Source organism: Streptomyces sp. 3MP-14 (genome assembly GCF_006334905.2).
In the GTDB taxonomy this organism is placed as follows: Bacteria; Actinomycetota; Actinomycetes; order Streptomycetales; family Streptomycetaceae; genus Streptomyces; species Streptomyces triticirhizae.
This window is the reverse complement of sequence record NZ_VDLZ02000007.1, coordinates 168293-282327: the sequence shown is the minus strand read 5'-3', so window position 1 is coordinate 282327 and position 114035 is coordinate 168293. Positions and strand designations below refer to the sequence as shown.

At 73.4% G+C, this 114035-nt stretch carries 101 protein-coding genes, 1 tRNA gene and 1 pseudogene (2 of these 103 running past the window's edge); 49 read left to right on the top strand and 54 right to left on the bottom strand.

What is annotated here, in order from left to right; all coding sequences use genetic code 11:
- Positions 1-511 carry the 5' portion of an alpha/beta fold hydrolase gene (locus tag FH609_RS14260; protein WP_139674439.1) on the bottom strand. Its footprint begins 245 nt before the window's first position, so only the first 511 of its 756 coding nucleotides appear in the window; it begins with the start codon at positions 509-511; the stop codon falls past the left edge of the window.
- A 131-nt stretch (positions 512-642) separates the two neighbouring features.
- Here FH609_RS14260 and FH609_RS14255 point away from each other — a divergent pair, with 131 nt between their 5' ends.
- Positions 643-1068 (top strand): winged helix-turn-helix transcriptional regulator, encoded by a 426-nt coding sequence (locus FH609_RS14255; RefSeq protein ID WP_139674442.1) that lies wholly within the window; start codon positions 643-645, stop codon positions 1066-1068.
- Positions 1069-1098: 30 nt separating this feature from the next.
- Here the strand turns inward: FH609_RS14255 and FH609_RS14250 are convergent, their stop codons facing one another.
- Positions 1099-1635: a hypothetical protein gene (locus tag FH609_RS14250; protein WP_139674445.1), complete on the bottom strand. Its 537-nt coding sequence runs from the start codon at positions 1633-1635 to the stop codon at positions 1099-1101.
- An 81-nt stretch (positions 1636-1716) separates the two neighbouring features.
- On the opposite strand from FH609_RS14250, the gene FH609_RS14245 reads away from it, so the two are divergent.
- Both FH609_RS14245 and FH609_RS14240 read left to right on the top strand, forming a co-directional pair.
- Positions 1717-2070, top strand: coding sequence for a PadR family transcriptional regulator (locus FH609_RS14245; protein WP_139674448.1), 354 nt, complete (start codon positions 1717-1719; stop codon positions 2068-2070).
- The gene (locus tag FH609_RS14240) at positions 2067-2798 is read left to right on the top strand and encodes a permease prefix domain 1-containing protein (RefSeq protein ID WP_226961649.1); all 732 of its coding nucleotides are present in this window, start codon (positions 2067-2069) and stop codon (positions 2796-2798) included. The genes FH609_RS14245 and FH609_RS14240 overlap by 4 nt, the downstream gene beginning before the upstream one ends.
- Positions 2799-3021: 223 nt before the next feature.
- Here FH609_RS14240 and FH609_RS14235 read toward each other — a convergent pair whose 3' ends face one another.
- Positions 3022-5610: an ABC transporter permease gene (locus FH609_RS14235; RefSeq protein ID WP_139674451.1), complete on the bottom strand. Its 2589-nt coding sequence runs from the start codon at positions 5608-5610 to the stop codon at positions 3022-3024.
- On the bottom strand, positions 5607-6407 hold the full coding sequence (locus tag FH609_RS14230; RefSeq protein ID WP_139707877.1) for an ABC transporter ATP-binding protein: 801 nt from the start codon (positions 6405-6407) through the stop codon (positions 5607-5609). The genes FH609_RS14235 and FH609_RS14230 overlap by 4 nt, the downstream gene beginning before the upstream one ends.
- 397 nt (positions 6408-6804) lie before the next feature.
- Between FH609_RS14230 and FH609_RS14225 the strand changes: the two genes are divergently transcribed.
- Positions 6805-7476 carry a SurA N-terminal domain-containing protein gene (locus FH609_RS14225; protein ID WP_139669442.1) on the top strand — a complete coding sequence of 224 codons (672 nt, stop codon included), beginning with the start codon at positions 6805-6807 and terminating at the stop codon, positions 7474-7476.
- A 126-nt stretch (positions 7477-7602) separates the two neighbouring features.
- A complete protein-coding gene (locus tag FH609_RS14220; protein ID WP_139669440.1) occupies positions 7603-8583 on the top strand; it encodes a nucleoside triphosphate pyrophosphohydrolase in 981 nt (326 codons plus the stop codon).
- A 425-nt stretch (positions 8584-9008) separates the two neighbouring features.
- Here FH609_RS14220 and FH609_RS14215 read toward each other — a convergent pair whose 3' ends face one another.
- On the bottom strand, positions 9009-9995 hold the full coding sequence (locus FH609_RS14215) for an SUKH-3 domain-containing protein (protein ID WP_193317958.1): 987 nt from the start codon (positions 9993-9995) through the stop codon (positions 9009-9011).
- 81 nt (positions 9996-10076) lie between these two features.
- On the opposite strand from FH609_RS14215, the gene FH609_RS14210 reads away from it, so the two are divergent.
- The 8 genes from FH609_RS14210 to FH609_RS14175 all read left to right on the top strand — a co-directional run bounded on the left by FH609_RS14210 (position 10077) and on the right by FH609_RS14175 (position 19393).
- On the top strand, positions 10077-11051 hold the full coding sequence (locus FH609_RS14210; protein ID WP_139669436.1) for an SMI1/KNR4 family protein: 975 nt from the start codon (positions 10077-10079) through the stop codon (positions 11049-11051).
- Complete coding sequence (locus tag FH609_RS14205) at positions 11048-13561, top strand: SUKH-4 family immunity protein (protein ID WP_139669434.1); 2514 nt, start codon at positions 11048-11050, stop codon at positions 13559-13561. Before FH609_RS14210 ends, FH609_RS14205 begins: the two co-directional genes overlap by 4 nt.
- Before the next feature lie 193 nt (positions 13562-13754).
- On the top strand, positions 13755-14735 hold the full coding sequence (locus FH609_RS14200; protein ID WP_139669432.1) for a cellulose-binding protein: 981 nt from the start codon (positions 13755-13757) through the stop codon (positions 14733-14735).
- A gap of 74 nt (positions 14736-14809) precedes the next feature.
- Positions 14810-16276 carry a bifunctional UDP-N-acetylglucosamine diphosphorylase/glucosamine-1-phosphate N-acetyltransferase GlmU gene (gene glmU / locus FH609_RS14195; protein WP_139669430.1) on the top strand — a complete coding sequence of 489 codons (1467 nt, stop codon included), beginning with the start codon at positions 14810-14812 and terminating at the stop codon, positions 16274-16276.
- A 101-nt stretch (positions 16277-16377) separates the two neighbouring features.
- Positions 16378-17355 (top strand): ribose-phosphate diphosphokinase, encoded by a 978-nt coding sequence (locus FH609_RS14190; RefSeq protein ID WP_139669428.1) that lies wholly within the window; start codon positions 16378-16380, stop codon positions 17353-17355.
- 210 nt (positions 17356-17565) lie between these two features.
- Positions 17566-18156 carry a 50S ribosomal protein L25/general stress protein Ctc gene (locus tag FH609_RS14185; protein WP_139669426.1) on the top strand — a complete coding sequence of 197 codons (591 nt, stop codon included), beginning with the start codon at positions 17566-17568 and terminating at the stop codon, positions 18154-18156.
- A gap of 64 nt (positions 18157-18220) precedes the next feature.
- The gene (gene pth / locus FH609_RS14180) at positions 18221-18829 is read left to right on the top strand and encodes an aminoacyl-tRNA hydrolase (RefSeq protein WP_139669424.1); all 609 of its coding nucleotides are present in this window, start codon (positions 18221-18223) and stop codon (positions 18827-18829) included.
- A 66-nt stretch (positions 18830-18895) separates the two neighbouring features.
- Positions 18896-19393: a hypothetical protein gene (locus tag FH609_RS14175; RefSeq protein ID WP_139669422.1), complete on the top strand. Its 498-nt coding sequence runs from the start codon at positions 18896-18898 to the stop codon at positions 19391-19393.
- Positions 19394-19568: 175 nt separating this feature from the next.
- On the opposite strand, the gene ppc is transcribed toward FH609_RS14175, so the two are convergent.
- Positions 19569-22364 carry a phosphoenolpyruvate carboxylase gene (gene ppc / locus FH609_RS14170; protein WP_226961648.1) on the bottom strand — a complete coding sequence of 932 codons (2796 nt, stop codon included), beginning with the start codon at positions 22362-22364 and terminating at the stop codon, positions 19569-19571.
- A 276-nt stretch (positions 22365-22640) separates the two neighbouring features.
- Here ppc and FH609_RS14165 point away from each other — a divergent pair, with 276 nt between their 5' ends.
- Positions 22641-23714 carry an acyl-CoA desaturase gene (locus tag FH609_RS14165; RefSeq protein WP_139669418.1) on the top strand — a complete coding sequence of 358 codons (1074 nt, stop codon included), beginning with the start codon at positions 22641-22643 and terminating at the stop codon, positions 23712-23714.
- A 7-nt stretch (positions 23715-23721) separates the two neighbouring features.
- Complete coding sequence (locus FH609_RS14160) at positions 23722-24405, top strand: TetR/AcrR family transcriptional regulator (RefSeq protein ID WP_139669415.1); 684 nt, start codon at positions 23722-23724, stop codon at positions 24403-24405.
- A 138-nt stretch (positions 24406-24543) separates the two neighbouring features.
- On the opposite strand, the gene FH609_RS14155 is transcribed toward FH609_RS14160, so the two are convergent.
- The 3 genes from FH609_RS14155 to FH609_RS14145 form a co-directional block, all read right to left on the bottom strand.
- On the bottom strand, positions 24544-24948 hold the full coding sequence (locus tag FH609_RS14155) for a rodlin (RefSeq protein ID WP_139669413.1): 405 nt from the start codon (positions 24946-24948) through the stop codon (positions 24544-24546).
- A 178-nt stretch (positions 24949-25126) separates the two neighbouring features.
- Entirely contained in the window at positions 25127-25489 is a 363-nt protein-coding gene (locus tag FH609_RS14150) for a VOC family protein (protein ID WP_139669411.1), read from the bottom strand.
- Complete coding sequence (locus tag FH609_RS14145) at positions 25486-26295, bottom strand: trans-aconitate 2-methyltransferase (RefSeq protein WP_139669409.1); 810 nt, start codon at positions 26293-26295, stop codon at positions 25486-25488. The genes FH609_RS14150 and FH609_RS14145 overlap by 4 nt, the downstream gene beginning before the upstream one ends.
- A gap of 104 nt (positions 26296-26399) precedes the next feature.
- Between FH609_RS14145 and FH609_RS14140 the strand changes: the two genes are divergently transcribed.
- Complete coding sequence (locus FH609_RS14140; protein WP_139669407.1) at positions 26400-26891, top strand: MarR family winged helix-turn-helix transcriptional regulator; 492 nt, start codon at positions 26400-26402, stop codon at positions 26889-26891.
- A gap of 347 nt (positions 26892-27238) precedes the next feature.
- Here FH609_RS14140 and FH609_RS14135 read toward each other — a convergent pair whose 3' ends face one another.
- The 12 genes from FH609_RS14135 to rsmI form a co-directional block, all read right to left on the bottom strand.
- Positions 27239-27928, bottom strand: a complete 690-nt coding sequence (locus FH609_RS14135) for a helix-turn-helix transcriptional regulator (RefSeq protein WP_139669405.1) — start codon at positions 27926-27928, stop codon at positions 27239-27241.
- Positions 27929-28155: 227 nt separating this feature from the next.
- Positions 28156-29292, bottom strand: a complete 1137-nt coding sequence (gene galK / locus FH609_RS14130; RefSeq protein WP_139669403.1) for a galactokinase — start codon at positions 29290-29292, stop codon at positions 28156-28158.
- On the bottom strand, positions 29289-30251 hold the full coding sequence (gene galE, locus FH609_RS14125; RefSeq protein ID WP_139669401.1) for a UDP-glucose 4-epimerase GalE: 963 nt from the start codon (positions 30249-30251) through the stop codon (positions 29289-29291). Before galE ends, galK begins: the two co-directional genes overlap by 4 nt.
- Positions 30248-31288: a galactose-1-phosphate uridylyltransferase gene (gene galT / locus FH609_RS14120; RefSeq protein ID WP_139669490.1), complete on the bottom strand. Its 1041-nt coding sequence runs from the start codon at positions 31286-31288 to the stop codon at positions 30248-30250. The genes galE and galT overlap by 4 nt, the downstream gene beginning before the upstream one ends.
- Positions 31289-31467: 179 nt before the next feature.
- Positions 31468-32142, bottom strand: coding sequence for a helix-turn-helix transcriptional regulator (locus FH609_RS14115; RefSeq protein WP_139669399.1), 675 nt, complete (start codon positions 32140-32142; stop codon positions 31468-31470).
- 101 nt (positions 32143-32243) lie between these two features.
- Entirely contained in the window at positions 32244-34148 is a 1905-nt protein-coding gene (locus tag FH609_RS14110) for a PQQ-binding-like beta-propeller repeat protein (protein ID WP_139669397.1), read from the bottom strand.
- Between the two features lie 277 nt (positions 34149-34425).
- Positions 34426-36312, bottom strand: a complete 1887-nt coding sequence (locus FH609_RS14105) for an ABC-F family ATP-binding cassette domain-containing protein (protein ID WP_139669395.1) — start codon at positions 36310-36312, stop codon at positions 34426-34428.
- Positions 36305-37222 carry a 4-(cytidine 5'-diphospho)-2-C-methyl-D-erythritol kinase gene (locus FH609_RS14100; RefSeq protein WP_139669393.1) on the bottom strand — a complete coding sequence of 306 codons (918 nt, stop codon included), beginning with the start codon at positions 37220-37222 and terminating at the stop codon, positions 36305-36307. Before FH609_RS14100 ends, FH609_RS14105 begins: the two co-directional genes overlap by 8 nt.
- Positions 37223-37321: 99 nt before the next feature.
- The gene (rsmA, locus tag FH609_RS14095) at positions 37322-38218 is read right to left on the bottom strand and encodes a 16S rRNA (adenine(1518)-N(6)/adenine(1519)-N(6))-dimethyltransferase RsmA (protein ID WP_139669391.1); all 897 of its coding nucleotides are present in this window, start codon (positions 38216-38218) and stop codon (positions 37322-37324) included.
- Complete coding sequence (locus FH609_RS14090) at positions 38215-39066, bottom strand: TatD family hydrolase (RefSeq protein ID WP_139669389.1); 852 nt, start codon at positions 39064-39066, stop codon at positions 38215-38217. Before FH609_RS14090 ends, rsmA begins: the two co-directional genes overlap by 4 nt.
- Before the next feature lie 39 nt (positions 39067-39105).
- Entirely contained in the window at positions 39106-39384 is a 279-nt protein-coding gene (locus FH609_RS14085; protein ID WP_139669387.1) for a hypothetical protein, read from the bottom strand.
- A 95-nt stretch (positions 39385-39479) separates the two neighbouring features.
- On the bottom strand, positions 39480-40352 hold the full coding sequence (rsmI, locus tag FH609_RS14080; RefSeq protein ID WP_405379019.1) for a 16S rRNA (cytidine(1402)-2'-O)-methyltransferase: 873 nt from the start codon (positions 40350-40352) through the stop codon (positions 39480-39482).
- 42 nt (positions 40353-40394) lie between these two features.
- Here rsmI and FH609_RS14075 point away from each other — a divergent pair, with 42 nt between their 5' ends.
- From FH609_RS14075 to FH609_RS14060, 4 genes are all read left to right on the top strand, one after another.
- The gene (locus tag FH609_RS14075) at positions 40395-42128 is read left to right on the top strand and encodes a dolichyl-phosphate-mannose--protein mannosyltransferase (protein WP_226961647.1); all 1734 of its coding nucleotides are present in this window, start codon (positions 40395-40397) and stop codon (positions 42126-42128) included.
- A 108-nt stretch (positions 42129-42236) separates the two neighbouring features.
- A complete protein-coding gene (locus FH609_RS14070; RefSeq protein ID WP_139669381.1) occupies positions 42237-42977 on the top strand; it encodes a calcium-binding protein in 741 nt (246 codons plus the stop codon).
- Between the two features lie 249 nt (positions 42978-43226).
- Positions 43227-44864: a penicillin-binding transpeptidase domain-containing protein gene (locus tag FH609_RS14065; RefSeq protein ID WP_139669379.1), complete on the top strand. Its 1638-nt coding sequence runs from the start codon at positions 43227-43229 to the stop codon at positions 44862-44864.
- 112 nt (positions 44865-44976) lie between these two features.
- A complete protein-coding gene (locus FH609_RS14060; protein WP_139669377.1) occupies positions 44977-45918 on the top strand; it encodes a ribose-phosphate diphosphokinase in 942 nt (313 codons plus the stop codon).
- A gap of 48 nt (positions 45919-45966) precedes the next feature.
- Here FH609_RS14060 and FH609_RS14055 read toward each other — a convergent pair whose 3' ends face one another.
- Together FH609_RS14055 and FH609_RS14050 are read right to left on the bottom strand one after the other, a co-directional pair.
- Positions 45967-46719 carry a hypothetical protein gene (locus FH609_RS14055; protein ID WP_139669375.1) on the bottom strand — a complete coding sequence of 251 codons (753 nt, stop codon included), beginning with the start codon at positions 46717-46719 and terminating at the stop codon, positions 45967-45969.
- A gap of 298 nt (positions 46720-47017) precedes the next feature.
- Positions 47018-49264, bottom strand: a complete 2247-nt coding sequence (locus FH609_RS14050) for an MMPL family transporter (RefSeq protein ID WP_139669373.1) — start codon at positions 49262-49264, stop codon at positions 47018-47020.
- A 251-nt stretch (positions 49265-49515) separates the two neighbouring features.
- Between FH609_RS14050 and FH609_RS14045 the strand changes: the two genes are divergently transcribed.
- Positions 49516-53556, top strand: coding sequence for a S41 family peptidase (locus tag FH609_RS14045; RefSeq protein ID WP_405379028.1), 4041 nt, complete (start codon positions 49516-49518; stop codon positions 53554-53556).
- 78 nt (positions 53557-53634) lie between these two features.
- On the top strand, positions 53635-53826 hold the full coding sequence (locus FH609_RS14040) for a hypothetical protein (protein WP_139669369.1): 192 nt from the start codon (positions 53635-53637) through the stop codon (positions 53824-53826).
- Positions 53827-53930: 104 nt separating this feature from the next.
- Here the strand turns inward: FH609_RS14040 and FH609_RS14035 are convergent, their stop codons facing one another.
- Genes FH609_RS14035 through FH609_RS14025 form a run of 3 tightly spaced genes read right to left on the bottom strand, consistent with a single transcriptional unit; the run spans position 53931 to position 57158 of the window.
- Positions 53931-54800, bottom strand: a complete 870-nt coding sequence (locus FH609_RS14035) for an SDR family oxidoreductase (protein WP_139669488.1) — start codon at positions 54798-54800, stop codon at positions 53931-53933.
- Between the two features lie 23 nt (positions 54801-54823).
- Positions 54824-55690 carry an alpha/beta fold hydrolase gene (locus FH609_RS14030; protein WP_139669367.1) on the bottom strand — a complete coding sequence of 289 codons (867 nt, stop codon included), beginning with the start codon at positions 55688-55690 and terminating at the stop codon, positions 54824-54826.
- Positions 55683-57158, bottom strand: coding sequence for a flavin-containing monooxygenase (locus FH609_RS14025; RefSeq protein WP_139669364.1), 1476 nt, complete (start codon positions 57156-57158; stop codon positions 55683-55685). The genes FH609_RS14030 and FH609_RS14025 overlap by 8 nt, the downstream gene beginning before the upstream one ends.
- 116 nt (positions 57159-57274) lie before the next feature.
- Between FH609_RS14025 and FH609_RS14020 the strand changes: the two genes are divergently transcribed.
- The gene (locus FH609_RS14020; RefSeq protein WP_139669362.1) at positions 57275-58078 is read left to right on the top strand and encodes a MerR family transcriptional regulator; all 804 of its coding nucleotides are present in this window, start codon (positions 57275-57277) and stop codon (positions 58076-58078) included.
- Between the two features lie 37 nt (positions 58079-58115).
- Here FH609_RS14020 and FH609_RS14015 read toward each other — a convergent pair whose 3' ends face one another.
- Together FH609_RS14015 and FH609_RS14010 are read right to left on the bottom strand one after the other, a co-directional pair.
- Positions 58116-58601 carry a hypothetical protein gene (locus FH609_RS14015; protein WP_139669360.1) on the bottom strand — a complete coding sequence of 162 codons (486 nt, stop codon included), beginning with the start codon at positions 58599-58601 and terminating at the stop codon, positions 58116-58118.
- A gap of 422 nt (positions 58602-59023) precedes the next feature.
- Positions 59024-59608, bottom strand: a pseudogene (locus tag FH609_RS14010) (TetR/AcrR family transcriptional regulator); the annotation flags it as partial.
- 158 nt (positions 59609-59766) lie between these two features.
- Here FH609_RS14010 and FH609_RS14005 point away from each other — a divergent pair.
- Positions 59767-60804 carry an ABC transporter permease gene (locus FH609_RS14005; RefSeq protein ID WP_226961646.1) on the top strand — a complete coding sequence of 346 codons (1038 nt, stop codon included), beginning with the start codon at positions 59767-59769 and terminating at the stop codon, positions 60802-60804.
- Here FH609_RS14005 and FH609_RS14000 read toward each other — a convergent pair.
- Together FH609_RS14000 and FH609_RS13995 are read right to left on the bottom strand one after the other, a co-directional pair.
- Positions 60795-61301, bottom strand: a complete 507-nt coding sequence (locus tag FH609_RS14000) for a GNAT family N-acetyltransferase (protein WP_139669356.1) — start codon at positions 61299-61301, stop codon at positions 60795-60797. The genes FH609_RS14005 and FH609_RS14000 overlap by 10 nt on opposite strands.
- 105 nt (positions 61302-61406) lie before the next feature.
- On the bottom strand, positions 61407-62099 hold the full coding sequence (locus FH609_RS13995) for an IMP cyclohydrolase (protein ID WP_226961645.1): 693 nt from the start codon (positions 62097-62099) through the stop codon (positions 61407-61409).
- A gap of 281 nt (positions 62100-62380) precedes the next feature.
- Between FH609_RS13995 and FH609_RS13990 the strand changes: the two genes are divergently transcribed.
- From FH609_RS13990 to FH609_RS13980, 3 genes are all read left to right on the top strand, one after another.
- Positions 62381-63061: an SDR family NAD(P)-dependent oxidoreductase gene (locus tag FH609_RS13990; RefSeq protein WP_139669352.1), complete on the top strand. Its 681-nt coding sequence runs from the start codon at positions 62381-62383 to the stop codon at positions 63059-63061.
- 63 nt (positions 63062-63124) lie between these two features.
- Positions 63125-63607 (top strand): 2,4'-dihydroxyacetophenone dioxygenase family protein, encoded by a 483-nt coding sequence (locus FH609_RS13985; RefSeq protein ID WP_139669350.1) that lies wholly within the window; start codon positions 63125-63127, stop codon positions 63605-63607.
- Positions 63608-63681: 74 nt separating this feature from the next.
- Positions 63682-64641 (top strand): LysR family transcriptional regulator, encoded by a 960-nt coding sequence (locus FH609_RS13980; protein WP_193317957.1) that lies wholly within the window; start codon positions 63682-63684, stop codon positions 64639-64641.
- Positions 64642-64672: 31 nt separating this feature from the next.
- Here the strand turns inward: FH609_RS13980 and FH609_RS13975 are convergent, their stop codons facing one another.
- The 6 genes from FH609_RS13975 to FH609_RS13950 all read right to left on the bottom strand — a co-directional run bounded on the left by FH609_RS13975 (position 64673) and on the right by FH609_RS13950 (position 71194).
- On the bottom strand, positions 64673-66082 hold the full coding sequence (locus FH609_RS13975; protein ID WP_139669346.1) for a GH1 family beta-glucosidase: 1410 nt from the start codon (positions 66080-66082) through the stop codon (positions 64673-64675).
- 133 nt (positions 66083-66215) lie between these two features.
- Entirely contained in the window at positions 66216-67175 is a 960-nt protein-coding gene (locus FH609_RS13970; RefSeq protein ID WP_139669344.1) for an aldo/keto reductase, read from the bottom strand.
- Complete coding sequence (locus tag FH609_RS13965; protein WP_139669341.1) at positions 67172-68035, bottom strand: VOC family protein; 864 nt, start codon at positions 68033-68035, stop codon at positions 67172-67174. The genes FH609_RS13970 and FH609_RS13965 overlap by 4 nt, the downstream gene beginning before the upstream one ends.
- A 39-nt stretch (positions 68036-68074) precedes the next feature.
- Positions 68075-68932 (bottom strand): carbohydrate ABC transporter permease, encoded by an 858-nt coding sequence (locus FH609_RS13960; protein WP_139669339.1) that lies wholly within the window; start codon positions 68930-68932, stop codon positions 68075-68077.
- The gene (locus tag FH609_RS13955) at positions 68922-69764 is read right to left on the bottom strand and encodes a carbohydrate ABC transporter permease (protein ID WP_193317956.1); all 843 of its coding nucleotides are present in this window, start codon (positions 69762-69764) and stop codon (positions 68922-68924) included. Before FH609_RS13955 ends, FH609_RS13960 begins: the two co-directional genes overlap by 11 nt.
- A gap of 122 nt (positions 69765-69886) precedes the next feature.
- Positions 69887-71194 (bottom strand): ABC transporter substrate-binding protein, encoded by a 1308-nt coding sequence (locus tag FH609_RS13950; RefSeq protein ID WP_139669335.1) that lies wholly within the window; start codon positions 71192-71194, stop codon positions 69887-69889.
- A 405-nt stretch (positions 71195-71599) separates the two neighbouring features.
- Between FH609_RS13950 and FH609_RS13945 the strand changes: the two genes are divergently transcribed.
- Together FH609_RS13945 and FH609_RS13940 are read left to right on the top strand one after the other, a co-directional pair.
- Entirely contained in the window at positions 71600-72715 is a 1116-nt protein-coding gene (locus FH609_RS13945; RefSeq protein ID WP_139669333.1) for an alcohol dehydrogenase catalytic domain-containing protein, read from the top strand.
- Between the two features lie 3 nt (positions 72716-72718).
- On the top strand, positions 72719-74461 hold the full coding sequence (locus FH609_RS13940) for an IlvD/Edd family dehydratase (RefSeq protein WP_139669331.1): 1743 nt from the start codon (positions 72719-72721) through the stop codon (positions 74459-74461).
- 151 nt (positions 74462-74612) lie between these two features.
- Here the strand turns inward: FH609_RS13940 and FH609_RS13935 are convergent, their stop codons facing one another.
- Positions 74613-74792 (bottom strand): hypothetical protein, encoded by a 180-nt coding sequence (locus FH609_RS13935; RefSeq protein ID WP_122182466.1) that lies wholly within the window; start codon positions 74790-74792, stop codon positions 74613-74615.
- A 309-nt stretch (positions 74793-75101) separates the two neighbouring features.
- Positions 75102-77480 (bottom strand): serine hydrolase, encoded by a 2379-nt coding sequence (locus FH609_RS13930; RefSeq protein WP_139669329.1) that lies wholly within the window; start codon positions 77478-77480, stop codon positions 75102-75104.
- Positions 77481-78114: 634 nt separating this feature from the next.
- Here FH609_RS13930 and FH609_RS13925 point away from each other — a divergent pair.
- The 5 genes from FH609_RS13925 to FH609_RS13905 all read left to right on the top strand — a co-directional run bounded on the left by FH609_RS13925 (position 78115) and on the right by FH609_RS13905 (position 82156).
- Positions 78115-78912 (top strand): GOLPH3/VPS74 family protein, encoded by a 798-nt coding sequence (locus FH609_RS13925; protein WP_122182468.1) that lies wholly within the window; start codon positions 78115-78117, stop codon positions 78910-78912.
- Positions 78913-79112: 200 nt separating this feature from the next.
- On the top strand, positions 79113-79985 hold the full coding sequence (locus FH609_RS13920) for a helix-turn-helix domain-containing protein (protein ID WP_139669327.1): 873 nt from the start codon (positions 79113-79115) through the stop codon (positions 79983-79985).
- Positions 79986-80162: 177 nt separating this feature from the next.
- Entirely contained in the window at positions 80163-80363 is a 201-nt protein-coding gene (locus tag FH609_RS13915; RefSeq protein ID WP_139669325.1) for a DUF397 domain-containing protein, read from the top strand.
- A 306-nt stretch (positions 80364-80669) separates the two neighbouring features.
- Positions 80670-80894 (top strand): hypothetical protein, encoded by a 225-nt coding sequence (locus tag FH609_RS13910; protein ID WP_139669323.1) that lies wholly within the window; start codon positions 80670-80672, stop codon positions 80892-80894.
- 161 nt (positions 80895-81055) lie between these two features.
- A complete protein-coding gene (locus FH609_RS13905; RefSeq protein WP_139669321.1) occupies positions 81056-82156 on the top strand; it encodes an LLM class flavin-dependent oxidoreductase in 1101 nt (366 codons plus the stop codon).
- Positions 82157-82183: 27 nt separating this feature from the next.
- Here the strand turns inward: FH609_RS13905 and FH609_RS13900 are convergent, their stop codons facing one another.
- Complete coding sequence (locus FH609_RS13900) at positions 82184-82699, bottom strand: PH domain-containing protein (protein WP_139669319.1); 516 nt, start codon at positions 82697-82699, stop codon at positions 82184-82186.
- Positions 82700-82953: 254 nt separating this feature from the next.
- Here FH609_RS13900 and FH609_RS31085 point away from each other — a divergent pair, with 254 nt between their 5' ends.
- Complete coding sequence (locus tag FH609_RS31085) at positions 82954-83112, top strand: hypothetical protein (protein ID WP_193317955.1); 159 nt, start codon at positions 82954-82956, stop codon at positions 83110-83112.
- A 199-nt stretch (positions 83113-83311) separates the two neighbouring features.
- On the opposite strand, the gene FH609_RS13895 is transcribed toward FH609_RS31085, so the two are convergent.
- The 3 genes from FH609_RS13895 to FH609_RS13885 form a co-directional block, all read right to left on the bottom strand.
- Entirely contained in the window at positions 83312-84109 is a 798-nt protein-coding gene (locus tag FH609_RS13895) for an exodeoxyribonuclease III (protein WP_139669317.1), read from the bottom strand.
- Between the two features lie 172 nt (positions 84110-84281).
- Entirely contained in the window at positions 84282-84965 is a 684-nt protein-coding gene (locus FH609_RS13890; protein WP_139669316.1) for an HNH endonuclease family protein, read from the bottom strand.
- A gap of 93 nt (positions 84966-85058) precedes the next feature.
- Positions 85059-86414 carry an APC family permease gene (locus FH609_RS13885; RefSeq protein ID WP_139669314.1) on the bottom strand — a complete coding sequence of 452 codons (1356 nt, stop codon included), beginning with the start codon at positions 86412-86414 and terminating at the stop codon, positions 85059-85061.
- A gap of 70 nt (positions 86415-86484) precedes the next feature.
- On the opposite strand from FH609_RS13885, the gene FH609_RS13880 reads away from it, so the two are divergent.
- The 4 genes from FH609_RS13880 (at position 86485) to FH609_RS13865 (ending at position 91888) form a co-directional block, all read left to right on the top strand.
- On the top strand, positions 86485-87735 hold the full coding sequence (locus FH609_RS13880) for a GlxA family transcriptional regulator (protein ID WP_139669312.1): 1251 nt from the start codon (positions 86485-86487) through the stop codon (positions 87733-87735).
- 121 nt (positions 87736-87856) lie between these two features.
- Positions 87857-89905: a PEP/pyruvate-binding domain-containing protein gene (locus FH609_RS13875; protein WP_226961644.1), complete on the top strand. Its 2049-nt coding sequence runs from the start codon at positions 87857-87859 to the stop codon at positions 89903-89905.
- Positions 89902-90822, top strand: coding sequence for a hypothetical protein (locus FH609_RS13870; protein WP_319789593.1), 921 nt, complete (start codon positions 89902-89904; stop codon positions 90820-90822). Before FH609_RS13875 ends, FH609_RS13870 begins: the two co-directional genes overlap by 4 nt.
- A 295-nt stretch (positions 90823-91117) precedes the next feature.
- A complete protein-coding gene (locus FH609_RS13865) occupies positions 91118-91888 on the top strand; it encodes a fused DSP-PTPase phosphatase/NAD kinase-like protein (RefSeq protein ID WP_139669308.1) in 771 nt (256 codons plus the stop codon).
- 164 nt (positions 91889-92052) lie between these two features.
- Here the strand turns inward: FH609_RS13865 and FH609_RS13860 are convergent, their stop codons facing one another.
- Positions 92053-92751 (bottom strand): CatB-related O-acetyltransferase, encoded by a 699-nt coding sequence (locus FH609_RS13860; protein ID WP_139669306.1) that lies wholly within the window; start codon positions 92749-92751, stop codon positions 92053-92055.
- A 214-nt stretch (positions 92752-92965) separates the two neighbouring features.
- Here FH609_RS13860 and FH609_RS13855 point away from each other — a divergent pair, with 214 nt between their 5' ends.
- Together FH609_RS13855 and FH609_RS13850 are read left to right on the top strand one after the other, a co-directional pair.
- A complete protein-coding gene (locus FH609_RS13855; RefSeq protein ID WP_226961661.1) occupies positions 92966-93409 on the top strand; it encodes a pyridoxamine 5'-phosphate oxidase family protein in 444 nt (147 codons plus the stop codon).
- Positions 93410-93531: 122 nt separating this feature from the next.
- Complete coding sequence (locus FH609_RS13850) at positions 93532-94122, top strand: bifunctional 4-hydroxy-2-oxoglutarate aldolase/2-dehydro-3-deoxy-phosphogluconate aldolase (protein WP_226961643.1); 591 nt, start codon at positions 93532-93534, stop codon at positions 94120-94122.
- Positions 94123-94199: 77 nt separating this feature from the next.
- Here the strand turns inward: FH609_RS13850 and FH609_RS13845 are convergent, their stop codons facing one another.
- The 3 genes from FH609_RS13845 to FH609_RS13835 all read right to left on the bottom strand — a co-directional run bounded on the left by FH609_RS13845 (position 94200) and on the right by FH609_RS13835 (position 98402).
- Complete coding sequence (locus FH609_RS13845) at positions 94200-95468, bottom strand: MFS transporter (RefSeq protein ID WP_226961642.1); 1269 nt, start codon at positions 95466-95468, stop codon at positions 94200-94202.
- Between the two features lie 289 nt (positions 95469-95757).
- The gene (locus FH609_RS13840) at positions 95758-97299 is read right to left on the bottom strand and encodes an MFS transporter (protein WP_139669300.1); all 1542 of its coding nucleotides are present in this window, start codon (positions 97297-97299) and stop codon (positions 95758-95760) included.
- Positions 97300-97433: 134 nt separating this feature from the next.
- Positions 97434-98402, bottom strand: a complete 969-nt coding sequence (locus FH609_RS13835; RefSeq protein WP_139669298.1) for a UTP--glucose-1-phosphate uridylyltransferase — start codon at positions 98400-98402, stop codon at positions 97434-97436.
- Here FH609_RS13835 and FH609_RS13830 point away from each other — a divergent pair.
- Entirely contained in the window at positions 98377-99303 is a 927-nt protein-coding gene (locus tag FH609_RS13830) for a DNA polymerase ligase N-terminal domain-containing protein (RefSeq protein ID WP_405379015.1), read from the top strand. The genes FH609_RS13835 and FH609_RS13830 overlap by 26 nt on opposite strands.
- 43 nt (positions 99304-99346) lie before the next feature.
- Here the strand turns inward: FH609_RS13830 and FH609_RS13825 are convergent, their stop codons facing one another.
- Positions 99347-100255, bottom strand: a complete 909-nt coding sequence (locus tag FH609_RS13825) for an SDR family NAD(P)-dependent oxidoreductase (protein WP_139669294.1) — start codon at positions 100253-100255, stop codon at positions 99347-99349.
- Between the two features lie 153 nt (positions 100256-100408).
- Between FH609_RS13825 and FH609_RS13820 the strand changes: the two genes are divergently transcribed.
- From FH609_RS13820 to FH609_RS13810, 3 genes are all read left to right on the top strand, one after another.
- Positions 100409-101245: a helix-turn-helix transcriptional regulator gene (locus tag FH609_RS13820; RefSeq protein ID WP_139669292.1), complete on the top strand. Its 837-nt coding sequence runs from the start codon at positions 100409-100411 to the stop codon at positions 101243-101245.
- Between the two features lie 98 nt (positions 101246-101343).
- Positions 101344-102339 carry an aldo/keto reductase gene (locus tag FH609_RS13815; protein ID WP_139669290.1) on the top strand — a complete coding sequence of 332 codons (996 nt, stop codon included), beginning with the start codon at positions 101344-101346 and terminating at the stop codon, positions 102337-102339.
- A gap of 68 nt (positions 102340-102407) precedes the next feature.
- Positions 102408-103301, top strand: coding sequence for an SAM-dependent methyltransferase (locus FH609_RS13810; protein ID WP_139669287.1), 894 nt, complete (start codon positions 102408-102410; stop codon positions 103299-103301).
- Between the two features lie 125 nt (positions 103302-103426).
- On the opposite strand, the gene FH609_RS13805 is transcribed toward FH609_RS13810, so the two are convergent.
- Together FH609_RS13805 and FH609_RS13800 are read right to left on the bottom strand one after the other, a co-directional pair.
- Entirely contained in the window at positions 103427-104848 is a 1422-nt protein-coding gene (locus FH609_RS13805; protein ID WP_226961641.1) for an alpha-amylase, read from the bottom strand.
- Positions 104849-105252: 404 nt separating this feature from the next.
- Positions 105253-106290: a hypothetical protein gene (locus tag FH609_RS13800; RefSeq protein ID WP_139669283.1), complete on the bottom strand. Its 1038-nt coding sequence runs from the start codon at positions 106288-106290 to the stop codon at positions 105253-105255.
- A gap of 227 nt (positions 106291-106517) precedes the next feature.
- On the opposite strand from FH609_RS13800, the gene FH609_RS13795 reads away from it, so the two are divergent.
- The 4 genes from FH609_RS13795 to FH609_RS13780 are packed head-to-tail and all read left to right on the top strand — an operon-like array spanning position 106518 to position 110928.
- Positions 106518-107570, top strand: a complete 1053-nt coding sequence (locus FH609_RS13795) for an ABC transporter substrate-binding protein (RefSeq protein WP_226961640.1) — start codon at positions 106518-106520, stop codon at positions 107568-107570.
- Positions 107567-108832 (top strand): FecCD family ABC transporter permease, encoded by a 1266-nt coding sequence (locus FH609_RS13790; protein ID WP_226961639.1) that lies wholly within the window; start codon positions 107567-107569, stop codon positions 108830-108832. Before FH609_RS13795 ends, FH609_RS13790 begins: the two co-directional genes overlap by 4 nt.
- Positions 108829-109674, top strand: coding sequence for a heme ABC transporter ATP-binding protein (locus tag FH609_RS13785; RefSeq protein WP_139669281.1), 846 nt, complete (start codon positions 108829-108831; stop codon positions 109672-109674). The genes FH609_RS13790 and FH609_RS13785 overlap by 4 nt, the downstream gene beginning before the upstream one ends.
- 39 nt (positions 109675-109713) lie before the next feature.
- Positions 109714-110928, top strand: coding sequence for an alpha/beta hydrolase-fold protein (locus FH609_RS13780; RefSeq protein ID WP_139669279.1), 1215 nt, complete (start codon positions 109714-109716; stop codon positions 110926-110928).
- Positions 110929-110966: 38 nt separating this feature from the next.
- Here the strand turns inward: FH609_RS13780 and FH609_RS13775 are convergent, their stop codons facing one another.
- From FH609_RS13775 to egtB, 5 genes are all read right to left on the bottom strand, one after another.
- A complete protein-coding gene (locus tag FH609_RS13775) occupies positions 110967-111692 on the bottom strand; it encodes a restriction endonuclease (RefSeq protein ID WP_226961638.1) in 726 nt (241 codons plus the stop codon).
- A gap of 176 nt (positions 111693-111868) precedes the next feature.
- Positions 111869-111941: transfer RNA gene (locus FH609_RS13770), tRNA-Arg, on the bottom strand.
- 47 nt (positions 111942-111988) lie between these two features.
- Positions 111989-112975, bottom strand: a complete 987-nt coding sequence (gene egtD, locus FH609_RS13765; protein ID WP_139669277.1) for an L-histidine N(alpha)-methyltransferase — start codon at positions 112973-112975, stop codon at positions 111989-111991.
- Positions 112976-112988: 13 nt separating this feature from the next.
- Positions 112989-113846 (bottom strand): ergothioneine biosynthesis protein EgtC, encoded by an 858-nt coding sequence (gene egtC, locus FH609_RS13760; protein ID WP_139669276.1) that lies wholly within the window; start codon positions 113844-113846, stop codon positions 112989-112991.
- On the bottom strand, positions 113846-114035 hold the 3' end of the coding sequence (gene egtB, locus FH609_RS13755; protein ID WP_139669274.1) for an ergothioneine biosynthesis protein EgtB. The gene runs 1235 nt beyond the window's last position; the window shows 190 of its 1425 coding nt (coding positions 1236-1425); its start codon lies off the right edge, out of view — the gene reads right to left on this strand; the stop codon is at positions 113846-113848. Before egtB ends, egtC begins: the two co-directional genes overlap by 1 nt.

Sequence of the window (114035 nt, the reverse complement as noted above, 5' to 3'; positions counted from 1 at the left end):
CGCCGTCCGCCGCGTCGATGACGGCCGCCTGGGCCGGGTCCGCCGCCGCGCCCTGGCGCAGCAGGTCGAACGCGTCGGTGTCGGCGGGCAGTTCGAGTTGCCGCAGGGCGTGTTCCAGCCCGGAGGCGAAGCCGTTCACCGGGTCCCAGGAGCCCGCGACGATCCGGTCGCACCGCTCCGGCGCGTGGCGGGCCATGCCCAGGGCGGTCAGCGCGCCCATCGAGTAGCCCCAGACGGTGGCGCGGTCGGCGCCGAGGTCGTCGAGGACGGCCGTGACGGCGTCGACGCGGCGTTCCAGCGCGTAGGCGGCGGTGGCGTGCGGCGCGTCGCTGGCGCCCAGGCCGAGCGGGTCGAGGGCCACCACCGTGTGGTCGGCGGCCAGGGCCGCCGTGTACCCGGCGTCGCCCCAACTCGCGCCGGTCTGGAACATGCCCGGGTGGAGGACCAGCAGCGGCCCCTCCCCGGACACCTCGTAGTGGACCCCGAACCCGTCGCTGCGTGCTGTCGGCACCCGTCACTCCCGCTGTGTGGCTCGCCTCGGACTTCCCGGAACGCGCCGGCACGGCCGTCGCCAGGAACGTTACGACTTGTAACGGGCATCATGGTGCGGCAGGTTCGCACCCTGCGGAAGGAGGCACTTTTATGTCCCAACGGAACACCGGGATAACGGAGCAGGTCACGCCGCCGCCCTCGGCGCGGGCCGCGCGAATCGCGGCGGATGCCGTGGAGATCCCGGACTGTCCGCTGCGGGAGGTGCTCGCCCTGATCGGCGACAAGTGGAGCGCCCAGGTGCTGGTCGTGCTCGGCGAAGGACCGCGCAGGTTCACGGAGTTGGAGCGGGCCATCGAGGGCGTCAGCCGCCGGATGCTGACGCTCAGCCTGCGCAACCTGGAACGGAACGGGCTGGTCACCCGCACCGTTCATCCCGACGCCCCGCCGCGCGTGGAGTACGCCACCACGCCTCTGATCGACGAGATCCGCGAGCCGCTGGAGGCCCTGGCCGCGTGGGCCGACCGGAACCGGCCGGCCATCGCGGCCGCCCGGCACGCCTACGACAGCGGCCGGTGAGGCGACCGCGCGGCGCCGGCCAGGCGCTGGTCAGGCGCTGGTCGTCGAGCCGGGGCGGACGATCATCAGCACGACGACCACCGCCCACAGCACGTTGAACACCCCGGTGGACATGGCCAGTCGCGCCGCCAGCGCCCGCACCTCGCGGCCGGGTCCGGAGGCTCGCCGCTCGGCGGGCGGGTCCTCGGGCAGCAGGTCCTCCTGGCGGGGCAGGATCACCACCACCAGCAGGGCGGCGGCCAGCGCCGTGAGGGCCAGCGAGGCCAGCAGCCAGGCATCGGTGAGGACGCCGAGTTGGGCGCCGGTGGCCAGGCCGAAGACCGGGACCGCGATGCCGACGGCGGCGTAGCCCCGGCAGATCCGATGCAGCGTCGCCGCTATCGCGCCGGACCGCACGGCTTCGGCTCCGGGAACGTGCTCCGGCTCCAGGCCGGGCGGCGCCTCCGTCTCGGCATGGGTCGCGGCGGCCTGGCGCGCGTAGCGGGGGAAGAGCGAGGCGGCGACGGTGATCGGCCCGACCGTGAGGATCGCCGCGAGGACATGCAGGGACAGCAGCAACTTGGCCACGACGGGCTCCCGTTCTCTTGCCAATATATTGCCTGCCAATATGTAGCACGCCAAGTCTCCACTTAGGTAGGCTGCCTACTCATGAAGGCAGACGCGGTACGCGGACATCTCGACGGGCTGCTGCTGGCCGTGCTGGAGCAGGGGCCGCTCCACGGCTACGCGATCATCACCGCCGTGCAGCGGCGCAGCGGAGGGGCGCTCGACCTGCGCACCGGCACCATCTATCCGGCGCTGAACCGGCTGGAGCGCCAGGGCCTGCTCAGCAGCGACTGGGAGTCGATCGGCGAACGACGCCGACGCTGCTATGAGTTGACCGACGCCGGGCGCGCGGCCCTGGCCGGGAAGCGCGCCGACTGGCGCGCGTTCACCTCGGCGATCGGCGCGGTCCTCGACCCGGCGACGCCGGGGAACGTGACGCCGGGGAACGCCATATGAGCGCCCGCGCCCAGCGGGCCGACGGCGCGGAGGCCGGGGGCGGGGGCGCGGCCGGGGCCGGAACGGGCGGCGTCGCCGAGGCGGTGCTCGGCTACCGGGCGCGGCTCGCCGACCTGCTTCAGGGGCCGGCGAGGGCCAGAGCCCGGCTGGTCGAGGAGGTCGGGGACGGGTTCGCCGACACCGTGGCCGCCCTGCGCGACGCGGGCTGGGAGGCGGCGGACGCCGTCCGCCGGGCGGAGCGGGAGTTCGGGACGCCGGAGGAGCTGGCGCCCGGCTGCCAGCGGGAGTTGACCATCGCCCAGGCCCGGCACACCGCCCGGGCGGTGATGCTGACCGCGCCGCTCCTGCTGGCCTGCTGGTATCCGCTGGGGAACGCCGACCCCGCGCGGGACTGGTGGCTGCCGCACCTGGCGCAGCTGCTGGCCCTCGGCCTGGCGGGGGTGGCGGCGGCCGCCGCGCTGGGCGCGGTGTGGGCGTTGGGCAGCACGGGTCGGGTCAGCCGTTGGCTGCCGATGCCGCGTGGACTGCCGGGCGCCGTGGGCTGGTTGGGGACCACGGCGAGCGGCGCGATGGCCGGCTCGGCGCTCGCGCTGACCCTGGCCGCCGCGCTGGCCACCCACTGGCCGCTGGTGGCGCTGACCGGGGTGGCGTCGGCCGCCTGCCACGCCTGGGTGGCATCCTCCGCCCGCGTCTGCCGCCGCTGCGCCCGGCTGCCGGCCCCGGCCTGAGCCGACCGAACGCGCCGTTCGGCGGGGCGGCCACGGCACCAACCGCCCACGGCCCAACGGCCGAACGGTCCAACGGCCCGTGCGAACGACGGTCCATGCGAACGGCGGGCCGTGGGAGACGACGGCGCGGGGCCCCGACCCGGTGGTGCTGGGTCGCGGCCCCGCGCGCGGAGGTCGGGCGACCGACCGGGCCTACCCGGTCCTGCGGCCACCCGTCACCCGGTCACTCGGTGGCAATCGCGTTCAGCACGTTCATCCGGCCGGCCCGGAAGGCGGGCAGCAGCGCGGCGAGCAGGCCGACCACGGCCGAGCCGAGGAAGACCGCGATGATGGTGCCCCACGGGATCTCCAGGACCGGCATCCCCTCCAGGGCGAGCAGCCGCTGGCCGGCCGCGCCCCAGGCCATGCCCAGCCCGAGTCCCAGCAGCGCGCCGAAGAGCGCGATCACCACGGACTCCAGCCGTATCATGCGCCGCAGCTGGAGCCGCGAGAGGCCGATGGCCCGCATCAGGCCGATCTCCCGGGTGCGTTCGACCACGGACAGGGCCAGCGTGTTGACCACGCCGAGGACCGCCACGATGATCGCCAGCGCCAGCAGGCCGTAGACCATGTTGAGCATCTGGCTGACCGAGCCCTCGATCAGCTCCTTGAACTCGGCCTGGTCGCGGACCTCGACCTGCGGGTACGGGGTGACCGCCGCGTCCAACGCCTCGCGGGCCGCCTCCTCCTGGCCGTCCTTCGCCCCGGCGTAGAGGGCGAACGGCAGCGGCGCCTCCGCCGCGTTGTCCAGCATCTCCTGCTGGTTGAACATCCAGGTGCCGGTGAGCACCGCCGCGTCGTCGGAGAGGATCGCCTCCACGGTGAGGGTGGTCTCGCCGCCGCCGTCGAAGGCCACCTGGACCTGGTCGCCGAGCGCGATCCCGTGCTCCTCCGCGTCGCCCTCCCCGACGGAGAGCCCGCCGGGGGCGTAGGCCGCCTCGATGTCACCCTCGACGACGGTGACGTCGATGTCGGCGGAGAAGGTCTCCGGCACCGCGCCGGCCATCACCTCGATCTCCTCGCCGGAGTCCAGCGTGACGTCGACGTCCGCGAGCCGGTACTCGCTGACGTGGTCCAACTCGGGTATCCGCTCGGGGGAGACCGCCCCGGTGATCTCCGGGACGATGCCGCCGGGCGTCTCGGAGACCACCACGTAGTCGGCGCCCAGCGAGGAGTCGATCTGGTCGGTGGCCGAGGCCACCATCGAGGAGCCGACCACCGAGAGGCCGGCCACCAGCGACAGGCCGATCATCAGCGCGGTGGCGGTGGCGCCGGTGCGGCGCGGGTTGCGCAGCGCGTTGCGCTCGGCCAGCCGGCCGACCGGGCCGAAGCCGCGCAGCAGCACCACGCTCAGCCCCCTGACCACCAGGTTCACCAGGGAGGGGCCGACGATGACCAGACCCACCAGGCTCAGCAGCACGCCCAGCGCCAGATAACCGGCGCCCGCTGACGCCTCGTCCACCGAGCCGGTCAGGGCGAGGAAGCCCAGGCCGGCGATGGTCAACACCGCGCCCAGGGTGGCCCGTATCCGGCCGGCGCGCACGTCGCCCGGCATCCCGGCGTCCCGCAGGGCCGCCATCGGGCTGATCCTCCCGGCCCGCCGCGCCGGGACATAGGCCGCGATCAGGGTGACCAGGATGCCCAGGACCACGCCGATGATCGGCACCGAGGGCTCGATCAGCAGGTCGTCCGTGCTGAGCTTCATGCCGAGCGCGCTCATCAGCGCCATCAGCCCGACCGCGAGGCCGATGCCCACACCGAAGCCGATCAGCGACGCGATCACGCCGAGCAGCAGGGCCTCGATCAGCACGGAGCGGTTGACCTGGCGTCGGCTGGAGCCGATGGCGCGCATCAGGCCGATCTCGCGGGTGCGTTGGGCGACCAGCATGGAGAAGGTGTTGACGATCAGGAAGATCCCGACCAGCAGCGCGATGCCGGCGAAGCCGAGCAGCACGTACTCGAAGATCGACAGCGCCTGGCCGACCGCGTCGCTGTTCTCCTCGATGTACTCGTCGGCGGTCTGGAGCTTGTAGGTGTCGGCGCCGACCGTGGCGGCGATGGCGTCCTTCAGCTCGGTGTCGGAGACGCTGCCGTCCGAGTCCACATAAACGTTGGTCAGCTCGGGGGCGCCGTCCAGCAGGTACTCGCGGGCGGACTCGGTGTCCAGATAGATCAGTGCCGCGCCCGGGTTGGTGGTCTCGAACTCCGCTATCCCGCTGACGGTCAGCTCGTAGTCGCCGAAGGCGGTGACCAGCCGCAGCGGGTCGCCCAGCGCCAGGTCGGCGTTCTCGGCGGTGTCGGCGTCGATCATCACCTGCTCGCCGCCCTCCGGCGGCCCGCCCTCGGTGATGGTCATCGAACGCTCGTCGATCGGGGTCCAGTTGGCCGCGATGGTGGGGGCGCCCGAGGTGGGGCTGATGCTCTCGTTGTCCTGGTCGATGGCCATCGCCGAGGTGGAGACGATGGACCCGGTGATCTGGTCGACCCCGGCCACCTCCGCCAGCTCCTGCTCCAGCGTGCCCGGGATGGTGTCCGGCCTGCCCGTCCCGCCTCCGGTGCCGGCGAAGTCGTCCGCGAGGTCGGACTCGGCCGAGCTGATCACCACGTTGGACGCGGAGACGTCGAACAGCTTGCTGAACGTGTTGTTCATGGTGGCCGTGAAGACCAGCGTCCCGCAGACGAACGCCACCGACAGCACGACCGCCATGCCGGACAGCACCATGCGCCACTTGTGGGCGTAGAAGCTGCGCAGCGAAGTCTTGAGGACCGTCATGACGTGCGGCTCCAACCCTGCTGGCCGCTGTCGAAGTTGCGCATCCGGTCGAGGACGCGGTCGGCGGTGGGGTCGCGCATCTCGTCGACGATGCGGCCGTCGGCGAGGAAGACGATGCGGTCGGCGTAGGAGGCGGCGACGGGGTCGTGGGTGACCATGACGATGGTCTGGCCGAGGTCGTCGACGGAGCGGCGTAGGAAGTCGAGGACTTCGGAGCCGGCGCGGGAGTCGAGGTTGCCGGTGGGTTCGTCGCCGAAGATGATCTCGGGTCGGGCGGCCAGGGCGCGGGCGACGGCGACGCGTTGCTGTTGTCCGCCGGAGAGTTGGTTGGGGCGGTGCTTGAGGCGTTCGGCCAGGCCGACGGTGGAGATCACCCGCTCCAGCCAGTCGGCGTCGGGTTTGCGGCCGGCGATGTCCATGGGGAGGGTGATGTTCTCCAGGGCGTTGAGGGTGGGCAGCAGGTTGAACGCCTGGAAGATGAAGCCGATCTTGTCGCGGCGCAGGCGGGTCAGCCGCTTGTCCTTCAGGCCGGTGATCTCGGTCTCCCCGACCCAGATCCGGCCGGAGGTGACGGTGTCCAGACCGGCCAGGCAGTGCATCAGCGTGGACTTCCCCGAGCCCGAGGGGCCCATGATCGCGGTGAACACCCCCCGCTCCACATCCACACTCACCCCGTCCAACGCCGACACCCGCGTCTCGCCCTCGCCATAGGACTTGACGACGTCCACCGCCCGCGCGGCCACGGCCGAGTGCCCTCCGCTGCCCCCGGTCGTCGGATTGACTACAGCCGTTGTCACGTGAATCTCCTTGTGCCGTGCGGTAGGTGGGAAGAATCTGCTCGAGCCAGCGCCTGGAACGCGCGGCGTGGGCCCCACGAGCCGGACGGCTGCGGGACGTTCGGCGAGGCCCTGTGGTGCTCGGCTGAGCCCTCCTCGAAGCCTCACCAAGAGACTAGAGAACCCCTGGCGCGTCCTCGTCACCCGCCGGGATGAGCCTCACATCGGTGAGAAGTAGCAGGGTTCCCCTAAGGGGGCCACACTTCGATGTAGGGGACGGCGTACACCTCGCCCGCCGCCCGACCCGCCCGGGACCGGCGGTGGGAGGACCGCGGCGGTGGTCAGGGTCGGTGCCGCCGCCTAGGATCGGGCCGCGTACCATCGATCACCCCACTGGCTCGTCCTCGGGAGTACCCCAGTGAAGCGCCGCACCTCCACCCTCGCGGTCTCGGCCGCAGCCCTGCTGCTCGCAAGCCCCCTGCTCACCGGCTGCTCCACCGGCGCCCACCCGGGCGCGGCGGCCGTCGTCGGCGACGAGCGCATCACCATCGCCAGTGTGCAGGAACGGGTGGAAACGGTCCGCGAGGCCCAGCGCGAGCTGCCGGAGGGCGACCAACTGCTCGGCGCCACCCCCGCGTTGACCCGCCAGACGGTCGACTTCCTGGTGTACATGGAGGTGCTGGAGGCCGCCGCCGAGGCGCACGGCGTCGAGGTGAGCCGCGCCCAGGTGCAGGAGAGCCGCGCGATCGCCGAGCAGAGCGTGGGCGGCGCCGAGGCGTTGGAGACCAGCGCCCTGACCGCCACCAACGGGCTGCCGTTCGCAGGTGACGAGCAGATCGACCAGGTGCTGCGGAGCCAGCTGCTCACCCAGGGCCTGGCCCAGCGCCTCGGCGCTCCTCCCGGCCCCGAGGGCGACCAGCTGCTTCGGCAGGTGTTCGCGGAGACCGCCGAGGAGATCGGCGTCGAGGTCAACCCGCGCTACGGCGAGTGGGACGCGGAACAGGTGACGCTCGCCGAGTCCGACACCCCGTGGCTGCGTGCGGACGAGCCGACCGAGGAGGAGGCCGGCTTCCCGGCCCCGCCGGCCTGACCGCCCGCCCCGTCCCCGTGACGCCCCGCCCGCCGTCTCCGCCGACCGTTCCGGCCGTCTGACCTCGGGGTCGGCCACCTCGGGGCCGTTGTCCGCGTGCCGGAAGGCGCGGTCTAGTCTCGACGGATGACCGTGCGCGAACTCAACGGTGCCCCCGGCCGGATCGTCCTGTTGACCACCAGCCACCGGGTGGCGCCGGGGCTGCTCTCCTGGCCCGCCTGGCAGGTGCTTCACGAGGCCGACCTGGTCGTGAGTCGGGACGCCGGGCACCCGCACGGGCCCTACCTCCGCGAGGCCGGCGTCGCCGTGCGCCACGGGGTGCCGACGGCGACCGAGTTGCTGAGCGCCTGCGCCGGGGGCCGCACGGTCGTGGTGCTGGCCGGCGCCGAGGGCGAACCCCAACTCACCGACGAACTCGCGCGGATCGCCGGCTCGGGCCGCGCCACCGGCCTGCCCGAGCTGGAACTGCTGCCCGGCTCCTACGACCTGCCCGGCGCGCGGCTGCTGGACCTGGTGCGGGTGATGGACGAGATCAGGGCGACCTGCCCCTGGGCCTCCGTCCAGACCAACGAGGGCCTGGCGCCCTACGGCCTCGAGGAGGTCTTCGAACTGGTCGAGGCGGTGGAGAACGGCGACCGGGCCGAGATCCGCGAGGAGTTGGGCGACGTGCTCCTCCAGGTCGTCTTCCACGCCAGGATCGCCGCCGAGGACGCTGACGAGCCGTTCGACATCGACGACGTTGCCGGGACCATCGTCGCCAAGCTGATCCGCCGTCACCCGCACGTCTTCGGCGACGCGAAGGCGGAGACGCCGGAGGACGTCAAGGCGCTGTGGTTCGCGGCCAAGGCCGAGGAGAAGGCCCGCACCTCGGTCACGGAGGGCGTGCCGCTGGGCCAGCCGGCGTTGGCGCTGGCCGCGAAGCTGTTGGGCCGGGCGCGGACGGCCGGGCTGGCGGTGCCGCTGCCCGAGACCCCGCACGACGCGGGCTTCGGCTACCGGCTGTTGGCCCTGGCGGCGGAGGCCGAGGCGGCCGGCGTCAACCCGGAGACCGCCCTGCGGGCGGCGGCCCGGGCGTATCGCGAAGCGATCATCGCCGCCGGCGGCTGAAGCCGCTGCGCGGCGCTGCCGCGCGGCGGGTCGGCGGGACGCGGCGGGTGGGCGGGAGCGGGCGGCGTTCCCGCCGGGACGGCCCGTCCGGGTACCGCCGGGTCGCCTGGCGGCGGGCCGGTTGGTTCGGCCGTTGGCCGTTGTGTGGCCCGGCCTTCGGCCGGGGCTGCCTGGTCGGCGACGCGCCTGACTCCTGCGGGAGCGTTGCCTGGCCGAACGGCCACCAGCCACCAGCCGCACACCACCCCACGGCCAAGCGACCCCGGCTGAACCGGCCACGGCCAACGGCCCGGCCAGGCCAACCGCCCCGCCGGCCCCCGCCGGCCAGGCGTTCCCGGCCCCGGCCGGCCGCCAGGCGCCCGCCGCCAGGCGGCGCCCCTCGCCGGGGCGCCGGCCGGGCCGGTCGGGAGAGGCCGGGGCAGACGTCACGGTTCGAGCCGGTGTGGCGCCGCGCCGGTCAGGAGGGTGGCGAGGCCGGTGAGGACGTCGTGGCCCAGGAACCAGTCGCCGCTGTGGTCGATCCCGTACAGCCGCGCCTCCTGGTCCACCGCCAGCAGCGCGCCGCTGCCCAACTCCTCGCCCACCGGCGCCAGTCGGGTCCCCAGGGCGTGCCCGAGATCGCTGAGCACCCGCGCCCAGTGCAGCCCGGCCAGCGGGTCGATCACGACGGCGCTCGGCGCGAAGACCTCCCCTGGCCCCGTCGGGTTCAGCGTGATCTCCCCCAGCTCGGCCCAGGTCTCGAACGCGGCGGGGAAGAGTTCGTGCGGATGCCCCTGCGGGGAACGGTGCCCGCTGAGCACGTCGGCCCACTGCTCCGCCTTCGCGGTGTGCACCCGCCCAGGACGCCAACCGGCCGCCGCCAGCGCCTGGTCCACGGTGCCGGCCGACCACGGCGCGCCCCGCGTCGGCCCGCCGAGCGGGTCCCCGACGGGCCGCCCCGCCGCCCCGGCCGGCGCCGGCGTGAGGCTGGTCACGCCGAGCCGCGCCAACAGCACCGCGCAGGAGCGGCAGTGCGCGGCGTGGGCACCGTGCCTCGGGTCGCCGTCCTCGCGGATGTGGCGGCAGGTGATGCCGGCCCCTTCGAGCGCGAGACGGGCCTGGTTGAGATCGGCGGCGCCGGCCTCGTTGAGCCAGCGGGTGAGGAGCGCGGGCTCCGGGCAGCGCCCGACGTGGCGTTCCCGTTGGGCGGTGCCGAGCCCCGCGAGGACCTCGGCGACCACCGGGTGCGGTTCGGGCGGCGGCGTGCTCCGGCTGGCGGTGCCGGTCAGCGGCTGGTCCCGTTCCGGGATGCGGAGCGCGGCGGCGGTGGTCGGCAGGATGCCGTCGCGGCGGCGCAGCAGCGCGGGAGGCACAGGGCGGGCGTCCCCGTGTCGGGGACCGCCCGGCGGCTGGCCGTGGATATCCGATATCACGAGGACGATCGTGCCACCGACTGGCCGACCCCATAGGCTGTGCCGCAACAGCGAGAGGCAACAGCAGGGGGCGTTCACGCCATGACGACAGGTCGGCTCGGCCAGCAGGCCGCGCCACCCAACCGGGCCTATGCCGGTCAGGTGGTGCAGTTCCCCGACCCGGTCCGCGCGGCGCGTTATCCGCACGGTGTCCGGGTGGACGCGGAAGGTTATCCCGACTTCTCGCCCTATGCCAGAGCGGCGGCGGAGATCGCCGAGCCTCCCGACGGGTTCGGCGTGGACGAACTGCGGCTGACCGACTACGTGTCGGCGAACGCCGCGCTGCACGCCTCGGGTCACGAGCTGTGGGCGCGGCTGCCCGCCGTGGCCACCCCGCACGGCTGGACCTGGCACCATGTGGCGCGCTCGCGCCGGCTGGAACTGGTGCCGGTCGAGGTGAAGGCGCTGCTGCGGCACCACGGCGGCCTGGCCACCACGACGGTCGACCAGCACAAGCGCGGCACCCGGCCGCTCGCCGACCCGCGCCCGGCGCACTTCAGGGCGCCGGACTCCGTCGCCGTTCCCGAGGAGCGGCTGCGGGCCGCCGAGGAGAAGCTGGGCTACCGGCTGCCGCCCGCCTACCGAGCGTTCCTGAAGGCGGCCGGCGGCTGCGCCCCGGTCGGGGTCGCGCTGGACGCGGAGTTGGGGCTGCTGGTGGACCAGCCGTTCTTCACGCTCCGCGAGGAGGCCGCCGTCAACGACCTCGTGTACATCAACAAGTGCCTCCGCGACCATCTCACCAAGGACTATCTGGCGGTGGCCTTCGTCCAGGGCGGCATCGTGGCCGTGAAGGTGCGCGGCGAGGGAACGGGCTCGGTCTGGCTGTGCCCGGTGGACGACGCGCGGGACCGGGACGGGCTGACCGTGAGTGAGCGGGTCGACGAGCTGCTGCTGCCCTGCGGGGAGGACTTCGACGCCTTCCTGCTGCGGCTGGCCGGCTCCCCGCCGGAGTTGGAGACGGTGGCGAATCTGATGGTCGACGGCGGGTTCGCGACCGCCGTCGCGGTGGAGGGATGAGTGCCGTGGTGACGTTCGCGCAGGCGCAGGAGCGCGCCGAGCGCTGGGTGAACGGCGCGGGTGGCCACGCCGAGGGGGATCACCCGGCGCACGAGGTGCGGGTGCGGGAGTTCAACCTGGGCTTCGTCGCCTGGGCCGAGGACGCCTCGGGCGGCGAGGTCGGCGGCGGTCGGCTGGTGATCGCCAGGGACAGCGGCGAGACGACGTACTGGCCGAGGCTGCCGGTCAGCGAGGTGATCCGCCGCTTCGAGGAGGAGTACGGCAGGACCTCGGCGTCCGTGCCGGCGCCTGAGCCGCCGAAGTCGGTGGATCTGGAGGCGACTTCCTTCCTGTTGACGCCGCCGCAGTGGCTCCAGGAGGCCGCCGACAAGGCGGGCATCCCGGACAACCGTCCCGGCGCCGGCGCCTCCCCGGCGTCCTCTTCCTCGTCGACACCATCTTCGGCAACGCCCTCGACCGCGCCGTCGCCGCCGGGGCTGCCCGTTCCGCCGAAGGCCGGGTCCGCCCAGGCCGGCTCCGAACGGCCGTCCGCCCCCGACCCGTTCGCCCCGCCGGCGTCCGCGAAGGCGGAGCCGGCGAGGCCCGAGCCCGCCAAGGCGGGGTCGGCGCCGGACCCGTTCGCGCCGCCCAAGCCGCCGGACCCGTTCGCGCCGCCCAAGTCCTCGGGCCCGGCGGCCGACAGCCCCTGGGCCGCCGCCGACGTGACGCCCGGCTCGGGCAACCGGCCGGCCGGCGGCGCCTCGCCCTGGGCCGGCACGGACACCTCGGGCAGCGCCGAGGAGGCCGAGGCCATGGCGCCGCCGGCCACCGTCTTCTCGCCGCCGCTGCTGGAGGACGACGACGACCGGCCCAGCCCCTCGCGGGCGCCGGCCTCCGAGGCCAGGACCACCGTGATGCCGCAGGGCAGCGCGCTGCCGGCGACGGCGGTGCAGCCGCCACTCGACGGCGGCGCCCGCCCGCCCGGCGCGCCCGGCACCCCCCCGCCCCCCGGCGCGCCCGTCGGCCCGCCGCCCGGCGGCCTGCGCGACGCCCCACCGGGGGCGCCCGTCGGCCCGCCGCCCGCGCCCCCGGGCGCCCCCGGCACGCCCCCGCCGCCGGGCGCCGCGAAGATCGCGGCCGAGGACACCCACAAGACGTATGTCGGCGGCCGGTCCGGCTCCCGGCCGGCCGGCCCGCCCGGGATGCCCGTGCCGCCCCCGCCCGCCGCACCCGGCGCGCCCAAGGCGGCCCGGCCCACGGCCGACGAGCCGACCTCCGGCGAGGAGGTCGCCTACGTTCCCACGCAGATGGTCGCCCCGGACGTCGTCGCCTCGCTCCGCGCCCAGGGCGCGGGGACGCCCCCGCCGCCAGGACCCGCGCAGGCCCCGCCGCCCGGCGCCCCCGCCGGCCAGCCAGGACCGCCACCGGGTCCGCAGCCGGGTCCGCAGCCAGGTCCGCAGCCGGGCCCCGCGCAGGGCCACCAGCCGGGACCGCCGCCAGGCCCCCTGCCGGGCCAGGCGCCGCCGCCCGCCTACGGCTACCCGCAGGAGGCCCAACCCGCCGTCGGCTCCGGCTACATGGCGGTGCTGCGCTACCGCGCGCCCGACGGCTCCGAGCAGCAGCTGATCCGCCGCTCCGCGCCCGGGATGCCGCACCCCGAGTGGCAGATCCTGCACGAGCTGATGGCCATGGGCGTGCCCGCGCAGGAGGTCGTCGAGCTGCACACCGAGTTGCAGTCCTGCGAGCTGCCCGGCGGCTACTGCGCCCGGATGATCCGCGAGACCTGGCCCCAGGTGCGGATCACCCACACCGCCGCCTACGGCACGGACTTCGCGTCCCGCCAGGCCGGGGTGCGCCATCTGGTGGAACACCAGGACGAGTTGCAGCAGTTCGCCGACGGCCCGCCGCGTTCCGCGCCGGTGCGCGCGCCGCTGCCGCAGCAGCCGCCGGCGCCGGCCGTCGGACTCGACGTGATCGGCCAGGAGCTGGCCGAGGCGTTCGGTCCGCAGCTGGTCTTCCGCTACGAGCCGCACTTCGCCGCCCGGCAGGGCGTGCCGGAGATCGTGGCCAACACGCTGGCGTGGAGCGGGCTGCCGTTGGAGATCCCGCCGTTCTTCTGGGCCCGCGCCCAGCCGGGGATGCCGATCCCGACGCTGGCCGAGGTCGCGATGGAGCGCGGCGTGCGCCCGGCGCCCGACGCCGGCTCGTATCTGGTGGTGGGCAGCGACTTCGGCAAGCAGCTGTGTGTGCAGTACGGCACGGCGCACATCGTGGCCGTGCCGCTGGAGGCCGGGCCCGGCGGGCAGCCGGTGCCGCCGCAGTTCGTCAACGCCTCGCTGCCGCAGTTCGCGCGCTGCATGGCGCTGTTGGGCCGGATGTGGCGGCTGCGCTACGGGCTGACCTCGGAGCAGGCGGGCCGCTGGACCAAGGACTTCCAGGCCCAGCTGGCCTCGCTCGACCCGATGACGGTGGCTGACCCGGAGAGCTGGTGGTCGGTGCTGCTGGAACAGATGTGGGACGGGCTGCTGTAGCGCGTTCCCCGGGACGGCGTTCCCCGGCGCCACGTTCCCCGACGCCGCGTCGCCCGACGCCACGTTTGCCCGACGCCGCGTCCCTCCCGGCGGCGTGCGCCGGCGCGCGCCGCCCGGGGGCAACGCGCCGCCCGGGTGAGCCCGTTCCCCGGGTTTCGGATGTCCTCGTGATGTTTGGGGGATCATCTTGGCTATGACGGGTTTCCGGACGGTACGCGGGCGGGGGTACTCGCCGGAGCAGGTCGACCGCGTTCTGGCGGAGCTGGGTCGACAGCGGGACCAGGCGTGGCACCGGCTCACCGAGCTGGGCCGGCTCGGTGAGCGGCTCACCGAGCGCGCGGCCCGGCTGCGGGCCGAGGTGGCCGCGCTGCCCCCGACGGACTTCGGCGCGCTGGGCGAGCGCGCCACGGTGCTGCTGGCCGAGGTCGAGGCCGAGGCGGCGGAGATCAGGGAGCTGGCCGAGGCCGAGGCCGACACCCTGCTGAGGGCGGCCGAGGGCGAGGGCCGCGCCTTACGGGAGCAGGCGGCGAAGGAGGCGGCCCACGTCCGGGTGGCCGCCGAGGAGGCGGCCGGCCGCACCCTGGCCGAGTTCACCGAGGCCGCCGAGGCGCTGGTGGAGCAGGAGCGGCAACGGGCCGCGCGGGTGCGGGCCGAGGCGGAGGCCACGCTGGCCGACGTGATCCGGCACGCCGAGGCGCTGGTCACCGAGCAGCGCGCGCGACAGCGGGCCAGCGGCCGGCTCGCCGAGGAGCGGATGGCGGCGCGCCGGGAGGCGGTCGAGGCGCGGGTGGCCGAGCTGACCCAACGGGCCGACGCCGTCTGGGAGCGCGCGCGGCGGCAGTTGGCCGACGCCGAGGCGGCGGCGAGGGCGCGGAACGAGGCGGCGGAGGCCCGGCGGGCCGAGCTGTTGGCCGACGCGGAGACGCGCCGGCGGCGGATCGAGCGGGACGCCGAGCGGCTGGCCCGGCTCCAGGAGGAACGGGCCGAGCAGGTGCGCGCCTACATGTCCCATCTGCGCACCACGCTGGCCACGTTGACCGGCCGCACCCCGCGTGGGCCGCGGGCCGAGGCCGAGGACGAGGCGCCGGCCGGGACGCCAGGGCAGGCGCCGGCCGGGAGGCCAGGGCAGGCGCCGGCCGGGGGCCAGGGGGAGGCGGCGACCGAACGGGGCTGACGCGGCGGGGTGCCGGGGCCGCCTGGGTATTCTGCGGACCATTCCCCGTTTCTCCGACGAAGGACGCGATTTCCGTGAGCCCCAACCGTCCGGCAGCCATCATCGTTCTCGCAGCGGGTGAGGGGACCCGCATGAAATCGGCGACGCCCAAGGTCCTGCACGAGCTGTGCGGCCGTTCCATGGTCGGCCATGTGGTGCTGGCGGCGAACGAGTTGGCGCCCGAGCGGCTGGTGGTGGTGGTCGGGCACGGCCGGGAGCGGGTCGTGGAGCACCTGGCCGAGCTGGACGCCGGGGTGCGCACGGCCGTGCAGGCCGAGCAGCGCGGCACGGCGCACGCGGTGCGCACCGCGCTGACCGCGCTGGCCGCGGAGGACGGCGGCACGCCGACCGGCACGGTCGTGGTGACCTGCGGCGACACCCCGCTCCAGACCGGCGCCACGCTGCGCGCCCTGGCCGAGCGGCACGCCGCCGAGGGCAACGCGGTGACCGTGCTGACCATGGAACTGCCGGACGCCACCGGCTACGGCCGGGTGGTGCGCGAGCCCGACGGCTCGGTGACGGAGATCGTCGAGCACAAGGACGCCTCGCCGGCGCAGCTGGCGATCACCGAGGTCAGCTCGGGCGTCTTCGCCTTCGACGGGGCGCTGTTGGCCGAGGCGCTGGAGAAGGTCGGCTCCGACAACAGCCAGGGCGAGGAGTACCTGCCCGACGTGCTGCGCATCCTGCGGGGCGCCGGCCACCGGGTGGGCGCCGAGCGGGTGGCCGACCCGAGGGAGCTGGTCGGCATCAACAACCGGGTGCAACTGGCGCAGGCCAGGCGGCTGTTGAACGACCGGCTGCTGGAGGCCGCGATGCTGGCGGGCGTCACGGTCGTCGACCCGGCGAGCACCTGGATCGACTCGACGGTCACCTTCGAGCCAGACGCGGTCGTCCAGCCGAACACCCAGCTGCTGGGCGCCACCCATGTGGCGGCCTTCGCCGAGGTCGGGCCCGGCACCCGGCTGACGGACTGCACGGTGGGCGAGGGTGCCCTGGTGGTGCACACCGTGGCGGACACGGCGGTGGTCGGCGCCGGCGCGAAGGTCGGCCCGTACTCCTATCTGCGGCCCGGAACGCTGCTCGGCTCCGACACCAAGGTCGGCGGCTTTGTGGAGGTGAAGAACTCCACCCTCGGCACCGGAACCAAAGTTCCGCATCTCTCCTATGTGGGCGACGCCACGATCGGCGAGCACACCAACATCGGCGCCTCCAGCGTGGTCGTGAACTACGACGGCGAGGCAAAGCACCGCACCACGATCGGTTCGCACTGTCGAACGGGCGCCGACAATACCTTTGTGGCTCCCGTCACGGTGGGGGACGGCAGTTACACGGCGGCGGGCTCGGTGATCACCGTCGACGTTCCCCCGGGATCACTGGGCGTAGCCCGGGAAAGGCAGCGGAACGTGGCGGGTTGGGTGGCCCGCAGGCGTTCCGGATCGGCGGCCGACCAGGCGGCCCAGGCGGCTCTAGCTGCGGCGGAACCCGATCACGATCAGGACTGACGGGTTCGCTGGGGGCCGGTGACGGCGTACCGTAAGGAGGGCCCTCTGGGCCGGACACCAGGCCGAACGAGCGCACCCGCGTATGCCAAGGGAGACTGACTGTGACCGGGATCAAGACGACCGGTGAGAAGAAACTGATGCTCTTCTCCGGCCGCGCCCACCCCGAACTGGCGAAGGAGGTCGCCGCCGAATTGGGCATGGGGCTGGTCCCGACCAAGGCTCAGGACTTTGCCAACGGCGAGATCTATGTGCGTTTTCAGGAGTCCGTGCGCGGCGCCGACTGTTTTCTGATGCAGAGTCACACGGCGCCGATCAATAAATGGATCATGGAACAGCTGATCATGATCGACGCGTTGAAGCGGGCCTCGGCGCGGAGTATCTCGGTGATCATTCCGTTCTACGGTTATGCCCGCCAGGACAAGAAGCACCGGGGCCGCGAGCCCATCTCCGCGCGGCTGATGGCCGACCTGCTGGGCACGGCGGGGGCGCACCGGATCATCGCCATGGACCTCCACGCGGACCAGGTGCAGGGGTACTTCGACGGCCCCGTAGACCACCTCTTCGCGCTGCCGGTGCTCACCGAGTACATCGGGAACCGGGTGGACCGGGCGAAGCTGACCGTGGTCTCCCCCGACGCCGGCCGGGTCCGGGTCGCCGACCGCTGGGCGGACCGGCTCGGCGCCCCGCTGGCCATCGTGCACAAGCGGCGCGACCCCGACGTGGCCAACCAGGTCACCGTCCACGAGGTCGTCGGCAACGTCCGCGACCGGGTGTGTGTGCTGGTCGACGACATGATCGACACCGGCGGCACGATCTGCGCCGCCGCCGACGCGCTCTTCGCCAACGGCGCGTCCGACGTGATCGTGGCCGCGACCCACGGCGTGCTCTCGGGCCCGGCGGCGGACCGGCTGAAGAACTCGCGGGTGAGCGAGTTCATCTTCACCAACTCGCTGCCGACGCCCAGCGAGGTCAACCTCGACAAGATCACCGTGCTGTCGATGGCGCCGACCATCGCCAGGGCGGTGCGCGAGGTCTTCGAGGACGGCTCGGTCACCAGCCTCTTCGAGGGCGACGCCTGACCCACCTCCCCGGCCGGCCCCGCATCTCGCCTTCGAGGTGCGGGGCCGGCCGGCGTTCGGGGGGCCTGCGCGCTGCGGGTAGACTCGGCCGCGTTGCTCGGCGAGGGAGGCCCGGCGGGGCTTATCCGTTATCGACGCGCTCTTTGTGCAGGCCCGCCCTGGGCCGGGTGACCGACGGTTTTTCCGGTCACACACCACAAGGAGTCCGCGATGTCAGACGTGAAGATCAGCGCCGAGACCAGGAGCGAGTTCGGCAAGGGCGCCGCCCGCCGCATCCGCCGCGAGGGCCGCGTGCCCGCCGTCATCTACGGCCACGGCGGCGACCCGGTCCACGTGACCCTGCCCGGCCACGAGCTGATGATGGCGCTCAAGAACTCCAACGTCCTCATCACCCTCGACATCGAGGGCCGCGAGGAGCTGGTGATCCCCAAGGCCGTGCAGCGCGAGGCCATCCGTGGCTTCCTGGTCCACACCGACCTGCTGGTGGTCAAGCGCGGCGAGAAGGTCACCGTGGAGATCCGGGTCCTGACCGAGGGCGAACTGGCGCCGGGCGGCGGCCTGTTGGAGCACGTGCTCAACACCCTGCCGGTCGAGGCCGAGGCCACCAACATCCCCGAGTCCGTCACCGTCTCCGTCGCCGGCCTGTCCATCGGCGACTCGGTCCTGGCCAAGGACGTCCCGCTGCCGGCGGGCTCCACCCTGGCCGTGGACCCGGAGGAGGTCGTCGTCCAGGTGCTCCAGCCGCAGGCCGAGGAGCCGGCCGCCGAGGGCGCCGGCGCCACCGAAGAGGAAGCCGGCTGACGCAGCCGCCGGGGGTGGGCCCGCCCGGGCCCACCCGACCGAACCCGACCGGAACGGGAGACGCATGAACGACGCCGGAAACGCGACGGCGCCCGAGGGACCGTGGCTGGTCGTCGGCCTCGGCAACCCGGGGCCGAGCTACGCCGCCAACCGGCACAACGTCGGCTTCATGGTCGTCGACCTGCTGGCCGAGCGGCTGGGCGGCAGCTTCAGGGCCCACCGCTCCCGCGCCATGGTGCTGGAGGGCCGCTTCGGCCCGCCCGGCTCCGGCGGCCCCCGGGTGGTGCTGGCCAAGCCGATGTCGTTCATGAACGTCTCCGGCGGCCCGACCGGCGCGCTCTGCTCCTTCTACCGGGTGCCGCCGTCCCGACTGGTCGTGATCCACGACGAGTTGGACATCGGCTACGGCGTGCTGCGGCTCAAGCGCGGCGGCGGCGACAACGGCCACAACGGGCTGAAGTCGATCACCTCGGCGCTCGGCAAGGACTACTTCCGCGTCCGCTTCGGCGTCGGCCGGCCGCCGGGGCGGATGGACGTGGCGGCCTATGTGCTGCGGGACTTCGGCACGGTGGAGCGCAAGGACCTCGACTACCACGTGGACCGCGCCGCCGACGCCACCGAGGCGCTGGTCACCGAGGGCCTTGAGCGGGCGCAGAGCCGCTTCAACGGCTGAGTCGCCGGCCGCCGACCCGACCCTCCGACTTGACCAGCCGGCAGGCTTTGGCCAAGGATCTGCGCCATGTCCGCGACCCAGGCCGGCCGACGCGGCGCTGCGCGCCGAGCCGGCGAGAGCGCGTTCGGCGCGCTGCTGTTGGGGCGGCTGGTGGCCTCCTGGCTGCTGGCCGCCGCGCTGGTGCTCGGCGGGGCCTACGCCGCCTGGGACACCACCCGCGACACCTTCGGCCTCGGCGACACGGAGAAGGGCGAGGTCACGCTGCTCCGCTGCGAACAGCGCGACTGCACCGGGATCTTCGCGCCCAGCGGCGACACCGTGGTCCTGGAACAGCGGATCGCCCGCGTCGAGGGCGAGAGCCTCACCGTCGTCCGACCGCTCGACGGCGACCTCGTGTTCCGCGCGGACGCCGCCGGCCGCCTCTACGCGCTGGCGCCACTGTCCGGCGCGCTGCTCCTGGCCGCCGTGGTGATCGGAGGCGGCCTGCGCCGCTACCGCCTCGCCTGGATCGTCGCCGGCACCGCCCTGGCCCACCTGCTCCTGACGTTCCTCCTCTGGATCTGACCCGCTCCCTCAGCCACCGGCCAGCCCCCGGAACACGACGGAGGCGTCGTCGCTCCGCTTGTTCCTCGGCCAGCGCGGCCCGGCGGGGTGCCCGGCACCCCGAAAGCCCCGCTGGAGACCCGGCGGTTCGGGTGCGAGCCGCCTTCGGCTCGCACCCGAACCGCCCCGGAGAAAATCACCCCGTGTTGCGGAGGCCCGCCGCCACGCCGTTGACGGTCAGCAGCAGGGCGCGGGAGAGGAGTTGGTCCGGCTCCTCGCCGCGCTTGGCGGCGGCCCGCTGCCGGTGCAGCAGCGTGACCTGGAGATACGAGATCGGGTCCAGATAGGCGTCCCTGATCCGCAGCGTCCGCTGGAGCGCCGGGTTGGCGTCGAGGAGTTCGCTCTCCCCGGTGATCCGCAGCACCTCGGCGACCGTCCGCTCGTGCTCCGCCACGATCGTGTCGAAGACGTGCCGCAGCTCGTCCGGCACCAGCGTGTCCACGTAGTGCCGGGCGATCCGCAGGTCCGTCTTGGCCAGCGTCATCTCGACGTTGGAGAGGAAGTTGCGGAAGAAGTGCCAGTGCTCGAACGCCTCGGCCAGCACCTCGTCGAGTCCGGCCTCCCGGGCGGCCTTCAGGCCCGAGCCGACGCCGAACCAGCCCGGCACGATCTGCCGGGACTGCGTCCAGCCGAAGACCCACGGGATCGCCCGCAGCCCGTCCAGCCCCGCTCCGCTGTCGGGCCGGCGGGACGGCCGGGAGCCCAGGTGCAGCTCGGCGAGCTGGTCGACCGGCGTGGAGGCGAAGAAGTACGCCGGCAGGTCCGGGTCCTCCACCAGGTCGCGGTAGGCGGAGTGCGCCGCCTCGGAGACCGTGTCCATCGCCGCGTCCCAGCGGGCCAGCGCCTGGCTGGACTGGCGCGGCGCGGTGTGCAGCGCGGAGGCCTGGAGGGTGGCGGAGACCGTCAGCTCCAGGTTCTCCCTGGCCAGGGACGGCACCAGGTACTTGTCCGAGATCACCTCGCCCTGCTCGGTGACCTTGATCTCGCCCTCCAGCGTGCCCCACGGCTGCGCCAGGATCGCGTCGTGGGTCGGCCCGCCGCCCCGGCCGACGGTGCCGCCCCGGCCGTGGAACAGCCGCAGCCGCACCCCGTGCCGGTGCGCCACGTCCCGCAGCCGGCGCTGCGCGCGGTGGATCTCCCACTGGGAGGTGGTGATGCCGCCGAACTTCGAGGAGTCGCTGTAGCCGAGCATCACCTCCTGCACGTCGTCCCGCAGCGACACCAGCCGCCGGTAGGAGGGGTCGGAGAGCATCTGGTCCAACAGCTCGTCGGCGATGCGGAGTTCGTCGGTGGTCTCCAGCAGCGGCACGATGCCGATCCTGGCCCAGCCGGCGTGCAGGTCGATCAGCCCGGCCTCCCTGGCCAGCACGGCGGCGGCGAACACGTCGTCCGCGCCCTGGCACATGGAGATGATGTACGACTCGATCACCTCGGGCCCGAAGCTGTCCAGCGCCCGGCGGATCGTCGAGAACACGCCCAGCGTCTTGGCGCCGGCGGCGTCCAGCGGCGCCGGGGTCGGGGCCAGCGGGCGGCGCGAACGCAGCTCCCTGGCCAGCAGCTTGGCCCGGTACTCGCGCGGCATGTCCGCGTACCGCCAGGACTCCTCGCCCAGCCGGTCGAAGAGCTGGCCCAGCGCGTAGTGGTGCGCGTCGGCGTGCTCGCGGACGTCCATGGTGGCCAGTTGCAGGCCGAACGCGGCGATGGTGCGCATCAGCCGCTCCACCCGCCCGCCGGCGATCAGCTCGCCCCGGTGCGCGCGCAGCGAGTCCCGCACCACGGCCAGGTCGGCCAGCAGCCCGCCGGTGCCGAGATAGTCGCGACCGGGCGTGTGCGGGGCGTCGGCGGCCAGCCGCTGGCGGGTGTTGAGCAGCTTCTGCCGGATGCAGGTGACCTTCAGCCGGTAGGGCTCCTCCGCGTTGAGCCGCTTGTAGCGCGGGGTGATCTCGGGCAGCAGCTCCAGGTCGCGGCGGAGCGACTCCAGCAGCTCCTCGCTGGCCCCTGAGTTGCGGATCGAGTTGGAGAGCGCGCTGCGCAGCTCGTCGATGTGGGCCAGCGCGGACTCGATGCCGTGCTCGTGCTGGAGCAGCAGCACGTCCCAGGTGACGGAGGGGGTGACGTTGGGGTTGCCGTCCCGGTCGCCGCCGATCCAGGTGCCGAAGGTCAACGGGCGGGCGTCCGTGGGCAGTTCCGCGCCGGCCCGCTCCAGCTCGGCGGACAGGTCCTCCAGCACGTCGCCGACCGCGCCGGCGTGCAACTCGTCCAGGTAGTAGACCGCGTTGCGCGCCTCGTCGGTCGGCTCGGGGCGGGTGACCCGCAGCTCGTCGGTCTGCCAGATGAGGTCGATGGACTCCGCCAGCCGCAGGTCGGTGCGGCGGCGGTCGCCGCCGTCCTCGCCGGCCGGCCGGTCCAACAGCTCGGCGACCTTGCGGAGCTTGGTGAGCACCGAGCGCCGCGCGGCCTCCGTCGGGTGCGCGGTGAAGACGGGGCGCACGCCCAGTGCGGCGACGGTGGCCCGCAGATGGTCCGGGTCGGCGTCCTTGAGCATGTCGGCGGTGCGGGTCAGCGCCCCGCCCTCGGCCGCGCGGCGCTCGCGCAGCTCCCGCCCACGGTGGACCTGCTCGGTGACGTTGGCCAGATGGAAGTAGATGGAGAACGCGCGCACCAGCTTGGCGGCCGTCGACAGGTCGGTCCGGCCTACCAGTTCGGCGGCGGCCTCGCCGTCGGACCTGGTGAGTGCCCGGACGCGTTCGACCAGTTCGAGCAGCTCGGGGCCGTCCTGCCGCACCAGGGTCTCCCCCAGCAGGTCCCCCAGTCGGCGGATGTCGGCACGCAGCGCGCTACTACTTTCCGGGGTCCCCTTGGCGTCCGGGATCTCGGGCTGGCCAGCGGTCGACGACTCTGGCTGGCGGCTTGGGCTGTCGGGACTGCTCACGGGTGCGGCTCCTCGCAGCTGACTCATCTGGCAGGTCTTGGGCACATACGGACCGCGCTGTCCGACCGTCCCATGGTAGTGAGCCCTCCCCACGGCCTCCGCACCTCTCGGTGACTTCCCCGGCACGGGCCTTGTGGCACCCGGTGAACTGCGATACTTACGTAGGCGTAGGTTACGGCTCCGTAGGTATCCCGAGCCGGTTCCGCCACGGGACACGCGTCGGGCCGTCCGCTCACTCTCCCCGTCCCCCTTCCCCCCTTTTCCGAGGTAGACCCCATGACCACTTCCCCCGATGTGGCACGTCCAACGCCGGCCGAGGCGGCCGACCCCGCCGCGCCGGCCGGTCCCCCCGAACCTGCCCCGCCGCCCGCCGCCACCCTCGGCGGCGAACAGCGCCGCACCGTCGAGCAGTTGGCCCTGCTGCTCTTCATCGTCGTCCCGTTCCTCGCGCTGCTGGCCGCCGTGCCGCTGGCCTGGGGCTGGGGCGTGAGCTGGCTGGACCTGACGCTGCTGGTCGTCTTCTACTTCATCGGCTGCCACGGCATCACCGTGGGGTTCCACCGCCACTTCACCCATGGCGCGTTCAAGGCGAAGCGCCCGGCGCGGATCGCGTTGGCCATCGCCGGCTCGATGGCCGTCGAGGGCCCGCTGGTGCGCTGGGTCGCCGACCACCGCAAGCACCACAAGCACTCCGACGCCGAGGGCGACCCGCACTCCCCCTGGCGCTACGGCGAGTCGGTGCCCGCGCTGCTCAAGGGCCTGTGGTGGGCGCACATGGGCTGGATGTTCGACACCGAGCAGACCAACCAGCACAAGTACGCGCCCGACCTGATCAACGACCCCGACATGCGCCGGGTCTCCCGCCAGTTCGTGCTCTGGACGGTGGTCACACTGACGCTGCCCCCGCTGATCGGCGGGCTGGCCACCTGGTCCTGGCAGGGCGCGCTGACCGCGTTCTTCTGGGGCTCCCTGGTGCGGGTCGCGCTGCTCCACCACGTGACCTGGTCGATCAACTCGATCTGCCACGCGACCGGCAAGCGCCCGTTCCGCTCCCGCGACCGCTCGGGGAACGTGTGGTGGCTGGCCGTTCTCTCCTGCGGCGAGTCCTGGCACAACCTGCACCACGCCGACCCGACCTGCGCCCGGCACGGCGTGGACCGCTGGCAGCTGGACTCCAGCGCGCGGCTGATCCGCTGGATGGAGAAGGCGGGTTGGGTCTACGACGTACGCTGGCCACGGCAGACCCGGCTGGACGCCCGGCGGGTGACCGGGCGGGACGGGGACGCTCGGCGGGACCGGAACGCCTCCGAGAGCAATCGGCAGGAAGGGACCGCGCACAAGACGGCATGATGGGGGCGTGGCGACCGAAGACAGCAGCAGCGACAGCGGCAGGGACAAGGATCGTCCGGTTCGGGCGGCGCGGCGCGGCCGCAGACGCATGACCGGGACCGAACGCCGGGAGCAGTTGCTGGACATCGGTCGCACCCTCTTCGCCGAACGAGGCTTCGAGGGCACGTCGGTGGAGGAGATCGCCGCCAAGGCGGGGGTCTCCAAGCCGGTGGTCTACGAGCACTTCGGCGGCAAGGAGGGGCTCTACGCGGTCGTGGTGGACCGGGAGATGAGCCGGCTGCTGTCGATGGTGACGGGCGCGCTGACCGCCGGGCACCCCAGGGAGCTGCTGGAGCAGGCGGCGTTCGCGCTGCTCGACTACATCGAGCGGTACACCGACGGCTTCCACATCCTGGTGCGGGACTCCCCGGTGGCACAGTCCACGGGGACGTTCGCCTCGCTGATCGGGGACATCGCGACCCAGGTCGAGGACATCCTGGGCCTGGAGTTCAAGAGCCGGGGGTACGACGCCAAGCTGGCGCCGATGTACGCGCAGGCGCTGGTGGGGATGGTGGCGTTGACCGGGCAGTGGTGGCTCAACGTCCGCAAGCCGAAGAAGGCCGAGGTGGCCGCCCATCTGGTGAACCTGGCCTGGCACGGCCTCCAGGGACTTGAGCACCATCCGAAGCTGGTGGGCCGCCGCCGCGTCTGACGCGCTCCCGCGCGGGCGGCCGGCGGGACAGACCTCGGCCCCCCGCCCTCGAACTGTCTGGGGTTCGAAAGCGAGGGGCCGTGGGAGAGCGGCGCGGGAGGAACGGCCTGGCGGCCGGCCGCCGCCGGCGGGAACGCGTCAGTCGTTGATGCCGTTCCTGGACAGGATCGGGATGTCCGACAGCAGGTTCGCCAGCGGGTCGTCGCCGTCGACCTGGGTGGAGTTCTCCGCACAGGTCTGGTCGTTGCTGCTGGTGAGCAGGTCCTGCACGGTGATCGGCACGATGCCGACGACGGAGCCGACGTTGAGCTTGTTGATGTCGGCGACCGGCAGGCAGATGTCGTTCAGCGAGCTGTTGACCAGCGCCATGTTCGGGCTCATGTAGCCACCGGTGGTGGTGTTACCGATCCGGTCCGAGGCGCCGTTGCCGTTGATCGTGGTCAGCTCGGACTCCTCGGCGGCCATGGCCGGGGTGGCGGCGATGCCGGCCATACCGACGGCGGAGGCCGCGACGGCGACCGTGGCAAGCGACTTCTTGATCACTAGCTTGTCCTTCCGAGTTCTGGGATGCCCTGTTTCCGGAGCGCCCTGAACAACGCCGCTGGGTGGATTCCGTTGCCTCCGTTCACCCGAATCGCGCAATCTGAGGCCCCTTGGGGGCTCGTAGGCGCACTCCAGGGGGCGTAAGCGACCCCATCCGCCCCCCATCGTTCGCGCCCCCTCAGGGCGCGGCCTGAAGAAACTCCAGCCGGTTGCCCACCGGGTCGTGGGCGTGGAACCTGCGGTACCCGGGGAACGCCCCGTCCCAGAGCGGCTCGACGCCGGCCTCGGCCAGCCGCGCGGCCAGCGCGTCCAGATCGCGCACCACCAGCGCGGGGTGCGCCTTGCGCGCCGGGCGGAAGTCCGCCTCGACGCCGAGGTGCAGCTCGCAGCCGCCGCTGCGGAACCAGCAGCCGCCCCGGGCGGCCAGCTCCGGCGGCTTGGGCACCTCGGCCATGCCCAGCACCCCGCCGTAGAAGGCGCGCAACGCCGGCTCGCTGCCGGCCGGCACCGCGAGCTGTACATGGTGCAGCGCCGCGATCATGCCGCCCTCCGTCCGACGACGAAGATCCGGCGGAACGGGAAGACCGTGCCGTGCGGTCCCGGCGGGTAGGCGGCGCGCAGCGCGTCGCGGTAGGCGTCCAGGTAGGCGGCCAGTTCCTCCGGGTCCTCTTCGAGGGCGGTGATCACCGGCCGCAGCCCGGTGCCGCGCACCCAGTCCAGCACCGGGTCCTCGCCGGTCAGCCGGTGCAGATAGGTGGTCTCCCAGACGTCCACCTCAGCGCAGAGCGGCGCCAGTTCGGCCAGATAGCCCTCGGGCGCGAGCACCGGGTCGGTGGTGCGCAGCACCCCGGCCAGCCGCTCGCGCCAGCGGGGGCGCTCGGCGATCTGGCGCATCAGGGCGTGGCTGGGGGCGGCGAAGTTCCGCGGCACCTGGAAGGCGAGCGCGCCGCCGGGCGCGAGGGCCCCGACCCAGTCGGCCAGCCGGCGCGGGTGCTCGGGCACCCACTGGAGGGCGGCGTTGGAGACGATCAGGTCGAACGGCTCCGCCGGCCGCCAGCTGGCGAGGTCGGCCTCGACGAAGTCGAGTGCGCCGCCGGGCGCGGCGACCCGGCGGGCCTCGGCGAGCATCTCGGGGGAGTTGTCGTAGCCGGTGACCCGGGCATCCGGCCAGCGCTCGAAGAGCTGGAGGGTCGGCGCGCCGGGCCCGCAGCCCAGATCGGCGATCCTGGGCCGGCCGGGCAACGCGGGGACGCGGGCGAGGAGTTCGGTCAGCGGGCGGGAACGCGCGGCGGCGTGCCGCCCGCACTGCGCGGGGTCCCAACGGGGACGCGGGGTTGTCTGCGGCATGGGAAGATCCTCACGCCGATATATCTCGATGTCAAGAAACTTTAGGCTGTATAGCTCGACGGCGTGAGACTTCACGTCGACACAACACCAACTAGACTGCTCCCATGGAGGACGAGGTTGACCGGCTGGTCGCCGCCTGGCGGCGGGAACGCCCCGATCTGGACGTGGAACCGCTGGAGGTGCTCAGCCGCGTGAGCAGGCTGGCCCGCCACCTGGACCGGGCCAGGCGTCAGGCGTTCGCCGAACACCAGCTGGAGCCCTGGGAGTTCGACGTCCTCACCGCGCTGCGCCGGGCCGGCACGCCGTACCAGCTCTCGCCGGGGCAGCTGCTCACCCAGACCCTGGTGACCTCGGGGACCATGACCAACCGCATCGACCGGCTCGCCAAGAAGGGCCTCGTCGAGCGGCTGCCCGACCCATCGGACCGGCGCGGGGTGCTGGTCAGGCTGACGCCCGCCGGGCGGGACCACGCGGACAGCGCGCTGGCCGGGCTGCTCACCCAGGAACGGGCGATCCTGGCCGACCTCTCCCCCACCCAACGCCGCGACCTGGCCGCCCTCCTCCGCGCCCTGACGGCCCCCTTCGACAACCTCTAGCCTCCGGAGCGGGGTAGCCTGCGGCGCCCCGGAAGCGCCCACGGACCCCAGGGGCGCGGGGAACTGCGCGAACAACCCACCACACACCCGCACCCGACCACCCAACAGACAACCGCAGCACCACCGTCACCCGCAGACCCACCCCCATGCACACCCGCACGAAGACAACGACGCGCGCCCAGACCATCCAGGGGCGCGGGGAACTGCGCGAACAACCCACCACACACCCGCACCCGACCACCCAACAGACAACCGCAGCACCGCCGTCGCCCGCCGACCAACCCCATCACCCGCCGGAGGCACCCCCGCCGGAGGCACCCGCACCCCCACCTCCGGTGGGCGCTCCCCTAATCCACCGGAGGTATCCCCGCTCGGCGCGCCAGCGCCACAGCGGCCAGCGTCGAGTGAACGCCCAGCTTCCCGAGCACGTTCTGCATGTGCGTACGCACGGTGTGCGGCGAGAGATAGAGCCGTTCGGCCACCGCCTTCCGCCCCAGGCCGGCCAACATGCAGCGCAGCACCTCCAGTTCGCGCGGCGTGAGGGACTCCACGAGCCGCTCGCGTTCACCCCGGTGCCTGCGGTCCGCCTGGAGTTCGCGGAGCACGCCGGTGAGCAGGGCGGGCGGGAGGTGGGTCTCGTCGCGCAGCACGCCCCTGATGACCCGCAGCAGCCGCGCCAGCGAGCTGTCCTTGGCCACCCAGCCCCTGGCGTCGGCGGCCAGCGCGCGGGCGGCGGCCGCCGGCTCGTCGGATGCCGCGAGCATGACAGTCCGCAGGGTGGGGAAACCCTCGGCCACCCACGTCAGCAGCGCCGGCTGCTCGGCGCCCGGCTCCACCGCGTCGTCCAACTCCGCGTCCAGCAGCAGCACATCGAACGGCGGGTGCGCGCCGGCCCGCACCCGGGTCAGCAGCTGCCGGGCCGCCGGCACGCTGCCGAGCGCCACCGCCTCCACGTCCGCCTCGGCGGACAGCGCGGTGGCCAGCGACTCAGCGAAGATCCGGTGCTCGTCCACCACCAGCACCCGAATACGGTCCACCGAAAGCCCCTGGGGTCGCGTCGAAGGGGCGGCTCGGCGGGCACGACACCACGGTCCACCTGCTGTCGGACCGCGCGGCCGCCGCCGCGGGGCCCTTCGTCGGACTCGGCGCCGCGCCCACCGTCTCGCCCCCTGATCGGCACCGGCCCCCACCGGTGCTGGGACTCAGCCTACGGCCGGCGCTCCCCGGTGGAAGGGGTTTCGCCGAACCGCGGATATCGGTGCGGTCACGCCGGGAGCCGCCGGGCGCCCGCCGAGGGGATCGCCTCGAAGATCCGGGGCGCGACCAGCCCGGCGCCGGCGAACGCCTCCCCGACGGCCTTGCCCACGCTCGCCACCGACTCCTCGGGCACCAGCGCGATGGCCGAGCCGCCGAAGCCGCCGCCCGTCATCCGGGAGCCCAGCGCGCCGGCCGCGTTGGCCGTGTCGACCGCCAGGTCCAGCTCGGGGCAGGAGACCTCGAAGTCGTCCCTGAGCGAGGCGTGGCCCTCGGTGAGCAACGGGCCGATCTCCCGCGCCCGCCCGGCGTCCAGCAGCTCCACGACCCGCGCCACCCGCCGGTCCTCGGTCACCACGTGGCGCACCCGGCGGCGGACCGCCTCGTCCTCGATCCGCGCCAGCGCCGCGTCCAGCTCGGCGAACGGCACGTCGCGCAGGAACGGGACGCCCAGCGCCGCCGCGCCCGCCTCGCACTCGGCCCGCCGCCTGGCGTAGGCGCCGTCCGCGTGCGCGTGCTTGACCTGGGTGTCCACGACCAGCAGCCGCAGCCCCTCGGCCGCCATGTCGAACGGCACCTGCCGGCCGCTCAGATCGCGGGTGTCCAGGTGGAGGACGTGCCCCTCGACGCAGCTGGCCGAGGCCATCTGGTCGAGGATGCCGCAGGGCATTCCCACGAAGTCGTTCTCGGCGATCTGCCCGATCCGCGCCAACTCGGGTGCGGTCAGGCCCAGTTCGTTGAGGTCGCTCAGCGCGAGCGCGGTGACCACCTCCAGCGCGGCCGAGGAGGACAGGCCGGCGCCGGTCGGCACGTCGGAGGCGAAGCGGATGTCGGCGCCGGTGAGCCGATGGCCGGCCCGCTCCAGCGCCCAGGCGACGCCGGCCGGGTACGCCGCCCAGCCCTCGACCTCGCGGGGCACCAGCGCGTCCAGGCTCAGCTCCACGACCGTCCCGCCGACGTCGCGGGAGCGCAGCCGCAGGGTCCGGTCGGCCCTGCGGGTCGCGGTCGCGACGGCCGAGTGCGGCAGGGCCAGCGGCAGCACGAAGCCCTCGTTGTAGTCGGTGTGCTCGCCGATCAGGTTGACCCGCCCCGGGGCGCTCCACGCGCCGTCGGGGGCGACCCCGAAGACCTGCTCGTGGTCCGTCATGAGGTGCCCTCCTTCCGCTGGGCGAACGCCCAGGCGTCGGCGATGATTCCGGCCAGTTCGGGCCGGCTGGGCCGCCAGCCGAGGCGCTCCCTGGCGCGGTCGGCCGAGGCGACCAGCACGGCCGGGTCGCCGGCGCGGCGGTCGGCCGCGACCTCGGGGATCGGGTGCCCGGTGACCTCGCGGGCGGCCTCGATCACCTCGCGGACCGAGAAGCCGTTGCCGTTGCCCAGGTTGCAGACCAGGTGCTCGCCGGGGACGGCCGCGCCCAGCGCGGCCAGGTGCGCCTCGGCCAGGTCGTCGACGTGGATGTAGTCGCGGACGCAGGTGCCGTCGGGCGTCGGGTAGTCCGTGCCGTAGACCGAGATGGCCTCGCGGCGGCCCTGGGCGACCTGGAGCACGATCGGGATCAGGTGGCTCTCCGGGTCGTGCCGCTCGCCCTGCGCGCCATGCGCGCCGGCCACGTTGAAGTAGCGCAGCGAGACGGCGGCCAGGCCGTGGGCGGCGCACTCGCCGGCGAGCATCTGGTCGACGGCCAGCTTGCTGGCGCCGTAGGGGCTGGTGGGCGCGGTGCGCGCGTCCTCGGTGATGGGCGTGGTGGCGGGCTCGCCGTAGACGGCGGCGGTCGAGGAGAAGACCAGGGTCCGCACGCCGGCGGCGCGCATCGCGGACAGCAGCTCGATGGTGCCGCCGACGTTGTTGCGCCAGTACTTCTCCGGGTTCAGCACGGACTCGCCGACCTGGGAGCTGGCCGCGAAGTGCAGCACCCCGTCGAAGGAGCCGTCCAACCACCTCGCGGCGTCCCGCACGTTGCCCTCGACGAACTCGGCGCCCTCGGGCACGCCCTCGCGGAAGCCGGTGGACAGGTCGTCCAGGACCGTCACCCGGTGGCCCGCCGCCAGCAGATGCGCGGCGACCACCCCGCCCACATAGCCGGCTCCGCCCGTGACCAGATACCTCACTCGCTTGCCACCTCTCGCAGCCGGGCGGCAGCCGCCTCCGGCAGAACATCGCTGACGAACGCCCCCATGCCGGACTCCGAGCCGGCCAGGAACTTCAACTTGTCGGCACTCCGCCTGATCGTGAACAGCTCCAGGTGGAGCGCGAACTCCGACCGGTCGGCCGCGTCGAACGGGGCCTGGTGCCAGCCGGAGATGTAGGGGGTGGGGCCGGCGTCGGGGCCGAAGAGCCGGTCGAAGCGGCGCAGCAGCTCCAGGTAGACGCCGGGGAACTCGGCGCGCTCGGCCTCGTCGAGATCCCGCAGGTCCGGCACCCGGCGGGCCGGGTAGAGGTGGACCTCGTAGGGCCAGCGGGCGGCGTAGGGGACGAACGCGATCCAGTGCGGGGTCTCCAGCACGACCCGGCTGCCGTCGGCGCGTTCGGCGGCGACCTGCTCGTCGAAGAGGTTCCCGCCGGTGCGCCGCCGGTGCTCGGCGACGGCCGCCATCATCCGCTCGGTGACCGGCGTGACGAACGGGTAGCCGTAGATCTGTCCGTGCGGGTGAGCGAGGGTGACGCCGATCTCGGCACCCCGGTTCTCGAAGCAGTAGACCTGGCGGACGCCGGGGAGGCGGGACAGCTCGTCGGTGCGGTCGGTCCAGGCGCTGAGCACCAGCGCGGCCCGCTCCTCGGTGAGGCCGGCGAAGGAGACCTCGTGGTCGGAGGTGAAGCAGACCACCTCGCAGCGGCCCTGGTCGCCGCCGAAGGAGGGGAAGCGGTTCTCGAAGACCGCCACCTGGTAGGAGGCGTCCGGTATCTCGCTGAGCCGGTCGCCCGAGGTGGGGCACAGTGGGCACTGGTCGGCCGGCGGGTGGTAGGTGCGCGACTGGCGGTGCGCGGCGTAGCCGACGTGCTCGCCGAGCAGGGCGTTGTGCCGGATCTCCGAGCTGGAGGTGGTCTTGGGCAGGGGCCGGCGGTCGACCGCTGAGTGGTCGGCTTCGTCGACGTCGTAGTAGATGAGCTCGCGACCGTCGGCCAGAAGAGTCGTGGTCTTCCGCACCCCGGTGTTCGCCCCGGTCCATCGCAGCATCCGGTTTTGCCTCGCCATCCCGCGCAGTCCAGCGCACTCCCCAACAGAATCCAACATAAGGATGCAGGGGAGCACAGCTTCGCGTCAATGTGGTACGGAGCACCGACCGGGGTTCGACCCGCTGGACCGGCAGCCGGGACCGGTCGGGATCAGCCGGTCCGGCCCGCCAGGTGGTCCAACAGGCCGGTGCGGACGGCGAGGGCGGCGGCCTCGAGCCGGGAGGCCGTGCCCAGCTTGGTGAGCAGCCGCTGCACATGGGTGCGGGCGGTGCTGGGGGCGACCCCGAGGCCGGCGGCTATCCGACGGGTGTCCTCGCCCTCCACGATCCGCACCAGCACGTCGGCCTCCCGCTCGGTGAGCAGGCCGGCCAGCCGAACGCCCTCGGCATGGGCGCCGTCGCGCGGGTGCAGCAGTTCGGTGAACGCGTCCCGCAGCAGCGAGGGGGCGACGGCCACCTCGCCGGCCCTGGCCCTGGCCAGGGCGCGCTCCACGCCCTCGATCCGCTCGTCGTGCCGGACATAGCCGCGAGCGCCGGCGGCGAAGGCGGCGGCCACGCCCAGCGGGCGGGGCACCGGGCCCAGCACCACCACCGCGCAGCGCGGGAACTCGCGGTGCAGGCGCGCCACCGGCGCGAGGGCACCCGTGGCCTCGGGGGCCACACAGCCGAACAGGCAGACCTCGGGCTGCTTGCCCAGCACCAGCTCCACCGCCCTGGCCGCCGGCGAGCCGGCCGCCAACACCCGGTGCCCGCGCACCCGCAGCGCCGAGGCCAGCGCCTCGGCGACCAGCCGACGATCGTCGACCACCACCACCCTGTGCGTCATCCTCGCCCCTCCCCTGGACCGTGACCGTGGAGCCTCCTCCAGGGGCGGGGCCGGTCCTGCGGGACGCCGGACCGGCCCGAACGCGACGCCTCAGCCCGGGCTCACCGGTAGGCGAGCACCGAGGGCGGCGACTCCTCGTCCTCGTAGGTCGTGCGGTCGACCAGGACCAGGGTGTTCTCGTGCCACATCGGGAGGTTGTCGTGCGGGAACATGCCGCCGCCCATCATGGCGTACTCCTTCTCCCGCGCGGCCCGGTCGAGCGCCATCACCGCGCTCACCGACTCCTCCTCGGGGTCGAGCGCGACGACCATGCCCTCCAGCTCGTAGTCGGCCGGCTGGTACGCGAGGATCTTGCCGTCCTGCACGGCGAACGGCCGTATCGCGCCCCCGTTGATCGCGTCGGCCTCGTACTCGGCCTGCCCGGTGGAGAGGTTGAACGCGACCACCGCGTTGTCCCCGGCGACGTCGTTGGTGGCCAGGTAGAGGTAGCCCTCGTGGACCACGCCCAGCGGGCAGGAGGGGAACATCAGCGTCTCGCACGGCGTGACGTAACGGGTGCTGTCGTAGTCGAGGACGTGCTGGAAGTCGGTGCGGTCCTCGTTGACCACCACGATCTTCTCCGAGCCGTCCGTCAGCTCCTCGCCGACGTTGATCAGGAGGGTCAGCGGGGAGACCGAGATGAGGGAGCGGACCTCTATCGGCTCGCCCTCGAACTCGGTGAACTCGAACTCCCAGGTCGGGTTCCCCGCCTCGTCGGTGGCCCGGACGCTGCCGCCCTCCTCGCCGAGCCAGCCGCACTCCATCAGGGAGACGAACTCCTGCTCGACCACCATGTAGGAGACCTCGGCGCAGTCCCTGGTCTCCGTGGAGGAGACCCACAGCTGGTCGCCGGTCGAGATCTGGTACCCGCCGCCGCCGATGCCCCAGCTGACCGCGACGGTGTCGCCCAGGATGGCCGGGTAGTCGTACTGGTCGGGGGTGATGGAGCTGTTGAGCGGGATGCTGGTGATCTCCTCGCCGGCGGCGATGTCCACCACGGAGACCACCTCGCAGTCCCGGCCCTGGAGGATCGCGATGCGGTTCTCGTCGACGTTGGGCGAGGCGTTGCAGTCGCCGCCGGACAGCTCGAAGGGCAGCGTCCAGTTCTCCTGGCCGGTGGCCAGGTCGTAGGAGATCAGCTCGTTGCCCAGGACCCGGACCAGGGCGTCGTCGACGAACCAGGCGCCCTTGGAGCGGACCAGGATCTCGTCGGTCGCGACCTCGATCGGCGGGACCTCCCAGGCCAGGCTGGACTGGATGGGCTCGGCCGGCAGCGTGCCACCGCCGCCCTCGCCACCGCCGCCCTCGGCTCCGCCCTCCGGGTCCGGGTCGCCGCCGCCGGCGTCGCGGTTCTCCGCCGAGGTGTTCTTGTCGCCGTCGGAGACCAGGAACCAGGTGCCGCCGCCGGCCAGCAGCACCACCAGCACCACGCCGAGCACCAGCGCCCACACGGGCGGGCGCTTCGAGCCGCCGGGGGACCCGGGCGGGACGAACCCGCCGGGGCCGGGAACGCCCGGGGCACCCGGGGCGCCGAAGCCGGCCTGGCCGCCGGCCGTGGGCGGCGAGGCGTAGGGCCCGGCCGGCGGCGTGGCCTGGAACCCGCCGCCCAGCGTGGCCTGTTGACTGGCCGGCGGCGTCGGCCCGCCCTGCGGGAAGCCGTACCCGGCACCGCCGGGCGGCGTCCCCGGGTACCCGTACCCGGCGGCGGCCGGCGGGGTCCCCGGGGTCTGCGGGTAGCCGTACCCCGGCTGCCCTGGCTGGCCCTGCGGGGGAACGGCGGGGGACGACGGCGGGGTGCGGGGGTCGCCCTCACCCGCTTCGGGCGCGGGCGTGCCGTACGAGGGGGTGCCCGAGGGCGGGGCCGGCGGCGGCACCGGCGGGCCGAAGCCGCCCTGCGCCGCCGGGGGCTGCTCGGGCTGCTCCCCCGGCGGGCCGGGAGGCTGGTTCGGTGGCGGCGGCTGAGACATCGTTCCCCCTGGGCCGGACAGTCACTGGGACTTCGGGCGCTCTTGCCCGACTTGTGCGGACAAGACCGCGATGGCAGCGGTCGCGCACACGGTTCCTCTTTCTATCACCGGACTCCGACAGTGCCCGGCCCGGTTGCGGTTACGCGACAGCCGTGACCGGCCCGCAACCAAAAGGTGGCGTTGGCGGGATGAGCCCCGGAGAAGACCTCGGAGAAGATCTCTGGCGGAAAGCGAAGCGAAACGAAGCGACAGCGATCCGACAGCGAACCGACGCGGCTCAGGCCTCGCCCTCTTCGGCCAGTTCCAGCCAGCGGGTCTCCAACCGGTCCCGCTCCTGGGAGACTTCCCGAAGCCGCGCGTCGAGTTCCGCGACCCGGGCGAAGTCGGTCGCGTGCTCGGCCATCTCGGCGTGCAGCTCGCTCTCCCGCGCGCCCAGCTTGTCCAACTGCCGCTCGATCCGCTGGATCTCCTTCTGGGCGGCCCGGGACAGCTGGGCCGGCTTGGCCGCCGGCCGCTCGGCCGCAGGCGCGCTCGTCCTGGCCGCGTCCGCCGCCGACTCCCGCAGCCGCGCCCGGCGTTCGAGGTACTCGTCGATGCCGCGCGGCAGCATCCGCAGCGCGCCGTCACCGAGCAGCGCGAGGACCGTGTCGGTGACCCGCTCCACGAAGTAGCGGTCGTGGCTGATCACCACGAGCGACCCGGGCCAGCCGTCCAGCAGGTCCTCCAGCTGCGTCAGCGTCTCGATGTCCAGGTCGTTGGTGGGCTCGTCGAGGAAGAGGACGTTGGGCTCGTCCATCAGCAGCCGCAGCAGCTGGAGTCGGCGGCGCTCGCCGCCGGAGAGGTCGCCGACCGGCGTCCACTGGCGCTCCTTGCCGAAGCCGAAGCGCTCGCAGAGCTGGGAGGCCGTCATCTCCCGGCCCTTTCCCAGGTCGACGCGGGCGCGCACGCTCTCCACGGCCTGCAACACCCGCCAGGTCGGGTCGAGTTCCACGACCTCCTGGGAGAGGTAGGCCAGCCGCACCGTCTTTCCCACGGTGATCCGGCCCTCGGTCAGCAGCGGGGAGTCCTCGCCCCAGGCCGTCTCGGCCAGCGCGCGCAGCAGCGAGGTCTTGCCCGCGCCGTTCACGCCGACCAGGCCGACCCGGTCCCCCGGGCCCAACTGCCAGGTGAGGCGGGTCAGCAGGGTCCGCCCGCCGTCGCCCTCGGCGCCGACCCGGACGGTGACGTCCTCCAGGTCGAAGACGGTCTTTCCCAGTCGGGCGCTGGCGAAGCCCATCAGCTCGGCGCTGTCCCGGGGCGGCGGCACGTCGGCGATCAGCTCGTTGGCCGCCTCGACGCGGAACCTGGGCTTGCTGGTGCGGGCCGGGGCGCCGCGCCGCAGCCAGGCCAGCTCCTTGCGGACCAGGTTCTGCCGCCTGGCCTCCTCGCTGGCCGCGATCCGCTCCCGCTCGGCGCGGGCGAAGACGTAGTCGCTGTAGCCGCCCTCGTAGCCGTGCACGGTGCCGTGCTGCACGTCCCACATCCGGGTGCAGACCCGGTCGAGGAACCAGCGGTCGTGGGTGACCACCACCAACGCCGAACGCCGGCCGGCCAGATGGGCGGCGAGCCAGGAGATGCCCTCCACGTCGAGGTGGTTGGTCGGCTCGTCGAGCACGATCAGGTCCTGCTCGGCGATGAGCAGCCTGGCCAGCGCGATCCGGCGCCGTTCGCCGCCGGAGAGCGGGCCGATCACGGTGTCCAGGCCCTGCGGGAAGCCGGGCAGGTCGAGCCCGCCGAACAGGCCGGTGAGCACGTCGCGGACCCGGGCGTCGCCGGCCCACTCGTGGTCGGCCAGCTCGCCGATGACCTCCTGGCGGACGGTGGCCTTCGGGTCGAGCGAGTCGTGCTGGGTGAGCACCCCGAGGCGCAGCCCGCCGGAGTGGGTGACGCGGCCGTCGTCCGGTGGTTCCTGCCGGGCGAGGAGGCGGATCAGGGTGGTCTTGCCGTCGCCGTTGCGGCCCACCACGCCGATCCGGTCGCCCTCGTTGACGCCGAGGGAGACCCCGTCGAGGAGCGCTCGGGTCCCGTAGACCTTGCTGATGGCTTCGAGGTTGACCAGGTTTCTGGCGCCTCGGGCGGTGGTGCTGGACGGCGCCGACCTGGCGGTCCTGGACGGTTCAGGCATGGGAGTCGATGGTAGTCGCCCCGGCGGCGGGCCCGGTCGTCGCGCGGGCGGCGCGGCAGTGGCCGGAGGCCGCGAGGGTCGCGGCGATGGCGGCGGCCGCCTCGGCGTCGGCGGCCAGGAAGGCGCAGCTGGGGCCGGAGCCGGAGACCAGGCCCGCGAGGGCGCCGGCCGCCCGGCCGGCGGCCAGGGTCTCGGCGAGCGCGGGCCGCAGCGCGAGGGCGGCGGGCTGGAGGTCGTTGGCGAGGGTCGGCGCCAGCGCGGCGGCGTCGCCGGCGGCGAGCGCGGCCAGCAGCGCCGGGTCGGGATCGGGCGGCGGAACGGGGGCGGCGCCGCGCAGCCGGTCGCACTCGCGGTAGACGGCCGGCGTGGACAGGCCGCCGTCGGCCAGCGCGAAGACCCAGTGGAAGACGCCGCCGACCGGCAGCTCGGTGAGCCGCTCGCCCCTGCCCCGGCCCAGCGCCGCGCCGCCGACCAGGCTGAACGGCACGTCGGAGCCCAACTCGGCGCACAGCGCGAGCAGTACGTCGCGGGGCGTGGCGGTGCGCCACAGCCGGTCGCAGGCCAGCAGGGCGCCGGCGGCGTCGGCGCTGCCGCCGGCCATCCCGCCGGCGACCGGGATGTCCTTGACGATGTCCAGCCGCACCCGGGGGTCGAGCCCGTGGTGCTTGGCGAGCAGCCGGGCGGCGCGCACCGCCAGGTTGCGGTCGTCGGTGGGCACCTGCTCGCTGCCGGGACCGACGCAGCGGACCGAGAGCGTCTCGGCCTCGGTCGCGGTGACCAGGTCGTGCAGCCCGACGGCGAGGAAGACGTTGGCCAGGTCGTGGAAGCCGTCGGGGCGCGGCGGGCCCACGGCCAGCTGGACGTTGACCTTGGCGGGCACGCGGACGGTGACGGAGGGCGCGGCGGTCATCGGTGGGTCCTCGGGAGCGGGGTCAACGGGCGGGGCGGGCGGGGGCGTTCGAGCCCGGTCGGCCGGCGGGTCGGCAGGGTCGGGTCGGGTCGGGTCGGGTCAATCCTGCGGCCGATGCCGCGACTGGTCCTGCGACCGGTCGTGCGGCCGGTGCTCGGCGAGCCGCGCGTAGTCGGCCACGGTCAGCGACTCGCCCCGGGCGGTCGGCGGCACGCCGGCCGCCCGGCAGGCGGCCTCGGCGGCGGCCGGCGAGCCGGCCCAGCCGGCCAGCGCGGCGCGCAGCGTCTTGCGGCGCTGCGCGAAGGCCGCGTCCACCACGGCGAAGACCTCGGCCCTGCTGGCGGTGGTGGCCGGCGGCTCGCGCCGGGTCAGCGCGACCAGCCCCGAGTCGACCCGGGGCGCCGGCCAGAACACGGTCCGGCCGATGGCGCCGGCCCGCCGCGCCTCGGCGTACCAGGCGGTCTTCACCGACGGCACCCCGTACACCTTCGAGCCGGGCGGCGCGGTCAGCCGGTCGGCGACCTCGGACTGCACCATCACCAGGCCGCGCGCCAGGCCGGGGAAGGTGGCCAGCAGGTGCAGCAGCACGGGAACGGCCACGTTGTAGGGGAGGTTGGCGACCAGCGCGTCCGGCGGCGGTCCCGGCAGCTCGGTGATGGTCAGCGCGTCGGCGTGCACCAGCGCGAACCGGTCGGCGCGCGCCGGGAGGCGTGCGCTTACGGTGGCGGGCAGCGCGGCGGCCAGCGTGTCGTCGATCTCGACGGCCACCACCCGGTCGGCCACCGACAGCAGCGCCAGCGTCAGCGAGCCGAGCCCGGGCCCGACCTCCAACACCACGTCGTCCGCGCCGACCTCGGCGGCCCGCACGATCCGGCGCACCGTGTTGGCGTCGATCACGAAGTTCTGCCCGCGCTGCTTGCTGGGGCGCACGCCCAGCGCGCTGGCCAGCTCGCGCACCTCGGCCGGGCCGAGCAGCGCCGTGGGCTCCGGGCTCACCCGAAGGCCCGCTCGGTGTTGGCGGCGACATGGCGGCCGAGTTCGGCCTCGTCCATCCCCTTGACCTCGGCCATCGCGCGCAGCGTGACCGGGATCAGATAGGGCGCGTTGGGCCGGCCACGGAACGGCGCCGGGGTCAGGAACGGGGCGTCCGTCTCGACCAGCAGCAGCTCCGGCGGCGCCACCGCCAGGGCGTCGCGCAGCGGCTGGGCGCTGGCGAAGGTGACATTGCCGGCGAACGACATGAAGTACCCCTCGGCGGCGCAGGTCTCGGCCATCGCCGCGTCGCCCGAGTAGCAGTGGAAGACGGTGCGCCGGGGCGCGCCCTCCTCCTTCAGGATGCGCAGCACGTCGGCGTGCGCGTCCCGGTCGTGGATCACCAGCGCCTTGTCCAGCTCCTTGGCGAGCCGCAGATGGGCGCGGAACGAGCGCTGCTGGGCGGCGACGCCGTCGGGCCCGGTGCGGTAGTAGTCGAGCCCGGTCTCGCCGATCGCCCTGACCTGCGGCGCCTTAGCCAGCTCGGCGATCTCGGCCAGCGCGGCGTCCAGCGCGCCCTGGCCCTCCTCCGTCTCGATGCGGGGGGCCTCGTTGGGGTGCAGCGCGACGGCCGCCCAGATCGCCTCGGGGTGTTCGGCGGCGACCTTGACCGCCCAGTGGGCGCGGGCCACGTCGCAGCCGATCTGCACCAGCCGGGGCACCCCGACGGCCGTTGCCTTGGCCAGCGCCTCCTCGACCGTGCCCTGCTGCATGTCGAGATGGGTGTGGGCGTCGGCGACGGGCACGGCCAGCGGCTCGGGAAGGGGCGGCGGCACGTGCTCGGTGGCCTTCGCCTTGGCGGACTTGGGCATGGCCCGATCCTACGGCGGGTTCGGGCGGCCGCCGGCCGGTCACCCCAGCGGGGGCTCCTCCTCGGGACCTTCGGGCGGCAGGACGGCGGCGACCGTTCCGGCCTTCAGCACGCGCACCCGGTGGCCGCCGCAGTTGGGGCAGGAGGGATGGGTGAGCGGGGAGGGCACCGGGCGCCCGTCCACGAGGTAACGCACTGCGGGCTGGCCGCCGAGGTCGGTGATGTGCTCGATCGCGAACTCCTGCTCCCAGGCGAAGCCGCAGCTGAGGCAGGCGAAGGCGTAGGACTCGTGGGTGTGGGCGCGGTCGTCGGCCGCCATGGGAGCCCCCTTAGCGCCGGGCTGGTGTCGCGGCTCGGTCCGCGACGGGTGTCGCGGAGGGGCCGCGCCAAGGCCACATAACAGACAGAACCACCCTAACCCCGTGGTTTCGCCGCCACCACCGCGTCGAAGACCGCCCGCTTGGGCAGCCCGGCCTCCCGCGCGACCTCGGCGATCGCCTCCTTGCGCCGCTGCCCCGCCGCCTCCCTGGCCGCCACCCGCGCGACCAGCTCGCCCGGCTCGGCCGCCGCCCCCGCCGGCTCGGCACCCGCGACCACCACGGTGATCTCGCCGCGCACCCCCGGCTCGGCCCAGCCCGCCAGCTCGGCCAGCGGGCCGCGCCGCACCTCCTCGTAGGTCTTGGTCAACTCCCGGCAGACGGCGGCCCGGCGCTCCGCGCCGAACGCCTCGGCCATCGCCGCGAGGGACGCGGCCAGCCGGTGCGGCGACTCGAAGAAGACCAGCGTGCGGCGCTCCTCGGCCAGCTCCCGCAGCCGGGCCGCCCGTTCCCCCGGCTTGCGCGGCGGAAAGCCCTCGAAGCAGAACCGGTCAACGGGCAACCCCGACACCGCCAGCGCCGTCAGCACGGCCGAGGGACCGGGCACCGCCGTCACCCGCACCCCGCGCGCCACGGCGGCGGCCACCAGCCGGTAGCCGGGGTCGGAGACCGAGGGCATCCCGGCGTCGGTGACCAGCAACACCCGCGCGCCGCCGACCAGTTCCCCGGTCAGCTCCGGGGTGCGGGCCGCCTCGTTGCCCTCGAAGTAGGAGACCACCCGGCCGCCGACCGTCACCCCCAGCGTCGCCGCCAGCCGCCGCAGCCGGCGGGTGTCCTCCGCCGCCACCACGTCGGCCTCGGCCAGCTCGGCCGCCAGTCGCGGCGAGGCGTCGGCCGCCTCGCCGATCGGGGTGCCAGCCAGCACCAGAACGCCCTCACCCGTGCCCGTCACGACCCCATCCTCACCCATCGGCCGGGGCCCGCCGGCCACCGGATGCCAAGATGGCCCGTGATGAGCAGCCAGACCGTGACCGACGCACCGCCGGAGCACCCGAGGCAGCCCGCGGGCTGGGCCGCGCGGCTGCGCGCCTTCGGATACCTGCCCCAACGCGCCGGCGACCTGCGGGAACGCCTGGTGCCCGGCCATCCGGAGCCGGGCAGCTGGATGTGGCGCTACCTCGGCTTCTCGACCTCGGCCGCCGGCCGGCTGGCGCGGGCCACCGCCTGGGGCGGCCCGCTGCTGGTCGCCCTGCTGGCCGGAGTGCTGCGCTTCGTGAACCTCGGCTCGCCGAACGCCGTGATATTCGACGAGACGTACTACGCCAAGGACGCCTGGTCGCTGCTGAGGCTCGGCTACGAGACCGACTGGCCGGAGAAGGCCAACGAGCAGATCATCGAGGGCGCGACGCCGCTCGGCGACACCGCCGCCTATGTGGTGCACCCGCCGGCCGGCAAGTGGGTCATCGCGCTGGGCGAGTGGTTCTTCGGACTGACGCCGTTCGGCTGGCGGTTCATGGTCGCGCTGCTCGGCACGCTCTCGGTGCTGATGGTCTGCCGCATCGGCCGGCGCCTGTTCCGCTCCACCGCGCTGGGCTGCCTGGCCGGGCTGCTGCTGGCCGTGGACGGGCTGCACTTCGTGATGAGCCGCACCGCGCTGCTCGATCTGGTGCTGATGTTCTGGCTGTTGGCGGCCTTCGGCTGCCTGCTGATCGACCGCGACGCGGCCCGCGCCCGGCTCGCCGCCGCGCTGCCCACCGGGCCCGACGGGCTGCTGCGCTCCGACCCGTCGGTGGCCGAACGCCTCGGCCTCGGCCTGCGGCCCTGGCGGCTGGCCGCCGGGGTCTGCCTCGGGCTGGCCTGCGCCACCAAGTGGAACGGGCTCTATGTCCTCGCCGCCTTCGGCCTGATGGCGGTGCTCTGGGATGCGGGCGCGCGCCGTTCCGCCGGCGCGCGCGCCCCCTACCGCACGGTGCTGCGGCGCGACGCGCTGCCCGCGTTCTCCTCCCTGGTGCCGGTGGCGCTGGTCACCTATCTCGCCTCCTGGGCCGGTTGGTTCGCCACCTCCGGCGGCTACTACCGGAACTGGCACAACGAGGCCGGCGCCGACAGCTCCTTCTCCTGGGTGCCCGGGCCGCTGCGCAGCCTGTGGCACTACACCTTCGAGGTCTACGACTTCCATGTGGCGCTGACCTCCAGCCACCCCTACGAGTCCAACCCGTTCAGCTGGCTGGTCGCCGCCCGCCCCGTCACCTACTACTACGTCTCGGCCGACCCCGACCAGCCGCTGTCCCCGAGCAACCCGGACTCCCCGGTCTGCGGCTACGCCAGCGGCTGCGTCCGCGAAGTGCTCGCCCTGGGCACGCCGTTGCTGTGGTGGACGGCCTGCGTGGCGCTGGCGTACGCGCTCTGGCGCTGGCTGTTCCGCCGCGACTGGCGCGCCGGCGCGATCCTGTGCGCGGTGGGCGCCGGCTATCTGCCGTGGCTGCTGTACCAGGAACGCACCATCTTCTACTTCTACGCGGTGGTGCTGACCCCGTTCCTCTGCCTGGCGGTCGCCTTCCTGGTCGGCGCCCTCCTCGGCCCCCCGGGCAGCTCCGAACGACGGCGGGTCATCGGCATCGTGACGGTCGGCGTGCTGGTGCTGCTGATCGTCTGGAACTTCATCTACTTCTACCCGATCTACACCGGCGAGGAGATCTCCCGCGAGGGCTGGCGGGCCCGCATGTGGCTGCCGACCTGGATATAGCGGGAAAACGTTCCCACCATCGTTCCGGTGGCAGAACCATTGCGCCCGGGGGGAGTTACGGATGCAATGTGCACGACAGCCACCCCCTCTCGAAGTGAGGACGCGACCATGATCCGGTCACGGCTCATTCCCGCCTCGTCCGTGGCCGCCCTGGCCCTGGTGGCCGCCGGGCTCGGGGCGACTCCCGCCGCCGCCCAGGACGGCGCGACCGTCAGCGCCGACTGGGACGGGCGCGCCCCGTCCATCGTGTTCGAGGGCGGCTCCGGGGACAACCACCTCTCCGTCTTCTCCATGGACACCGGCGACGAGGTGCGGCGCGTCGGCTTCACCGACGTGGTGCCGATCGAGGCCGGCGCGCACTGCACGCACCCCGAGCCGGACAACGAGACGTTCGTCGCCTGCGAGTTGCCCGTCGGCGGCGACCGCGAGGACGACATCCGCGTCCTGCTCGGCGACGGCGACGACTACGTCATGACCAGCGAGGCCGCCGTCACCCTGGTCCGGGGCGGCGCGGGCGACGACGAGTTGCACGCCCACACCGCCGAGGTGGTCAAGGGCGACGACGGCGACGACATGCTGATGGGCCACGGCGTCCTCTTCGGCGGCAACGGCGACGACCACCTGATGGGCCAGCCCATCGACGAGGTGCTGCACGGCGGGCCGGGCAACGACATGATCGACGCCTGGGGCGGCGACGACGTCGTCTACGGCGACTCGGGCGACGACCACATCTCCGGCGGCGAGGGCGACGACATCCTGATCGGCGGCACCGGCGACGACATGATCAGCGGCGACGAGGGCCGCGACCTCATCATCGGCTGGCCGGGCAACGACCACGTCGAGCAGTGACGAACGAAACGACCCCGCACCCGCCCACCGGCCGCGCCCGGTGGGCGGCCCGCTTTCAGGACACGGGCAGGACACGTCCTCGCATAGGCGCGGTCTCACCGGCCCCCGGGGCGCACCGCTACGGCGGGTAGCCGGTAGGCTGCGGTCAGCGGGTGGAACGGCGGACGAAACGGCGACATCCGCGCTGGTGGCACGGTGTGTGACGCCGTTTGACCCGGGCGTCACGGCGCGCGAGGGGGCAGGTTCGGGATGGATCAGAAGCAACGGCTCGCTTTGCTCGGCGGGGTCTGCGTCGCGGTGGCGGCGCTCGCCGGCTTCGGGGCGTACGGGATGCTCAACGACGGTGACGACGACGGGAGTTCGGGCTCGTCCGCCGGCCGGGACGACGGCGAGTCGGAGCAGACCCCCGCAGGCCCGCCCACCGAGGAGGAGGCCACGGCGACCGCCGGCGCCTTCCTCGACGCCTGGGCCGCCGGCGACACCGAGGCCGCCGCCGGACTGACCGACGAACCCGAGGCGGCGCGGGCCGCGTTGGCCGTACTGACGGAGAACGAGTCGGTCACCGCGCTGGCCGTCGAGGCGGGCGCCGCCGACGGCACCGATGTGCCGTTCGAGGTCACCGCCGAGGTCAGCCACGCCGAGCAGGCCCAGGAGCTGGCCTACGCCTCGGAGTTGGCCGTGGTCCGGGACGAGGACAGCGGCGAGGTCGTCGTCGACTGGGCGCCGGCGGTGCTGCACCCCCGGCTGGCCGAGGGGCAGACCCTCCAGGTGGGCCCGCAGGGCGAGTTGCCGCCGATCGAGGTGTTGGCCAACGACGGCACCGAGTTGACCGCCGAGGAGTTCCCAGGGCTGGTGCCGGTCATCGACGAGCTGCGCGAGCGGTACGCGGAGGCCGCCGGCGGGGACGCCGGCGGCGCCGTGGTGATCGCCGACGCCGAAGGCGAGCCGGTGGAGACCCTGTTGGAACTGGCCGAGCCGGTCGCCGGACAGGTGCCGACCACCCTTGACCCCAACCTCCAGCGCGCCGCCGAGGCCGCCGTCGCCGACACCGGGCAGGGCGCCGTGGTCGCGATCCAGCCGAGCACCGGGGCGATCCGCGCGGTCGCCAACGCCGATCCCGACGGGCCCGACATAGCGCTGGAGGGCAGCTACGCCCCCGGCTCCACGTTCAAGATCGTGACGGCCTCGCTGCTGCTGGAGCGCGGGCTGGCCGACCCGGGCGGCCCGCACCCGTGCCCCAAGTTCTTCGAGCACGGCGGCTGGGAGTTCCAGAACCTCGACGAGTTCGAGATCGAGGACGGCACGTTCGCCGACAGCTTCGCCGCCTCCTGCAACACCGCCTTCATCAGCCAGGCGCCCGAGTTGGAGGACGACGAACTGGGCGCGCACGCACGGGAGTACTTCGGTCTCGGCCTGGAGTGGCAGGTCGGCGCGACCTCGATGGACGGCCGGATGCCGGTGGAGTCGCAGGCGCAGATGGCCGCGCAGCTGATCGGGCAGGGCGCGGTGCGGATGAACCCGCTCACCATGGCCTCGGTCTCGGCCACCGTGCGCAACGGCTCGTTCCTCCAGCCCTATCTGGTGCCGACGGACTTCGCCGAGCGGCAACTGGCCACCACCGAAGGGCCGTTGCCCAACGCCGACCAGCTGCGTTCACTGATGAACCGGACGGCGACCGCCGGCACGGCGGCCGAGGCGATGGCCGGCATCGGCGGCGACATCGGCGCCAAGACCGGCTCGGCCGAGGTGGACGGGCAGGAGAAGCCCAACGCCTGGTTCACCGCCTACCGAAACGACCTGGCGGCCGCCGCCGTGGTGCCGGACTCGGGCCACGGCGGCGAGTTCGCCGGCCCGGTGGTGGCCGAGGTGCTGCGCGCGGCCGGCTGAGGTGCCCGGAGGCTCCCCCGAGGCTGGAGTGTCAGTGGGTCCTCGTAGGCTGGTCGCGCGGCCAGCGATGAACCAGTGGCGATCCAGGGGAGGGTGCCTTGCGGGTGATCATGTGCGGGAGATAGCGGTCTTCAGCGGCAGCGCGCACCCGGAGTTGGCCCGGGAGGTGTGCGCGCAGCTCGGCGTGCCCCTGCTGCCGACCAGGGTGTCGCGGTTCGCCAACGACTGCCTGGAGGTGCAGCTGGCGGCCAACTGCCGGGAGCGGGACGTCTTTCTGGTCCAGCCGCTGGTCAGGCCCGTCCAGGAGAACCTGGTCGAGCTGCTGCTGATGCTGGACGCGGCGCGGGGCGCCTCGGCGGCGCGCACCACGGTGGTGCTGCCGCACTACGCCTACGCCCGTTCGGACAAGAAGGACGCGCCCCGGATCTCCATCGGCGGCCGGCTGATCGCCGACCTGATGGTGACGGCGGGGGCCAGCAGGGTGCTGGCGATGACCCTGCACTCGCCGCAGGTGCACGGCTTCTTCAGCGTGCCCGTCGACCATCTGCACGCGCTGCGGGAGCTGGCCGCGCACTTCCGGGGCCAGGACCTTGGCAACGCGGTGGTGGTCTCGCCCGACCTGGGGAACGCCAAGGAGGCGGCGGCGTTCGCGCGGATGCTGGGCGTGCCGGTGGCCGCCGGCGCCAAGCAGCGGTTCAGCGACGACCGGGTGACCATCAGCTCGGTGATCGGCGAGGTCGCCGGGCGCGATGTGATCGTGCTGGACGACGAGATCGCCAAGGGCAGCACCGTGGTCGAACTGCTGGGCAAGCTCCGCGAGTTGCAGGCCGGCAGCGTCCGGATCGCGTGCACCCACGGGCTGTTCTCGCAGGGCGCGCTGGGGCGGCTGTCCGCCGAGCCGGACGTGCTGGAAATCGTCTGCACCAACACCGTGCCGATACCGGAGGGCGAGCGCACCGACAAGCTGCGGGTGCTCTCCATCGCGCCGGCGCTGGCCGAGGCGATGCGCCGCATCCACAACGGCGAGTCGGTGAGCGCGCTCTTCGACCGGTGACCGTAGTCGGTCATCGGTAGCCGCCTTCTGCCGCGCGGCGGGCGTTCGTTACGGGCAGACGGTGATCTGGGTCGGCTGACTGACGGTCAGCGCGCGGTCGATCTGGTTGGTCCAGTCGTGGGTGACGCCGGTGGCGGCGACGCTCAGCCCGTTGATGCCGGTGTTGTTCCAGGTGTGCGCGAACGCGCTGCGCGCGGTGAGGTCGGTGCAGGCGCCGGTCTCGAAGACCAGGGCGAGGCTGCCGGTGGCGACGTTCATGTCGTTGGCGTTCCGCTCCGGGCGGATCAGGAAGCCCACGCCGTTGGCGTTCACGTCGGCGGCGTCCTCCCGGCTGACGTTGGGGAACGCGTCGGTGGCGCCGGCGTGGTGGACGACCTGGAGCACCGGGCTGACCTGGGCGCTGAACCAGGTGGACACGGCCTGGTTGCCGGTCATCGGGTAGCCGGGGATGGTGTTCCAGCGCCACTCGGTGAACGCGATCCAGCGGTCGCGGCCGTTCACCTCGCCGATGGTGTAGATGTTCGGGGACGTGACGGTGAGCCCGTCGGCGGGCGGAATCTCCGTGCTGGCGCCCCGGTCGCCGGCCGGGGTGAGGCAGGCGACCTCGGCGAGCCGCCGGTCGATCTCCGGCTCCGGGCTGCCCTCCGCCCGCCACTCCTCGATCATGGAGAGCAGCCGCTGCGTGCCCTGCCGGGTGTCCGGCGCCACCTCGGGCACACACGCGTCGCTCGCCTGCCGGGCGGCGGCGCCGGGCGCGGTCGCCAGCGAGAGCGTCAGCACCGCCAGCACGATGCTCGCCAACCACGGCAACAGCGCCGACGATCCCGGTCGCCGGGGCGAGTTCGGTCGCACCGTTGCCTCCCGATTTATCGATATGGCCACTTTGTGCAAGGCGTCGCATCCTAGTCGACGTCAGGCCACCGGGAAAGAATCACGGGCGAAACCGGGCCAGTTGGGGCGCCACGCCGCCCTTCGTCCGTCCGGGCCGACGCGAAAGGGGCCCGGCGCGGGGAACGGTGTCCCCGCGCCGGGCCCCTTCAGGACACCCGGTCGCGGCTCGAAAGCCGGGTTACGCGACGGCCGTTGCCGGCCGCTTCACTCAGCTGACCCCGGCGGGCTCGCGCTCCTTGCTCAGGGTGGCGCGCCCCTTGCCGTTGGCCTCCAGATAGCGCTCCAGGGACTCTCCCTCCACGTCCACGTTGGGCAGCAGCCGGTCGAGCCAGCGCGGCAGCCACCAGGCGCGGTCGCCGATCAGGCCCAGCAGGGCGGGCACGATCGTCATCCGGACCACGAAGGCGTCCAGCAGCACGGCGGCCGCCAGGCCGAGGCCCATCATCTTGATCATGGCGTCCTCGCCCGTGATGGCGAAGCCGGCGAACACGCTGATCATGATGGCCGCGGCCGCGGTGACCACCCGGGCGTTGAGGTTGAACCCGGTGACCACGGCCTGACGCGCGTCCTCGCCGTGGACGTAGGCCTCCCGCATCCGGGTGACCAGGAACACCTCGTAGTCCATGGCCAGACCGAAGATCACGCCCACCATGAAGATCGGCATCATGCTCATGATCGGGCCGGTCTCCTCGACCCCGACCAGGTCGGCCGCCCAACCCCACTGGAAGACCGCCACCACGGCGCCCAGCGCGGCCAGCACCGAGAGCAGGAAGCCGAGGGCCGCCTTGAGCGGCACCAGCAGCGAGCGGAACACCAGGACCAGCAGGACGAACGCCAGGCCGACCACCAGGGTCAGATAGGGCACCAGCGCGTCCGACATCACGTTGGAGAAGTCGATGTTGGCGGCGGTGGCGCCGGAGACCAGCACGTTGGCGCCCGTCTCCGCCTCGATCTCGGGCGCGATGTCGTCCCTGATGTGCTCCACCAGCACGGTGGTGTCGTGGTCCGACGGGCCCGTGGTCGGGAACGCCATCACCGTGGCCACGGTGCCCTCCGGGCTGACGCTCGGCGGCGTGGTGGTGATGATCTCGTCCATCCCGGCGAGCCGTTCGGAGACCTGCCCGGCCACCTGCTCGGCGTCGGCACCGCCGGTGCCGTCTATGACCATCATCAGCGGCCCGTTGAAGCCGGGGCCGAAGCCCTCGCTCAGCAGGTCGTAGGACTTGCGCAGCGTGGTGTCCTCGGGCTGGGTGCCGTTGTCCGGCAGGCCCTGCTCCATGCTGGCCACCGGGATGGCCAACACGCCCAGGCCCACCACGGCGGCGGCGAGCACCAGCCCGGGGCGCCGCAGCACGGCGCGGGCCCAGCGGGTGCCGCCGTTCTCCCGGCCCGGCTTGTTCAGCGAGACGGGCACGCCGGTCTCCGGGTTCTGCTTGCGCAGCCGGCGGCCGAAGATCCGCTTGCCGACGATGCCCAGCGCGGCCGGCACCAGGGTCAGCGCCAGGATCACCGCGACGGCCACCGCGCCGGCGGCGGCGGCGCCCATCTTGGTGAGCAGCGGGACGTTGACGATGGCCAGGCCGGCCAGCGCGATGATCACCGTCAGGCCGGCGAAGACCACGGCGGAGCCGGCGGTGCCCACGGCACGCGCGGCCGCCTCCTCGCGGCTGTGGCCCTCCACCAGCTCGGCTCGGTAGCGGGAGGCGATGAACAGGGCGTAGTCGATGCCGACCGCAAGCCCGATCATCATGGCCAGGATGCCGGTGGTCTCCGACAGGCCGAGCGTGCTGCTCAGCGCGGTGATACCGGTCATCGCGACGCCCACGCCGATCAGCGCGGTCAGCAGCGGCAGCCCGGCGGCGACCAGCGAGCCGAAGGTGATGACGAGCACGATGGCGGCCACGACGATGCCGATGACCTCACCGCCGCCCATCTCCATCTCGCCCATGGCGACCTCGCCGTCGGCCTCGACGGTGAGCCCGGCGTCACGGCCGGTCTCCATCGCGTCGAGCAACTGCTCGTGCATCTCGGGCGTGATGTCGGACCAGGTCCCGTCGTAGGACACGCTCAGATACGCGGTGTCCTCGGTCTCGTTGACCGTGCCGGCCTCGAAGGGGTCGGTGACGGACTCGACCAGGTCGCCCTGCTCCAGCTGGGCGCGCACGTCGTCGATGGCGGCCCGGTACTCCGGGCTCTCCGCGAGGGACTGCTGGTCCGGCGCCTGGAAGACGACGCGGGACTCCATGTTCTCGGCGTTGGCCTGCGGGAACTCCTGCTCCATGACGTCGAAGGCCTCCTGGGCCTCCGTGCCGGGCAGGGCGAAGTCGTCGTCCGGCGGGGCTCCCGCCGAGGCGGCGGCGCCACCGACGCCGAAGAGGAGCGCAAGCCACAGCAGCGCCACCCACCAGCGGCGCCGGAAGCACAGGCGTCCGAGTTTGTACAAGAACGTAGCCACGGGGCAGGTTCTCCTGTCCGGGTGTCGTGGGTCGAATAGCAGATGAGTCAGCTCATGTCACGAGACGCCGCACAGGCTCTGAGGGATGAGTCCACCGGGCGCTTGTGATGCGAATCACTTTGCGTACCGCTTTGTGACTTGCCGCTGCTTTCCGTGACGCGAAGCATGGAACCGTGAGCGACGAACCGAACTCATCTGACGCACCGCCGCACCCGCGACCGGAGACCACCGCTCCGAGTCCCGACGGGTATCTGAGATTTCCGCATCTCCACGGTGACCTGTTGTGCTTTGTCGCCGAAGACGATCTGTGGCTGGCTCCGTTGCCGGCCGCAGGCCCAGGCCACACGGTGAAGGACCGGGCCTGGCGACTCACCGTCGATCGTACAAGGCTCGGCCCGCCACGGTTCTCGCCTGACGGACGTCACATCGCCTTCACCAGCTGGCGCACGCTCGACCCCGAGATCCACCTCGCCCCGGTCGACGGGGGGCCGGTGCGGCAGCTGACCCACTGGGCCTCCTACGACACGAGGGTGCGCGGCTGGACGCCGCCGGACGCCTCGGGCGAGAGCCGGGTCCTGGCGATCGGCTCCCATGAGCAGCCGTTCTCCCACTTCGCCCGCGCCTACACCGTGCCGACGGCCGGCGGCCCCGGCGAGCAGCTGCCCTGGGGACCCGTCTCCGACATCGCCGTCCGGGGCCACGGCGCGGACCGCCGCACGCTGCTGCTGACCGGCTCCGCCTCCCACGACCCGGCGGACTGGAAGCGCTACCGGGGCGGCGGGATGGGCCGGCTCTGGCTGCACGGGGAACGGCTACTGGCCGATCTTGGCGGGCAGTTGAACAGTCCGATGTTTGTCGGTGACCGGATCGCGTTTCTCTCCGACCACGAGGGGGTGGGCAACGTCTACTCCTGCCGGCCCGACGGCAGCCAGCTGTGGCGGCACACCGACCACGACGCGTTCTACGCCCGCCACGCCTCGACGGACGGCCACCGGGTCGTCTACCAGTGCGCCGGGGAACTGTGGCTGCTCGACGACCTGGGCCCCGGCTCCGTGCCGCGCCGCCTCCCGCTGCGGCTGGGCGGACCGCGCACGGGCCGCCGCCCATACCAGGTCCACACGGCCGCCCATGTGGACTCGCTCACGGTGGACACCACGGGGCGGGCGAGCGCGATCTGTGTGCGGGGCGGCCTGTACTGGCTCACCCACCGGGATGGCCCGGCCCGCGCGCTCGCGGAGGCGGCGGGGGTGCGGGTGCGGCTGCCTGAGATCCTGGGCGACTCGGGGCGCATCGCGTACATCACGGACGCGGAGGGCGAGGACGCCATAGAGATCGCGCACCTGCCCCGGGTCAGCGGCGGCCGCGAGCCGGTGCGGCTGGCCACCGGCCCGCTGGGCCGCGTCCGCGAGCTGGTCGCGACCCCCGACGGAACGGGGGTGGCGGTCGCCACCCACGACGGCCGCCTGCTCCTGGTCCGCCTACCGGACAGCGAAGCCGCCTCCGGCGGGGACGCGGACGCCAACGGCGGGGAGGTGGCCGAGGCCGTCGGCGAGGCGGGCGTCGCAGCCGGCTCCGCCGGGGGTGACGCCTCCGGCGGGGAAGCCTCCGGCGGGGACGGGAGCGCCAACGGCGGGGAGGTGGCCGAGGCCGCCGGCGAGGCGGGCGTCGCAGCCGGCTCCGGCGGGGGTGGCGCCTCCGGCGGGGAGACGGACGCCAACCGCAGCCGGACAAGGGCCCGGTCCGCCGGCGGCGCGGGCGCCACGGCCCGCGTGAGCGAAGGTGCCTCCGGCGGAGGCAAGGACGCCATCGGCGGGAGCGTCGCTCGGCCGGCTGGCGGAAACGCGGGCGCCCCCGGCGAGGGCGGGGCCCGGTCCGCCGGCGCGGCCGGCGCAGCCGGGAAGAGCGGCTCCGGTCCGGACGTGGGCGCCAGCGGCGAGATCGGGGGCCGGCCGGCCGCCGAGGCCGGCGCCTCGGCCGGCTCCGCCGGCGGCGTTCGCACCGCGTCCGACCAGGCCGCCGACGCCGCCGAGGTCAAGGAGGAGGCCGACGCGCGACAGGAGACCGTCGCGGAGAAGCCGGTCGACGGGCCCGCAGGGCCCGGCACCGGCGAACCCGCCGAAACATCCACCCCCGGCGAACCCGCCGAAACGACTACCGCCGGCACCGACGACCCCGGGGACGCCGATGCCGCCGCCCAGGCGTCTGCCCAGGCCGCCGCCCCGCTCCCCCGGGTCACCGAGATCGCGCGGTCGGTCAACGGCCCGGTCCGGGACCTCGCGTTCTCGCCCGACTCCCGCTGGCTGGCCTGGGCGCACCCCGGGATCGGGCGGTCGTTGAGCCAGATCCGGATCGCGGAGCTGAGCGGTGAGACGCCGACCGTGCTGGAGGTCACGGACGGCAGGTTCGAGGACGAGGAGCCGGTGTTCACGTCCGACGGGCGGTTTCTCGCGTTCCTGTCCTGGCGCGGCTTCGACCCGGTCTATGACGTGCACACCGGCGGCCTCTCGTTCCCGCTGGGCTGCCGCCCCTATCTCGTGCCGCTGTCCTCGGCGACCAGGTCGCCGTTCGCGATCACCCCGGAGGGGCGGCCGGCGGCCGGCGGGTTGGACCCGGACGAGGCGGGCGGTGAGGGCGACTCCGAGACCGAGGGCCGGGTCACCGTGGAGGCCGAGGGGCTGGGCAGCCGCGTGACGCCGTTCCCGGTGGCGGCCTCGAAGTACTCCTCGCTGTATCCGGTCAGCGGCGGCGGGCTGGTGTGGCTGCGGTGGCCGATCTCGGGGGCGCTCGGGGAGACGTTCCTCAACCCGGACGACACCTCGGGCAAGCCGACGCTGGAGCACTTCGACCTGGCGAAGGCGAAGCGGAGCGAACTCGCCTCCGAGGTCGACTGGTTCGTGCCCAGCGGGGACGGGACGCGGCTGGTGGTCAGCGAGGACCAGGACCTGTCGGTGGTCTCGGCGACGGACGCCACGGACAGCGACGCGGCGGTGCGGATCGACCTGCGGCGGATCGTTCATGTCGCCGATCCGGCGGCCGAGTGGCGGCAGTCGTTCGACGAGGCGGGCCGGCTGGTGCGGGACTACTTCTGGGACCCGGGGATGTGCGGCATCGACTGGTCGGCGGTGCTCGACCAGTACCGGCCGCTGGTGGAACGGGTGGCCAGCCCGGACGAGTTCGCGGATCTGCTGACGGAGACGATGGGCGAGCTGGGCACCTCGCACGCCTATGTCAGTGCCGGCAGGTTTAATGAGGGGCCTTGGCACTACCAGCGGCCGCAGGGGCTGTTGGGTGCCAACTTCTGCCGCACGAAGGACGGATCGGGCTGGCAGTTGTCGCGGGTTCTGCCGGGGGACTCCTCGGATTCGAAGGCCCGCTCCCCGTTGGCCGGCACGGGGGTGCGGGAGGGCGCGGTGCTCACCCATGTCGGTGGGCGGCCGGTCGATCCGGCGGCCGGGCCCTGGCCGTTGCTGGCCGGCACGGGCGGCACCAGCGTGGAGCTGACGTTCGCGGACGAGTCGGGCCGGCAGCGGAGGGTGGCCGTGGTGCCGCTGGTCGACGACCGGCAGCTGCGGTACCAGGACTGGGTGGCTCGACGAAGGGAGCTGGTAAGGGAGTTGAGCGGCGGCCGCTGCGGCTATGTGCATATCCCGGACATGGGTGGCTCGGGTTGGGCGCAGTTCAACCGGGACCTGCGCCGGGAGTTCGACCGGGAGGCGCTGATCGTGGACGTCCGGGGGAACGCGGGCGGGCACATCAGCGAGCTGGTCGTGGAGAAGCTCAGCCGCACCATCCTGGGCTGGGACCTGACGCGGAACGCGCAGCCGGTCTCCTACACGTCCAACGCGCCGCGTGGCCCCGTGGTGGCCATCGCCGACGAGGCGACCTCCTCGGACGGCGACATGATCACGGCTGCCTTCCGGCTGCTGGGGATCGGACCGGTGGTCGGGTCGCGGACCTGGGGCGGGGTCGTCGGAATCACCGGAGAGCACCGGCTGGGGGACGGCACGGAGATCACGGTGCCGATGAACGCCGCGTGGTTCGACGCCTACGGCTGGGATGTGGAGAACCACGGGGTGACCCCGGACATCGAGGCGCTGCGGACGCCGCTGGACTGGGCCGAGGGCCGCTCGGTGATGCTGGACACGGCGGTGCGGGTCGCCGTTGACCTGCTGGAACGCCATCCGGCCGCGAAGCCGCCCGGCTACCAGCGGATTCCCGACCGCAGCCGGCCGCCGCTGCCGCCGAGGACGGCGGCCCCGCCCCGGGAGTGCGAGGAGGACGGGTCCGTGTGACGCTGGACGGGGACGACGGTTATGTCCGTCTGCTCCCGTTACACGCCAATCCGTCTTCTCTGCGAGGAGTGGCAGCACATGGGCATCTCGGACCAGTTCAAGGACAAGGCCCACGAACTCCAGGAGCGCGCCAAGGACGCCATGGGGAACAAGGAGCAGTCCAAGGACCGCAAGGACGACAAGGAGGGCGGCGGCCTGATGGACAAGGGCAGGGACGCGGCCCAGAAGGCGGCCGACCGGGCCAAGCAGCGCGGCGAGGACGACCGCTGAGCGCACCCGCTCGTCATCCGCGCTGAGCGCGGGCCCCGCCCGCGCTCGGCCGCGCGCGGCGCCCCGGACCGCCCCCCTCGGGCCGTCCGGGGCGCCGCGCCGTCCTACCTGGCCGGGCCGGCGGCGCGCCCGCCGGGGCCGACCAGGCCCCGGTGGCCGGCGCCCGGGCCCAGCGCGCGCAGCCGGCGTTGGGCGAGCCGGCCGCCGACCACCGCCGGCAGCGCGCCGCGCACCGGCACGGCGGAGCGCAGCCAGCGCTGGGCGTAGACATGGGTGGCGCGCCGCTCGATGCCGGCGGCGAGCCGGGCGACGGCGGGTGCCAGCGGATAGGTGCGGTTGGCCGGCCACGGCAACCGCCGGCGCATGGCGGCGAGTTGCTGGTCCTCGTCGGCACCGCGCACCATGTCGGTGTCGGTCCAGCTGAGGTAGCCGACGCCGACCCGCACCCCGTCGCCGGCGACCTCGGCGCGCAGGCTGTGCGCGAAGGCCTCGACTCCGGACTTGGAGGCACAGTAGGCCGTCATCAGCGGCGCCGGGGTGAGGGCGGCGAACGAGGCGATCTGGAGGTAGTAGCCGGCGCTGGAGCGCAGCGTGGGCAGGAAGGCGCGGCAGGTGGCGGCCGAGCCGAGGAGGTTGACCTCGATCACCCGGCGCCAGACGGCCTCGTCGCTCTCGGCGAAGAGCCCGCCGGTCGCCACGCCCGCGTTGGCGACCACGGTGTCGACGCGGCCGAAGCGGGCGCGCACCGCGTCGGCGACCCGGCGCATCGCGTCGGCGTCGGTGACGTCGGCGGCCCAGTGCGCGGCCTCGCCGGGCAGGTCCCGGGCGACGCGCGCCAGTTGGTCCGGTTCCAGGCCGACGAGGGCGAGGCGGGCGCCGCGCCCGGAGAGCAGGTCCGCCAGTTCGGCGCCGATGCCCCGGGCGGCGCCGGTGATCACCACCACCTGCCCGGCGAGGGGGCGCCGGCCGCGCAGGGTTCTGGTCAGCGGAAACCCGTTCACAGGTGCTCCTTCGCCAGCGCGGTGAGCGTCTCGGCCACGGTGTCGGCGGCCTCGACCGGGGTCATGTGGCCTATGCCCGGCAGTTCGGTGAGGCCGGCGGGGCGCGGCAGCCGGCCGTGGATGCGGTGCGCGTGGACGGGCGGGGTGAGGCGGTCGGCGGTGCCCTGCACCACGGCGACCGGCAGGTCGAGTCGGGGAACCCGGTCGGCGAGGTCGAGGTCGGCCAGCACGGCGCCCCACTCGGCGCGGGCCCGGCGCGGGCAGGCGTTCACCATCCGGGCGACGGCCTCCACCTGGCCGGGGCTGGCGCCGGGCCCCAGCGTGATGTGGTGGATGATCCGCCGGGAGAGCGGGGTGAGCGGGCCGTAGGGCAACCGGGTGCGCAGGAACGCGCGTTGGCCGCGTCGCCGCCAGGCGCCCGGGCGCAGCGGCAGCACGGTGGACTCGCCGGTGAGCCGGTCGGTGCCGGTGCTGCACAGCAGCGCGGCGGCGGCGCGTTGCCGCAGCTCGGAGCGGGTGGCGGCGGCGACCACGGTCATGGCGCCCATGGAGTGGCCGCCGACGACGGCGCGTTGGCCGTCGCCGAGGGTGGCGGCCAGCACCGCGCACAGGTCGTCGGCGAGCGCCTCGACCGAGCAACTGCCGGGCGTGGGCGGGGTGTTGCCGTGGCCGCGCTGGTCGTAGACGACGACCAGATGGCCGGCGTCGATCAGGCGGCGGGTGACCGGCCGCCAGAAGGTCGTGTTGCAGGTCCAGCCGTGCACGAGCACCACGGCGGGGCCGTCCTCCGGGCCGTCGATCTCGGTGGCGAGCCGGGCGCCCCCGGTGGAGGTGACGGTGAGACGTCGGGCGGTGTCAGCCATGGCGCATCACCTCGTATTCGGCGAGTTCGACATGGTCGGTGACCCGGCGGAACTCGCTCGTGGTGCCGGGCCAGATGGTGGTGTTCCGGCCGGCGGCGTCCAGGTACCAGCTGTCGCAGCCGCCGGTGTTCCAGACGGAGCGGGCGAGCCGGCGTTGGAGCCGTTCGTTCCAGGCGTCGACGGCGGAGCGGCGCGGGACGAGCGCGGCGCGCCGGTGGCCGCGTTCGGCGAGGGTGTCGAGCCGGGTCAGGAAGTCCTGGAGATAGGCGAGTTGGGCCTCGATGATGAGGATCATCGAGGAGTTCCCGAGGCCGGTGTTGGGGCCGATCACGGTGAGGAAGTTGGGGAAGCCGGCGGCGGTGGTGCCGCGCAGGGCGGCCATCCCGCCGCGCCACTCCTCGGCGAGGGTGGTGCCGTCGACGCCCTTGATCCGGTGGGCGATCGGCAGGTCGGTGACCTGGAATCCGGTGCCCAGGATGATGGCGTCCGCCTCGACGCTCCGCCCGTCGCGCGCGATCAGGGTGGTGCCGCGCACCTCGCGCAGCCCGGAGTCGACGAGGCGGACATGTGGCTTGGTGAGGGTGGGATACCAGTCGTTGGAGAGCAGGATGCGCTTGCAGCCGATCCGGTAGTCCGGCGTCAGCCGGCGGCGCAGCGCCGGGTCCGGCACGGAGCGCCGCAGGTGGAGCCGGGCCAGCCGTTCCACCACCCGCATCCCGGCCGGGTGCCTGGCGAACGCGTCCACCTGCAACTCCCTGATGCCCCAGAGCAGTTGCCGGCGCAGCGCCCCGGTGGCGGGCAGTCTCTCGTGGAGCCAGCGCTCGGCGGCGCTGGTGGGGCGGTCCATCCGGGGCAGCAGCCAGGGCGGGGTCCGCTGGAAGACGGTCAGCTCGTTGACCTGCCGTTCGATGGCGGGAACGAACTGGATGGCGGAGGCGCCGGTGCCGACGACGGCGACCCGTTTGCCGCGCAGCGGGTAGTCGTGGTCCCAGCGGGCCGAGTGGAAGACCCGGCCGGGGAACGCGTCCAGGCCGGGCAGGTCGGGCAGTTGGGGGTCGGAGAGCGGCCCGGTGGCCGAGACCACCACCTCGGCGCGGTAGGTGCCGGCGTTGGTCTCGACCCACCAGCACAGCTCCTCGTTGTCCCAACGGGCGCCGGTCACCTCGTTGTTGAGCCGCAGATGCGGGCGGAGGGCGTAGGTGTCGGCGACCCACTCCAGATAGGCGCGGATCTCCGGCTGGCCGGAGAAGCTGCGCGGCCAGCGGGGGTTGGGCGCGAAGGAGAAGGAGTAGAGGTGGGAGGGGACGTCGCAGGCGCAGCCCGGGTAGGTGTTGTCCCGCCAGGTGCCGCCCACCGCGCCGGCCCGCTCCAGCACCACGAAGTCGGTGACGCCCATGCGGCGCAGCCGAACCGCCGCACCCAGGCCGCCGAATCCCGCCCCGATCACCGCGACGCGTACGGACTCCATCCGTGGCCTCCCGTTCGGCAGACGCTCGAAAGCTGCCAGCGATTACTGGCACATTCGGAGGGTAGGCCAGAAAGGTACCGGCCGGTAGGGGGCGTGCACTGCCTAAACTGCGTGACGTGACGGCAGGGCGGGTACCGGCGGACGGGCCGGTCAGGGAGTACCGGGCGGGCGAGTTGGCCGAGGCGGCCGGCATCACCCCGCGCACCCTGCGCTTCTACCGGGAACGCCGCCTGCTGCCGCCGCCGCGCCGCGAGGGGCGGGTGGCCTGGTTCAACGACCAGCACCTGGAGCGGCTGCGGACCATCTCCGAACTGCTGGCGCGCGGCCATACCCTGGGCGGCATCGCCGAGATCCTCGCGGCCTTCGCCTCCGGCCAGGACGCCGGCAGGACCGCCCAACTCCTCGGCCTGAACGAGCCGTTGCCCTGGGCTGAGGAGGAACAGGTCCGGCTGAGCGCGCGCGAGCTGGCGGACCACTACGCGGGCGAGACCGATCCGGAGAACGTCTCCGAGGCGATGGCCATCGGCTATCTCCGCCCGGACGGCGAGGCCGTGGTCCATGTCAGCCGCGACCTGCTGGATGCCTCGTCCGCCCTGGTCAGGGAGGGCATCCCGCTGGCCACGCTGCTGGCGGCCGGCCGCGAACTACGCGCCCACGCCGACGCGTTGGCGGAGGTGTTCACCGAGGTGCTGCGCCGGCAGGTGCTGCCCGAGGTGCTGGGCGCCGGCCGCGCCGAGCGGGGCGCCCCGCTGACCGAGGACGACATCAAGCGGCTGACGGCGGCCCTGGAACGACTCCGCCCGCTGGCCAAGAAGGCCGTCTACGCCGAGGTCTCCCTCGCCCTCGACCGCCGCCTGCGCGCCGAACTCACCCCACCGGCCGGCCCGTCGGGCGGACCGTCGGGCGAGCCGGAACGCTGACGGAACGCGGGGGCCGGCGGCAGGCCGGGCCCGCGCGTCAACGCGCCGCCGGGGAGCGCCCGTCGCGGCCCGGGGCCCGGTGGGCCCGGCGCGCGACCGCCCAGGGTCCTGCGGCCCCCAGCGCGCCGGCCGTGAGGCAGAGAATCGTGGGGTTGAGCCAGGACGGCACCCCGTCACGGGCGCCGTCCGACCAGTGGCAGACGGCGCTGGGCGGGAACAGGTCGACCTCGCGCCCCCGCAGCCGGGGCGCGTCCCGGCCGTCGGAGGGCGGCTCGAAGCTCCCGTACCGCTGGCTCGCACAGGTCTGCGACGGCGACTCGTCCCAGTCCGCCGTGCGGAGCACGCCCAGGGCGTATCCCGCCAGGGCCATCGCCAGGAGGGCGGCGGCCAGGTCCCGCCACAGCGCGGCGGACCCGGGCCCGTTCCCCCGCGCCTCGCGACCGCGACGGAGGCACCTGGCGAGGAGCCCCAGCGCGAGCACCAGGCAGGTGGCCCCAACGAGGGGCGCGAGCAGGTAGACCACGTTGGCTCCTCAGCGATCGCACCGGAACGCGCTGTACTGCTCCAGAACTCGGCAGGGACGAAGTTGCCTTCTGCCTCCGCCCGTTCGCCGATGCCGATGCTCGGCGGGCACCGATCGACTCCGCGTCGCGGAATGCTCGCCCCGCCCTCCGCGCAGCGGCCGCCCCCGCGCACGGCACGGCGCGGGGCAACGCCCAGGAGCTGTGCGCAGGGTGACAGTAACCGGACAGAGAGCGGCCGTCTATGGCCAACTCGTGACCGCGAGTTGCGGCAAGCGTGGGCGTCAGGTGACCGAAACGGTCAGCCGCCGTCCGACCCCGGCCCCGCGGCACCGTCCGCGCCGCCGCCCCCCGGCCCGGTGGCGCCGTCCGCACCGGCGTGCGGCTCGTCGTCGTCCGTGCGCCGGCTCGCGCCGGCCGTCTCGTCGAAGGACAGCAGCGCGCGCATCCCCTCGCCCAGGACGGACGCGTCGACCCCGCCGAAGAGCGCGCGCTGGAGGAGAAAGCCCTGGGCGTTGGCGGCCAGCACACGCGCCGCCGCCTCGGGCGCGATGTCGGCGCGCATCCGGCCGTCGCGCTGGTAGGCGACCACGATCCTGGTCCACAGGGCGAGCAGCGCGTTGAATCCGTCGTTGAATATCGCGCGCAGCTCCGGGTTGCGGCGGGTCTCCGACCAGACCTGGAGCACCAACGACGCCGGGAAGTTCAGCCGCTCGCCGACCCGCCGCACCCCCCGCATCAGCAACTCGTCCGGCGGCGGCGGGTGTTCGGACTCGGCCGGAGCCTGGAAGCCCTCGCGCACCGCCCCCAGCACGTCCTCGGCCAGCGCGCCGATCATGGCCTCCTTGCTGGGGAAGTAGCGGTAGACCGCCCCGGCCGACAGGCCCGTCTCGCGCAGCACGTCCTGCATCGAGGTGCCGTGGAAGCCGTCCCGCGCGAAGCAGCGCGCCGCGCCGTCGAGGATCTGCTGCCGCCGTGCCGCGAGGTACTCCTGGGAAACACGCGCCATGCCGGAAACCTAGAACGAACATTCATTCTTGACAAGAGGGCGACGGCAGGCGCACCGTGGGCGGGTAAAACGAACGATCCTTCTCTTTGACGCGTCCGACCCCGCCGGTTTCTCCGGGGGTGCGGCCGGCGCGTCGACCGAACTCCCGGAGGTTCGGCGTGAGCACGCCACAGCGTTCCCCTGCCCCCTCGCCCTCGGCGGCCCCCTCAACGCGGGCGCTGATCGGCGTGATCGTCGCCGTTCCCCTGCTGATCGGCTTCGTGCTGTGGGCCTTCACCTGGCCGAACGCCCGAAGCTCGCCCCATGACCTGCCGGTCGGCGTGGCCGGCCCGGCGCAGGCGACGGCCCCGGCCGTCGAGGGGCTGGCCGCCCAGGGCGACGCCTTCGACGTGCGGGAGTACCCGGACGAGGACGCCGCCCGGCGGGCCATCGAAGAGCGGGACATCTACGGCGCCTTCGTCTTCTCCGGCGAAGGACCGCCCCAGGTGCTGACGGCGGGCGCCGGCGGCGCCAGCGTCTCCCAGCTGCTGGTCGGCGTGGCCGAGGCGCAGGCGCCCGAGGGCGCCTCGGTGACGGTGACGGACGTGGTGCCGGCGCCGGACGGCGACCCCAGGGGCACGGTCTTCGGCACGAGCCTGCTGCCGCTGGTGATCGCCGGGATCGCCACCGGCGCGCTGATCGCCGTGACCGGGCTGCGCGGCGGCCGGGCGCTGGTCGGGCTGGTGGGGGCCGCCGCGCTGGCCGGGGTCATGGCCACCGTCATCGGCCACGACTGGCTTGAGGTGCTGGCCGGCGACTGGTGGCAGGTGGCCGGCGTGCTGGGGCTGTTGGTGCTGGCCGGCGGCGCCACCGTCGCCGGGTTCGCCGCCCTGCTGGGCCAGGCCGGCATCGGGGTCGGCGCCGTCCTGCTGATGCTGCTGGGCAACCCCTGGTCGGGGGCGACCTCGGCGCCGGAGATGCTGCCGGAGCCGGTGGGCGCGTTGGGCCAGTGGCTGCCGACCGGCGCCGGCGCGAGCCTGCTGCGCTCGGTGGCGTTCTTCGACGGCAACGGGGGCGGCCTCCCGCTGGCGGTGCTCGTCGGCTGGGCGCTCCTGGGGACCGCCGCGATCCTGTGGGGCGGGCGGCGGCGCTCTCGGCCGGCGGAGGACAAGGGCAATGCCGGGGAACGGGCCCAGGTCGCGGCCGGTCAGGGCTGACCGGCCGCCCGCAGGTCCTTGGCGTAGCAGCGGCTGCTGGGCGAGTGCCGGTAGAAGCCGAACTGCTCCTCGCGCGGCAGCATCGTGTAACCGCTGGAGGCGTAGAGGTTCATCGCCTCCGGCTGGGCGATGCCCGTCTCCAGGACCATCCTGGTCCGGCCGGCGCGGCGGGCGTCGTCCTCCAGCCGGGCCAGGATGCGCCGGGCGAGACCGAGGCCCCTGGCCTCCGGCACCACGAACATGCGCTTGATCTCGGCGTCCCCGTCGCGGTAGCCCTCGTCGCCCGCCGCGTCCCGCGAGCGCCAGCCGCCGGTGGCGACGGGGCGGCCCAGCGGGTCGTAGGCGAGCAGATAGAGGCCGTGCGGCGGGTCGAACATCTCCGGCGCCAGCGGGGTCAGGTCGCCCACGTCGTCGTAACGGACCGCGTACTCCGCCTGCACCTCGTCGTTGAGCTTGCGGGCGTCGGGGTGATCAAAGCGGGTCACGACCAGGTCCATGCCGGTCATCGTACGAAACGCCGTGCCCCGGCGGCTCCGGTGCGGCCCCCGTTCCGGCGCCGCCGGAACGGGGGCTGGCGGTCGGGACGGCCCGAGGGCCGGCGGTCAGTCGGTCCGGTGGCGCAGGGCGGCGCCGGTCAGCCGGCCCGGGGTGAACGCGGCGGCGGCGACGCGCAGTTCGGGGGTGAGCGCCCGCCACATCTCGTCCAGGAAGCCGGCCGCGTCGGCCGCCTCCGTGGTGGCCTCGGCGTAGGGCTCGGCGGGCAGCACCGTGCCGCCGTCCGAACGGTAGGTGGTCATCATCACCACATCGCCCGGCGCGAGGTCCCGCACCGTGACGGTGACCACGCTGCCGGCCGCGCGGGCGCCGGCGCTGCGCCGGGCCGCGCCCAGGCAGGCGGTGCCGGGGTCCGCCAGGTCGGCGACCACCGTGATCCGGGAGGTGAGGATCGGCGGGTCCGGCTCGTACTCCAGCCGGTCCAGGGCGACGGCGGGCGGCTCGCCGGCGGCGAGGCGGCCGGCCACCGTGGCGACCTGCTCGCCGTTGCCGAAGACCAGCCAACGCTCGTCCTCGATGGCCGCCGCATAGTGCCGCAGGGGGTCGTGGGCGGTCTCGTCGGTGGGCGAGACGATCAGTCGCTCGTCCTCGAAGTGCAGTCGCCTGGCCTGTGAGGCGGGGCTGCGCCCGGTGAGGAAGTAGCCGCCGACCAGCTCGCCGGCCCGCGTTCTGGCCCAGAGCACCCCGCGCCCCGGGTAACGGTTGTCGGCCAGGAACTGCCCCAACGGGTCGACGCTCACCGGTTCTCCTCTGCCTCTGTGCTGTCCGAATGCCGTCTGCTCGCCACGCATAAGCCCAGTTCCTGGGCACGGCGCGGGGGCGCGACGCCCCGCCATCCAAGCAGACCGCCGACGCCGCGTTCGTCGCCGGGACCGGTCCCGGCACGCGGTCCATCACCGCTGGGGATGGCCGCCATTCAGGGGGCGAATGACGGCGGCGGACCGCCGGCGCGCCATGGTGCCATGGCTCACAGCCCGGCGCGCTGACCGGGAGTGCGAGGAAGCGGAAGGCGGTTGGTGACGTGGCAGCCATCCGGCGGGTCGTCGTGGTCGGCGGTACCAGCGGCATCGGGGCCGCCGTGGCCGAACGGTTCACGGCGGCGGGAGCCGAGGTCACGGTCGCCGGGCTGGACGCCGGTGCCCCCGGGGTCGAGTTGGACGTCACGCGTCCCGACCAGGTCACGGCGTTCTTCGACCGGTTCGACCGCCTGGATGTCCTGGTCAACGCGGCCGGGGTGCTCCAGCGGGACGACGAGCACCGGCCCGAGGTCTTCGAGCGGGTGCTGGCGGTCAACCTCACCGGCACCATGCGCGCCTGCGTCGCCGCCCGGCCCGCGCTGGTCGCGGCCGGCGGCTGCGTGGTCAACGTGGCCTCGATGCTGAGCTTCTTCGGCGGGCCCAGGGTGCCCGGCTACTCGGCCAGCAAGGGCGGCGTGGTCCAGCTGACCAAGGCGCTCGCCGTGGCCTGGGCGGCCGACGGGGTGCGCGTCAACGCCGTGGCGCCCGGCTGGATCAGGACCCGGCTGACCGAGGAACTCCAGGAGCGGCCCGGGGCGGCGGAGCGGATCATCGACCGCACGCCCATGGGGCGTTGGGGCGAGGCCGCCGACGTCGCCGGGGCCGTCGCCTTCCTCGCCGGACCCGACGCCGGCTTCGTCACCGGGGCCGTGCTGCCGGTGGACGGCGGCTATCTGGCCGCCTGAGCCGACGCCGACCGGCGGGCCGGTGCCCGCCGCGAGCCCCCGACCGACCAGAGAGGAACGCGCATGATCCCCGTCTCCGCCGACTACCCCGAGGAGATCGCCGTCCCGGCCGTGCCCGAGGACGACCGGGTCTGGGTGCCCCAGGCGCCCAACGTCTGGTTCCGACCGCTGATGTTTAACACCGTGACCGGACAGTGGTGCAACCTGCTCAAGGTCACCGCCTCCGGGATCGTCTCCCGCCATCGCCACCCGGGCGCGGTCTTCGGGTATGTGATCGAGGGACGCTGGCACTACTACGAGCACGAGTGGGTCGCCGAACGTGGAAGCTTCGTCTATGAGCCTCCCGGTGAGATCCACACCCTTGCGGTCCCCCAGGATTGCGACTATATGATCACGCTGTTTAACATTTCGGGCGCAATGGTCTATGTCGACGAAGAGGGACACCAGATCGGCTACGAGGACACGTTCACCAAGATCGACATGTGCCGCGCCCACTACGAAAGCGTGGGCCTCGGCCGGGACTTCGTGGAGCAGTTCATCCGCTGAGGCCGGCCCGGCTCCGGCGGCGGACCTCGCGGCCGGCCCGACACCCCGGGCCGGCACGGCGGACAGGAGGCGGCGTGGATCTCTCCGGTGCCCACAACTACCGACTCGACTGGATCGCGAGCTTTGTCGCGGTCGCCCGCGAGGGCGGGTTCTCCGCCGCGGCCAAGGCGCTCTTCCGCTCCCAGCCCCGGGTCAGCTCCCACATCGGCGAGCTGGAACAGGTGCTGGGCACCCGCCTCTTCGACCGCTCGGTGCAGCCGGTGGCGCTCACCCCCGAGGGGCGGGCGCTGCTGCCGCACGCCGAGGAGATCCTCTCCAGGATCGGCGTCTTCTCCGAGGTGGCGGACGGGGCGAGCGGGGTGGTGCGCGGCGAGGTGCGGATCGGGATGTACCCGAGCGCCGCCGCGTTCCTCTACCCGACTCTGGTCCGCCGCCTGCGGCGCACCGCGCCCGGCGTCGCCACCGCGCTGGTCGAGGGGCCCACCCTCTCCCTGGAGGACCTGCTGATCGCCGGCGAGATCGACCTGGCCATCCGCCCGGTCCTGCCGCTGGTGCGCGACGACCGGCTGGTCAACCGCTGGCTGTGGAGCGAACCGCTGGTCGTGGTCGTACCGTCGGGCCATCCGCTGGCCGGCACCGGCCCGGTCTCGCTGCGGCAGGTGGCCCACCACCCGCTGGTCACCATCGGGGAACCGACGGAACGGGCGCCGCGCCAGTTCGAGACCAATCTCGCCTTCGCCGAGGCCGGCATCCGCCCCACCATCGCGTTCCAGACCAACCAGCCGCAGACGCTGGCCGCGCTGGTGCGCGGCGGGCTCGGCATAGGCGTCACCAACGCGTTGGCCATGCTGACCGCCAACTGCGCCGGCCTGGAACTCGTTCCGGTGGCCGCCAGCCAGGTCCAACGCCATGTCGCGGTGTGGTGGCGCGCCGACCGCGCGGACTCCCCCGTGGTCTGCCTGGTCCGCGACCTGGTGACGTCCCTGCCGGCGCCGCGCCTTCCGGACGGCGCCGGCGGGGACGAACTTCCCTGACGGGTCCCCCCGCCAGGGAACCTCCCGTGGACTACAGCCCGTTGGCGCGGGTGATCTCCGCGAACCAGCGGCCCGAGTCCTTCAGGGTGCGGGCCTGCGTCTCGTAGTCCACGTGGACCAGGCCGAACCGCCTGCTGTAGCCGAAGGCCCACTCGAAGTTGTCCAGCAGACTCCACACGAAATAGCCGCGCAGGTCGACGCCCTCGGTCAACGCCCGGTGGGCGGCGGCGAAGTGCTGCTCCAGATAGGAGCGGCGGTCCTCGTCCCGCACCCGCCCGTCGGCGTCCAGCTTGTCGTCGAACGCCGCGCCGTTCTCCGTGACATAGAGCGGCAGCGGCCCGTACTCCCGCCAGACCCGGGTGAGCGTCTCATAGAGCCCGTCGGGGTCGATCTCCCAGCCCATGGCGGTCACCGGGATGCCACGCTTGACGAACTCGACGTCCTCGGAGCCGACCCAGTTGGTCGGGCGCGGCTCGGCCGGGCGGGTCCCGGCGCGCACCACGTGGCGGGTGTAGTAGTTGACGCCGAGGAAGTCCAACGGCGCGTTGATGGTGGCCAGATCGCCGTCCCGCACATGGTCGAAGTCCATGACCGGGGCGAGGTCGGCGAGCAGGTCGTCCGGGTAGGAGCCGCGCAGCAGCGGGTCCAGGAAGACCCGGTTCATCAGGCCGTCGATCCGGCGGGCCGCGTCGCGGTCGGCGGTGCTGTCGGTGACCGGGTCCACCGGGTAGAGGTTGACGGTGATCCCGACGTCGCGCGCGCCCTGTTCGCGCAGCGCGCGGGCGGCCAGGCCGTGCCCCAGCATCAGGTGGTGCGCGGCGCGCAGCGCGGCCGGCCCCTCGGTGCGCCCCGGGGCGTGCACGCCGCTGGCATAGCCGAGGAACGCCGAGCACCAGGGCTCGTTGAGCGTCGTCCAGTCCGGCACCCGGTCGCCGAGCCGGTCGTGGATCGCCGCCGCGTACTCGGCGAACCGCTCGGCGGTGTCCCGCGCCGGCCAGCCGCCCGCGTCCTCCAGCGGCTGCGGCAGGTCCCAGTGGTAGAGGGTGACCCAGGGCTGGATGCCGCGCTCCAGCAGGCCGTCGACCAGCCGGCTGTAGAAGTCGACGCCGGCGGCGTTGAGTTGGCCCCGGCCCTCGGGCTGGATGCGGGGCCAGGCGAGGGAGAAGCGGTAGTGGGTGATCCCGAGGTCGGCCATCAGCGAGATGTCCTCGGGGTAGCGGTGGTAGTGGTCGTCGGCGATGTCGCCCGTGTCGTCACCGAGGATCTTGCCCGGGGTGTGGGCGAAGGTGTCCCAGATGGAGGGGCCCCGGCCGTCCTCGTGCACGGCCCCCTCCACCTGGTAGCTGGCGGTGGCGGTGCCCCAGACGAAGCCTTCGGGGAACCGTACCTGGGAGAGGTCCTGGGAGGGGGCGGTTGCTGCGGATTGACGGGAAGAGGTCATGAGATGACAGTCCTGGGGTCGTTCTGGGTGGTTCTCTGTCGTTCCGGTGTTGGGTTCCGCTGGTTCGGTTTCCGCTGGTCGGTTCCGCTGGCTCGGCTCCCGGCGCGGCGGGGGCCAACGAGGCGCGGCGCGCTCAGTGTTGCCAGTGGTCGGAGGGCGCCGCCAACGCGTCGAGCGTAGGCCACAGCTCCTCTGGTATGGACCAGCGGCTCAGCTCGATGGTCTCGGCCACCCGCTCGGGTCGGGTGACGCCCAGCACCGTCGCCGAGATCCTCGGGTCCCTGGTGGAGAACTGGATGGCCGCCGCCGGCAGCGGCACCCCGTGCTCCGCGCAGGCCGCCGCGATCTCCCGCACCCGGTCCAGCACCACCGCGTCGGCCTGGGTGTAGGCGTAACGGGCGTGTCGGTCGGGGCCCTTGGCGAGCACCCCGCCGCCGAACGGGGCCGCGTTCACGACCGCCAGCCCCGCGGCGTGCGCCGCGGTGATCAGCTGGTCGGCCGAACGGTCGATCAGCGTCCACCGGTTGTGGGTCAGCAGCACGTCGAAGACGCCGGTCGCGACATAGCGCGCCATCAGCCCGACCGGGCCGCCGGCGACGCCGATGTGCTGGGCCAGCCCCTCCTCGTGGATGCGCACCAGTTCCTCGACCGGGCCGCCGGGGGCCATCCCGTCCTGGAACGAGATGTGCTCCGGATCGTGCAGATAGAGGAGTTGCACCCGGTCCAGGCCCAGCCGCTCCAGGCTGCCCTCCAGCGAACGGCGCACCTGCGCGGCCGAGTAGTCGCCGGTGACCGGGTCGCGGTCCACCTTGGTGGAGAGCACGAAGCCCGGCGGGGGGCCGCCGATCTCGGCCAGCGCGGCGCCGATGATCCGTTCGCTGCGGCCGTCCCCGTAGCCGGCGGCCGTGTCCAGGAAGCCGACCGGGCCGCGCAGCACCGCGCGGACGGTCTCCAGGGCACGCTCCTCGGGCACGTCGTAGCCGAACGCGGCCGGCATACTCGCCAACGCGCCGCCGCCGAAGCAGATCTCCGGCACCCACAGCCCGGTCCGGCCCAGCCGGCGCGGCGGGAACGCCTCCGTCGCCGCCGTCATCGCTCCCCCGCCCCCGAGCCCGCCGGCGCTCCCGGGCCCGGCGCCGCGCCCGGGCCCGGCGAGACCGAGCGCAGCGGCACGCCGTGCGGGTCGACCGCGCGGCCGGTCTCGGCGGCCAGGCCGACGGCCCGCAGGCCGAGCCGGTCGCGGGTCGGGTCGGGCGCCGGCACGGTCTCGGCTGCGGTGTAGGTGAAGACCTCCAACACCGCCTCGCCCGCCTGGAGATAGTCGATGACGAAGCCACGCGGGTCCTGGTCGTGCACCAGCCGGCCGATCACCGGATAGCCCAGCTCGTCGCGGTAGTAGGCCAGGGTGGCGTCCAGGTCGCCCGAGGTGACGGCGACATGGTCGAAGACCGGGCCGGCGTCCGGGGACCTGTTCTCGGCCAACCGCCGCTCGCGGTCGGCCAGTTCGGGCGTGGTCACCTCGTGGTAGGTGAGGTGGCCGTCGATGATCTCCAGCAGCGCCCCGTCGGGGTCGGTGAAGAAGGCCAGGTTGACGTCGCCGACGGCGCGCACCGGCTCCACGGTGAAGGGGACGTCGGCGGAGCGGAGCCGTTCCGCCTGCCGGTACACGTCGCCGACCTTGAGCCCGAAGTGCCGCATCCCGCGCTGGAGATCGTCTCCGACCCAGCCGCCCAGCGGGCCTTCGGGGACCGCCTCGGGGTCCCTGACCACCAGCTTGACCAGGGCGCCCTCGGCGGTCAGCCAGTGGACGTCGGGCGCGGGCGGTTCGGGCGGCGCCTCGGCGGGGCGCAGGCCGAGCAGGCCCCGGTAGAAGTCGAGGGAACGCTCGGCGTCGCTGACGCCGATCTCGACATAGGCCATTCCGGACGGGTGGGAACCGGACGTGTGGGACATGGTCCGTCTTTCCTTTCTGGGGCGTGCCTCGACGGCGGATCAGCTCTTGACGGCGCCGAGCGTCATCCCGGCGACGAAGCGCCGCTGCATCCGCATGTACACCATGATGATCGGCAGAATGGACATGGTCAGCGAGGCACAGAGCAGCGGCCAGTCGGTCGAGTGCTGGCCGACCGCCGCGTAGAGCACGGGTTGCAGGGGCAGTTGCTCGGGGGTCTTGAGGAAGGTCTGGGCGAAGAGGAACTCGTTCCAGGTGTTCATGAACTGGAAGATCACCACCGTGGCCGCCCCCGGCGCGGCCAGCGGCAGCATCACCCTGGCGAAGATCGCGAACTCGCCGGCCCCGTCCACCCGCGCCGCCTGGACGAGTTCGTGCGGCAGGGTCTCGAAGAAGACCCGCATCAGGAACATGGCGAACGGGACCGAGGTTCCGATGTAGACCAGCACCAGGCCGGTCTGGCTGCCCAGCAGTCCGAGCGCGTCCAGTTCGAGGAAGAGCGGGATCACGATGGCGGTGACGGGCAGCATGATGGTGCTCAGCAGCGTCACATAGATGAACTGCTGGCCCCGGAACTCCAGATGGGCGAAGGCGTAGCCGGCCAGCGTGGCCAGCGCGACCACCCCCAGCACCGTGATCACGGTGATCACCAGCGTGATCATGAAGTGGCGCGGGAAGTTGAGGTCGGTCCACGCCTGTCGATAGGCGTCGAAGGTGAACTCGTCGGGGAGGAACCCGCCGCCGAAGACCGTGTTCCGTGGCCGGACCGAGGTGATCAGCATCCACAGCAGCGGATAGGCGGAGGCCGCCGAGATCACGATCAGCAGCAGATAGCCGAACACCCGGGCGATCCGGACGCGCGGGGGCCTGGCGGCCCTGGAAAGCTGTTCAGTTGACATCGCGTGCCTTCCGGTTGACCCGAACCTGAACCAGGGTGGCCAGCAGGCAGAGCACGAAGACCACCATGCTGATGGCGGTGGCGTAGCCGAACGACGGCACCGCGCCGGCGGAGGAGCCGAAGGCCAGGCCGTAGAGATAGGTGCCCAGCACCTCGGAGGCCCGGTTGGGGCCGCCGCCGGTCATCACATAGATCACGTCGAAGGTCTTGAACCCGTTCACGACGTTCAACAGCACCACCACGGCCGTCACCCGGCGCAGCATGGGCACCGTCACATGCCGGAACCGCTGGTAGGCCGTCGCCCCATCGATCCTGGCCGCCTCGTAGAGCACCGGGTCGATGCCCTGGAGGCCCGCCAGATAGATCAACATATAGAGCCCGGCGGCCTGCCAGAGCGAGACCACCACCAGCGCCGGCAGCACCGTGCTGGTGTCGGCGAGCCACGGCTGGGCCAGCGAGCCGAGCCCGATGCCCTCCAGGAACTGGTTCAACTGGCCGAAGTTGGGGTCGTAGACCATCTGCCAGAGCGAGCCGGTGACCACGAACGAGACCACCGCCGGGACGAAGATCACCGTGCGGAAGACGACGCCCAGCCGCCACCCCCGGTTGAGCAGCACCGCCAACAGCAGCGGCACCGCCGTCTGGAGCACGGTGCAGGCCAGCGTGAAGACCAACGTGGTGGTCAACGCGTCCCAGAACACGGGGTCGGAGACCAGGTTGTCGAAGTTCTCCAGACCCACGAACTCCGGGGTGCCGAAGCCCGACCAGCGGGTCAGGCTCAGATACATCGACCGCAGGAACGGATAGGCGACGAAGACTGAGAAGAGCGCCACGGTCGGCAGCACGAAGAGGTAGCCGGCGAGCGCCGCCGACCTGCCCCGGCCGCCGCCCCGTGGCGCCCCGGAACGCCGTGACGTCCCGGGGCGCCGAGGCGTCCTGGAGAGCGCGACCGCCATCAGCGGTTCGCCGCCCGCTCGACGCCGCTCTGGATCTCGGCGGCGGCGGCCTCGGGAGCGGACGAGCCGTCGATCACGGCGGAGACCGCGTTGGCCGCCGAGTCCGAGGAGCCGGGCCCCATCAGGATGTGCGGGGCGCCGTCACCGTCCAGCAGCCAGGAGGTCATCTCGGCCAGCACCGGGTCGGCGACCTGCTCGGCGGCGGCCGAGGTCGCCGGCATCGAGTTGGAGTTGTTCATCACCTCGGCATAGCGCTCCGGCTCGTAGAGGAAGCGCAGGAAGTCCAGCGCCGCCTCCTTGTGCGGGCTGGTCTCGCTGACCGCGAAGGCCGCGCCCGCCTGGTTGGAACACCAGTGCCGGGCGCCCGAGGTCAGCGCCGGCGTCTTCATCACCCGGTACTCCTCGACGAACTCCGGCGGCGCGTCCTGCACGAAGTCCTGCGGGACCCAGGAGCCCATGAAGAGCATCGCGGCCCGGTCGGTGTAGAGCATCTGCTCGCCCTGGGCCGTGGTGATCCCGTTGGGGTTCGGCGCGAACGCGCCCTCGTCCTGGAGCCGGCGGACCAGCGCCAGCGCCTCGACCACCTCGGGCGAGTCCCAGGAGGCCCCGTTCCGCTGGAGGTCGAGGTCGAGCAGCAGCCGCGGGTCGTCGGTGACCTGGGTGATCAACGGCAGGAAGAAGTCCAGGCCGTTGGTGCCGGGGTTGTTGGAGAGCACGCAGGGCTCGACGCCGGTGGCCCGGATCGCGGCGGCCGCCTCGATCAGGTCGTCCCAGGTCTCGGGGATGTCGACGCCGGCGTTCTCGAAGTGCCTCGGGTGGTAGAAGATCCCGAAGGTCTGGGCCATCCAGCCCAGGCCGAACTGCTTGCCATCGTCCACGAAGAGGTCGTTGGCCGACTGGAAGAAGCCACCGAGGAAGTCCTCGCCGAGGTCGCTCCTGAGGTCGGCGGAGATGCCGGCTCTGCCGTACTCGATGGCCAGCACGTGCGGCGCGAAGATCTCCGGCGGATCGCCGGCGGCCACCGCCGCCTGGAGCGCGGGAAGGTAGCTGTCCGGGTCGCCGAACTGCCGCTCCTCCACGCTGATGTTGGGGTTGGCCTCCTGGAACTCCTCCACCAGGCGCGGCCACTCGTCGCGCTGCTGGTCGTACCAGTGCCAGACCCGCACCGTCGCCTTGCCCGACGAACCTCCCGACCCGCCGCCGCACGCGCTGAGCACGGGCGCGGCGGCGAACGCGGCGGCTCCCAGCGCGGTTGTCCGCAGCAGCTGCCGCCGGCTCGGCCGCCGGGGCTGTGATTGCGACACCATTGACGCCTCCGACTGACTTCCGATGACCCTTGATTGGCCCTTGATCGGCCCTGACCGGCCCCGACGGGACCTGGTCCTCGCCAGACCGGCCCGGGTGCCTTGACGAGCGACAGTCGGCCCCGGGACACCGGTGTGTCATGGGTTATCGCGGCAGCGGATGACCCCTATTCGCAGCCCATCCGTCCGGTCCGCACCCCTTTCCGCCCGACCGTGGCGAACTAGTGTCTACGGGTGGGTTCCGGGAGGTCCGCGCCTGGGCAGGGCCAGGTGGGGAGCGCTCCCAGCGGCCCGGCCGCCCTCGGGCGCGCGCCCGCGCGACGGGGCGCCTTCCGGCGGCGGGGGCGCCGTTGGGCGACGGGGCGTCGTCCACGGGAGCCCGCGAGAGACCAGCTGAGGAGATGGCCGATGCGCGCAGTGCGGTGGCACGGCCGGCGCGACGTCCGGTACGAGACCGTTCCGGACGCGCCGGCCCCGGGCCCCGAACAGGTCAGGGTCGCGGTCGCCTGGTGCGGACTGTGCGGCACCGACCTGTTGGAGTACCGGGAGGGGCCGATCGAGATCCCGACCCGGCCGCACCCGGTGACCGGCGGCCGGGCGCCGGTGGTGCTGGGGCACGAGGTGTCCGGCTTCGTCGACGAGGTCGGCGCCGGCGTGACCGGGCTCGCGCCGGGGGCGCTCGTCGCCCTCAACGCGCTGATCCCGTGCGGCCGTTGCGCGCTCTGCGCGGGCGGGGCCTACCATCTGTGCCCCGACTTCGGGCACATCGGGATGTCGGCCGACGGCGGGCTCGCCGAACTGGTCACCGTGCCGGCCCGGATGGTGGTGGCCGCGCCGGCGGGGCTCGACCCGGCGGTGGCCGCGCTGGCCGAGCCGTTCGCCGTGGCCTGGCACCTGGTGCGCCGGCTGGGCCGGCCGGGCGGGCGCGAGGCGCTGATCGTCGGCGCCGGCTCCATCGGCCTGGCCACCGCGCTGATCCTGCGCGCCGAGGGGGACGCGGTCACCCTGGCCGACGTCGGCGAGGAGCGGCTGGCCGTCCCGCGCGCCCTGGGGCTGTCGACCCGGCGCGCCGACCTGGACCCGCCCGCCTCCGCCGCCGACCTCACCGTCGACTGCACCGGCACCGGGCCCGGCTTCGCCCTGGCCTGCGCGGCGGCCCGGCCGGGCGGAACGGTCGGGCTGGCCGGGCTGCCGGGGGCGCCGGTCCCGTTCGACCTGGCGGCGGCGGCCAAGCGGGAGTTGACGCTGGTCGGCTCGATGTCCCACCAGACGACGGCCGACCTGCGGCCCGCGCTCGCCTTCCTGGCCCAACACGCGGAGGCGGCCGCCGCGTTGATCACCGGTCGGGTGGCGCTGGCGGACGCCGTGACGGGTGGGCTCGACGTGCTGACCGGCGCCGAGCGCGGCCGCCACATCAAGATCCTGGTCGCGGCCAACCCGACCGACAGCGGTCGAAACGGGTCCGAAACTGGTTCAGAGGTTGGGCAGAAGCCGGGGAGCCCGAACAAGGAACGTCGGAGGTAGGGCATGAGCGAGCAACGGGACGGCACGCGGCGGAGCGCGGCATGGTTCGGCGCCGAGGGGCGCAACGGCATGATCCACCGCTCCTGGATGCGCAACCAGGGCCTGGGGCCGGAGGTGTTCGACGGCCGGCCGGTCATCGGCATCGCCAGCAGCTGGTCGGAGCTGACCCCCTGCAACGCGCACCTGAGGGACGTCGCCGACTACGTCAAGCGCGGCGTCTGGCAGGCCGGCGGGCTGCCGCTGGAGTTCCCCGTGATGTCGCTGGGCGAGACCCTGATGCGGCCGACCACCATGCTGTTCCGCAACCTGATGGCGATGGAGGTCGAGGAGACGATCCGGGCCAACCCGCTGGACGGCGTGGTGCTCCTCTCCGGCTGCGACAAGACGACCCCGGCGATGCTGATGGGCGCGGCCAGCGTGGACCTGCCGGCGTTGATGGTGACCGGCGGGCCGATGCTCAACGGCAAGTTCCAGGGCCGGGACATCGGTTCGGGCACCGACGTCTGGCGGCTCAGCGAGGAGGTTCGGGCCGGCCGGATGGACGCGGCCGACCTCGCGGAGGCCGAGGGCTGCATGTCCCGCAGCCGGGGCCACTGCATGACGATGGGCACCGCCTCCACCATGGCCTGCGTGGCGGAGGCGCTCGGAATGCAGCTGTCCGGATCGGCGGCCATCCCGGCCGTGGACGCCCGCCGTTACGCCCTGGCCCAGGCGGCGGGGCGGCGGGCGGTCGCGCTGGTCGAGGAGGACCTGCGGCCCTCGAAGGTGCTGACCAGGGACGCCTTCGAGAACGCCATCCGCGCCAACGCGGCGCTCGGCGGCTCGACCAACGCTGTGGTCCATCTGCTGGCGCTGGCCGGGCGGGTCGGCGTGCCGCTGTCGCTGGCGGAGTTCGACGCGCTGACCACCGAGGTGCCGGTGCTCGTCGACCTGATGCCGTCCGGCCGCTTCCTGATGGAGGACTTCTACTACGCGGGCGGACTCCCGGTGGTCCTGCGGGAGTTGGACGGGATGGGGCTGCTGCACCGGGAGGCCGTCACCGTCGGCGGGCGGGACATGGCCACCGAGACCGACGGCGCGCGGTGCTGGAACCGCGAGGTGATCAGGACCGCCGGGGAACCGTTCCGCCCGGCCGGCGAGGGCACCGTCGTGCTCCGGGGCAGCCTGGCGCCGGACGGCGCGGTGCTCAAGGTGTCGGCCGCCTCACCCGAGTTGCTCAAGCACCGGGGGCAGGCGCTGGTCTACGACCGGGTCGAGGACTACATCGCCGACGCCGACGACCCCGAGCTGCCGGTCACCGCCAGCACCGTGATCGTCGTCCGCAACGCCGGCCCGCGCGGCTACCCCGGCTTCCCCGAGGTGGGCAACGTGCCGGTGCCCAAGGTGTTGTTGGAGGCCGGCGTCAACGACGTGCTGCGGATCAGCGACGCCCGCATGAGCGGGACCGGCTACGGCAGCTGTGTGCTGCACGTCGCCCCCGAGGCGGCGGTGGGCGGACCGCTGGCGCTGGTGCGCACGGGGGACTGGATCGAGATCGACGTGGCCGCTCGCCGGCTCGACCTGGACGTGGACCGGGAGGAACTGGCCGCCCGGGCGCGGGAGCCCAGGCCGGCTCCCGTGGACGCGCCGCCGACGCGCGGCTGGGCCAAGCTCTATGTGGAGCACGTCACCCAGGCCAACGAGGGCGCCGACCTCGACTTCCTGGTCGGCGGCAGCGGCGACGCGGTGCCCCGGCACTCGCACTGACGGGGCGCGTTCCCGGCGGCGGGTCCGTTCACCAGGCGCCGGGGGCGCGTTCCCCGGCCGGCCCGGTGCCGTTGCCCGGTGGGCCCGGTGCGTCGTCCGCCCTCGTTCGGTGCGTTGCCCGCCCTGGCTCAGCGTGTTGCCCGGACCTGGCTCAGTGGGGCGGGCGGTAGTTCTCGGCCTTGTCGAGGATCGCCGTGAACCGCTCCCACTGGGCCGCCCCCTCGGCGGTGGGGCCCACGGTGAAGTCCTCCGGGTCCAGGAAGTCCAGTTTCGCCCTGGTGGCCGGGTCGAGATCCAGCCACGCCGCCTCATCCTGCGGTGACCGAGCCACAGTCTTCGCACACCCAGTTGCCGTTGTTGAGCCTGCGGCCCTCAGCCGAGCCGCAAGAAGGACATTCCACCGGCGCCCCCTCACACGTTCGCACGCTTCCCCAGCAGACGCGGGCTCCGACTGTAGCGTGCGGCACCCTCACCCGGCAGCCCCGCGCCGGGGGCCCCGCGCACGCCCGGAGCCGGTCAACGGCCCACGTAGCACGGCGAGTCGAGGCGCAGAGGGCGGAGACCGGCCGAAGGGTCCCCGACGGGCGTGGGCGGTTCCGATCACATTCGATCGGAACCGCCCGTCAACGCCCGTTCTGGATCAGGTGATCCGGGTCAACCGTGCACCGAACCCGGGTTCCGCCAGATCCTCGCCCAGGGCCACCGGCACCTCCACGCTGCTGTCACCCTCGCCGACCCGCAGCGTGCCGACCTCGGTGCCCGCCTCGGCCGAACCCGGCACCCCGTCGGGGTCCTCCACCAACTCCAGCCGCACCTCGAGCCCGGGCCAGCCGACCACCGGCAGATCCTCGGTGACCACCAACGGCACCCCGCCGCCCAGGCCGTCGTCCACCTCGCCGACCACGTCGCCGGCGGAGAGCAGCGGCTCGGCCACCAACTCCCCCTGGGCGAACCGCATCAACTCGCGCCCCGCCGTCAACGCCCCGGTCAGGATCGAGTTGTCGGACGGGTGCGGCGGCTGGGCCAGCACGGCGCCGACGATCAACTGCGTGGTGTCGCCGACCTGTTGCTCGGCCGCGAACATCAGATTGCCGCCGGCGACGGTGGTGGTGCCGGGCTTGATGCCGATCACCCCGTCCATCGGGACCAGCTGGTTGTAGTTGTAGTGCTGCTGACCCCGGCTGTCCTCGTAGGACGGCATCCGGACAATCTCGCGGAAGAAGGGGTCCTTCATGACCTCCTTGGCCAGCTTCACCTGGTCGGCGGCCGTGCTGACGGTCTCCTCGCGCAGCCCGCTCGGATCGGTGTAGACGGTGTCCGTCATGCCCAGCTCGGCGGCGGCCTCGTTCATCTTCTCGACGAACTCCTCCTCCGAGCCGGCGTCCCAACGGGCCAGCAGCCGGGCCACGTTGTTGGCGGAGGCGATCATGATCGCCTGGATCGCCTCCCGCTGGGTCATCTCGGTGCCGGCCTCCACCTCGACGGTCGACTCGCCGTCGGCGCTCAACGCCGCGTCGTCCTCGGCCTGTTGATCCACCGGGATGGCGGCGCCGTCCGTCTCCGGGTCCATCGGGTGGTCGCGGAGGATCACATAGGCCGTCATCACCTTGGCGACCGACGCGATCGGCACCGGCTCCTGCTCGCCGGACGAGCCGAACGAACCCAGCCCCTGCACGTCCAGCTGCGCCTGCCCCTCCTCGGGCCAGGGCACGCCGGCCAACTCGCCCTCGAACGTGTAGGTCTCGGCGGCCGTCAGCTCAAGTCCCGGCTCGGGCAACGGGCGCAGCACCTGTGCCACGACGAAGACGATCAGCAGCAGGACCGCGAGCGGCGTCCAGATCTTGACCCGGCGCGCCAGGGTGCGCAGGGGGGTGGGCGGGGGCGCGGGCTTGTTGGTGAGCGCCGCCAGCAGTTCCAGCGGGTCGCGGTCGGCGTCCGCCGGGGGCGGCGCGGCCTCCGGCTTCGGCGGCAGGGCGGGCGCCGGGGCGGCCTCGGGCTTCGGCGGAGCGGCCTCGGGCTGCTCCGGCGCGGCGGCCTCGGGCTTGGGCGGCGCGGCGGCCGGCTTCGGCGGGGCGGCGGGGGCGGGCGGCGCGGCCGGGGCCCCGTCGGCCTCGTCCGAGGAGTCCTTCTCTCCCTCCGCGTCCCTCTCCCTCCTGGGGTCCTTCTGCTCCTCCTCGGCGTCCTCTTCCCCCCTGGACTCCTGGCCCCTCTCGGGCTCCGAGCTCCTGGAGTCCTGCGGCTCGTCCGAGCCCTCGGGCTCGTCGGCGGACTCGGCGGGCCGCGTCGGCCTGGGGGGCTCGGTTGGCCGGGCTGGTGGCTCCGGGCTGTTGGTTTCTGTGGACTTGGCGGCTTCGCCCCCCTTGACGGGCGCCTCCGGAGCGGTCGGGCTCTCCTCCTCCGCCACGGGAAGCATCGCGGTGACATCCGGAGAGCCACTCCGGTCCGCCTCGCGATCCTCCGCGTCGGGCAGCCGCAGCATCGCCGTGGCGTCGCCACCGGACTCGCCGTCCTCGTCCTCCTCGGCGGCGTCGGCGCCCTTGACGTTCTTCTCGGCGCCATCGACGGCATCGGCCTTCCCCGGGCCGTCCGCGTCGGCGTCCGCGCCTTCGGACGGCACCCGCACCTGCGCCGTCAACCGGTCGCCGGACTCCTTCTCCGCCGGCGGCAGCCGCAGCATCCGCGTGGCGTGGTCGTCCGCCTCGTCCGCCGAGTCGGGCAGCCGCAGCATCGTCGTGGCGTCGCCACCGGACTCGCCGTCCTCGTCCTCGTCCTCGCTCGAGGACGGCGAGTGCACGGCAGCCCGGTCCCTCTCGGGCCCGGACGACTTCTCCCCGTCCCGGCCCTTCTCGTGCTGGCCCTTCTCGTGCTGGTCGCCCAGGAGGGAGCGCAGTTCGGTCGTGCCCCGGTCGCCGGCGTCCGCCGGCACCCGCAGCTCGGTCGTCAGGTGGTCCTCACCACCGGACGTCTCCTCGTCCCCCTCCGCCGCCCCCGCACGGTCGGATGCGGGCAGCCGCAGCATCCGCGTCGCCTCGTCCGGGACATCGTCCGCATCCGCGCCCGACGCCCCGCCCGAGGAACGGTCCGCCTCCTCATCCGCCGCCGGCTCCCCCTCGTCCGTCGCGGACTCCCCCTCGCCCGACGCCCCGCCGTCCCCACCGGACGCGCCGTCCCCACCGGACGCGCTGGCCTCAGCGGACTCCCCGGCCGCGTCAGCCTCTTCGGACTCCTCCGCGTCGCTTCCGGCTATCCCGGAACCCCCTCCTTCGCCCCCCTGAGCGTCGTTCCGAGCCGCCTCCCGGGCGGCCTTCCCGCTTTCGTCCCCGGGAACCTTCGCGTCCTGTGGAACCCTTCCGGGGTCCTCAGACGTCTTCTCCGATGACTCTCGCTCCCGATCCCGATCCGACCTGTCCGGGGACTTGCCCGACACCCATGCCTCCTCGCAACGACCCTTGAATGAACTGGCTGCTGGTCCCTACCAGTTTGCCGGTTCCTGTGCACCTCGGTACGCCATGCCGGCCGTGGCCCATTCGCGCTCTTCTCCCCCAAGGACGTTAACGACATATCTACGGGTTCCCTGTCAAAGCGACCACGCGCTCTCGACAGAACAATGTGAGAGGCGTCACCCTGTCTTTCATCCACGCGGGGAGGCATGGATGGGCAGGAGTCGTAGAACCATTCCGGAGGAGCTGCTGCTTCTCGCTTTGGACCCGACCACGGGTACCACGGCGCAGCCGCAGTCGCTCGACCTCGGCCTGGCCGGGGCGCAGCTCGTCGAGCTGGCGCTGGCAGGCCGGATAGCCCCTGATGGGGACCGAATAGCCGTGGTGTTGCCACGGCCGACCGGAGATCCAACCCTGGACTCGGCGCTGGAACTGCTGCGCAGGCGCGGCTCTCCGGTGCGCGCCGTCCACTGGATCGGCGGACCCAGGCTCGGGCTCCGCCAGACCTATCTCTCGCATCTGGAACGCTGCGGCATGGTGCACGCGGTGGAGAACCAGATGTGCGGAGTGCTGCCAACGACCCGGTATCAGGCGACGGATACGGCGGTCAGCAGGCAGATCCGGGCTCGGCTGGACACCGCGATCCGCACCGGAACCCCACCGGACGCCAGGACCGCCGCCCTTGCGGCACTTGCGCACGCGGTCGGGCTCGGCAAGCACCTGTATCCCGGGAACGAGGGGCGGTCGTCGCGCTCCAGGCTCCGGGATCTGATCCGGCACGATCCCATGGGTGGGCTCGTCGCTCACGCTGTCATGGACGTGCAGAACGGGGTGGCGGGACAGGCCGCCGCCGCACGGCGCTCACAACCGACGAGCGCCGGCGCACGCGCAGGAGCGCGCACGCCGGCGACCGCGGCGATGAGCGTGGTCGGACAGTCACCACAGGTTTCCGAACAGGGCAGGCGGAGAGGAGTCACCCGAGCCGCGGTACGTCCTTCGCTGTCGCACTAGTTCTTCCACAGTGACCGCACCGGGAGCCGCATAGCGAGCGCGGGGTGTGGTGGCGGGTGCCCCTTGGCCCGTCACCACACCCCGTGCTTGTGATCGCGCACCCTCTGTCGCGAAACGCCAGCGGACGCACCGCACGTGGTGGCAGGCTTCAGGGCAGTGGCGATCAAGCGGTCGCCTGGAGATCGACGGAGGGGCCTGGAGTGTCGGGGAACGTCAATCCGACTGTTCGGAGACGTCGGTTGGGGCAGGAGTTAAGGAGGCTCCGGGAGGACCGGGGCATGACGGCCGAGGAGGTCGCCGACCGGCTGCTGGTGTCCCAGTCCAAGATCAGCCGACTGGAGAACGGGCGGCGCAGCATCAGCCCTCGGGACGTCCGCGACCTGTGCGGGGTCTACGAGGTCGAGGACGCGAAGCTGGTCGACTCGCTGATGCAGATGGCGAAGGAGTCGCGCCAGCAGGGCTGGTGGCACGCGTTCGCCGAGTTGTCCCCGAGCTACAGCGTCTATATCGGGCTGGAGACGGACGCGTCCTCGCTGCGGGTGTACGAACCGCAGGTCGTGCCGGGGCTGTTGCAGACGCCGGCGTACGCCGGCGCGGTCATATCGGGTGCGCTGCCCGAGGTCGGCCAGGACGAGGTGGCCAGCAGGGTGCAGGTGCGGCTGCGGCGGCAGCAACGCATCTGGGAGGACCGCACGCCGTTACGGCTGTGGGCGGTGGTGGACGAGTCGGCGCTGCGGCGGGCGGTCGGCGGCCCGGCGACCATGGCGGAGCAGCTGCGCCGGCTTGAGGAGTGCTCGCGGCTGCCGCATGTCACGCTCCAGGTGATGCCGTTCTCCGCCGGCGCGCACCCCGGCGTGAACGGCCAGTACACGATCATGGAGTTCTCCGAGGCGGCGGACACCACGGTGATCTACCTGGAGGGCGGCACCAACGACCTCTATCTGGAGAAGCCGCACGACGTACAGCACTACAGCATCATGTACGAGCACCTCCGGGCCCAGGCCTACAGCCCGGAGCAGACCCGGCGCTTCGTGCTGCAACTGGCCGAGGAGTTCGACCGCCAACGTTCGTAAGTCCCTCGGGGCCCCGCTCCCAGGACGCGGGCAGCCGCGCACTCTACACTCCAACTCGCCTATGCCAGAGGCAAGTTGGCAATTAATCACCCGCTCGGATGAAACCACTCCGGCGATGGGCCTGCCGGCCAGTACGGTCACGGCGTTTCCTGTCGAACGTCACGACCCGGAGTTGGCATGGCAATTGAACACGGCAAGACGCGCTCCTGGACCCGGTCCTCGCACTCGGCCGGCCAGGGCGCCTGTGTGGAGGTGCGCTCCCCGGCACGTGACCTGCTGGCGGTGCGGGACTCCAAGGCTCCCGCCGGCCCGCGCCTGGGCTTTCCCGTAGGGGCCTGGTCGGCCTTCGTGGCCGGGGTGCGACTGGCCCAGGACTGACGGGCTGAAGCAGTCGACAACCACCCTGGCGTGGGGGCACATGCCCGTGCCCGTGGCCCGGCCAGCCGGCGGGGCACGGCACACCCGGCACCCCGACGCCCGGGCCGGTCCGCCGAAGGTGTGCACCCGGAACCACGGGGGCGTTCCGGGCGCACACCCTCGGCACCGTCCCGTCCCAAGCCACCGGTCCCGTACCGCACCGCCGTCCCGCCTCTCGTCCCGGCTGACGCCGGGGCCACCCCGCCCGTCCTCACCGCGATGGCGGGGGCGGCGGGATGCGCCTACCCTGGCGGGCAGGGAGGTGTTATGCCCCAGTCACCCGAATCACCCGAGTCAGGTGCGTCAGACGAGCGGCGCCACACGGAACTCCCGACGCCCGACCGGCTGCTGCACACCGGGGCCGAGGGGCCGGTCGACCCCGAGGATCTGGTGCGGCTCAGCGGCCGGGAGCCCACGCCGGAACTGGTCGAGGAGGCCAGGCAGCTGCTGGCGGAGGAGGGGCCTGCCGCGATCGAGCGGTATCTGCCCTGACGGCCGTCCGCACGCCGCCGCACAGCCCTGCGACGTGCGGTACCTCACGGTCCTGGCAACCCGGGCGCGCGGCGGAATGAACCGTCGCCCGCCCGGGTTGCCGCCTGGAGGGGAACCGGACGCGTTCCCCACAGCGGACAACGGACCAGGAGGCGAGCGCGGTGACCGAGGGCGCCACAAGCACGGAACGGGACGAGATCCGAGGGGTGCGCCGAGGCAGCGCACCGGTGCCGTTGTCCGTGCTGGACCTCGCCACGGTCGGCGCGGGACACACCGCGGGAGACGCGCTGCGCAACACGGTCCGGCTGGCGCGCCGCGCCGAGGAGCGGGGCTATCACCGCTTCTGGGTCGCCGAGCACCACTCGATGCCCGGGGTCGCCAGCTCCTCACCGGCGGTGATCCTGGCCCGGCTGACCGCGCACACGGAGCACATCCGGCTCGGGTCCGGCGGAGTGATGCTGCCCAACCATCCGCCTCTGGTGATCGCCGAGCAGTTCGGCACCCTGGAGGCGCTGGCGCCCGGCCGGATCGACCTCGGGCTGGGGCGCGCACCTGGCAGCGACAGCGCCACGGCCGCCGCACTGCGGCGGGGGCGCGCCGACGGAGCCGATGAGTTCCCAAGCCAGCTGGCGGAGTTGGTCCGCTTCCTGGACGACGACTTCCCGGACGGCCACCCGTACAGCCGGATTCACTCCGTCCCGGGTCCGGTGCAGGGAAGCGCCCCCGGCGGGGTGCAGTCGCCCGCGCGGCCGCCGGTTTGGCTGCTGGGCTCCTCCGGCTTCAGCGCCGAGTTGGCGGGGCGCATGGGGCTGCCCTTCGCCTTCGCGCACCACTTCTCGGCTGCCAACACCGTTCCCGCTCTCGACCTCTACCGCGCCTCGTTCCGGCCGTCCGAAGTCCTGGACGAGCCCTATGCGTTGATCGGCGTCTCAGCACTGGCGGCGGACGACGCGGCGGCGGCCCACGCCCAGGTTCTCAGCGGGGCGTTGACCATGATCCGGCTGCGCACCGGCCGGCCCGGGCTGGTGCCGACGGCAGAGGAGGCCGCCGCCTATCCGTTCAGCCCGGTCGAACGGGACTTTGTCGACGGCTGGTTGGCGAATGTCGTCTACGGCACCCCGGAGACGGTGACCAAGGGGCTGGACGAGCTGGTGGAGCGCACCGGAGCGCAGGAATTGATGATCACCGCCAACGCGCACAGCCCCGAGGCCCGGCTGCGCAGCTACGAACTGATCGCCGACGCCTACGCGTTGACCCGCTGACGCCGCCTCGCGGCAGGCGAGTCCGGGTCACCCCCGCGCGCCGGGGGCGGCCTGGGCCAGAGCCTGTGCCAGCTCCTGGGCGTTCCGGGTGTAGCCGGTGACGCGCAACCGGCCGCCGTCACGGAGCCGCACGCGAAGATCAACGTCATTACCGAGGGCATATGCCAGCGGCGGGCGTGGGCCCTTCTGCCGGACGGAGGCGATGTCGGGCCAGCCGATCACCCGCCGCCGGCCGAGCCGTTGGTGGACCAGTCCGCCCTGGTACAGCACGAACATCTCGCCCCTGCCGCGCACCAGCGCGACCAGCCGGGTGAGGCCGAACCCGAGCCCGAGCAGGCCGATGCCCAACACGGCACCGGGCAGGACGTTCGACCCGGTGCTGGTGTCATCGCGGTCGAAAGTGGCCAGCAGGATGGGAATCCCGGCGGCGACTCCGACCACCCCGACCAGGAGCGACCACACCACGGCGGTGCGCCGGCGGGCGTTGTCCGTGGGGTGCTCCCCGACGCGCGCCCCCAGCGCGTGCTCAGGTTGGGCGTTCACGTTGGCCCCTCGCTTCGTGGCGCCGGGCCACTCCCGGGCCTCGGCGCTATCCCTCCCCGAGAGCCCAACGGGAAAAACACGCTATGCCCCACATCCACCCCGGATACCGGGAAGGCGAGCCCCGGGTACCTCCTCCCGGCATATGCCACTGTGTTGAAAGTGTGAGACGCAATTGCATCCGGCATCAGGCTGCTTGGATGGTGGTCGTACAAGGGGATTCTTCCCTCGCTCAACTCCCACCCTCAGGAGCCCCGATGAGCAGCAGCAGTGCCGAACCGCCGGCGGGACCGCAGGAGTCGGCCCCGGCCACGGATTCCCAGGACTCCCGCCCCTCGCTCAGCGAGCGGCTGGAGGAGGTCAACCGACTGTCGGATCTCGACCGTCGGATGAAGGGCCTGGGCCAGAACCACTGACACTCAGGCCCGGCCCGCCTCGGATCGGCGCCGGCCCGCATCGGCGCCGGCCCGCATCGGCGCCCGCCCCGCCGAGGAGCCGCGTCGACTCAGGGGAACCACACCGGCCGGGCCCCAGCCCACCGTCGAGCATCGCCACCGGTGCGACCCCGTCCCGATCAGGGCGGGACGGGGAACGACGGCGCGGGCGAGGGCGCCGTCAGTCGAAGACCACCGTCACCGGTGCGTGGTCCGACCAGCGCTCGGCGTGGCTGGCGGCCCGTTCGACCTCGGCCTTGAGGCACCGCTCGGCCAGCCCGGGCGTCGCCATCTGGTAGTCGATCCGCCAGCCGGTGTCGTTGTCGAAGGCGCGGCCCCGGTAGGACCACCAGGTGTAGGGGCCGTCCTGGTCCGGGTGCAGCGCGCGCACCACATCCGTGTAGCCGCCCTCCTCCCCCAACACCCGGGAGAGCCAGGCCCGTTCCTCGGGCAGGAAGCCGGAGTTCCCCCGGTTGGCACGCCAGTTCTTCAGGTCGGCCTCCCGGTGTGCGATGTTCCAGTCGCCGCAGATCAGGGCCTCCCGACCGCCACCGGCCGCAGCCGCGCGCAGCTTCACCAGGTAGGGAAGGAACGCCTCCATGAAGCGCTCCTTCTCGTCCTGGCGCGGGGTGCCGACCTCGCCGGAGGGCAGATAGAGGCTGGCCACGGTGGTCCCCGGCAGGTCCACCTCCAGATAGCGTCCCGCGTCCTCGAACTCGGGCGCCCCGAAGCCGACCCGCACCGCATCCGGCTCGCGTCGGGTCAACACCGCGACCCCGGCTCGGCCCCGGGCCGCAGCCGGCGCGTAGCGGGCGTGCCAACCGGCCGGGCGCCGCACCTCCTCGGTGAGTTGAGCCTCCTCCGCCCTGACCTCCTGGAGGCACACCACATCGGCGGCGCACCCGGACAGCCACTCCAGATACCCCTTCTTGGCGGCCGCCCGAAGGCCGTTGACGTTGACGCTTGTCACGGTGAGCACGGATCTCTCGCTTTCTGTGCCCGAGCTGTCGTGTGCCCGAGGAAACCTGCCCGAGCACCGCCCGGGCCGAGGCACCGTAACAAACGTCCGTGCTGGTCACGTAGGACGATCTTGCGTCCAGGCGCCCGGCGGCCGATCCGTGGGCACCGCCGGGCAGGCGTCACCGTCACGGTCAGCCGCAGGTGTCGAGCAACTCCGTGAGGGTGTCCCGCTCGGCTTCGGTGACCGTCAGCTCGTAGTGATGCTTGACCGCCGTCCAGGCCCGACCGTAGACGCAGTGGAACGCGTCGGCCTCGGGGACCCAGGTGTCAGGTCCCTGGTCGCCCTTCTCACGGTTGCTGCGCGCGGTGACCGCCAGCAGCTGCGGGCGGGTCAGGTCGTTGGCGAACACCTCCCGTTCGTCGTCACTCCATTCGTCCGCGCCCGAGCGCCAGGCGTTGGCCAGGGGGACCATGTGGTCGATGTCCACCTCGCCGGCCTCGGTGACCGTCACGTTGTCGTAGGGGCTGAGCCAGGTGCCGGACGTGGGCTGGCAATCGTCGCCGACCCGCACCTCCTCGCCGTCCCGTTGCAGCACCTGCTGGCGGACGGTGCAGCCGTCCTCGGTGCTCCAGTGGGGGAAGCGGTCGCGGGAGTACCCCTCCATCGAGGCGGGCTCGGCCACGGTGAGCGCGGCCAGCTGCTCCCGGGCCGAGTCCGCGTCCGGCAGGCCGGGCAGCTCCAGGGGGGCCTCGGACGGAAGGACCTCCGCGTCGTCGTGCGGCTCGGGCTCCGTTTCGAGCCCGCACCCGGCCGTCAGGGCCAGCGGGACCACGGCCAGCGCCGCCACCTTTGTCGCCCACGATCGCCGTGCCATGCCCCACGCCTCCCAGCCGTCGCCCCCGGGGAGCCTTCCCCGCCTGCGGCAAGGTACCGCTCCCGGTCGAACGGACAGAAGGTGGACTGGTGTTCAGACCGGCTCGCGATCGATCTCGGGGGCGCGTTCTCCGGTCACGCGCCTCCCCGGTAGAGGTCCTCCGCCCTCCGACGCCGCCCGGCGATCGCGGCCGGCGCGGCGGTGATACCCCAGCGCCGCGAGCGCGACGACCCCCGGCCACAGCAGGTAGGGGCCGGTCATCAGGGCCAGGGCCGACACCGCGACCAGCGACACCAGCGCCGACCACCAGCCCGCGCTCCGCCGTGGCAGAAGGCGAAGCGCCGCCGCCACGCCGACGGCATACACCGTCACGAACATGCCGGTGGTCATCAACACCAGGGGCTTCGGGCCGATGCCGACGCCCAGCACGACTCCGAGCAGGAGGAGCGCCAGCGTCGCGACCACCGCGAGGCTCCGGCGCGGGACCTCGCCCGCCGCCCCGCCCCGGCTCAGTGCGGCGGGCAACGCTCCGTCCCTCGCCAGGGCCGCGCCCAGATTGGCCGCGCTGGCGAGGTAGGTGTTGACGACTCCGAAGGTCAGCAGCAGGGCCGCCAGGGCGGCCAGCGTCTGCGCTGGTCCTCCCAGGCCGCGCGCCATCAGATCGCCCAGCGGGGCGTCGGACCGAGCGGCGCCCGCGCCGAGCACCGTCACCACCGCGAAGGCCACGGACAGATACAGCAGGCCGACGACCAGCACGGCGGCGGCCGCCGCCCGGGGCAGGTCCCGGGACGGGTGTCGGAACTCGCCGGCGAGGTGGGTGATCGCCTCCCAGCCGGCGAAGCTCCACACCAGCAGCGTGGCTGCCGAGCCGATGGCCGCCCACCCGTGGGGCGCGAACGGCTGGAGGTTCTCCCAGCGCATGTCGGGGAGTGAGAGCAGCACGGAGCAGAGCAACAACACGGCCAACAGCGCGGCAAGCACCAGTTGGAGTCGGCCGGTGAGCCGCAGCCCCACGGTGTTGGCCGCGACCACGGCCACCATCAGGGCAACGGCGGCTCCCGCGGAGTGCGTCGCCCCGCCGTTCAACGCGGCCGACCCGTAGTCCCCGAAGAAGAGCACGGCGGCCGTGGCGCCGGGCGGTATCGCGAAGAAGAAGCACCAGCCGACCACGACTGCGGCACGTTCGCCGAACGCGATCCGGGCGTAGGTGGAGACGCCGCCCGCGTCCGGATGTCGGGCGCCGAGGGCCGCGAAGGCGCCGGCCAACGGCGCGGAGAGCAGCACCAACGCGAGCCAGGCCAACAGCGAGGCGGGCCCGGCGGCCTCGGCCGCCAGCGCGGGCAGGGCGATCACTCCGGTGCCCAGGACGGCGCCCACATAGAGGGCCGTCCCCTGGAGAACGCCCAACCGGCCCCCGGACGCCCCGACTTCGCTCGATTCTCCTGTCATGGCCCAAGCCTTCGTCGCGGGATCGCTCCGGGCCAGTGGCAGAAACGGCGGAGGGCGCTAAATTCCTGCCATGACCTCCCTCACGACGCCCGGGGCCTCCGGAACGTCTTCCGGCTTCTCGGGCGGCGCCGCGCCGACGCCCGCCAGCTCCACCGGTCCGGGGGCGACCGGGTCCCCGGGCCGCCGCCATGTGGTCGCGCTGGCCGTCACCGACCGCACGCCGGACTTCGAACTGGCCGTGCCCTGCGAGGTCTTCGGGCTGGACCGCAGCGACCTCGTCGACCCCTGGTACGAGCTGCTGCTCTGCGCCGGCGAACCCGGTGAGCTGCGGACCGCGAGCGGCCTGATCGTCCCCACGACGCACGGCCTCGAAGCGCTCCCCGAGGCCGACACCGTCGTCGTGGCCGCCTGCGCGCGGAGCCGTCAGCTGGTCCCGCCCCCGGAGCTGGTCGCCGCCGTGCGCGAGGCGCACCGGCGGGGGCGCCGGGTCGTCTCCCTCTGCGCCGGCGCGTACGTCCTCGCGGAGGCCGGACTCCTGGACGGGATCAGGGCCACCACGCACTGGATGAACGCCAGCGACTTCGCCCATCGCTACCCGGCCGTGGACTTCGACCCCGAGCCGCTCTACATCGACAACGGCGCCATCCTGACCTCCGCCGGCACCGGCTCCGTGATCGACCTCTGCCTGCATCTGGTGCGGCGCGACCACGGCGCCGCCGTCGCCAACGAGGTGGCCCGGCGGATGGTCGTCCCTCCGCACCGCGAGGGCGGCCAGACCCAGTTCGCCAAGCCGCTGGCCCGGCCCTCCGGCCGAGCCGGAGGGGGCGACGGGCTCGCCGCCACCCTGGACTGGGCCAGGGCGCGGCTCGACCGGCCGCTGACCGTGCCCCAGCTGGCGCGGGTCGCGGGGCTGAGCGAGCGCACCTTCGCGCGGCGCTTCCGCGACACGTTGGGGATCACCCCGCTGCGCTGGCTGACGCAGGAACGGGTGCGGCTGGCCCAGGAGTTGCTGGAGACGACGGACGAGCCGGTGGAGGCCGTCGCGCACCGGGCGGGCTTCGGCACGGCGGCCAACCTGAGGCACCACTTCCGCCGCATCACCACCGTCTCCCCCGCCACCTACCGGCATGTCTTCCGCCACCGGGCCGCCAGCCCCCTCGGCGCCCCGCGCCGACACCAGCACGCGCCGGACGCGCACCCACCACCCGCGACAGCTGCGGGCGACCACACCCGCCCAACCACGCACCAGCCCCACCACACGGCCGTTCTCCCCCCACATGCCCTGACTCCTCTCGGTAGGCCACCGATTGACGCTGAGTAGCAAACCACACCCCACTGACAATCGTCGACCACGCTGCGTGATGGTGAGGTTGCGCTGAACGGCCCACCCGGCTGGCGCGGTGCGGAGGACCCGAGAACGCTGGCCCGGGAGGAGGTGCGCCGTGGTCAGCGAGACGGACCAGCTCGCGCTGGTGGCACTCGACTCCGCCCCCGCCACCGACCCGTCGGTGGTCGGCGGAAAGGCCGCCCACCTGGCCAAAGCCCTGGCGGCGGGGCTGCCGGTGCTGCCCGGCTTCGCACTGGTTCCTCACGACCAGGCGCCGAGGGGCGCGCTTACCGGCGCGCAACACATCAGGCGCGCCCAGGAAGCACTCAACGCGCCGGCGCTTGTGGTGCGTTCATCGGCCCGGGGCGAGGACTCCGCCGACTCCTCGATGGCGGGACGGTTCCTCTCCGTACTCGACGTGCGGGGCTGGGCGCCCTTTGTCGAGGCGGTGGGTCGGGTATCCCGTTCTGTCACCGCCGAGGTCGAGTTCATGGCCGTTCTCGTGCAGCCCATGCTGCGTTCCGAGGTCGGCGGCGTGCTCTTCGGAGCCGACCCGGTGTCCGGGCGGCCCGACCGCATCGTGGTCAGCGCGGTGCCGGGCGGCCCCGAGCGGCTCGTGGACGGCTCGCGCCAGGGCGTGCGGTACCAACTGACCAGGCGCGGACGGGTCGTCGAGCGCGGAGCGGCCGAGAACGACGAGGAGCCGCCGCTCGACGGCCGACGGCTGCGCCGGCTCGCGCGGCTGGCTCGCGACGCGGAGCGAGCGCTCGGCCGTCCACAGGATGTGGAGTTCGCGTTCGACGGGGAGGGCCGGCTCTGGCTCCTCCAGGCGCGCCCGATCACGGCGATGTCGGCCCGGGCCGCACCGGGGGCCCGGCTGTTGGGCCCCGGGCCGGTGGCCGAAACATTCCCCCGAGTCCTGCAACCGTTGGAGGAGGACCTCTGGGTCGAGCCCATGGCTCAGGGACTGAGCCTGGCACTGGACATCACCGGGGCCGCGTCGCGACGGGCGCTGCGCGACTGTCCCACGGTACTGACCGTGCGCGGACGGGCGGTCGCCGACCTGAGGCTGCTCGGCACCGTCGGGTCGAGCCATCCCTGGCTCCAGTTTCTGAACCCGCTCCCCGGAGCACGACGAGCACTGGCCGCCTGGCGCACAGGAAGGCTGCGTACTGCGCTTCCCCTGTTGGCACTGGACCTGATGGCCGACATCGACCGCGAGTTGGCCGGCCTCCCCGCACCCGAGAAGCTCCTCACCGGCCAGTTGATGAACGCTCTCTTCTGGGCACGCAGCGTTCTGGTGTCCCTCCATGCCCAGGAGTCCCTTGCGGGTGCGCTGCTGGACGGAAGGACCGGCGACGGAGGCGGGCAGCGAAGGGGGGCGACGGCCACCGGGGAGGCGCTGGCGCTGCTGGCCGAACGCCGTACGCGTCAACCGTCCGAGGCATCCGACGTCGACCGCCTGATCAGGGAGAACCCGGTGCTGCTGGCCCTCTCGCCGCCCGCCCTGGCCACAAAGCCGAGCCTGCCCGAGGTGACCGGGCTGAGCGCGGCGCCGCGCGGAGTGGGCGCGTTGCCGCCCAGGGAGGGCCTGCGGTTGCGCATCCGTTGGGTGCAGGAGTTGCAGGCGCGGGTGGTGCGGGAGTGCACGGCGCGTTGGACGGCGGCCGGTGTGGAGAACGCGCTGGGGCGCGCGACCGTGCTCCGCTGGCCCGAACTGGTCGCCGCGCTCGACGCCGGCGGACCGCCGGCGGAGACCGCAGACCGCCAACCGCGCCCTTGGTCACCGGAGTTGCCCACCGCCTTCCGGCTCTCCGCCGACGGCGAGCCGGTGCCGGAACGGCTGACGGTGGCGGACCCGGCGGAGGGCCTGACGGGGCAGGGCGCAAGCGGCGGCTTCGGCACCGGGGTGGCCTGGGACGGGACCGGGGAGCGCCCGGCGAGGGCGATCCTGGTGGTCCGCACCCTGGACCCCGATCTGGCGCCCCGCCTGCCGGGGCTGTGCGGCCTGGTCGCGGAGACCGGGAGCGTGTTGTCGCATCTGGCCGTGCTGGCCCGGGAGTACCGCGTGCCGGCGGCGGTGGGCGTCCCCGATGCGGTGGAACGTTTTCCGCCGGGCACCGAGCTGTCGGTCGATGGCACCACCGGGACGGTGAGGGCATGAGGCCACTGCGTTACGCCGGTTATCTGCTCGGTGGGCTCGCCGCCGGAGGAGCGGCCGTCTATCTGGTGGTCTACCTCTACCGCTGGGAGTGGCAACGCGCCCTGCTGTGCGGGGTCTTGCTGCTGGTGATCGAGATGTTTCTGGTGGGGACCGTGTTGCTGGCCCGCATGGGCAGGCTTGATCAACGACTGACCGAGTCGGATGCCCGCGCGGAGGCCGTGCTACGTCGACTGGAACAGTCCCGCACGGAGGGTCGCACGCGCTTCAGATGGCTGGACGGTGGCGACGGCGACCGGCTGACGGTCTTTGTGCCGGTGCTGATGGCGACCGGTGCGGCGCTCTCCGGCCTGGCCCTCATTGTTCAGAAAGTGGCCTCCGCCAGTGCACGCCCTAGCGCGGAACGACGGCTGGCCGGCCGACTGGCACGGTTGACGGCACCACCAGGCGGGGTGCGGGGGCACGGGCCGTGGCTCGCCGAGGAACCCGTGGTGCGGCCGCCAGGGCCACGACGACGCCTGCTGGTGACGGCTGGCCTGGTGGCCGCAGCCCTGGGGGCGGTCCTCCTGGTCAACGTGATCTCGGATGCCACCCAGACCCGACGGTCGAACGCCCCTCCGTCGGCCGCGACCTCGGTGGTCTTCGAGATCGAGGTGCGGAACAACGAGGACCCGCTGGCATCCGCGCAGGCGGCCGACGCCCTCTGGGAAACCTGCCGCCGCGCCACCTCCGCGCCCCGGCAGGACGGCCTGCTCGGACGGCTCGACCGCGACGTCTTCGTCGGCGTGCTGCGCCCCGCGATCTCGGAACACGACCTGCGGCGCCTGCGCGGCTGTCTTGTCGACGCTCGAACGGACCGCGCGGTGGCCAGGGTGTTGGGCGAGGGACAACTCGGCGAGCGCGGTTCCGACGGAAGGTGAATTCACCGCCTGTGCCTGGCGACAACCATGGGGAGAATGTGACGTCGCCCTCTCTCCTCCGGATCGCCAGGTGCCGGCTGCGGAGAGCCGAAGATCACCGCGAAGGCCAATGGATCACGCCCTGACCTGGGCTGTTGGACAGCTACGCCATTCCGTGGTGGGCTTCCCGGAACTCGCGCTCCGAATATCGCAAACGATCTCTCCGAAACGATCTCCCCGGATCTCCGGAGGACTTCGGAACGTTCCCCGTCCCCTGTGATCTCTCCGCTCCCCTGGAGTTCCAGAACTCTCTCCCATGAATCTGCGCTTTCTCCGCTCATTCCGCTCCCCCTCGCTTCCCACCGGCGGCGAACTCGCGACGGCCACGCCCGAGCCACCGCCCCTCACCACGTCGACATCGAAGGCGGTCCGGCGATCGCCGCTGCGCCTGGCGGTGCGGGTCCTGGGCGTGGCGGCGCTGGGTTACCTGGCCCTCTGGCTGGCCTCCGTGCTCGGCATGTTGGGCGCGCACGCCTGGGCGGGCCAACATCACGCGGGGGGCGAGAGGGTCGCGGGCATCAACAACTTCCTGGCCGTCGACGACCGGCTCTGGCGGGGCTCGGCTCCCCGCGAGGAGGGCTACGCGGAGCTGGCGGACCGGGGCGTGCACACCGTGGTGGACCTGCGGGCGGAGGACCTCTCCGAGGAGGAGCTGGCCCTGCCACGCGAGGCCGGCCTCGCGGTGGAACGGCTTCCCATCCGGGACGGCCAGACGCCCACCGACGAACAGGTGGAGCGCTTTCTGAGCATCGTGGAGGACGCCTCGGGGCCGGTGTATGTGCACTGCGGTGCGGGAGTCGGCCGGACCGGCTCGCTGACCTCCGCCTATCTGGTGCACACCGGGCAGGCCTCCTCACGGGAGGCCGTGGTGCGGACCCTCGCTGTGGGGCCGCCGTCCATCGAGCAGGTCTACTACATCCTGACCTCGGGCGACCTGGACGCCGATCAGCCACCGACGGCCGTCGAGGGCGTCAGCCGCCTGCTTGACGCACCGCGCCGCATCAACGCCTCGCTGTCGCTCTTCTGAGCCGCCCCTTTCCTTCCCCACGCTCCCGCCTGTCGGTCCTCGGATCTCCTTCTTGATGACTCTGGGTAGCGAAGTGTCGGATCTCTGTGGCAGACTACTACGCGTGGTGACGAAAGAGCACGGAGCGTCTCTCCCAAGCGGCCATGGGAAGGACGCGCCGCCGCTCACCGCGAGGCTTCACGGACCAGCCCCGGGTCGGGGTCGGCTGTGACCTGAGTCGGGTCCACCCCGGCGTGGCGGGCCAAGGCCCGCACGTCGTGCCCCTGGAGCAGGGGCAGGGCCTCGGCGATCCGCTCGTCGGGCCACTCCCACCACGCGATCCGCCACAGGAGTTTGCGGGTGTGGGAGTCGAATCGGTGACGCACCACCCGGTTGTCGCCAACGACCACGGCGTAGGGAGGGACGTCCTTGGTGATCACGGCGCGGGCGCCGATGATCGCTCCGGTGCCTATGCGGACACCGGGCATCACCACGGCCTCGTAGCCGATCAGCACCTCGTGCCCGATGACGGTGTCCCCGGCGGGGGCCCAGGCGTTGGCGGCCCCGTCGAAGAAGTTGAAGCCGTACGGGGTGACGGCGGTCAGGTCATGGCCGTGGTTGCCCCCGAGCAGAAAGGAGACCCCGGAGGCGAACTGGCAGAAGTTTCCGAGCACCAGGCGGTCCAGGCGCTGTCCGTCGAGTTGGAGCCGGTCGGGGAATGCGTAGCGGACCCGGCGGGCGAAGCTCTCCCCGTGATGGTGTCCGCTGTACCAGGAGTGACGGCCGTCGGCCAGGGTGATCAGGGCGTGCTCGGCCACCTCGGCATCGGTGTCCAGGCGCTGGACCTCGGTGAAGTCAGCGAAGGGAGAGGAATCGGCGATCATCCGAGTGACGTTAACAAGCCAACTCCGTTCCTGAGCAGGGTTGGTGCGAGCTTTGTGCTGCCCTCTGCCCGGCCGTTCCGGCGACCGGACCTAGGACCCGCGCCCGATGCGTGTCCGGTGCTGGCTCCGCGATGCTGGTGGCATGTCTGAGGATCTTGCTTCTGACGCGGCCGAGTCCGGGGCGACGTCGGATGCCGGCCCCGCCGGTTTCTCCGTGGACGCCTTCCTTGCCCGACCGCTGACGGCGCGGATCGCCACGGTGGGTCCGACGGTTCGCCCCGTCTGGTTCCTCTGGGAGGAGGGCGCGTTCTGGACCCTCACCGGCCCCTGGGCCCGCCTCCAACAGCATGTCCTCGCCGATCCCCGGGTGGCGCTGGTGGTGGACGAGTGCGACCTGGCCAGCGGGCTGGTGCGGCAGGTGATCGCGCGGGGTCGCGCCGAGCTGCTGCCGTTCGATGTCCCGCGTGGGCGGCGGAAGTTGAGCCGCTACCTGGGTTCCGACGAGGGGCGGTGGGACGCGCGCTTCATCCGTTACCTGCACGAGGACCCCGAGCGCAGCGGCGCGCGGTGGCTGCGCCTGCGCCCCGAGCGGCTGACCGCGCAAGACCTCTCGTTCGAGGTGGCGCCCGACCTCGAGGTCGAGGGCTTTCCGGCCTGAGCCCGGCGGACGACGGCCGATTGACACCCCGGCGTCGGCTGCCTAGCGTGACCGCGTTCGCGCACCGGCCGGGCGTCCCGCCCGGAGCACCACCTCACCTGCGGCATTCGCCTGGGGGCACCATGGAACCGACCGATCCCCTGCTCACCGCGCTGGCCGCACAGCGCCTGCTGCCCGTTCTGCGTTCCCCCGGCGCCGACGCCGCCGTCGACCGCACGAGGCAACTCCTGAACGCCGGTTGCCGGGTGGTGGAGCTGACCACCTCGACCCCGGACTGGGATCGGGCGTTGGCCGGGCTTGTCGCCGAGGGGCGCGGCCTGATCGGCGTGGGCACGCTGAGCACCGGCGAACAGGCAACGCGTGCGGTGGCGGCGGGGGCGGCGTTCCTCGTCACGCCGTTCCCCGCGCCGCAGGTGCGGGAGGTGGCCACCGCCGCCGGGGTGACGCTGGTCGAGGGCGGCTACACGCCGGGCGAGATCGCCGAGGCGGCCGGGCGGGGCCCGGCCAAGGTCTTCCCCGCCCATGTGGGGGGCCCGAGGTTCCTCTCCTCGCTGCGTGCCGTGCTGCCCGAAGCCGTGCTGATTCCGACCGGCGGCATCTCCGTGGACGAGGCCCCCGCCTATCTGGAGGCCGGCGCCTGGGCCGTGGGGATCGGCTCCGGCCTCCCCGACGAACCGGCGGCGCTCGCGCGGCTGTTCACCGCGGGCGGCTGAGGCCGTTCCTCAGTTCCTCAGTTCCCCGGGCGCTGTCGGGCCCGGCCGAGGGCGCCTCGCCCGGGGCGGGGTGACGGTCACTGTCGCGGCTGGGCGCGCCGCTCCGCCGGGTGCGGCTCCCGCCGGCGCAGGGTGCGTACCGGCGAGGCGACCAGCATCAGCGCGCAGACCAGCAGCGTGGTGGCGCCTCCCGCCAACAGCACCTCGCCCGGGCCGAAGAGCCCGGCCGCCGGTCCGGCCAGCGCCTGGCCAACCGGCAGCATCACCAGTGAACCGGCCACCTCGTAGGCGTGAATCCGGTTCAGCACCGCCCCTGGCACCTGAGTCTGGACCGTGGTCGCCCACATCACCCCCCAGAACGCCAGTGCGGCCCCCGCCACCACCGAAGCCCCGACGATCAGTGGCACGGAAAGCCCCAGGCCGACGGCCACGGGATGGGGCGCGAACCCGAAGAGCGCGATCGCGCCGGCCCGCAGCGGCCGCGTAGGGCGGAAGCGCAGCGCCGCGAGTCCGCCGAGCACCATGCCCACGCCCAGCGCCGAGTTGACCAGCCCGTAGGCGCGCTCCCCGTGGCCGGTGATGATCTCCGTGGCGGCCAGCGGCACCGAGGGCCCCCAGGCGGCGCACATGAACAGCATCCAGACCAGGATCACCCCCCACATCCACGGCCTGGCCAGGAACTCCCGCCATCCCTCGGCGAGATCGGCCCGGAAGGCGGCCGGCGCCTCGCGGGCGCCCGGCCGTTCCGGGAGCCGGAGCGCCAGCAGGCACAGGGCGCTCACCAGATAGGTCGCGGCATGGACCGCGAACACCCCGCCGGCCGAGGTCAGCCCGATCAGCACCCCGGCGGCCGCCGGGCCGAGCACCGCCATCCCGGACTCCGAGGTGCGCACCGTCGCGTTGGCCGCCTGCACATCGCGGGCGATCAGTGGGACGGTGCTGGCCACCCCGGGTTGGAAGGCCGCCGCGCACACCCCGTTCACGACGCCCAGCAGGCAGATCGCCCACAGCGCCGCGTGTCCGGTGGCGAAGAGCAGGGCGAGGCCCGACTGGGTGACCACGCGGACCAGGTCGGCGCCGATCATCAGCCGCCGGGTGTCGAACCGGTCGGCGAAGACGCCGCCGAAGATCACCAGTCCGGCGAAGCTGGCGGTGAACGAGGCCATCGCGGCCCCCACCGCTCCCGCGCCGCCGCCCTGCGCCACCAGGCCGGCCGCCAGAGCGACCGGGAGCATCAGGTCGCCGAGCTTGGCCACGGTTCTGGCGGCGAAGAAGAGCGCGAAGTTCCGGGACCACAGCGCCGGTTCCGGCGACGACGCCACCCCGTCCGACGCCGCCCCGCCCAAGGCCGTTCCGTTCGGCGACGCCACCCCGCCCGCCGGCGGCGCCTCGCCCGGGGGCCCCACCCCGCCCGCCGGGGGCGCCGGAGGCGGTTTCGTCTCGTGCGCTTCGGGGCGCCCGGGAGATGGCGTGCTCATGCTCTTACTATCGCGTCCCGGGCACCGCTCCCGCCGCCGGGTTTCGCCCCGCGCCCCTGGGCCCGGCCCCCGCCCGTCGGCACCTCGCCGCCCGCCGGCGCCAGGCCACCCGACAGCACCCCGCCGCGCGTCGGCATCGGGCCGCCCGCCGGCCCGTTCATCCGTCACCGTCTCCGGGGGCGTCCGCACCGCGCCCACCCCGTTCCGCCGGCCCGCCGTCTCCCGCGCGATGCGGATGGTGGTCGCGGTCCCGGCCCGGTTCCAACGGGGGCGCGGTCACCTGGCAGTGGCGGCGGCAACTCGGCTGGACCCGCCCCTCGCGCGGCAGGCCGCTCGGCACCACCCACCAGGCCACCACCGCGCCGAGCACCATCAGCCCGGCGCAGATCAGCACCGCGCGGCCAAAGGCCGTGTTGAGCCGGTCCGCCGAGCGGTAGTCGTCCGTGGTCAGTCCCACCAGCAGCGGCAGCGCGGCGACGGCCAGCAGCTGGGCGATCCGCGCGGCCGCGTTGTTCACCCCGCTCGCGATGCCGGCCCGGCGGTCGTCCACGGAGGCCAGCACGGTGGCGGTGAGCGGCGCCACGAAGAGGCTGATGCCGAGGCCCTGCACGACCACGGCCGGGAAGACGTCCGGCCAGTACGAGCTGCCCGGGCTCACCCGGTGCAGCAGCACCAGCCCCACCGCCGCGACCAGCGGCCCCAGCGTCAACGGGAGCCGGGGACCGATCCGTTGGGCCAGTTCCCCCGCCGGCCCGGAGAGCGCGATCAGCAGCAGGGTCGTCGGCAGCGAGGCGACGCCGGCGGTGAGCGCGTCATAGCCGAGGCCGTTCTGTAGCTGCGTCGGCAGCAGGAAGAAGACCCCGCCGAGCGCGGCGTAGAGGCAGAGGGTGACCAGGTTGGTGGCGCTGAACAGCCGCGAGCGGAAGATCGTCAACGGCAGCATCGGCCGCGCGGTGCGCCGCTCCCGCCAGACGAAGACGGCCGCCACCACCGCCCCGACCAGCGCCGGCCAGAGCAGCCCGTCGATCAGCGCGAAGGTCAACGCGCCCAGCGCCAGCGCGCCGAGCAGCGCGCCCGACACATCGAACCGGCCGGTGGCCTCCCAGTCCCTGCTCTCCGGAACGTGCCGCGCCAGCAGGGCGACCAGCAGCGCCAGCGGAGCGTTGACCAGGAAGATCCACCGCCAGCCCGGGCCGTCGACCAGCCAGCCGCCGAGGAAGGGCCCGCCGGCCGTGGCGACACCGCCGAGGCCCGACCAGAGCCCCACCGCCCTGGCCCGGTCGCGTTGCCGGAACGTGGACTGGATCAGCGCTAGCGAACCCGGTGTCAGCAGCGCCCCGCCCACCCCCTGAAGCGCCCGCGCGGCGATCAGCACGGTCCCGTTGGGCGCGATCCCGCAGAGCAGCGAGGCCAGCGCGAACCAGGCGACGCCCCAGAGGAAGACCCGTCGCCGGCCGAACCGGTCGCCGAGGCCGCCGCCGAGCAGGATCAGCGAGGACAGGGTCAACATGTAGGCGTTGAGCGTCCACTGCAACGAGGACAGCGGCACGTCGAGGTCGGCGCCGATGTGGGGCAGCGCGACCGTCACGATCGTGCCGTCCAACATGGCCAGGCCCGAGCCCAGCACCGCGCTGGCCAACACCCAACGGCCGGCCGGGCTGGCGACCGCCAACTCTCCGGCCTGCGGCCTTTCGGTCATGGGGACGCCTTCCGCGTAGCCCCCCGTCCGAGCTGTCGGGCCCCGCCGGGGGCGGCGTCACGGGCCCGGCGTCAGGCCGTCCCGTGCACGCCGCCCGCGGCGGTCGGTTCTTCCCTGGCCCCGTTCCCCGACCTTCAGGAGGACCAGCGGCCCGCCCAGCCGGGGAAAGTGGCCGGAGTGGCGCCGGCCGGCTGCCCGTTGGGGCCGGACGACTCCCGCGCCGAGGCGCTCAGGTCCTCGGCGAGCTGGCGCAGCGAGGGGCCGTAGGTCGGGTCGGTCAACGCGGCCGCGAACTGAGCCTTGAGATACGCCTCGGGGGTGCCGGTGTCGTACCAGGTCCCGTCGATGACCTGGCCGTAGACCGGGTGGTTGGCGGCGTGGGCGTTGAACGCGTCGGTGAGGTAGATCTCGCCGTCGGGACGGTCGTACCAGCGGCGGGTCTGTTCCTCCAGTTCGGCGATCACGCCCGGCGTCACCACATAGCCGCCGATGGCGGCGAACGGCGAGGGCGCGTTGCGGGGTTCGGGTTTCTCGACGAGTCCGCCGATGGCCAGGCAGCCATTGCCGAGATCCTCCTTGACGATGGGAACGCCATAGCGGCTGGATTCGGCCGGGTCCATCGGCATCAGGGCCAACACGGGGGCGTCGGTCGTCTCATAGGCGGCCATCAGCTGTTGGGCCCGTGGCACCTCGGAGACGAAGACGTCGTCCGGCCAGAGCACCAGGATCGGCTCGTCGCCCAGAATGCGATAGGCGTTCAGCACCGGAGTTCCGTTGCCATAGGGGCCGTTCTGGTACATGTAGGTGATGTGCGCGAGTTCCGACACCTCGCGCACGCTCTCCGCGTACTCGTGTTTTCCGGCCTCGCGCAACTGGGCCACCAGGCCCGGGTTGGGCCGGAAGTGCTCCTGGATCAGGTCCTTGCTGCCGCTGGTCACGATGATGATCTCCTCGATGTCCGAGGCGACCAACTCCCTTACCGTGTGCTCGATCACCGGCTTGTCGCCGATCGGCAGCATCTCCTTGGGCAGGGCACGCGTCAGCGGCAGGAGCCGAGTGCCGAGGCCGGCGGCCGGAATGACGGCCTTGCGAATTCTGGTCATGACGAGGAACCCTTCGGAGCCGATGTCGGGCACCGCAACGACGGCGGGCATCATCGACGCTACCAAGGCGTGTCAGAACGGCATCTCGGGAAACCTGCTGTTCACTTTCCGTTTCCGGAGGGTCGGTCCTCGCGTTTCCCGGACCGGTCCCCGGAATGCGAGGACTGCCCTGCTCTGTCAGCATGGACGGGTGGATGGTGGAAAGGTGAACGAACGGCGCCATCGGAGTCGGCCCGCGCGTCGTCCGGCGCGCGGACGGTCCGACGCCGGCGCGTCGGGCGACGCGTCGGGGGGCGAACAACTCACCGAGTACCGCCGGCGGCGTGACTTCTCCCGAACGGCCGAACCGAAAGGTCGGGAGCCGGCGGATGATTCCGCGCCCCGATTCGTGGTGCAGATTCACGACGCCAGTTCCCTGCATTTCGACTTCCGGCTGGAGTCGGACGGCGTGCTGAAATCCTGGGCCGTTCCCCGGGGCCCGTCCACCGATCCTGGGGACAAGCGGCTGGCCGTGCCGACCGAGGACCATCCGCTGGACTACCGCGACTTCGAGGGCGTCATCGCGGAGGGCGAGTACGGCGCCGGCACGGTGATCATCTGGGACGAGGGGCACTGGGCCTTCGAGGGCCGGGGCTCGGCGGCCGAAGGGCTGGCCGGCGGCCATCTCTCGTTCCGCCTCGACGGCCACAAGCTGCGCGGCGGCTGGGCGCTGACCCGATTCCGGCGAAACGCCTGGCTGTTGGTGAAGCGGGACGACCGATACGCGAACGACCACGGCACCCCCGACCCGACCCGGGCCCGGTCCGCCCGCACGGACCGGACCCTGCGCCAGACGGCGGCCCAAGCGGCGCACGCGACCGACACCGACGGCGGCGACGAAACCGACGCCGATCCCTCGTGAGCGCCGGCGAGCGGCCGGGGCCGGCCGGGGCCGGGCGGGCCGCTCAGACGACGTTGATGGCGGCCCCGGTGGCCAGGTGCTCGACGGAGTCCAACTCGGCGCCGACCGTGGCGAGTTTGGCCCGGATCGCGGCGAAGGCGTCGTCGCCCAGCGCCAGCCGCAGCGGCGGCTCGGGCAGGTCCAGCACGGCCAGCAGCGCCCGGGCCGCCTTGTCGGGGTCGCCGGACTGCCGACCGTTCCCCTCGACCATGCCCTCGCGCACCGCGCCCACCGTCGCCTCGTAGTCGGCGATCGGACGGGAGTTCAGCAACGCGCCGTTGAACTGGGTGCGGAACGCGCCCGGTTCGACGATCAGCACGCGGATGCCCAGCGGGCGCACCTCCTCGCGCAGCGCCTCGCTCGCCAGCTCCAGCGCGCCCTTGGCCGCGCAGTAGGCGCCCACGCCGCCGAAGGCCAGCAGGCCGCCCATGCTGGTGACCTGCACGATCGTGCCGGACCTGCGGCGACGCATCCCCGGCAGCGCCAGGCGGGTCAGCCGCAGCGGACCGTGGAACATCACCTCCATCGCCTGCCGCAGCTCGTCCTCGCTGGTCTCCTCGACCGCCCCCACGGTGCCGAAGCCCGCGTTGTTGACCAGCACGTCCAGGGGCCCGTGGGCGGCCTCGGCCTCGGCGAGTGCCGCGACGCAGCGGTCCGGGTCGGTCACGTCCAGCCGCACCACGGCCAGGCGTTCGGGGTGGGCGGCGAGCGCCGCGTCCATGGTCTCGGGGCGGCGCACCGCCGCCGTGACCCGGTCGCCCGCCGCCAGCGCGGCGCGCGTGACGGCGGCGCCCAGTCCGCTGTTGGCGCCGGTGACCAGCCAGTGGCGCCCCTCGTCCCCGGCGGCCGGGGCGGCGTCGCGCGGGGAGTTCGCCGGGGTCGCGTCGGGGCCGGGCGCTGGGGACACGTTCATGGGTTCTCCGATGAGAGTCGTTCAGAGGTCGATCAGAAGCCGCTTGAAGTGGCCACGAACCGACCCTGCCTGCCGCCTCCGGGGCGCCGACATGGGCCAAAGGTGGAACCACACCGCCTTGTTCGGTCGGGCTCGCCCGCATATAACGACCTCATGAACGGGGACACCGCTCCGCGCGTCGCGGGCCACGCCGTCGTCACGACCGCCTCCACACCGCGCCGGCTGCCCGCCGGGGAGGCCCTTCCCCCGGGGGACTACCGCCGCCTCTTCGCCGTGTGGGAGGCGGTCGAGCGGGCGCCGGACCTGGCCACGTTCCGGGAGTCCCTGCTACGCGCCCTGGAGGAGTGGTTCGGCTACTCCACCGTCGTGGTCCTGCACGGGCCGACCGTCGGCGAGGCGATCAGGGGCGGGCAGGGCATCAAAAGCGGCTACTCGCAGGAGTTCCTCGACGCCTACGCCAGGCGTTGGATCAACCACGACCCGTACATGGCCCCGCACGCCCACCGGCTGCTGCGGGAGCGCGGCGTGGTCACCCTCCGCGAGCTGCGCCCCGAGCGGGACCCGGAACAGGCCGCGTTCGTCAACGAGTTCCTGGCCGCGCACGACATCCACGACAAGGTGGGGATGGTGATCGACGCGGGCGCCGAGGGCTGGTGCTACGTCGGCGCCATCCAGCGCGGGGTGCGCCGGATGCCCGCCCGGGACGTGGCGGTGATGCGGGTGCTCAGCCGCCAGCTGGCGCCGCTGACGACCGAACGGCTCGCCGGCGAGCGGCTGGCGGCCGAGACGGGCGCGGCCCTGGGCCTGACGCCCAGGGAACGCGAGGTCGCCGACCTCGCCGCGCGTGGCCTCACCAACGAGCAGATCGCCCGCCGGCTGTTCGTCGGCGTGACCACGGTCAAGAAGCACCTGGGCCGCGTCCTGGCCAAGACCGGCGCGCACAGTCGCACCCAACTGGCGGCCCGCTGGGGAGAGTTCTCCACCCGCTGACCACCGGCCCGGCCTCTCGCCACCCCGCGTCGCCCCGCTCCCGCCGGCTGGGAAAGACGCTGGTCGTGGAGTCCGCTCCAACTGGCAGACTGCCGCGCATGACCAACCAGAGAAACACCCGGAAACTCGGACGAAGTGGCATAGAGGTCAGCGCGCTCGGCTTCGGCTGCTGGGCGATCGGCGGCGAGTGGTGGAGCGAGGCGGGCCAGCCGCTCGGTTGGGGCGCCGTCGACGACGAGGAGTCGGTGCGCGCCATCCACCGGGCGCTGGACCTCGGCGTGACGTTCTTCGACACGGCCGACGTCTATGGCGCCGGGCACAGCGAGGAGGTGCTCGGGCGGGCGGTCGCCGGCCGGCGGGACGAGGTGGTGCTGGCCTCCAAGTGGGGCAACGTCTTCGACCCGGCGACCAGGCGGGCGGCCGCCGAGCCCGACCTGCGGCCGGAGCATGTGCGCGAGGCGCTCACCGCGACCCTGCGGCGGCTGGGCACCGACCACCTCGACCTGTACCAGTTCCACATCAACGGCGCCCCGCTCGACGTGGGGGCCGAACTGCGCGACGCCTGCGAGGCGTTGGTGGCCGAGGGGCTGATCCGCGCCTACGGCTGGTCGACCGACGACCCCGAGCGCGCCCGGGTCTTCGCCGAGGGCCCGCACTGCGCCAGCGTGCAGGTGAACTGCAACGTGCTCCAGGACGCGCCCGCGATGCTGGCGCTCTGCGCCGAGCGGGACCTGGCGGCCATCAACCGGGGCCCGCTCGCCATGGGCGTCCTCACCGGCAAGTACAGCCGGGGCGCGACGCTCGGCGCCGGCGACATCCGGGCGACGCCGCCGGAGTGGCTGACGTTCTTCCGGGACGGCCGGGTGGCCCCCGAGTGGCAGGAACGGTTCGACGCGGTCCGCTCGGTGCTCACCAGCGAAGGGCGCACGCCGGCGCAGGGGGCGCTCGCCTGGCTGTGGGCGCGCAGCCCGCACACCGTTCCCATCCCGGGCATCCGCACGGTGGCGCAGGCCGAGGAGAACGCCGGCGCGCTGGCCTTCGGCCCGCTCACGGAGGAGCAACTCAAGGAGGTGGACGCCCTGTTGGGCCGATGAACGCCGCGTTTCGGCACATGAGACACTTCCGGGAACGCTGACTCGAACGTGGAGATGAGTGGGCCATCATGACGGAGCAGACCAACGACCGTTCCGGAAGCGGCGACATAGCGCCCGGCGGTGCCGCCGAGCCCTCCTCGTCCACCGACTGGAGCTGGACCACCCCCCGTTCCGACGAGCCGCCGGTGGAGATCGACACCACCAGGCCGAGCATCGCCCGGGTCTATGACGCGGCGATCGGCGGCAAGGACCACTACGAGGTGGACGCCAAGGTCATCGAGGAGGGGCGGCGGGTCTCGCCGGCGGCCGTGGACAGCGCCCGGGTCAACCGGGACCTGCTGATCCGGGGCGTGCGCTACCTCGCCGAGCAGGGCATCGACCAGTACCTCGACCTGGGGTCCGGGCTGCCGTCCGCGCAGAACACGCATCAGGTGGCGCAGGCGATCATCCCTCATGCCCGGGTGGTCTATGTCGATAACGATCCGATCGTTCTCTCCCACGGCCGGGCGTTGTTGGCCAAGAACAACAACACCCGGGTGCTGACCGCCAACATCCTCGATGCCGACGAGATCCTGAACAGCCCGGAGGTCGAGGGCTTTCTGGACTTCTCGCGGCCCGTCGGGCTGCTGATGATGGCGGTGGTCCACCACCTGCTGGACGAGGAGGACCCCGTCGGGGTCGTCGAGCGGTACAAGTCGCAGCTGGTGTCGGGCAGTTACCTGTTCCTCACGCACTTCTGCAACACCTTCCCCGAGGCGAAGGCGATGGAGGACGTGCTGGTCAAGTCGCTGGGCCGGGGGCAGTTGCGCAGCCGGGAGGCGATCACGGGTCTCTTCGACGGGATGGAGATCCTGGAGCCCGGGGTCGTGCCGCTGCCGCTGTGGCGGCCGGACGAGCCGGTCGCCGAACCGCTCGACCACAGCGGTCTGATGATGGTCGGCGGGATGGCGGTCAAGCGCTGAACCCCTGACGTTCGGGCCGGTGGCCCCGCTCCCGATCGACCTCGGGAGCGGAGCCACCGCTCGTTCCGCCCCCGGCAGGGCTCCCGGCCGGGACTCCCGGGCGGGGCTCCCGGCCGGGGAGCGGCTCAGCCGGCGTGCACGGCGATGGCCGACTTGGCCGGCAGCTCGACCGTCAACTGTCCGCCGGAGACGGTCGCCTGGAGGCCGCCCTCGCTGAGGAGGTCGTCGTAGCTGCCGTCGGGGAGCTGGGTGGCGAACTGGACGCTCGCCGCCTCGGTCGCGTTGTTGATGGCGACGAAGCCGCTGCCCCGGTCGAAGCCGATGACGTTGCCGCGCGGCGACTGGATCTCGCCGACCCCGCCGTCGCCGGCGGTGGCGTTGCGCCAGGCGACCATGCCGGTGATCCGGGGGTCGCGGTTGAGGCAGTACCAGCCGGCGGAGCAGTCGGTGTCGGTGACGAAGCCGCCCTCGCCGGCGGGCGGCGAGTCGTCGCGGTTGGCGTACTCGAAGCCGGCGTAGACCGTGGGCGGCGCCTCGGACCAGGCGAGTTGGAAGACGTTGGCCAGCACGGCGGTGTCCCCGTCGCGGTAGGTGAGGTGGCGTCCGTCCCGCTCGGTGTCGTGGTTGGTGACGAAGGCGACCGCGTTCTCGGCGGGCAGCAGGCCCGGGCCGAAGCCGGTCAACTGGGCGATGTCACCCTGGAACGCGCCCTTGAGCTGGTCGCCCACCGCGAAGTCCAGCACCCGGCCGCTGCCGAAGTACTCGTCGGGCTGCGGGGTCGCGCCCGGGAACACCTCGTGGAAGACGAACGGCGGCGAGCCGTCGGCCGTGCTGTCCAGGGCGCCGACGATCGCCTCCAGGTCGGCGGCCGGCATGTGCTTGGCGGCGTCCACCCGGAAGCCGGAGACGCCCAGCGCGATCTGGGAGTTGAGGTAGCCGACGATCTCGGCGCGGACCCCGGGGTCGTCGGTGCTCAGGTCGGGCAGGCCCAGCAACTCGCAGTTCTGCACCTCCCAGAGGTTGTTGTAGTCGCTGATCTCGCGGTCGCAGATGTCGACGTTGTAGTCGGCGCGCTCGTACATCGGCGGTTGGTACTTGTCGCTGATCTGGGTGCCCGCGTAGCCGGTGCCGCCGATGGCGGCGGTGTGGTTGATGACCGCGTCCGTGTACACCCGCACGCCGGCGGCGTTGCAGGCCGAGGTCATGGCGGCGAACTCGCTCTCGCTGCCGAGTCGGCCGCTCAACTGGTAGCTGAACGGCTGGTACAGGTCCCACCAGGCGCCGCTCGGCTCGGCCAGCGACTCGTGGGGCGGGGCGACCCAGACCGCCGCGTAGCCGGCGGGGCCGAGCACGTCGGTGCACTCGGCAGCGACGGAACTCCAGTTCCACGACCAGAGGTTGGCGATCACGTCGTCGCCCGAGGCGAACGGCGCCACCTCGGCGGCGGCGGGCTCGGCGACGCCCGTCGCGGTCTCGGCGGCGGCGCCCGTGGCGGGCGCCCCCTCGGCCGGCGCGGCCTGGCCGGTGGCCGGCAGCAGGGCCGCCACCAGGGCGGCGGCCGGCAGGCCGAGCAGGGCGGCGCGGCGCGTGGCCGTTCGGCGAACCGCCTTCCGGCGAACGGCCGTTCGGCGTGAAGGTGTCGGCTCGGGTGGGGTCGGTCCTGGGGACGTGGGGTGTGGGGGTGTCCTGCGCACTACGGCTCCTTCGACGGCTCCGGAAGGCCACACGCGCCAGCGGCCGCTCCTGCAAGACGATGCAGAAACTTGCGGCATCGTATGAGCCCTGGCCGACGCTGTAAACACTCCGCGCACGGGCCCGAGGAGCCCGGAGGAGGCGCGGCGCGGCGGGACGGTGCCGCAAGTTCTTGCAGCGGGGCCGCCGTTCGGCCCGTCGGGGCAGGCCGGCCGCCGTCATGGACCGTCAGGGCGGCTTGGCCATCAGGGCATGGCCATCAGGGCAGCTTGGCCATCAGCTCGGGCGCCGCCTCGGGCAGCGCCTCCTCGCAGCTGCTCCCCCCGACGTTCTCCACCCGGACGCGCGCCGAGACGGAGGCCCCCTCGGCTATGTCGTAGAGCACCGCGCACGACGCCAGGCTCGTACCGGCGACCTCCTGCGCGGCGAACCCCTCCGCCCCGTCGGGACGCGGCTCGTATCCCAGCTCGGCCGCCAACTCCTCGGCCCCCACGGACCAGACATGGATCGCGATCTCACCCGGATAGGCACCGGTGGAGGAGACGATCCCGGTGAGGAACAGGCAGCCGTCCACGATCCGTTCGTCCTGCGCCTCGGGGAGCCGCACCCCTCTCTCCAGGCTCATCTCCTCCCGCTCCCCCTCGGAGAAGTACCGGCAGGCGTCCGGGTCGTCCGCCTCGAACCCGGGCACCGGAGTCCGCTGGAGGTGGGCCCACAGCGCCGTACCCAGCACCGCCGCCGCCACCAGCAGCACGGAACCCGCCTGCCACCACCGGCCGTTGACCGGGCGCACCTCCCCATGGCCCGCCTCGCGCACGCCGTCGGCTATCGCGTCGGCCAGCCGCCGCGCGTCCGCCGTGTATCCCGTGACCAGCAGATCGTCGCCCGATCTCGGGCGGATGCGCAGATGGGTGCCGTACCCCAGCCAGTCCGGGCCGCGCCCGCGCACATCGCTGACCCGGTCGACGTCCGCCCAGCGCAGCCGCCGGCTCTCGCCGGCGGCCCGGTGCACCAGCCCGTCCTCCCGCAGCGCGAACGACTCCTCGTCGCGCGTCAACGCCTGCCACAGACGGACCCCGCCGAGCAGCAGCGCGGCGAGCCCCAGCCCCAGGAGCGCCCCGGGCAGGAGCGTGGGCCCGAACCCCTCGCGCGGCTGGTCCGTCCCGCCGAGCAGCACCGGAATCCCGACCGCGACCGCCGCCGCCCCGAGCCCCAGCGCCACCCAGCCGACAACGACCCGCGCCGCGTTGTTCGTTCGGTACTCCTCGGGAGCGCCCCCGCGCCCTTGTCCCGCCATGGCCCAACTCCCCCGCCATCGACCGACCGTCGGAGACCGATCATCGTCCGTCACCGACCATGCGCCTGCGACCCTAGCGTGGACCACTGACAGTGACCATGCATCGACGGGAACGCGATGCCGCAACGCGATGCCGCAACGGGGGGACGGGCCGCCCGTGCCCCGACCCTTCGCCTGTTGTAACTTAGGCAAGCCTCACCTAAGTGTCTCAGGGATCGGAAAGTACCGTGCTGCGCTCGACCCGTGTCGTTCCCCTCTGTCTCGCCCTCGGGCTCGCGCTCACCGCCTGCGGCGGCGGTGGCGACGATGACGCCGCCGAGCCGACCGGGTCGCAGACCGCGGCGCCCTCGGCCGACTCCGAGGCGCCGCCCAACCTCCCCGACGGCTGGCACTATGTCGCCGGCGACGACATCCCCGCCGAGACGGCCACCCCCGAACTTCCCGTCACCGTGGTCGACGGCACCGACACCGAGGTCACCGTCGACGACGCCAGCCGCGTCATCGTCGGCGGCGACGATGTCGCGGCCATCCTCGGCGGCCTCGGCCTCGCCGACCTCGTGTACGCCGCGCCGGAGAACAGCGCCTCCACGGTCGCCCTGGAGGCGCCCCAGCAGTTCGCGTTCTCCCAGGAGACGGGCACCGAGGGCCTGCTCTCCGTGGACGGCACCCTCTTCATCGGCAACAACCCGGCCCGCCACGGCGATGTCGCCGCGCAGTTCAGGGACGCGGGCGTGGATGCCGTGGTGCTCGACGACCAGCAGTCCACGGCCGACAAGATCCGCGACATCGCCGGCTACCTCGGCGTGGACGAGGCGGGCGAACGGCTCGCCGGGACCGTCGAGGAGCAGCTCGCCGAGGCGAGCGAGACCGCCGAGGGCATCGGCGGCGCCGACGAACTCCGCGTGCTCCAGGTGACCTCGAGCGGCGCCGGCGGCGCGAACGCCGTCGTCGGCACGGGCACGGCCGGCGCCGACATCGTCCAGGCACTCGGCGCCACCAGCGTCGGCGTCGAGGCCGGACTGCGTGGCTACTCCGTCGAGTTCAGCGACGAGGGGCTGCTCGACGCGCGGCCCGACGTGATCCTCATGGGCACCGCGGACCTTGAGGAGTGGGGCGACCTGGAGGGCTTCGTCCAAGCCTTCCCGACGCTCCTCGACACCCCGGCCGGGCAGGCGGGCAACATCGTGGTGATGCCGAGCGAGCAGATCAAGGTCAGCGGCCCCGCCTCGGGCGCCGGGGCGAAGGCGCTGGCGCTGGCCCTCGCCGAACTCGCGGCATGACCACCGTCGGGGGCGCGGACGCCACGGAGAACGGGACGACGCCGGAACGCGGAACGGGCCCCGCGCACGGGCCCGTTGACCGGCCCGAACCCGTCGACCGGCGCCGGCCCGTTGACGAGCGCCGGCCCGTTGACCAGCGGGCGCCCGCGCCGCGGACGGTGACCGCGCACACGACCGCGCCCGCGCCCGAATCCGCGCACGGCGCCGCCACCGCGGCCGAACGCGGGGGCGTGCGGCGAATGCCCCTGGCCGTGGGGCTGCCCGTCGGCGCCGTCGCGCTGCTCGTGGCCGTCGTCGTCTCGTTCGGCGTCGGCCCGATCGACCTCTCCCCCGGGGTCGTGCTCAGCGTCCTCGCCGAGCGCACCCTCGGAGTCGGCGCCGGCGAGGACCGGTTGAGCACCTCGGTCGTCTGGAACCTGCGCACCCCGCGCGTCCTGTTCGCCGCCCTCACCGGCGCCGCCCTGGCCGTCTCGGGCGCCGCGCTCCAGAGCCTGTTCCGCAACCCGCTCGCCGACCCCGGCATCATCGGCGTCAGCGGCGGCGCTTCAGCCGGCGCCGTCACGGCGATCGTGCTGACGCCGCCGGTCGCCTCGGCCGCCACCGGCTGGCTGGTGCCGGCCTCCGCGTTCCTCGGCGGCCTGCTCGCCACGGCCGTCATCTATCTGCTGGCGCGCCCCGGCCGGTCGGCCGGGACGTCCCGGCTGCTGCTCGTCGGCATCGCCATCGGCTCCGGATTCGCCGCGCTCACCGGCTTCTTCACCTTCGTCGCCGACGACGAGGAGCTGGAGACCATCGTCTTCTGGCAGTTGGGGTCGTTCGCCCGCATCGACTGGCTGCGGCTCGGGCTCGTCGCCGCCCCCATCCTGGCGGGGATCGCCGTGGTGCTGGTGCTGCACCGCCGGCTGGACATGCTCACGCTCGGCGAGCGGCAGGCGCAGCACCTGGGCCTCAACGTCCGCGCGGCGCGCGGCACCATCGTCGCGGTGACCGCCCTGCTGACCGGCGCCTGCGTCAGCTTCGCCGGCACCATCGGCTTCGTCGGGCTGGTCGTTCCGCACATCGTGCGGCTCGCCTTCGGCCCGGCGCACCGGGCCGTGCTGCCGCTCTCCGCGCTGCTCGGCGGCCTGTTGCTGGTGGTGGCCGACACGGCGGCCCGCACCGTGGCGCCGCCCGCCGAGGTGCCGATCGGCGTCTTCACCGCCGCGCTGGGCGCCCCGTTCTTCCTCTGGCTCGTGCTGCGTTCGCGGGAGGTGCGGATATGAGGTCACGCCCGGAGGACCGCACCGAACCCGCCCGCACCGAACCCGCCCGGACCGAACCCGCCGGGAACGCACTCGCCGGGAACGAGGGCACCTGGGTCGTCGCCGAGGGCGTCGGCTTCACCGTCAACGGCGCGACCCTGCTGCGCGACGTCGACCTCGCGCTGGGCCCCGGCTGCGTCGTCGCGCTCGTCGGGCCGAACGGCGCCGGCAAGTCCACGCTGCTGGGCCTCGTCGCCGGCGACCACGCCCCGACCGCCGGCCGGCTGCTGGTCGGTGGCCTGCCGCCCACGGCGTGGCGGGCGAACGCGCTGGCCAGGAACCGTTCCGTGATGGCCCAACAGCACACCGCCGCCTTCGCGTTCAGCGTCCGCGAACTCGTCGCCATGGGCCGCATCCCGCACCCGCCGTCGCCGGACGACCCCGGGATCGTGGAACGGGCCCTCGCCGACGCCGACATGGCCCGGCTCGCGGAACGCGACACCACCACGCTCTCCGGCGGCGAACTGGCGCGTACCGCGTTCGCCCGCACCCTCGCGCAGACCACCCCGCTGGTGCTGCTCGACGAGCCGACGGCCGCGCTCGACCTGCGCCACCAGGAGGCCGTGATGCGCATCGCGACCGGGCTGGCGGCCGAGGGGGCGTGCGTGGTCGTCGTGTTGCACGACCTCAACCTGGCGGCGCGGTACGCCGACCGCGTCGCCATGTTCGCCCAGGGGCGGCTGGTCGCCGACGGAACGCCCGACGAGGTGCTCACCGAGGAGCGCATCGCCGAGGTGTACGGGCAGACCGTCCGCGTCCTGCGGCATCCCGTGTCCGACCAGCCCCTGGTCGTGCCGGTCTGAGGACCGCACGGGTCGGGGCCCGTTCCGAGCCAATGGATCATGCAACGGATCACGCAACTGACCGACACCGACTGGCAGCCGCTCCCCCGACCGGCCGGGCCGCCGCGCCCGGTGGTCGTCACCCGGGTCGCCGATCCCGAGCCGGCCCGGCTCGACGGCGACGCCATCGCGCGCCGGGTCGCGCGCGCCGGAGGGCCCGAGGTGGTGCGGCGCACCGCCGCGACGGCCGAAGTTCGGTTCTGGCACCACGCGCCGGAGGCGACGGCCGTCGCCCTCGCGGCGAGCGGCTGGTGGCGGCCGCAGGCGCCGGACCGCTGCGACCTGACGCGGGTCGGGGCGACGGGGTGGTGGACCGGGACGTTCCGGGTGCCGGCCGACTGGCAGGCCACCTACCGCTTCGTCGAACACCGGGGGGCGGCGCCCCCACCCTGGTGGGAGCGCGGGCTGCGCGACCCGGGCGCCCCCACCGTCGCCGACCGGCACAACCCGGCGCGGCACGCGGCGGCGCGGGGCGAGGACTGCGCGGTGGTCCGGGTGCCGGGGGTCGCGCGCCGGCCCTGGCTCGCCGCGTTCGCCACCGAGGGCGCGCCGGCGCGCGAGTTGCGCACGAGGGCGCGCGAGCCGCGTGTGCGCTGGTGGGCGGCGGAGAGCGACGAGCCACTGCCGCTGCTCGTCGTCCTCGACGGCGAGGCCCACACCGAACGCCTGGCCACCCACCGGGTACTCGCCGGCGCGGTCGCCGCCGGCCAACTCCCGCCGCTGGCCGCCGTCTTCGTCGACTCGGGGCCGAGGCGACCCGAGGTGCTCGGGGTGCCGGGCGGGCGGGCGCGGTGGATCGGCGAACGGCTGGTGCCCCGGCTGCGACGCGACGGGCTGGACGGCCGGCGGCTCGCCGCCGACCCGGCCCGCACGGTCGTGACCGGGTCGAGCTTCGGCGGCCTGACCGCACTGTTCACGGTGGCCCGAACGCCCGAGGTCGTCGGGGCGGCGCTGGCGCAGTCCACCTCCCTGTGGCGCTACCCCGAACGCGCCCTGCTCGCGCCCCTGGTCGCCGCCGACCGGAAGCACCCGCTGCGCCTGCGCCTCCAGTCGGGGCGCTACGAGGGCGCACTCCCCGAACTGGCCGACGACCTCGCCGTCCGCCTCCGCGAACGCGGCGTCGACACCACGGCCACGGTGGTCAGCGGCGGCCACGACTGGGCCTGGTGGGTCCCCCTCGCGGTCGAGGGCGCGGCGGAGCTGCTGAACGACTGAGCCGCCGAACGGTCCGGCCGCCCGTCCGCCGCTCCGTCCTACGGCCCCGGGGGCGAGGGGCGGTCGCGCCGGCGGGCGGCGCCGTAGGCGCGGTGCCAGGTGCGGAGGTGGCGGCGGCCGCCGAGGCCGGCTCCGTTGAGTTCGATGAGGCTGGCCAGTCGCGCCCCGTTCAACCAGGGGGCCAGCAGATCGCGGTGCACCAGCACGATGTCGTTGGCCACGGCGAACTCCATGGCCTGCGGGGTGAAGCGGGTGTTGGTGACGCACAGGGCGACGTCGGCGGAGAAGTGGGTCCGGGTGCCGAGGAGATCGCGGATCGTCGACGGGGTGACGGGCCGTCGGGGCGCGAGGCGCTTGCACTGGACAACCAAGGTCCGCCCGTCGGGCAGCCGCCCGGCGATGTCCCGACCCTGGTCCCCGGCGCCGCCGACGCGACGCACCTCGGTGCAGCCGTCCTCGCGGAGCCGGGCGGCTACCAACTCCTCGAACGCCGTCCCCGGCAGCGCGTCCACCCCGGCCAGCGAACGGTGGTTGGCGAGAACGGCGTCCTCGCGCCGCCACTCCTCGTCCAGCGCCCGCTCGCGCCGGTGCACGCGCCGGCCCCACCACAGGAGCGCGACCAGGCCGACCAGGAGAACGAGCGCGACGACGGCGAGCCAGCCCCACGCCAGCGTCAACCCGGCCACCGCCACGGCCCCGACGGTCGCGAGGAACGCCCGCGCCCGCCGAAGTCGCCTGACCCTGCGGGTGCGTCGCCTCGCCACGTTGCCACTCCCGGTGATCGCGCCGTCGCTCCCCACAGGTTGGCGGCCGAGTGCGTTCCCGTAAAGGGCGCCTCGGCGTCAACGCCCCGCGCCAGGGCCCTGGCCCCCATCCGCCCGCGCCGCGCGCACGCGAAAGGCCCCGGACCAAGAGCGGTCCGGGGCCTGTCCTGCGTCTGTGCCCCAGGCAGGATTCGAACCTGCGACACCCGCTTTAGGAGAGCGGTGCTCTATCCCCTGAGCTACTGAGGCAACCGAGGCGCGCCGAGGCGTCGCCGCCCCGTCGTGCGTCGGTCAGTCTAGCCGGTCGGTTCGGTGGGGCGGGCCAGGAGGAGGGTGAAGCGGTTCTGGGGATCGGTCCACCAGTGGGTCGGGGTCAGCGAGGCGCGGTTGAGGTCGGCGGCCAGGCGGGGGCGGCGGAACTTGGTGGACAGCTCGGTGCGCAGCGACTCCCCCTGCGCGAAGGTCACCTTGAGGTCGAGCACCGGGAGCTTGACGGTGTGCCCGTACCGCGCCCGCAGGTACATCTCGACGCGTTCGGCGCCTTCGTTCCAGACGGCGTGGTGGTCGAAGGCGCCGGGTTCGAAGTCGGCGTCGAGTTCGCGGTTGAGGACCCGCAGCAGGTTCTTGTTGAACTCGGCGGTCACGCCCTGCGCGTCGTCGTAGGCGCGGACCAGCGTCGTGGGCGACTTGACGAGGTCGGCGCCGATGAGGACCGCGTCGGTGGGGGTGAGCGCCGCGCTGAGGCGGCCGAGGAACGCGGCGCGCTGGGCCGGGTCGAAGTTGCCGATGGTGGAGCCGAGGAACGCGACCAGCCGGGGCCCCGGGCCCTCGGGCAGCGGCAGCTGGTCGTCGAAGTCGGCGACGGTCGCGGTCACTTCGAGGTCAGGGTAGGCGGCCATCAGCGACTCGGCGGCCGAGGTGAGGGCGTCGCGGGAGACGTCGATCGGCGCGTAGTGGCGCAGCGTTCCGCCGGCGATCAGGGCGTCCAGCAGCGTGCGGGTCTTCTCCGAGGAGCCGGAGCCCAGCTCGATCAGGGTGCGGGCCCGGGTGTGCCGGGCTATGTCCGGGGCGTGGGCGCGCAGGATCTGGCGTTCGGCGCGGGTGAGGTAGTACTCGGGGAGCCGGGTGATCCGGGTGAAGAGTTCGCTGCCTCTGGCGTCGTAGAACCACTTGGGCGGCAGGGACTTGGGCCGCGCGGTGAGGCCGGCGCGCACGTCCTCGTGGAGCGTGCGGGCGAAGTGGTCCTCGGGCAGGGTGTCGTGGACGGTGAGGCTGGTGGTCATGGCGCGGTTCCTCTCAGGGGGCCGGCTGCGGGGGCGGGCCGGTGGCGTGGGGCGGCAGGGGCTCGACGGTCGCCGAGGTGCGGCTGGCGCGGAGCAGCGAGTGGTCGGGCACCTCGCGCCAGCCGGGCTGCCCGGGGACGGGTTCGGAGGCGACGACCAGCCCGGCGTCGGCCGAACCCGCGTCGGGCTGGCCCTGGCCGGCTGGGCCCGCGTCGCCGGCCGGCGCCTCGGCGGGCGACGCGTCGTCGGGCGTCCGGTACCAGAGGCTGTCGCCGTGCCGGGTGGCGGTGACGGTGTGGCCGTCGGTGAGCAGCAGGTTGAGGCGGGCGGCGGGGCGAACGGCCGCGATGCGGGAGACCAGTTCCGCGAGCGCCGCGCCGGCCGGCTCGCCGGCGACCAGGCGGCGGGCGAGCAGCAGCCAGACCAGCGCGGCGTCGCAGCGGCCCTCGATGCCGAGGAGTTCGGCGGGGGTCGGCACCTCGCCGAGGTCGGCGGGCAGTTGCTCCCACCGGTCGATCCGCCCGTTGAGGCTGAACAGCCAACGCCCCAGCGCGAAGGGCGCGCTGGCCGACTCGTCGAGCCCGCAGCCCGGCGTCGCCGAGCGGACGGCGGCCAGCACGGCGCCGCTGTGCAGCAGGCCGGCGAGCCCCGGCAGGTTGGCGTCGGCCCAGACGGGGACCGCGCGGCGGTAGCGCACCGGGCCGGCCCCGTCGCCCGGCGGGTACCAGCCGATGCCGAAGCCGTCGGCATTGACGGTGCCACCCGCCTGGTGACGGGGCGCCCACGCCTGCTCGTAGAGGCTGTGCGGCGGGGTGGTGAGCAGCTCGGCGAGGGACCTGGGCGGCCCCAGATAGGCGAGGTGGCGGCACATCAGCGGGCTTTCGTGGACCGGCGGGCGTCCCCGGCGGGTTCGGCGCCGGGGACGGCGTCCCGGCAGGTGCGGAAGCCGGCGAAGATCTGGCGGCGGACGGGCAGGTCCCAGTTGCGGAACGTGCCCCGGCAGGCGACCGGGTCGGTGCCGAACGAGCCGCCGCGCAGCACCCGGTAGCCGGCGCCGAAG

Bases quoted from the DNA above. Each gene is read 5' to 3' on its own strand.
- FH609_RS13975 (WP_139669346.1), bottom strand. From the start codon at position 66,082: ATGACCTCTTCCCGTCAATCCGCAGCAACCGCCCCCTCCCAGGACCTC.
- FH609_RS14030 (WP_139669367.1), bottom strand. From the start codon at position 55,690: ATGGCTGACACCGCCCGACGTCTCACCGTCACCTCCACCGGGGGCGCC.
- rsmI (WP_405379019.1), bottom strand. From the start codon at position 40,352: ATGGGTGAGGATGGGGTCGTGACGGGCACGGGTGAGGGCGTTCTGGTG.
- FH609_RS14255 (WP_139674442.1), top strand. From the start codon at position 643: ATGTCCCAACGGAACACCGGGATAACGGAGCAGGTCACGCCGCCGCCC.
- FH609_RS13880 (WP_139669312.1), top strand. From the start codon at position 86,485: ATGACCTCCCTCACGACGCCCGGGGCCTCCGGAACGTCTTCCGGCTTC.
- FH609_RS13780 (WP_139669279.1), top strand. From the start codon at position 109,714: ATGCAACGGATCACGCAACTGACCGACACCGACTGGCAGCCGCTCCCC.
- FH609_RS13950 (WP_139669335.1), bottom strand. From the start codon at position 71,194: ATGGTGTCGCAATCACAGCCCCGGCGGCCGAGCCGGCGGCAGCTGCTG.
- FH609_RS14185 (WP_139669426.1), top strand. From the start codon at position 17,566: ATGTCAGACGTGAAGATCAGCGCCGAGACCAGGAGCGAGTTCGGCAAG.
- FH609_RS14040 (WP_139669369.1), top strand. From the start codon at position 53,635: ATGGGCATCTCGGACCAGTTCAAGGACAAGGCCCACGAACTCCAGGAG.
- FH609_RS14065 (WP_139669379.1), top strand. From the start codon at position 43,227: ATGGATCAGAAGCAACGGCTCGCTTTGCTCGGCGGGGTCTGCGTCGCG.
- FH609_RS13960 (WP_139669339.1), bottom strand. From the start codon at position 68,932: ATGTCAACTGAACAGCTTTCCAGGGCCGCCAGGCCCCCGCGCGTCCGG.
- FH609_RS13940 (WP_139669331.1), top strand. From the start codon at position 72,719: ATGAGCGAGCAACGGGACGGCACGCGGCGGAGCGCGGCATGGTTCGGC.
- FH609_RS14090 (WP_139669389.1), bottom strand. From the start codon at position 39,066: ATGCCCAAGTCCGCCAAGGCGAAGGCCACCGAGCACGTGCCGCCGCCC.
- FH609_RS13840 (WP_139669300.1), bottom strand. From the start codon at position 97,299: ATGACCGAAAGGCCGCAGGCCGGAGAGTTGGCGGTCGCCAGCCCGGCC.
- FH609_RS14220 (WP_139669440.1), top strand. From the start codon at position 7,603: ATGACCGTGCGCGAACTCAACGGTGCCCCCGGCCGGATCGTCCTGTTG.
- FH609_RS13885 (WP_139669314.1), bottom strand. From the start codon at position 86,414: ATGACAGGAGAATCGAGCGAAGTCGGGGCGTCCGGGGGCCGGTTGGGC.
- FH609_RS14075 (WP_226961647.1), top strand. From the start codon at position 40,395: ATGAGCAGCCAGACCGTGACCGACGCACCGCCGGAGCACCCGAGGCAG.
- FH609_RS14165 (WP_139669418.1), top strand. From the start codon at position 22,641: ATGACCACTTCCCCCGATGTGGCACGTCCAACGCCGGCCGAGGCGGCC.
- FH609_RS14210 (WP_139669436.1), top strand. From the start codon at position 10,077: ATGACGACAGGTCGGCTCGGCCAGCAGGCCGCGCCACCCAACCGGGCC.
- FH609_RS13800 (WP_139669283.1), bottom strand. From the start codon at position 106,290: ATGGCGGGACAAGGGCGCGGGGGCGCTCCCGAGGAGTACCGAACGAAC.
- FH609_RS13825 (WP_139669294.1), bottom strand. From the start codon at position 100,255: ATGAACGTGTCCCCAGCGCCCGGCCCCGACGCGACCCCGGCGAACTCC.
- FH609_RS14115 (WP_139669399.1), bottom strand. From the start codon at position 32,142: ATGACGCACAGGGTGGTGGTGGTCGACGATCGTCGGCTGGTCGCCGAG.
- galK (WP_139669403.1), bottom strand. From the start codon at position 29,292: ATGACGGACCACGAGCAGGTCTTCGGGGTCGCCCCCGACGGCGCGTGG.
- FH609_RS13830 (WP_405379015.1), top strand. From the start codon at position 98,377: ATGACGGCCTTGCGAATTCTGGTCATGACGAGGAACCCTTCGGAGCCG.
- FH609_RS13910 (WP_139669323.1), top strand. From the start codon at position 80,670: ATGCCCCAGTCACCCGAATCACCCGAGTCAGGTGCGTCAGACGAGCGG.
- FH609_RS13890 (WP_139669316.1), bottom strand. From the start codon at position 84,965: ATGGCACGGCGATCGTGGGCGACAAAGGTGGCGGCGCTGGCCGTGGTC.
- FH609_RS14245 (WP_139674448.1), top strand. From the start codon at position 1,717: ATGAAGGCAGACGCGGTACGCGGACATCTCGACGGGCTGCTGCTGGCC.
- FH609_RS14140 (WP_139669407.1), top strand. From the start codon at position 26,400: ATGGAGGACGAGGTTGACCGGCTGGTCGCCGCCTGGCGGCGGGAACGC.
- FH609_RS14000 (WP_139669356.1), bottom strand. From the start codon at position 61,301: ATGGACCTGGTCGTGACCCGCTTTGATCACCCCGACGCCCGCAAGCTC.
- FH609_RS13815 (WP_139669290.1), top strand. From the start codon at position 101,344: ATGACCAACCAGAGAAACACCCGGAAACTCGGACGAAGTGGCATAGAG.
- FH609_RS13965 (WP_139669341.1), bottom strand. From the start codon at position 68,035: ATGTCCCACACGTCCGGTTCCCACCCGTCCGGAATGGCCTATGTCGAG.
- pth (WP_139669424.1), top strand. From the start codon at position 18,221: ATGAACGACGCCGGAAACGCGACGGCGCCCGAGGGACCGTGGCTGGTC.
- FH609_RS14025 (WP_139669364.1), bottom strand. From the start codon at position 57,158: ATGGAGTCCGTACGCGTCGCGGTGATCGGGGCGGGATTCGGCGGCCTG.
- FH609_RS14175 (WP_139669422.1), top strand. From the start codon at position 18,896: ATGTCCGCGACCCAGGCCGGCCGACGCGGCGCTGCGCGCCGAGCCGGC.
- FH609_RS14200 (WP_139669432.1), top strand. From the start codon at position 13,755: ATGACGGGTTTCCGGACGGTACGCGGGCGGGGGTACTCGCCGGAGCAG.
- FH609_RS14110 (WP_139669397.1), bottom strand. From the start codon at position 34,148: ATGTCTCAGCCGCCGCCACCGAACCAGCCTCCCGGCCCGCCGGGGGAG.
- FH609_RS13860 (WP_139669306.1), bottom strand. From the start codon at position 92,751: ATGATCGCCGATTCCTCTCCCTTCGCTGACTTCACCGAGGTCCAGCGC.
- FH609_RS14100 (WP_139669393.1), bottom strand. From the start codon at position 37,222: ATGACCGCCGCGCCCTCCGTCACCGTCCGCGTGCCCGCCAAGGTCAAC.
- FH609_RS13820 (WP_139669292.1), top strand. From the start codon at position 100,409: ATGAACGGGGACACCGCTCCGCGCGTCGCGGGCCACGCCGTCGTCACG.
- FH609_RS14070 (WP_139669381.1), top strand. From the start codon at position 42,237: ATGATCCGGTCACGGCTCATTCCCGCCTCGTCCGTGGCCGCCCTGGCC.
- FH609_RS31085 (WP_193317955.1), top strand. From the start codon at position 82,954: ATGAGCAGCAGCAGTGCCGAACCGCCGGCGGGACCGCAGGAGTCGGCC.
- FH609_RS13985 (WP_139669350.1), top strand. From the start codon at position 63,125: ATGATCCCCGTCTCCGCCGACTACCCCGAGGAGATCGCCGTCCCGGCC.
- FH609_RS13970 (WP_139669344.1), bottom strand. From the start codon at position 67,175: ATGACGGCGGCGACGGAGGCGTTCCCGCCGCGCCGGCTGGGCCGGACC.
- FH609_RS13865 (WP_139669308.1), top strand. From the start codon at position 91,118: ATGAATCTGCGCTTTCTCCGCTCATTCCGCTCCCCCTCGCTTCCCACC.
- FH609_RS13850 (WP_226961643.1), top strand. From the start codon at position 93,532: ATGGAACCGACCGATCCCCTGCTCACCGCGCTGGCCGCACAGCGCCTG.
- egtD (WP_139669277.1), bottom strand. From the start codon at position 112,975: ATGACCACCAGCCTCACCGTCCACGACACCCTGCCCGAGGACCACTTC.
- FH609_RS14150 (WP_139669411.1), bottom strand. From the start codon at position 25,489: ATGATCGCGGCGCTGCACCATGTACAGCTCGCGGTGCCGGCCGGCAGC.
- FH609_RS13810 (WP_139669287.1), top strand. From the start codon at position 102,408: ATGACGGAGCAGACCAACGACCGTTCCGGAAGCGGCGACATAGCGCCC.
- FH609_RS14105 (WP_139669395.1), bottom strand. From the start codon at position 36,312: ATGCCTGAACCGTCCAGGACCGCCAGGTCGGCGCCGTCCAGCACCACC.
- FH609_RS13785 (WP_139669281.1), top strand. From the start codon at position 108,829: ATGAGGTCACGCCCGGAGGACCGCACCGAACCCGCCCGCACCGAACCC.
- FH609_RS13930 (WP_139669329.1), bottom strand. From the start codon at position 77,480: ATGCTGCGGCTGCCCGCATCCGACCGTGCGGGGGCGGCGGAGGGGGAC.
- FH609_RS13790 (WP_226961639.1), top strand. From the start codon at position 107,567: ATGACCACCGTCGGGGGCGCGGACGCCACGGAGAACGGGACGACGCCG.
- FH609_RS14205 (WP_139669434.1), top strand. From the start codon at position 11,048: ATGAGTGCCGTGGTGACGTTCGCGCAGGCGCAGGAGCGCGCCGAGCGC.
- egtC (WP_139669276.1), bottom strand. From the start codon at position 113,846: ATGTGCCGCCACCTCGCCTATCTGGGGCCGCCCAGGTCCCTCGCCGAG.
- FH609_RS14235 (WP_139674451.1), bottom strand. From the start codon at position 5,610: ATGACGGTCCTCAAGACTTCGCTGCGCAGCTTCTACGCCCACAAGTGG.
- FH609_RS13870 (WP_319789593.1), top strand. From the start codon at position 89,902: ATGAGGCCACTGCGTTACGCCGGTTATCTGCTCGGTGGGCTCGCCGCC.
- FH609_RS14240 (WP_226961649.1), top strand. From the start codon at position 2,067: ATGAGCGCCCGCGCCCAGCGGGCCGACGGCGCGGAGGCCGGGGGCGGG.
- FH609_RS13835 (WP_139669298.1), bottom strand. From the start codon at position 98,402: ATGACCAGAATTCGCAAGGCCGTCATTCCGGCCGCCGGCCTCGGCACT.
- FH609_RS13915 (WP_139669325.1), top strand. From the start codon at position 80,163: ATGGCAATTGAACACGGCAAGACGCGCTCCTGGACCCGGTCCTCGCAC.
- FH609_RS13945 (WP_139669333.1), top strand. From the start codon at position 71,600: ATGCGCGCAGTGCGGTGGCACGGCCGGCGCGACGTCCGGTACGAGACC.
- FH609_RS14145 (WP_139669409.1), bottom strand. From the start codon at position 26,295: ATGCCGCAGACAACCCCGCGTCCCCGTTGGGACCCCGCGCAGTGCGGG.
- FH609_RS14085 (WP_139669387.1), bottom strand. From the start codon at position 39,384: ATGGCGGCCGACGACCGCGCCCACACCCACGAGTCCTACGCCTTCGCC.
- FH609_RS13925 (WP_122182468.1), top strand. From the start codon at position 78,115: ATGGGCAGGAGTCGTAGAACCATTCCGGAGGAGCTGCTGCTTCTCGCT.